The organism is Ensifer sp. EB106-05-01-XG146 (genome assembly GCF_058791875.1).
In genome coordinates, this window is the sequence record NZ_JBYTDX010000001.1 from 1,173,569 (window position 1) to 1,285,564 (window position 111,996).

At 62.1% G+C, this 111,996-nt stretch carries 111 protein-coding genes and 2 tRNA genes (1 of these 113 running past the window's edge); 74 read left to right on the forward strand and 39 right to left on the reverse strand.

Features of this window, described 5'->3' with window-relative positions; genetic code table 11:
• The first annotated feature begins 8 nt into the window (after nt 1-8).
• From AC3WVQ_RS05695 to acmB, 3 genes are all read left to right on the forward strand, one after another.
• Nucleotides 9-93: transfer RNA gene (locus AC3WVQ_RS05695), tRNA-Leu, on the forward strand.
• Between the two features lie 384 nt (nt 94-477).
• A tRNA-Leu gene (locus AC3WVQ_RS05700) sits at nt 478-562 on the forward strand.
• Between the two features lie 265 nt (nt 563-827).
• Nucleotides 828-2,012, forward strand: coding sequence for a methyl acetate hydrolase AcmB (gene acmB / locus AC3WVQ_RS05705; RefSeq protein WP_110818983.1), 1,185 nt, complete (start codon nt 828-830; stop codon nt 2,010-2,012).
• A 47-nt stretch (nt 2,013-2,059) separates the two neighbouring features.
• Here acmB and AC3WVQ_RS05710 read toward each other — a convergent pair whose 3' ends face one another.
• Nucleotides 2,060-2,329: a hypothetical protein gene (locus tag AC3WVQ_RS05710; protein ID WP_060607338.1), complete on the reverse strand. Its 270-nt coding sequence runs from the start codon at nt 2,327-2,329 to the stop codon at nt 2,060-2,062.
• A 52-nt stretch (nt 2,330-2,381) separates the two neighbouring features.
• Nucleotides 2,382-2,891, reverse strand: a complete 510-nt coding sequence (locus AC3WVQ_RS05715) for a peptide deformylase (protein ID WP_110818982.1) — start codon at nt 2,889-2,891, stop codon at nt 2,382-2,384.
• A gap of 322 nt (nt 2,892-3,213) precedes the next feature.
• Here AC3WVQ_RS05715 and mgtE point away from each other — a divergent pair, with 322 nt between their 5' ends.
• Both mgtE and AC3WVQ_RS05725 read left to right on the forward strand, forming a co-directional pair.
• Nucleotides 3,214-4,635 (forward strand): magnesium transporter, encoded by a 1,422-nt coding sequence (gene mgtE / locus AC3WVQ_RS05720; RefSeq protein WP_043624851.1) that lies wholly within the window; start codon nt 3,214-3,216, stop codon nt 4,633-4,635.
• 71 nt (nt 4,636-4,706) lie between these two features.
• Entirely contained in the window at nt 4,707-5,093 is a 387-nt protein-coding gene (locus AC3WVQ_RS05725; protein ID WP_089044566.1) for a MerR family transcriptional regulator, read from the forward strand.
• Nucleotides 5,094-5,173: 80 nt separating this feature from the next.
• Here the strand turns inward: AC3WVQ_RS05725 and AC3WVQ_RS05730 are convergent, their stop codons facing one another.
• The 3 genes from AC3WVQ_RS05730 to AC3WVQ_RS05740 form a co-directional block, all read right to left on the reverse strand.
• Nucleotides 5,174-5,647, reverse strand: coding sequence for a methyltransferase family protein (locus tag AC3WVQ_RS05730; RefSeq protein ID WP_034796004.1), 474 nt, complete (start codon nt 5,645-5,647; stop codon nt 5,174-5,176).
• 3 nt (nt 5,648-5,650) lie between these two features.
• Entirely contained in the window at nt 5,651-6,658 is a 1,008-nt protein-coding gene (locus AC3WVQ_RS05735; RefSeq protein WP_060517381.1) for a heparan-alpha-glucosaminide N-acetyltransferase, read from the reverse strand.
• A 130-nt stretch (nt 6,659-6,788) separates the two neighbouring features.
• On the reverse strand, nt 6,789-7,481 hold the full coding sequence (locus AC3WVQ_RS05740; RefSeq protein ID WP_034795992.1) for a DUF599 domain-containing protein: 693 nt from the start codon (nt 7,479-7,481) through the stop codon (nt 6,789-6,791).
• A 746-nt stretch (nt 7,482-8,227) separates the two neighbouring features.
• On the opposite strand from AC3WVQ_RS05740, the gene AC3WVQ_RS05745 reads away from it, so the two are divergent.
• A complete protein-coding gene (locus tag AC3WVQ_RS05745; protein ID WP_090295770.1) occupies nt 8,228-9,628 on the forward strand; it encodes an L-serine ammonia-lyase in 1,401 nt (466 codons plus the stop codon).
• Nucleotides 9,629-9,748: 120 nt separating this feature from the next.
• Nucleotides 9,749-10,186, forward strand: a complete 438-nt coding sequence (locus AC3WVQ_RS05750) for a DUF1489 family protein (RefSeq protein ID WP_034795986.1) — start codon at nt 9,749-9,751, stop codon at nt 10,184-10,186.
• Nucleotides 10,187-10,367: 181 nt separating this feature from the next.
• Here the strand turns inward: AC3WVQ_RS05750 and AC3WVQ_RS05755 are convergent, their stop codons facing one another.
• The 7 genes from AC3WVQ_RS05755 to AC3WVQ_RS05785 form a co-directional block, all read right to left on the reverse strand.
• A complete protein-coding gene (locus tag AC3WVQ_RS05755; RefSeq protein WP_034795983.1) occupies nt 10,368-10,637 on the reverse strand; it encodes a hypothetical protein in 270 nt (89 codons plus the stop codon).
• A gap of 76 nt (nt 10,638-10,713) precedes the next feature.
• Nucleotides 10,714-12,246 carry a serine hydrolase gene (locus AC3WVQ_RS05760; RefSeq protein WP_110818981.1) on the reverse strand — a complete coding sequence of 511 codons (1,533 nt, stop codon included), beginning with the start codon at nt 12,244-12,246 and terminating at the stop codon, nt 10,714-10,716.
• A 181-nt stretch (nt 12,247-12,427) separates the two neighbouring features.
• A complete protein-coding gene (locus tag AC3WVQ_RS05765; protein WP_089044569.1) occupies nt 12,428-13,162 on the reverse strand; it encodes a hypothetical protein in 735 nt (244 codons plus the stop codon).
• A gap of 287 nt (nt 13,163-13,449) precedes the next feature.
• Nucleotides 13,450-14,058 carry a transglutaminase-like cysteine peptidase gene (locus tag AC3WVQ_RS05770; protein WP_034795974.1) on the reverse strand — a complete coding sequence of 203 codons (609 nt, stop codon included), beginning with the start codon at nt 14,056-14,058 and terminating at the stop codon, nt 13,450-13,452.
• 219 nt (nt 14,059-14,277) lie between these two features.
• A complete protein-coding gene (locus AC3WVQ_RS05775; protein WP_192370796.1) occupies nt 14,278-14,535 on the reverse strand; it encodes a hypothetical protein in 258 nt (85 codons plus the stop codon).
• Nucleotides 14,536-14,754: 219 nt separating this feature from the next.
• Nucleotides 14,755-15,363, reverse strand: a complete 609-nt coding sequence (locus AC3WVQ_RS05780) for a PilZ domain-containing protein (protein WP_060607360.1) — start codon at nt 15,361-15,363, stop codon at nt 14,755-14,757.
• 109 nt (nt 15,364-15,472) lie between these two features.
• Nucleotides 15,473-16,114, reverse strand: coding sequence for a PAS domain-containing protein (locus AC3WVQ_RS05785; protein ID WP_244546740.1), 642 nt, complete (start codon nt 16,112-16,114; stop codon nt 15,473-15,475).
• Nucleotides 16,115-16,469: 355 nt separating this feature from the next.
• Here AC3WVQ_RS05785 and AC3WVQ_RS05790 point away from each other — a divergent pair, with 355 nt between their 5' ends.
• Entirely contained in the window at nt 16,470-17,201 is a 732-nt protein-coding gene (locus tag AC3WVQ_RS05790) for a rhomboid family intramembrane serine protease (protein WP_089044571.1), read from the forward strand.
• A gap of 261 nt (nt 17,202-17,462) precedes the next feature.
• On the forward strand, nt 17,463-17,891 hold the full coding sequence (locus AC3WVQ_RS05795; RefSeq protein WP_034795965.1) for a CBS domain-containing protein: 429 nt from the start codon (nt 17,463-17,465) through the stop codon (nt 17,889-17,891).
• A 134-nt stretch (nt 17,892-18,025) separates the two neighbouring features.
• On the opposite strand, the gene AC3WVQ_RS05800 is transcribed toward AC3WVQ_RS05795, so the two are convergent.
• The 3 genes from AC3WVQ_RS05800 to folE all read right to left on the reverse strand — a co-directional run bounded on the left by AC3WVQ_RS05800 (nt 18,026) and on the right by folE (nt 20,478).
• The gene (locus tag AC3WVQ_RS05800; protein WP_034795962.1) at nt 18,026-18,985 is read right to left on the reverse strand and encodes a patatin-like phospholipase family protein; all 960 of its coding nucleotides are present in this window, start codon (nt 18,983-18,985) and stop codon (nt 18,026-18,028) included.
• 398 nt (nt 18,986-19,383) lie between these two features.
• A complete protein-coding gene (hisI, locus tag AC3WVQ_RS05805; RefSeq protein WP_034795960.1) occupies nt 19,384-19,836 on the reverse strand; it encodes a phosphoribosyl-AMP cyclohydrolase in 453 nt (150 codons plus the stop codon).
• A 24-nt stretch (nt 19,837-19,860) separates the two neighbouring features.
• Complete coding sequence (gene folE / locus AC3WVQ_RS05810) at nt 19,861-20,478, reverse strand: GTP cyclohydrolase I FolE (RefSeq protein ID WP_034795957.1); 618 nt, start codon at nt 20,476-20,478, stop codon at nt 19,861-19,863.
• Between the two features lie 340 nt (nt 20,479-20,818).
• On the opposite strand from folE, the gene AC3WVQ_RS05815 reads away from it, so the two are divergent.
• The 6 genes from AC3WVQ_RS05815 (at nt 20,819) to AC3WVQ_RS05840 (ending at nt 25,743) form a co-directional block, all read left to right on the forward strand.
• The gene (locus tag AC3WVQ_RS05815; RefSeq protein WP_034795955.1) at nt 20,819-21,265 is read left to right on the forward strand and encodes an iron-sulfur cluster assembly scaffold protein; all 447 of its coding nucleotides are present in this window, start codon (nt 20,819-20,821) and stop codon (nt 21,263-21,265) included.
• A gap of 1 nt (nt 21,266) precedes the next feature.
• Nucleotides 21,267-21,641, forward strand: coding sequence for a membrane protein insertion efficiency factor YidD (yidD, locus tag AC3WVQ_RS05820; protein WP_089044573.1), 375 nt, complete (start codon nt 21,267-21,269; stop codon nt 21,639-21,641).
• On the forward strand, nt 21,638-22,066 hold the full coding sequence (locus tag AC3WVQ_RS05825) for a DUF2267 domain-containing protein (RefSeq protein WP_060516848.1): 429 nt from the start codon (nt 21,638-21,640) through the stop codon (nt 22,064-22,066). Before yidD ends, AC3WVQ_RS05825 begins: the two co-directional genes overlap by 4 nt.
• Nucleotides 22,067-22,077: 11 nt before the next feature.
• Nucleotides 22,078-22,617, forward strand: a complete 540-nt coding sequence (locus AC3WVQ_RS05830) for a DUF1697 domain-containing protein (protein WP_090295809.1) — start codon at nt 22,078-22,080, stop codon at nt 22,615-22,617.
• A 224-nt stretch (nt 22,618-22,841) separates the two neighbouring features.
• Nucleotides 22,842-24,824 (forward strand): threonine--tRNA ligase, encoded by a 1,983-nt coding sequence (thrS, locus tag AC3WVQ_RS05835; protein WP_060582497.1) that lies wholly within the window; start codon nt 22,842-22,844, stop codon nt 24,822-24,824.
• Between the two features lie 79 nt (nt 24,825-24,903).
• Nucleotides 24,904-25,743, forward strand: a complete 840-nt coding sequence (locus AC3WVQ_RS05840) for a lysophospholipid acyltransferase family protein (RefSeq protein ID WP_060516850.1) — start codon at nt 24,904-24,906, stop codon at nt 25,741-25,743.
• A 33-nt stretch (nt 25,744-25,776) separates the two neighbouring features.
• Here AC3WVQ_RS05840 and AC3WVQ_RS05845 read toward each other — a convergent pair whose 3' ends face one another.
• The gene (locus tag AC3WVQ_RS05845; RefSeq protein ID WP_060516851.1) at nt 25,777-26,790 is read right to left on the reverse strand and encodes an RgsD C-terminal domain-containing protein; all 1,014 of its coding nucleotides are present in this window, start codon (nt 26,788-26,790) and stop codon (nt 25,777-25,779) included.
• A 100-nt stretch (nt 26,791-26,890) separates the two neighbouring features.
• On the opposite strand from AC3WVQ_RS05845, the gene AC3WVQ_RS05850 reads away from it, so the two are divergent.
• The gene (locus AC3WVQ_RS05850; RefSeq protein WP_034795936.1) at nt 26,891-27,475 is read left to right on the forward strand and encodes a nitroreductase family protein; all 585 of its coding nucleotides are present in this window, start codon (nt 26,891-26,893) and stop codon (nt 27,473-27,475) included.
• The gene (locus AC3WVQ_RS05855; RefSeq protein WP_034795932.1) at nt 27,475-28,077 is read left to right on the forward strand and encodes a flavin reductase family protein; all 603 of its coding nucleotides are present in this window, start codon (nt 27,475-27,477) and stop codon (nt 28,075-28,077) included. Before AC3WVQ_RS05850 ends, AC3WVQ_RS05855 begins: the two co-directional genes overlap by 1 nt.
• Before the next feature lie 22 nt (nt 28,078-28,099).
• Here the strand turns inward: AC3WVQ_RS05855 and AC3WVQ_RS05860 are convergent, their stop codons facing one another.
• On the reverse strand, nt 28,100-28,798 hold the full coding sequence (locus AC3WVQ_RS05860; RefSeq protein ID WP_090295761.1) for a hypothetical protein: 699 nt from the start codon (nt 28,796-28,798) through the stop codon (nt 28,100-28,102).
• Between the two features lie 74 nt (nt 28,799-28,872).
• On the opposite strand from AC3WVQ_RS05860, the gene AC3WVQ_RS05865 reads away from it, so the two are divergent.
• Nucleotides 28,873-30,009, forward strand: coding sequence for a DUF2336 domain-containing protein (locus AC3WVQ_RS05865; RefSeq protein ID WP_090295758.1), 1,137 nt, complete (start codon nt 28,873-28,875; stop codon nt 30,007-30,009).
• A 30-nt stretch (nt 30,010-30,039) separates the two neighbouring features.
• Nucleotides 30,040-31,059 (forward strand): SDR family oxidoreductase, encoded by a 1,020-nt coding sequence (locus AC3WVQ_RS05870; RefSeq protein ID WP_492382613.1) that lies wholly within the window; start codon nt 30,040-30,042, stop codon nt 31,057-31,059.
• Between the two features lie 15 nt (nt 31,060-31,074).
• Here the strand turns inward: AC3WVQ_RS05870 and AC3WVQ_RS05875 are convergent, their stop codons facing one another.
• Nucleotides 31,075-31,488, reverse strand: coding sequence for a hypothetical protein (locus tag AC3WVQ_RS05875; RefSeq protein ID WP_034795922.1), 414 nt, complete (start codon nt 31,486-31,488; stop codon nt 31,075-31,077).
• Nucleotides 31,489-31,708: 220 nt separating this feature from the next.
• Between AC3WVQ_RS05875 and AC3WVQ_RS05880 the strand changes: the two genes are divergently transcribed.
• Nucleotides 31,709-32,176, forward strand: coding sequence for a GNAT family N-acetyltransferase (locus AC3WVQ_RS05880; RefSeq protein ID WP_090295753.1), 468 nt, complete (start codon nt 31,709-31,711; stop codon nt 32,174-32,176).
• A 99-nt stretch (nt 32,177-32,275) separates the two neighbouring features.
• On the opposite strand, the gene parE is transcribed toward AC3WVQ_RS05880, so the two are convergent.
• Nucleotides 32,276-34,336, reverse strand: a complete 2,061-nt coding sequence (parE, locus tag AC3WVQ_RS05885; RefSeq protein ID WP_034795915.1) for a DNA topoisomerase IV subunit B — start codon at nt 34,334-34,336, stop codon at nt 32,276-32,278.
• A gap of 212 nt (nt 34,337-34,548) precedes the next feature.
• Between parE and AC3WVQ_RS05890 the strand changes: the two genes are divergently transcribed.
• The 6 genes from AC3WVQ_RS05890 to AC3WVQ_RS05915 all read left to right on the forward strand — a co-directional run bounded on the left by AC3WVQ_RS05890 (nt 34,549) and on the right by AC3WVQ_RS05915 (nt 41,362).
• Complete coding sequence (locus AC3WVQ_RS05890; RefSeq protein ID WP_090295750.1) at nt 34,549-35,469, forward strand: alpha/beta hydrolase; 921 nt, start codon at nt 34,549-34,551, stop codon at nt 35,467-35,469.
• A 127-nt stretch (nt 35,470-35,596) separates the two neighbouring features.
• Nucleotides 35,597-37,039, forward strand: coding sequence for a UbiA family prenyltransferase (locus tag AC3WVQ_RS05895; RefSeq protein WP_090295807.1), 1,443 nt, complete (start codon nt 35,597-35,599; stop codon nt 37,037-37,039).
• A complete protein-coding gene (locus AC3WVQ_RS05900; protein ID WP_090295747.1) occupies nt 37,036-38,358 on the forward strand; it encodes an FAD-binding oxidoreductase in 1,323 nt (440 codons plus the stop codon). The genes AC3WVQ_RS05895 and AC3WVQ_RS05900 overlap by 4 nt, the downstream gene beginning before the upstream one ends.
• Before the next feature lie 93 nt (nt 38,359-38,451).
• Nucleotides 38,452-38,892, forward strand: a complete 441-nt coding sequence (locus AC3WVQ_RS05905) for an EamA family transporter (protein ID WP_090295744.1) — start codon at nt 38,452-38,454, stop codon at nt 38,890-38,892.
• Entirely contained in the window at nt 38,889-39,899 is a 1,011-nt protein-coding gene (locus AC3WVQ_RS05910) for an NAD-dependent epimerase/dehydratase family protein (protein WP_090295740.1), read from the forward strand. The genes AC3WVQ_RS05905 and AC3WVQ_RS05910 overlap by 4 nt, the downstream gene beginning before the upstream one ends.
• A gap of 11 nt (nt 39,900-39,910) precedes the next feature.
• Nucleotides 39,911-41,362, forward strand: coding sequence for an aspartate aminotransferase family protein (locus AC3WVQ_RS05915; RefSeq protein ID WP_176960285.1), 1,452 nt, complete (start codon nt 39,911-39,913; stop codon nt 41,360-41,362).
• A gap of 36 nt (nt 41,363-41,398) precedes the next feature.
• Here AC3WVQ_RS05915 and AC3WVQ_RS05920 read toward each other — a convergent pair whose 3' ends face one another.
• Nucleotides 41,399-41,998, reverse strand: a complete 600-nt coding sequence (locus AC3WVQ_RS05920; protein ID WP_060516885.1) for a YceI family protein — start codon at nt 41,996-41,998, stop codon at nt 41,399-41,401.
• Entirely contained in the window at nt 41,995-42,615 is a 621-nt protein-coding gene (locus AC3WVQ_RS05925) for a cytochrome b (protein WP_060517388.1), read from the reverse strand. The genes AC3WVQ_RS05920 and AC3WVQ_RS05925 overlap by 4 nt, the downstream gene beginning before the upstream one ends.
• Before the next feature lie 193 nt (nt 42,616-42,808).
• Here AC3WVQ_RS05925 and AC3WVQ_RS05930 point away from each other — a divergent pair, with 193 nt between their 5' ends.
• The 6 genes from AC3WVQ_RS05930 (at nt 42,809) to pyrG (ending at nt 48,218) form a co-directional block, all read left to right on the forward strand.
• Nucleotides 42,809-43,288 carry a hypothetical protein gene (locus tag AC3WVQ_RS05930; protein ID WP_060539243.1) on the forward strand — a complete coding sequence of 160 codons (480 nt, stop codon included), beginning with the start codon at nt 42,809-42,811 and terminating at the stop codon, nt 43,286-43,288.
• 183 nt (nt 43,289-43,471) lie between these two features.
• Nucleotides 43,472-43,957, forward strand: a complete 486-nt coding sequence (locus AC3WVQ_RS05935; protein ID WP_060582485.1) for a GNAT family N-acetyltransferase — start codon at nt 43,472-43,474, stop codon at nt 43,955-43,957.
• A gap of 61 nt (nt 43,958-44,018) precedes the next feature.
• Nucleotides 44,019-44,912 (forward strand): class I SAM-dependent methyltransferase, encoded by an 894-nt coding sequence (locus tag AC3WVQ_RS05940; RefSeq protein WP_090295804.1) that lies wholly within the window; start codon nt 44,019-44,021, stop codon nt 44,910-44,912.
• A 136-nt stretch (nt 44,913-45,048) separates the two neighbouring features.
• The gene (gene tpiA / locus AC3WVQ_RS05945; protein ID WP_043617974.1) at nt 45,049-45,819 is read left to right on the forward strand and encodes a triose-phosphate isomerase; all 771 of its coding nucleotides are present in this window, start codon (nt 45,049-45,051) and stop codon (nt 45,817-45,819) included.
• 131 nt (nt 45,820-45,950) lie between these two features.
• The gene (gene secG / locus AC3WVQ_RS05950; RefSeq protein ID WP_034795875.1) at nt 45,951-46,442 is read left to right on the forward strand and encodes a preprotein translocase subunit SecG; all 492 of its coding nucleotides are present in this window, start codon (nt 45,951-45,953) and stop codon (nt 46,440-46,442) included.
• A gap of 138 nt (nt 46,443-46,580) precedes the next feature.
• On the forward strand, nt 46,581-48,218 hold the full coding sequence (pyrG, locus tag AC3WVQ_RS05955; protein WP_082566349.1) for a CTP synthase: 1,638 nt from the start codon (nt 46,581-46,583) through the stop codon (nt 48,216-48,218).
• Nucleotides 48,219-48,312: 94 nt separating this feature from the next.
• Here pyrG and AC3WVQ_RS05960 read toward each other — a convergent pair whose 3' ends face one another.
• The 7 genes from AC3WVQ_RS05960 to AC3WVQ_RS05990 form a co-directional block, all read right to left on the reverse strand.
• Nucleotides 48,313-48,960: an SdpI family protein gene (locus AC3WVQ_RS05960; RefSeq protein WP_090295734.1), complete on the reverse strand. Its 648-nt coding sequence runs from the start codon at nt 48,958-48,960 to the stop codon at nt 48,313-48,315.
• A complete protein-coding gene (locus AC3WVQ_RS05965; protein ID WP_210187440.1) occupies nt 48,957-49,226 on the reverse strand; it encodes an autorepressor SdpR family transcription factor in 270 nt (89 codons plus the stop codon). Before AC3WVQ_RS05965 ends, AC3WVQ_RS05960 begins: the two co-directional genes overlap by 4 nt.
• Before the next feature lie 152 nt (nt 49,227-49,378).
• Nucleotides 49,379-50,566, reverse strand: coding sequence for a DUF418 domain-containing protein (locus AC3WVQ_RS05970; protein ID WP_110818978.1), 1,188 nt, complete (start codon nt 50,564-50,566; stop codon nt 49,379-49,381).
• Between the two features lie 243 nt (nt 50,567-50,809).
• Nucleotides 50,810-51,466, reverse strand: a complete 657-nt coding sequence (locus AC3WVQ_RS05975) for a CDP-alcohol phosphatidyltransferase family protein (RefSeq protein WP_090295728.1) — start codon at nt 51,464-51,466, stop codon at nt 50,810-50,812.
• Nucleotides 51,450-51,848, reverse strand: coding sequence for a hypothetical protein (locus tag AC3WVQ_RS05980; protein WP_090295726.1), 399 nt, complete (start codon nt 51,846-51,848; stop codon nt 51,450-51,452). The genes AC3WVQ_RS05975 and AC3WVQ_RS05980 overlap by 17 nt, the downstream gene beginning before the upstream one ends.
• Complete coding sequence (locus AC3WVQ_RS05985; protein WP_034795857.1) at nt 51,845-52,795, reverse strand: phosphatidate cytidylyltransferase; 951 nt, start codon at nt 52,793-52,795, stop codon at nt 51,845-51,847. Before AC3WVQ_RS05985 ends, AC3WVQ_RS05980 begins: the two co-directional genes overlap by 4 nt.
• Nucleotides 52,792-53,436: a lysophospholipid acyltransferase family protein gene (locus tag AC3WVQ_RS05990; protein ID WP_060582507.1), complete on the reverse strand. Its 645-nt coding sequence runs from the start codon at nt 53,434-53,436 to the stop codon at nt 52,792-52,794. Before AC3WVQ_RS05990 ends, AC3WVQ_RS05985 begins: the two co-directional genes overlap by 4 nt.
• Nucleotides 53,437-53,968: 532 nt before the next feature.
• Between AC3WVQ_RS05990 and AC3WVQ_RS05995 the strand changes: the two genes are divergently transcribed.
• The 15 genes from AC3WVQ_RS05995 (at nt 53,969) to AC3WVQ_RS06065 (ending at nt 68,189) form a co-directional block, all read left to right on the forward strand.
• Entirely contained in the window at nt 53,969-54,781 is an 813-nt protein-coding gene (locus AC3WVQ_RS05995) for a class I SAM-dependent methyltransferase (RefSeq protein WP_090295724.1), read from the forward strand.
• Between the two features lie 546 nt (nt 54,782-55,327).
• On the forward strand, nt 55,328-56,218 hold the full coding sequence (locus AC3WVQ_RS06000) for a VOC family protein (RefSeq protein WP_034795850.1): 891 nt from the start codon (nt 55,328-55,330) through the stop codon (nt 56,216-56,218).
• A complete protein-coding gene (kdsA, locus tag AC3WVQ_RS06005) occupies nt 56,218-57,060 on the forward strand; it encodes a 3-deoxy-8-phosphooctulonate synthase (protein ID WP_162731872.1) in 843 nt (280 codons plus the stop codon). The genes AC3WVQ_RS06000 and kdsA overlap by 1 nt, the downstream gene beginning before the upstream one ends.
• Nucleotides 57,061-57,197: 137 nt before the next feature.
• Nucleotides 57,198-58,472, forward strand: a complete 1,275-nt coding sequence (gene eno, locus AC3WVQ_RS06010; RefSeq protein WP_060516907.1) for a phosphopyruvate hydratase — start codon at nt 57,198-57,200, stop codon at nt 58,470-58,472.
• 146 nt (nt 58,473-58,618) lie between these two features.
• The gene (locus AC3WVQ_RS06015; RefSeq protein WP_034795840.1) at nt 58,619-58,939 is read left to right on the forward strand and encodes an FtsB family cell division protein; all 321 of its coding nucleotides are present in this window, start codon (nt 58,619-58,621) and stop codon (nt 58,937-58,939) included.
• 136 nt (nt 58,940-59,075) lie between these two features.
• Nucleotides 59,076-60,122 (forward strand): pyruvate dehydrogenase (acetyl-transferring) E1 component subunit alpha, encoded by a 1,047-nt coding sequence (pdhA, locus tag AC3WVQ_RS06020; protein ID WP_034795824.1) that lies wholly within the window; start codon nt 59,076-59,078, stop codon nt 60,120-60,122.
• A 17-nt stretch (nt 60,123-60,139) separates the two neighbouring features.
• Nucleotides 60,140-61,510, forward strand: a complete 1,371-nt coding sequence (locus tag AC3WVQ_RS06025; RefSeq protein ID WP_060516909.1) for a pyruvate dehydrogenase complex E1 component subunit beta — start codon at nt 60,140-60,142, stop codon at nt 61,508-61,510.
• Nucleotides 61,511-61,525: 15 nt separating this feature from the next.
• Nucleotides 61,526-62,863, forward strand: a complete 1,338-nt coding sequence (locus tag AC3WVQ_RS06030) for a pyruvate dehydrogenase complex dihydrolipoamide acetyltransferase (RefSeq protein WP_089044597.1) — start codon at nt 61,526-61,528, stop codon at nt 62,861-62,863.
• A 66-nt stretch (nt 62,864-62,929) separates the two neighbouring features.
• A complete protein-coding gene (locus AC3WVQ_RS06035; RefSeq protein WP_034795815.1) occupies nt 62,930-63,571 on the forward strand; it encodes an SGNH/GDSL hydrolase family protein in 642 nt (213 codons plus the stop codon).
• Nucleotides 63,572-63,573: 2 nt separating this feature from the next.
• Nucleotides 63,574-64,155, forward strand: coding sequence for a GNAT family N-acetyltransferase (locus tag AC3WVQ_RS06040; RefSeq protein ID WP_089044598.1), 582 nt, complete (start codon nt 63,574-63,576; stop codon nt 64,153-64,155).
• Between the two features lie 18 nt (nt 64,156-64,173).
• Nucleotides 64,174-65,619: a dihydrolipoyl dehydrogenase gene (gene lpdA / locus AC3WVQ_RS06045; protein WP_110818975.1), complete on the forward strand. Its 1,446-nt coding sequence runs from the start codon at nt 64,174-64,176 to the stop codon at nt 65,617-65,619.
• 74 nt (nt 65,620-65,693) lie between these two features.
• A complete protein-coding gene (locus AC3WVQ_RS06050) occupies nt 65,694-65,945 on the forward strand; it encodes a GlsB/YeaQ/YmgE family stress response membrane protein (RefSeq protein WP_090295713.1) in 252 nt (83 codons plus the stop codon).
• A 131-nt stretch (nt 65,946-66,076) separates the two neighbouring features.
• On the forward strand, nt 66,077-67,048 hold the full coding sequence (gene lipA, locus AC3WVQ_RS06055) for a lipoyl synthase (RefSeq protein WP_034795803.1): 972 nt from the start codon (nt 66,077-66,079) through the stop codon (nt 67,046-67,048).
• Between the two features lie 91 nt (nt 67,049-67,139).
• Nucleotides 67,140-67,730: a P-loop NTPase family protein gene (locus AC3WVQ_RS06060; RefSeq protein ID WP_089044599.1), complete on the forward strand. Its 591-nt coding sequence runs from the start codon at nt 67,140-67,142 to the stop codon at nt 67,728-67,730.
• A 9-nt stretch (nt 67,731-67,739) separates the two neighbouring features.
• Nucleotides 67,740-68,189 (forward strand): type II toxin-antitoxin system RatA family toxin, encoded by a 450-nt coding sequence (locus tag AC3WVQ_RS06065; RefSeq protein ID WP_060516918.1) that lies wholly within the window; start codon nt 67,740-67,742, stop codon nt 68,187-68,189.
• On the opposite strand, the gene AC3WVQ_RS06070 is transcribed toward AC3WVQ_RS06065, so the two are convergent.
• Together AC3WVQ_RS06070 and AC3WVQ_RS06075 are read right to left on the reverse strand one after the other, a co-directional pair.
• Nucleotides 68,177-68,674 (reverse strand): CinA family protein, encoded by a 498-nt coding sequence (locus AC3WVQ_RS06070; RefSeq protein WP_090295710.1) that lies wholly within the window; start codon nt 68,672-68,674, stop codon nt 68,177-68,179. The two genes, AC3WVQ_RS06065 and AC3WVQ_RS06070, sit on opposite strands and share 13 nt — an antisense overlap.
• The gene (locus AC3WVQ_RS06075) at nt 68,674-69,879 is read right to left on the reverse strand and encodes a bifunctional 2-C-methyl-D-erythritol 4-phosphate cytidylyltransferase/2-C-methyl-D-erythritol 2,4-cyclodiphosphate synthase (protein WP_492382919.1); all 1,206 of its coding nucleotides are present in this window, start codon (nt 69,877-69,879) and stop codon (nt 68,674-68,676) included. The genes AC3WVQ_RS06070 and AC3WVQ_RS06075 overlap by 1 nt, the downstream gene beginning before the upstream one ends.
• A 148-nt stretch (nt 69,880-70,027) precedes the next feature.
• Here AC3WVQ_RS06075 and dusB point away from each other — a divergent pair, with 148 nt between their 5' ends.
• The 9 genes from dusB (at nt 70,028) to hflX (ending at nt 81,571) form a co-directional block, all read left to right on the forward strand.
• The gene (dusB, locus tag AC3WVQ_RS06080; RefSeq protein ID WP_090295706.1) at nt 70,028-71,071 is read left to right on the forward strand and encodes a tRNA dihydrouridine synthase DusB; all 1,044 of its coding nucleotides are present in this window, start codon (nt 70,028-70,030) and stop codon (nt 71,069-71,071) included.
• Nucleotides 71,068-72,219 (forward strand): two-component system sensor histidine kinase NtrB, encoded by a 1,152-nt coding sequence (locus tag AC3WVQ_RS06085; RefSeq protein WP_034795779.1) that lies wholly within the window; start codon nt 71,068-71,070, stop codon nt 72,217-72,219. Before dusB ends, AC3WVQ_RS06085 begins: the two co-directional genes overlap by 4 nt.
• Complete coding sequence (ntrC, locus tag AC3WVQ_RS06090) at nt 72,216-73,670, forward strand: nitrogen regulation protein NR(I) (RefSeq protein ID WP_034795776.1); 1,455 nt, start codon at nt 72,216-72,218, stop codon at nt 73,668-73,670. The genes AC3WVQ_RS06085 and ntrC overlap by 4 nt, the downstream gene beginning before the upstream one ends.
• Before the next feature lie 221 nt (nt 73,671-73,891).
• The gene (locus tag AC3WVQ_RS06095) at nt 73,892-76,162 is read left to right on the forward strand and encodes a sensor histidine kinase NtrY-like (protein WP_090295703.1); all 2,271 of its coding nucleotides are present in this window, start codon (nt 73,892-73,894) and stop codon (nt 76,160-76,162) included.
• Nucleotides 76,152-77,516 (forward strand): two-component system response regulator NtrX, encoded by a 1,365-nt coding sequence (gene ntrX / locus AC3WVQ_RS06100; RefSeq protein WP_060582471.1) that lies wholly within the window; start codon nt 76,152-76,154, stop codon nt 77,514-77,516. Before AC3WVQ_RS06095 ends, ntrX begins: the two co-directional genes overlap by 11 nt.
• Before the next feature lie 48 nt (nt 77,517-77,564).
• Nucleotides 77,565-78,941: a Trk system potassium transporter TrkA gene (gene trkA / locus AC3WVQ_RS06105; RefSeq protein WP_034795767.1), complete on the forward strand. Its 1,377-nt coding sequence runs from the start codon at nt 77,565-77,567 to the stop codon at nt 78,939-78,941.
• A gap of 10 nt (nt 78,942-78,951) precedes the next feature.
• Nucleotides 78,952-79,815: a D-amino-acid transaminase gene (locus AC3WVQ_RS06110; RefSeq protein ID WP_090295701.1), complete on the forward strand. Its 864-nt coding sequence runs from the start codon at nt 78,952-78,954 to the stop codon at nt 79,813-79,815.
• Nucleotides 79,816-79,924: 109 nt separating this feature from the next.
• Entirely contained in the window at nt 79,925-80,167 is a 243-nt protein-coding gene (gene hfq, locus AC3WVQ_RS06115) for an RNA chaperone Hfq (RefSeq protein WP_003535434.1), read from the forward strand.
• A 78-nt stretch (nt 80,168-80,245) separates the two neighbouring features.
• The gene (hflX, locus tag AC3WVQ_RS06120; RefSeq protein ID WP_060517394.1) at nt 80,246-81,571 is read left to right on the forward strand and encodes a GTPase HflX; all 1,326 of its coding nucleotides are present in this window, start codon (nt 80,246-80,248) and stop codon (nt 81,569-81,571) included.
• Nucleotides 81,572-81,659: 88 nt separating this feature from the next.
• On the opposite strand, the gene mazG is transcribed toward hflX, so the two are convergent.
• Both mazG and AC3WVQ_RS06130 read right to left on the reverse strand, forming a co-directional pair.
• Nucleotides 81,660-82,493, reverse strand: coding sequence for a nucleoside triphosphate pyrophosphohydrolase (gene mazG, locus AC3WVQ_RS06125; RefSeq protein ID WP_090295698.1), 834 nt, complete (start codon nt 82,491-82,493; stop codon nt 81,660-81,662).
• Nucleotides 82,494-82,498: 5 nt separating this feature from the next.
• Nucleotides 82,499-83,086: a nucleoside deaminase gene (locus tag AC3WVQ_RS06130; RefSeq protein WP_090295696.1), complete on the reverse strand. Its 588-nt coding sequence runs from the start codon at nt 83,084-83,086 to the stop codon at nt 82,499-82,501.
• A 230-nt stretch (nt 83,087-83,316) separates the two neighbouring features.
• Between AC3WVQ_RS06130 and cysG the strand changes: the two genes are divergently transcribed.
• The 6 genes from cysG to scpC all read left to right on the forward strand — a co-directional run bounded on the left by cysG (nt 83,317) and on the right by scpC (nt 90,044).
• Nucleotides 83,317-84,777: a siroheme synthase CysG gene (gene cysG, locus AC3WVQ_RS06135; protein WP_090295693.1), complete on the forward strand. Its 1,461-nt coding sequence runs from the start codon at nt 83,317-83,319 to the stop codon at nt 84,775-84,777.
• Between the two features lie 10 nt (nt 84,778-84,787).
• Complete coding sequence (locus tag AC3WVQ_RS06140; RefSeq protein WP_034795732.1) at nt 84,788-85,102, forward strand: DUF2849 domain-containing protein; 315 nt, start codon at nt 84,788-84,790, stop codon at nt 85,100-85,102.
• 14 nt (nt 85,103-85,116) lie between these two features.
• Nucleotides 85,117-86,787, forward strand: a complete 1,671-nt coding sequence (locus AC3WVQ_RS06145) for a nitrite/sulfite reductase (protein ID WP_034795728.1) — start codon at nt 85,117-85,119, stop codon at nt 86,785-86,787.
• Between the two features lie 17 nt (nt 86,788-86,804).
• Nucleotides 86,805-87,305 (forward strand): DUF934 domain-containing protein, encoded by a 501-nt coding sequence (locus AC3WVQ_RS06150; protein WP_034795725.1) that lies wholly within the window; start codon nt 86,805-86,807, stop codon nt 87,303-87,305.
• Nucleotides 87,306-87,452: 147 nt separating this feature from the next.
• A complete protein-coding gene (locus AC3WVQ_RS06155; protein ID WP_034795721.1) occupies nt 87,453-88,265 on the forward strand; it encodes a ferredoxin--NADP reductase in 813 nt (270 codons plus the stop codon).
• A 258-nt stretch (nt 88,266-88,523) separates the two neighbouring features.
• On the forward strand, nt 88,524-90,044 hold the full coding sequence (gene scpC, locus AC3WVQ_RS06160) for a succinyl-CoA:acetate CoA-transferase ScpC (RefSeq protein ID WP_090295691.1): 1,521 nt from the start codon (nt 88,524-88,526) through the stop codon (nt 90,042-90,044).
• A gap of 69 nt (nt 90,045-90,113) precedes the next feature.
• Here scpC and AC3WVQ_RS06165 read toward each other — a convergent pair whose 3' ends face one another.
• Complete coding sequence (locus AC3WVQ_RS06165; RefSeq protein ID WP_090295688.1) at nt 90,114-90,731, reverse strand: GntR family transcriptional regulator; 618 nt, start codon at nt 90,729-90,731, stop codon at nt 90,114-90,116.
• A gap of 370 nt (nt 90,732-91,101) precedes the next feature.
• Between AC3WVQ_RS06165 and AC3WVQ_RS06170 the strand changes: the two genes are divergently transcribed.
• The 5 genes from AC3WVQ_RS06170 to AC3WVQ_RS06190 are packed head-to-tail and all read left to right on the forward strand — an operon-like array spanning nt 91,102 to nt 99,616.
• Nucleotides 91,102-92,361: a ferredoxin reductase family protein gene (locus tag AC3WVQ_RS06170; RefSeq protein WP_090295686.1), complete on the forward strand. Its 1,260-nt coding sequence runs from the start codon at nt 91,102-91,104 to the stop codon at nt 92,359-92,361.
• 47 nt (nt 92,362-92,408) lie between these two features.
• Nucleotides 92,409-95,636, forward strand: a complete 3,228-nt coding sequence (locus tag AC3WVQ_RS06175) for a c-type cytochrome (protein ID WP_110818973.1) — start codon at nt 92,409-92,411, stop codon at nt 95,634-95,636.
• Nucleotides 95,637-95,646: 10 nt separating this feature from the next.
• On the forward strand, nt 95,647-96,546 hold the full coding sequence (locus AC3WVQ_RS06180) for an OmpA family protein (RefSeq protein ID WP_110818972.1): 900 nt from the start codon (nt 95,647-95,649) through the stop codon (nt 96,544-96,546).
• 2 nt (nt 96,547-96,548) lie between these two features.
• Nucleotides 96,549-98,096 carry a caspase family protein gene (locus AC3WVQ_RS06185; RefSeq protein WP_181432595.1) on the forward strand — a complete coding sequence of 516 codons (1,548 nt, stop codon included), beginning with the start codon at nt 96,549-96,551 and terminating at the stop codon, nt 98,094-98,096.
• A gap of 2 nt (nt 98,097-98,098) precedes the next feature.
• Nucleotides 98,099-99,616 (forward strand): caspase family protein, encoded by a 1,518-nt coding sequence (locus AC3WVQ_RS06190; RefSeq protein ID WP_162731874.1) that lies wholly within the window; start codon nt 98,099-98,101, stop codon nt 99,614-99,616.
• 74 nt (nt 99,617-99,690) lie between these two features.
• Here the strand turns inward: AC3WVQ_RS06190 and AC3WVQ_RS06195 are convergent, their stop codons facing one another.
• The 4 genes from AC3WVQ_RS06195 to AC3WVQ_RS06210 form a co-directional block, all read right to left on the reverse strand.
• Entirely contained in the window at nt 99,691-100,467 is a 777-nt protein-coding gene (locus AC3WVQ_RS06195; protein WP_064816988.1) for an amino acid ABC transporter ATP-binding protein, read from the reverse strand.
• A gap of 17 nt (nt 100,468-100,484) precedes the next feature.
• Nucleotides 100,485-101,642: an amino acid ABC transporter permease gene (locus tag AC3WVQ_RS06200; protein ID WP_034796753.1), complete on the reverse strand. Its 1,158-nt coding sequence runs from the start codon at nt 101,640-101,642 to the stop codon at nt 100,485-100,487.
• 4 nt (nt 101,643-101,646) lie between these two features.
• Nucleotides 101,647-102,840, reverse strand: coding sequence for an amino acid ABC transporter permease (locus AC3WVQ_RS06205; RefSeq protein WP_060585310.1), 1,194 nt, complete (start codon nt 102,838-102,840; stop codon nt 101,647-101,649).
• A 92-nt stretch (nt 102,841-102,932) separates the two neighbouring features.
• On the reverse strand, nt 102,933-103,958 hold the full coding sequence (locus tag AC3WVQ_RS06210; RefSeq protein WP_034796750.1) for an amino acid ABC transporter substrate-binding protein: 1,026 nt from the start codon (nt 103,956-103,958) through the stop codon (nt 102,933-102,935).
• A gap of 340 nt (nt 103,959-104,298) precedes the next feature.
• On the opposite strand from AC3WVQ_RS06210, the gene AC3WVQ_RS06215 reads away from it, so the two are divergent.
• Nucleotides 104,299-105,489: a cystathionine beta-lyase gene (locus tag AC3WVQ_RS06215; RefSeq protein ID WP_060585308.1), complete on the forward strand. Its 1,191-nt coding sequence runs from the start codon at nt 104,299-104,301 to the stop codon at nt 105,487-105,489.
• Nucleotides 105,490-105,599: 110 nt separating this feature from the next.
• Here the strand turns inward: AC3WVQ_RS06215 and AC3WVQ_RS06220 are convergent, their stop codons facing one another.
• Both AC3WVQ_RS06220 and AC3WVQ_RS06225 read right to left on the reverse strand, forming a co-directional pair.
• Nucleotides 105,600-106,766, reverse strand: coding sequence for an FAD-dependent monooxygenase (locus AC3WVQ_RS06220; protein ID WP_090295674.1), 1,167 nt, complete (start codon nt 106,764-106,766; stop codon nt 105,600-105,602).
• 9 nt (nt 106,767-106,775) lie between these two features.
• Nucleotides 106,776-107,021, reverse strand: a complete 246-nt coding sequence (locus AC3WVQ_RS06225) for a zinc-finger domain-containing protein (protein WP_057255736.1) — start codon at nt 107,019-107,021, stop codon at nt 106,776-106,778.
• Nucleotides 107,022-107,195: 174 nt separating this feature from the next.
• Between AC3WVQ_RS06225 and AC3WVQ_RS06230 the strand changes: the two genes are divergently transcribed.
• The 6 genes from AC3WVQ_RS06230 to clpA all read left to right on the forward strand — a co-directional run.
• Nucleotides 107,196-107,981 (forward strand): alpha/beta fold hydrolase, encoded by a 786-nt coding sequence (locus AC3WVQ_RS06230; protein WP_034796743.1) that lies wholly within the window; start codon nt 107,196-107,198, stop codon nt 107,979-107,981.
• Nucleotides 107,982-108,069: 88 nt separating this feature from the next.
• Entirely contained in the window at nt 108,070-108,897 is an 828-nt protein-coding gene (gene cysE / locus AC3WVQ_RS06235) for a serine O-acetyltransferase (protein WP_034796741.1), read from the forward strand.
• Between the two features lie 99 nt (nt 108,898-108,996).
• Nucleotides 108,997-109,200, forward strand: a complete 204-nt coding sequence (locus tag AC3WVQ_RS06240) for a DUF3126 family protein (RefSeq protein ID WP_034796738.1) — start codon at nt 108,997-108,999, stop codon at nt 109,198-109,200.
• A 279-nt stretch (nt 109,201-109,479) separates the two neighbouring features.
• A complete protein-coding gene (locus AC3WVQ_RS06245) occupies nt 109,480-109,836 on the forward strand; it encodes a phasin family protein (RefSeq protein WP_034796735.1) in 357 nt (118 codons plus the stop codon).
• Between the two features lie 240 nt (nt 109,837-110,076).
• Nucleotides 110,077-110,430, forward strand: a complete 354-nt coding sequence (gene clpS / locus AC3WVQ_RS06250; RefSeq protein WP_043622145.1) for an ATP-dependent Clp protease adapter ClpS — start codon at nt 110,077-110,079, stop codon at nt 110,428-110,430.
• Nucleotides 110,431-110,439: 9 nt separating this feature from the next.
• A protein-coding gene (clpA, locus tag AC3WVQ_RS06255) for an ATP-dependent Clp protease ATP-binding subunit ClpA (RefSeq protein WP_034796722.1) crosses the window boundary here: on the forward strand, nt 110,440-111,996 show its 5' portion. Its footprint extends 960 nt past the window's final position; only the first 1,557 of its 2,517 coding nucleotides appear in the window; its start codon is at nt 110,440-110,442; its stop codon lies beyond the right edge, outside the window.

Sequence of the window (111,996 nt, forward strand, 5' to 3'; positions counted from 1 at the left end):
ACCACGATGCGGTCGTGGCGGAATTGGTAGACGCGCAGCGTTGAGGTCGCTGTGGGGCAACCCGTGGAAGTTCGAGTCTTCTCGACCGCACCAAAAAAACCCGGCTTCGGCCGGGTTTTTTGTTTTTAATCCTGGTGTTAGCCAATTAGGCCTTCTGCCCGGGCGCAACCGGCGCATCCCTTTGTCTTCCAGTCCATATCATGCGTTCGAATAGGGGTGGCGGCCGTCGCTGATCTTGCGCGCGAATGCCGAACGAATTGCCGACGATCCCGTCGTGGCGAGAGCGAGCCTCGAAAGGCGTCGGGGAGGTTCGTTCGCTGGTCTGAAATGCGCGCGCTGAACGCCGTCTTTTCGTGCCGCTCTGTGAATGCCCTCCCGTCCGTCGCCATCGTTTAATTTGTCCACAGCCATCCCTTGTGCACTCAAGGGGCTTTTGCTACATGCAGCCGCGCCGACGCAAGTCGGCCCTACCACGATGCGGTCGTGGCGGAATTGGTAGACGCGCAGCGTTGAGGTCGCTGTGGGGCAACCCGTGGAAGTTCGAGTCTTCTCGACCGCACCAAATACCCGGCTTCGGCCGGGTTTTTTGTTTCAAATCCATGTTTAGCTTCCCCGTTCTGGCGCACCCTGATCGGCGGCATCGTGATGCCTTCTGGCAATCCGAGTCTCGCTCGTTTCGCGCTGGGTTGGCCGACGGCACTCTTTTTCCACAGCCGTTAGAAAATGGCTTGGGCCGCCCTTTGATGTTAAGATTTGCGCGGCGGTTCAACGTGAAGGGTGGCACGACCGCCACGCGTGTCGAAGCCTTGGCTGTGCGGGAGGTTCCTTTGTCCGGCGATCTCAAGACTGCTGCCGATGCAATCCTCAATGCCGCGGTCGCTTCCGCCGATGGCGTGCCAGGCGTTGTCGCAATCGCCACGGATCGCCATGGCAATTTTTACGCGGGCGCCACCGGAAAGCGCTCTTTGGCTGGCGCGACGGATATGACCATCGACAGCGTCTTTGCGATCTTCTCGATGACGAAGGCGATCACGGCGACGGCCTGCCTGCAATTGGTCGAGGAGGGCAAGCTCGATCTCGACGCTCCCGCCAGGCAATACGCGCCCGAAATCGGCACGCTGCAGGTGATCGAGGGGTTTGACCTCGCGGGGAATCCGAAACTCCGCCCGCCCAAACGGGACATCACCACGCGCATGCTGCTCCTGCACACGGCCGGTTTTGGCTACGATTTTTTCAACGAGACCTATGCCCGGTTGGCGCGGCAACATGGACAGCCGAGCGTGATCACCGCGTCCCATGCATCCATCCGGACGCCTTTGCTCTTCGATCCCGGCGACGACTGGGAATATGGGAGCAGCCTGGACTGGGCCGGGCAGGTCGTGGAGGGCATCACCGGCAAGCGGCTTGGCGCTGTGATGGCGGAACGCATCCTCCAGCCGCTTGGCATGGAGGACACCGGTTTTGCAATGACCGCATCCATGACATCCCGCGTGGTTACCTTGCACCAAAGGGACGACGCCGGACGTTTGTCGCCGTTGCCTGATTTCAGGCTCCCGCAGGACCCGGAGGTCCAGATGGGCGGGCACGGTCTCTATTCGACGGCCGTCGACTACGCCAAATTTATCCGCATGTGGCTCAACGATGGGATGTCGCCCGGCGGTCGGGTGCTAAAGACGGAAACGGTCGAAATGGCGGCAAGGAACGGCCTCGGAGAAAGGAAGATCAAGAGGCTCCCGGGGGTAATAAGAAGCCTGTCGCACGACGCCGAATTTTTCCCCGGCATACCGAAGTCCTGGGGGATAAGCTTCATGATCAACGATGAAGCAGCACCGACGGGGCGGCCAGCCGGTGCGTTAGCCTGGGCGGGGCTTGCGAACCTCTACTACTGGATAGATCGCCAAAACGGTCTCGGTGGCCTGTGGGCGACACAGATACTGCCCTTTGCCGATCCCGTTTCGTTCGGGAGCTATCTCGATTTCGAAACGGCGGTGTACGCGGCTCGAAATACATAGCGGCGACGGGCGACAGAGGTCGCTGCGCCCGTACGCCCTGATCCGTGTCAGTTGTTGCCGGCAGGTCCGCTCTGGTCCATGCGGCGGCGGACGAGCTTGTAGGTGCGGTCGGGCTGAACTTCGTAGGTCTCGTAGACCATCTGGCCTTCATACATGAAGCGGTTCTGGATCATGGCGCCCGGTGCGGCCTGTGTCTTCCTGTTGGCCGCGTTCTCGCCATAGGTCAGGCTCTGGGGCAGGGGCTCGAGATCTTGCTGGGCGCTGTTGCAGCCGGCGAGCGCGAGGAGGCCGATGAGGGCGAGATAGGTCGGTTTCATGGTTCGGTCCTTGGTGACTATGACGTGATGTTGCGAGCAGGGAATCGGTGCGCTAGCCGCGCGCCTGCTCCCTGGTCAGCTTTTCGAACTTCTTGATGGCGCGGTCGCGCTTCAGGCGCGAGAGCCGTTGTGTCCAGAAGATGCCGTCGAGCTGGTCGATTTCGTGCTGCAGGCAGGTGGCCATGAAGCCGTCGGCTTCCTCGTCGATCGTCTCGCCGCCAAGCGTCTGGTAGCGGACGCGAACGGCGCGGGGGCGCTCGACCTCTTCAAGGATGCCCGGCATCGAGACGCTGCCTTCCGTATGGGTCGCCTTCTCGTCGCTACACCAGATGACCTCCGGATTGACGAAGGTCCTGGCGCCGCTTTCGCGATCGAGCTCGATCACCGTCAAGCGCTCCAGGATGCCGATATGCGGCGCGGTGATACCGACGCCGGGGGCGTCCCGCATCGTGTCGAGAAGGTCCGCGGCCAGCGCCTCTAATGCCGCGTCGAAGCGGGTGATCGTCTCCGCCTTCCGCGTCAGCAGCGGGTTGGGAAAGCGGACAATGGGGCGAATGGCCATCAGATCTTCCTTGGCGGCGCCAAATGGGTGTTGCGCCTCCGATATCTCGACTGAAGTGCTAGCCGATCGCGCAGTCGATGTCGACTGTGTCGAGAAGCAGCCGGTTTTTCATGTATTTGCAACAGCTTGAATAAATCTGTTGTTGCGGCGCGCCCGGTGGTATCTGTGCTGTGGACCTCGGCAGGGCTTTGCGCTAGCAGGCTGTAAGGCCAGAATTCCCGCCCATGGCGGCGGATGAGGGTGAGGCAAACGTCAGTGGACGCATTCTTTCCGGCTCGCGAGGCGGACGGCCGGGAAGCAGCAAATCGTTTCGAGGGCGCGCATGAGCAATACTGGCGACGAAGACCGCGGCTCAGAAGACGTCAAGGCCTTTGACGGCTCGGACATTTATGCCGACGACGGTTCTATCCGCTCTGATTTTCTCATGCATGTCGGCGCGGCAATCGCCGACCGCGATACGATCTATCTGCGCCAGCACGTTGCCGGCCTGCACTCGTCGGAAATGGGTGACCTGCTCGAGGCGATCCAGCCCGATCAGCGCCTGGCGCTGGTTTCGCTGCTCGGCAAGGAATTCGACCTTTCGGCACTGACGGAGGTCGACGAAGCGATCCGTCTCGATATCGTCGAGCACATGCCGAACGAACAGATCGCCGAGGCCATCGGCGAGATGGATTCGGACGATGCGGTCTACATTCTGGAAGACCTGGACCAGGAAGACCAGGACGAGATCCTGGCGAAGCTGCCGTTTACCGAACGGGTTCGCCTGCGCCGCTCGCTGGATTACCCCGAAAGCACGGCCGGCCGGCGCATGCAGACCGAGTTCGTGGCGGTGCCGCCATTCTGGACCGTCGGCCAGACGATCGACTATATGCGCGAAGACGAGGACCTGCCGGAGAGTTTCACGCAGATCTTCGTGATCGACCCGACCTTCAAGCTGCTCGGCGCCATGGACCTCGACCGCATCCTCCGAACCAAGCGTTCGGTCAAGGTCGATGCGATCATGCACGATACGAGCCATGCCATTCCGGCCGAGATGGACCAGGAAGAGGCGGCCCAGCTATTCGAGCAATACGACCTTCTTTCTGCGGCCGTCGTCGATGACAATGGCAGGCTTGTGGGCGTGCTCACCATCGATGACGTCGTCGACGTCATTCAGGAAGAAGCCGAGGAAGACTTGCTGCGCCTGAGCGGCGTCGGCGACGAAGAACTCTCGGACTCCGTCGGGGAGGCATCGCGCTCGCGCGTGCCCTGGCTGTTCATCAATTCGATGACCGCCTGCATCTCCGCTTCGGTCATCGGCCTCTTCGACGCGACGATCCAGCAGATCGTGGCTCTCGCCATCCTGATGCCGATCGTTGCGGGCATGGGCGGCAATGCCGGTTCGCAGACGATGACCGTTACCGTGCGCGCGCTCGCAACACGGGGTCTCGACATTCACAACGCGCCGCGCATCATCCGGCGTGAAGCCGGCGTTGGACTGCTCAACGGCATGATCTTCGGCACGCTGATCGGGCTTCTTGCCGGTCTCTGGTTTCAGGACCCGAACATCGGCGGCATCATCGCAACTGCGATGCTGATCAACATGATGGCTGCGGCCCTTGGCGGCATCCTCGTGCCGCTCTGCCTCGATCGCTTCGGCGCCGACCCGGCGGTCTCTTCCGCCGTCTTCGTGACGGCCATTACCGATATCACCGGCTTCTTCAGCTTTCTCGGCATCGCCACTTGGTGGTTCCATGTCACGTAACGTGGCGCGTTGTTTGACTTTTACGTCAAGGTCAACGATAGTGCATGCCCAGGAACACATGGAATGGCAGCGTGGATAAATACTATAGCATCACCGAATTGACGCGGGAATTCGGCATTTCCACGCGAACGCTGCGTTTCTATGAGGACGAGGGCCTCATCCATCCGGAGCGCCGTGGTCGCACGCGCCTGTTCCGGCCGGCCGACCGGCGGCTCATTCAGGAGATTCTGCGAGGGCGCCGCATCGGCTTCACCATCGCCGAGATCCGTGAAATCATTCAGGTCTACAAGGACCCTCCCGGCGAGCTCGGCCAGCTTCAGCTGCTGATGTCGCGCGTCGAGGAAAAGCGCGAAGAGCTGCGCCAGAAGCGCAAGGACATCGACGATACGCTGACGGAACTCGACAATGTCGAGGAAGCGTGCCTGACGCGTTTGGCCGAAATCGGCGTCGGCACCTGAAGGGTCGCTGGTTTATGTCTGGAATTTTCGAAGGGTAGCGTTCGCGCTGCCCTTTTTGCTGCGTGTATCCCTGCCGGCGCTCAGATCCAACGGCTGGTATGCCGGCAGTAGCGCTCGAATTCGAAACCGAAGCGCGACAGCAGGTGCCGCTCTTCATTGCGGATGGCAAAGAGTGTGGTCAGCATCACGGCTGCAATCGCCATGATGAAGAACCACGGATTGAGCGTCGCCAGCCCAAAGCCGATCATCATCAAGGTGTAGCCGAGATAGATCGGATTGCGCGTGAAGCGGAACGGACCGTAGGTGACCAGGCATGTGGCTGATCGGTAGGGCATGACCGCCGTATGCCGATCGAGCAGCGTTTTGACGGCCCAGAGGGCCAGCCAGATCGCAACGATAATCAGGGCGCCGCCGCTGATCCAGGGAAACCAGCCGTGGCCATGTGCCACCGGAATGGGAAAATGTCGCGCCAGTAGAAGCGCCGCAAGAGTGGCGACCCCGTAGAGAAGGGCCGGCCATGGGAAGTTCAGCGGCTTGGCACGATAGGCATTCATGTCCTAGTCCCCTGATTGCACGTTCATTGTGCATTGCTGCGCGATTCGCGCAATGCGTTCATCGCTGCTGACGTTGATCTCTCCCCTGTTCAGGCTGTCGAACAGGTTCTGTTCCACCAGACGGTCGAGGGTACAGCCGCAGAAGCTGTCGCACGGCACGGCAGGATTTCCCTGGTTGCAGGCCGCAACGCAATTGCTGCGGTAGGCTTCCTTGGGATCCGGCAGTGTCGGCGGAGAGATCAGCGAGAAGAGATAGACCAGTCCGATGAGCACGGGCTGGTGAATGAGGTATATGGCCAGACTGTGACGGCTGCCGAAGACGAGGGGCGTCATCCACAGCCGCCCCTTGCCATCTGTGGAGGGCCGGCTTGCAAGCGCGGATACCAGCCGCGCGTGGAAGAGCTTGGCGGCACCAAGGCCGAGCAGAAACGGCCCGAGCCACGGCAACAGCGGCACGTAGTCGTTGGACCGTGGCAGCGTCTCGGACAGACCGACCCACCAAAGCCAGGGCGCATCGAAGATCGGCGAGCGCAGATAGAAGGGTGCCGCGATGGCCGCGGCGGCTGCGGCGAAGGAAACGACGGCAGGAAGCCTGAGGAATATCAGGCCGATCAGGCTTGCCGCGGCGATCGCATGCAGGATGCCGAAGAAGATGAAGGTGTCCGGGAAGGCAAAATAGGTGGCAATCGTGATCAACGCTGCGGCGCCGGCGATCTTGGCGAAACGGCGCAGGAACGCGTTGATGCGGATCGTCGGCCATTGTCCGAGCACGAGGCTGTAGCCGGCAAGAAACAGGAAGCTGCTGGCAATCAGCCGCGCAAAAATCTTCCAGCCGCCGGTGCCGGCCGTGCCTGCTGCGACATAGCCGAAGAACTCGAGGTCCCAGACGAAGTGATAGGTCGCCATGGCAAGCAGCGCCACGCCGCGCGCGACATCGATGAAGGCGAGGCGCCTGCCTGTCGGTTTCGCTGGGGTCTCTGCTGCCGGTGCGGTCACATGGATATCGGACATGGGCATTCGCCATCCTGTTGGCGTGAAGAAGAGTGGCAGGCCTGGCTTGCGCCAGGCACGCGTCCTTGATTGCTGACGGAACGCCGCGGCTGCGATCCGCAGCCGTCCGGCGCGCCGGTTGCGCGGATTGTCAGGGTGTTGCGTCCTTGAGGAGCGCGGAACGCGCCTCCGAGAAGAACTGTCTGCGGGTCAAGACGAAGATGACGAAGACGGTGAGCGCCACGAACACATAGGGGCTGATGAACCAGCCGAGATAGCCGATCGAAAGAAAGATCGCCCGGAGACCGGCGTTGAAGTGCTTGGCGGCAAGCACGTTCATGCGGATCGCCCGTTCGGCCGCCTTCTCCGCCGCATGTCGATCCCGCTGCATGTCGGCGGTCATCGGGATGCCACCCATCAGGATCGAGCAATAGTTGAACAGCCGGTAGGACCAGCCGAACTTGAAGAAGGAGTAGCCGAAGAGGCAGGTGAGGCCGCCGACCTTCAGCTCGAACGCCGTGCGCCCGCCATGGAAGACATAGGGCATGTCGGCAAAGATCATCTGCGCCTGTTCGGTAGCGCCGAGCAGTGCGAAGCAGCCGCCGAGCGCGAAGATGGTCGTTGAAGCGAAGAAAGCGGTGCCGGCCTGGAGCCCCGCGATGATCTGCGTATCGATCATCTTCAGGTCGCGGTTGAGCGAATTGCGGATCCAGCGGCCGCGATGCTCGTTCATGAGGCGCGTAAGACTCACGCGTTTGAAGCCGCGCGTGCCATCGGTCGCCCAGCTGAAACCCGCCCAAAGCAGGATAAACACGACAAGCGCTATGTAATCTTCGAAGGTCATACACGTGTTTTTGGCATGGCTTTTGGAAATTGCAAGGTGGCCGGGGCGGTGTCGGAATCCGCGACGCGTCAACTACTGTGATGAAATTGCGGCGGAATTTCTTCCCGGCCGTACCGACCATTTGTGCGGTTTTCACCAGGATCCTGTGTTCGGTCGCACGGGCTTGACACCTTTCCGCCACATTCCCCCATTGCGCATTTACGCTTTCTTCAATATGCATGGCCCCAGACGCGGGCGCCCACTGTGCTGCCCGCGGCCGTTGAGAGTGTTTTCGGAGACATCATGGACAATACAATTCAGAAGTCTTGCTGGGGCGTAACTGCACGCGCCGTGGCTGGTTTCGCTGGCGTTCTTGTTCTTGCTTATCTTTTCGGCGGCCTTTGATATCTAGTATCTAGAAAAGTCCACTGATTGACGGCGCGGCTTCCCAAAAGCCGCGCCGTTTTTGATTCCAGGCAACCAGTGGCGCTACCCGGAGCCCTTGCGGGAGGTCAATGTCGCACGGACGGGATCGAATGTCGGTTGACCGCCTGACGGCCTGCTATGGGATCGCTTAGGCTTCGTTCCTATATCTGCTTGCGGATCTCCTTAAATCGGCACCGATCAAGGCGTAAAATCCACCAGCAAATAAGAGGGTATCACGCCGGTTCGCATAGACTTCGAAGCGTGGTATCGAGGCAATCGTGAATGCGGTGCCGGGCGATCATGCCCGTGCGTCGCGGGTCAGTCTCCGGGGCAGGCAGCTTATGTTTCTTTCCGTCTTCGACGTGTTCAAGATTGGTATCGGGCCTTCGAGCTCGCATACGATGGGGCCGATGTCGGCCGCCAATCGCTTTCTCGATCTCATCCTTTCCGACGACTGGCCACGTCCGTCCCATGCCTCCGTTGCGGCGATCAAGGTGAGCCTGCACGGTTCGCTCGCCCACACCGGCATCGGCCACGGAACGGGCAGGGCGGTGATCCTCGGACTCGTTGGCGAACGCCCGGATCTCGTCGATCCGGATCGCATGGATGCCCTCATCGATGAGGTCGAACGCACGGGCCGCATTACACCGCCGGGCCATCCGTCCTACGAATTCCAGCCGAAGACCGATCTGGTTTTCGACAAGAAGGTGCCGTTGCCCGGCCATGCCAACGGCATGTCGTTTTCTGCCTTCGACCGCGACGGCCGCCTGCTGTTGAAGCGGATCTACTATTCGATCGGCGGCGGCTTCGTCGTGACCGACACGGAACTTGAGGCCATGCGCGCCTCGAAGAACAAGGCGACGGGCGTCAAGGTGCCGTTCCCGTTCTCCTCGGCCCAGGAAATGCTGGACATGTCTGCGCGCTCAGGCTTGACGATTGCGCAGATGAAGCGGGCGAACGAAGAGGCGGCGATGTCGCCGGACGAGCTGAACGCCGGGCTCGACCGCATCTGGGGCGCCATGAGCAATTGCATCGACCGGGGCTTGAGCCAGGACGGCATCATGCCCGGCGGCTTGAAGGTTCGCCGCCGCGCCCGCTCGATCCACGACAAGCTGCAGGAGGAGTGGCGTTCCAACAAGGCCAATCCTCTGCTCGCCAACGATTGGCTGAGCGTCTACGCAATGGCGGTCAACGAGGAAAATGCCGCCGGCGGCCGCGTCGTCACTTCGCCCACCAACGGTGCCGCAGGCGTGGTGCCGGCGACGATCCGCTATTACATGCATTTCCATGACGACGCCGACCAGGAAGGCATTCGCGACTATCTGCTGACGGCTGCCGCGATCGGCGGCATCATCAAGCACAACGCCTCGATTTCCGGCGCTGAGGTCGGCTGTCAGGGCGAGGTCGGCTCGGCGTCCGCGATGGCGGCGGCGGGCCTTGCTGCCGTTATGGGCGGTACCCCCGAGCAGATCGAAAATGCGGCCGAGATTGCACTCGAACATCACCTCGGTATGACCTGCGATCCTGTGGCCGGCCTCGTGCAGGTGCCCTGCATCGAGCGCAATGCGCTTGGAGCGGTCAAGGCGGTGACGGCCGCTTCTCTGGCGCTCAAAGGTGACGGCAAGCATTTCGTGCCGCTCGACGCCTGCATCGAGACGATGCGGCAGACGGGCGTCGACATGAACGAGAAGTACAAGGAAACATCGACCGGCGGTCTTGCGGTCAACGTTGTCGAATGTTGAGGCTTGCAAGCCTCTCGAAGCCCAGACGCCGGTGTATCGACCGGACGTATTGCGGTGATTGTGGATGAACGACGTCTGGCCGCTTGACCGCAACGGCCGGACGGGTGTTCAAAAAAAGCCATGTCTCTACATCTCATAAAGCTCTGCGTCGGAGCGGAATCGATCGAGGACCTGCGCGAATGGGTTTCGCGCAAGGCGATGGCGGCCATGGCCGCCGGCCTCGAGCCGCACTCGTTCCACACGACGCGCATGGTGCCCAAGCGCGTGGAGGAACTGCTGGAAGGCGGCTCGCTCTACTGGGTGATCAAGGGCAGCGTGCAGGCGCGCCAGCCGCTCATCGGCATCGAGACCTTTACCGACGGCGAAGGTATCGGCCGTTGTAATCTGCTGCTGGGTCCGGAAGTGATCGAAACCGAACTGCAGCCGCGTCGCGCGTTTCAGGGATGGCGTTACCTGACCGACAAGGACGCCCCGCGCGACCTGGCGTCGCTATCGGGCGGCGGCTCCGAGATGCCGCTCGAACTGCGGCGCGAACTGGCCGAACTCGGGCTTCTCTAGAAGTCATATGCCGCGGGCATTTTGCTGAGCTCTTGGCAATCGAGCGGCAACCAACGCGTCCTTGAAGGTGTCGCCTGCTTTCGCACTCTTCTGCGCGCGCGAAACGGCCCTACCGAGGCCGCACCATCATCCAGCCAGAAAGCAAAAAGGCGGCCGTGGCCGCCTTTCGAACTGTGAATGTTCAGGTGATCCGCATCTTCAGCGGATGGCGCCGGTTTGGCGCCGTCACGTGAAGGTGGATGCCGGCGCGCGGCTGGGTCGAGCGCCAGGCTCGAGCTCCGTGCGTCAAAAGCATGCCGACGAGATCGCGTGTCTTGGCCTTCGATCGATTGAGGCCGAGATCGGCGATGCGCATGGCCGCCTCGTGCAGGGGGTGCAGATTGATGCGCGACGGTTTAGCCCGTCGCCCCGGCAGCGGGGTGACACCCGGAACGTTCTCGTTCATTGCCATGTTTAACCTCGTTACGCTGTACAAATCCGAGGAAGGCGGCCGGAAAACAAACACATCCGGCCGCCAAATTTCGTCGCTACTGCTGGCTGGCCCAGCAGGAGATGCCTTTCTTCTTCAAGGCCTTGCAGGCGTTGACTGCCGAATTCTGGTCATCGAAGCCGCCGAAGCGGGCGCGGTAGACCTGGCCGAAGGCGACGGTGAACGGCTGCGCGTTGCGCAGTGCCTTGCCACCCTTGTCCTTGGCGTTGCCGAGCAGCGTCATGGCCTGATCCTTGTCCGGAGTGGCACCGATCTGGATCACCCAGCCCTGCGGCTGCGCCGGCATCGGCTCGGCCTTTGCGACTTCAGCAGGCTCTGCCTTGGCAACAGGTTCTGCCTTCTTCGGCACGGAATTGGTGATCTGGGTGTCGACCATCGCTGCGGTCGCAGGCTGGCGAAGCTTCAGGCTCTGCGCGTCGAGCGTGTTAGGAACGATTTTCGGAGAAAGGACAGGGTTGTCCGATGCACGCTTGTTGCCGGCATAGGCCATCTGCACGCTGCTGGCGCTTTCGCCGTTGTAGCGGAAATCCGGAACGGGACCGGTGTTGGGCAAGTCATGGCCAGTGGCGACGGCTGCGACGACCGGCGTCTCGGCAACGGGCGCTGCGGCTGCAACCTGGGTCTCTTCGGCCGGAACGGGGGTCGGCTTCGTCTCGGCAATCAGGTTGCCGTTGCCGCGACGCGATGCGTCCGGCATGTACTTCGCAACCAGGCGGCGCATCTGTGCATCGCGGCTGGCGCCCGAGGTGCCGCCCATGACGACGGCGACGATGCTGCGGCCGTCGAGTTGGGCCGAGGTCACGAGGTTGAAGCCGGAAGCACGCGTGTAGCCGGTCTTGATGCCGTCGACGCCGCGCACATTGCCGAGTAGGCGGTTGTGGTTGCCGATGGTCTGCTTGCCGAAGCGGAAGCTGCGCGTGGAGAAGTAGTCGTAATATTGCGGGAAATGCTGACGAAGCGCGAGGCCGAGGCGGGCCTGGTCGCGTGCGGTCGTGCGCTGTTCCGGATTGGGCAGGCCGTTGGCGTTGCGGTACGTCGTGCGCGTCATGCCGAGCGCGCGCGCCTTGTTCGTCATCATGCGGGCGAAGCGTTGCTCGGAACCGCCGAGATACTCGCCAAGTGCCGTGGAGGCATCGTTGGCCGACCGTGTAACGAGCGAAAGGATCGCCTGTTCGACGGTGATCGACTGGCCGGCGCGCACGCCGAGCTTCGACGGAGGTTCCGCGGACGCATTTTTCGAGAAGGGAATCTGCGTGGACTTGCTGATCCGACCGGCTTCGAGCGCCTCGAAGGTGAGGTAGAGCGTCATCATCTTGGTGAGAGACGCCGGATAGCGCAGTTCGTCGGCATCCTCGCCATAGAGGATCTTGCCGGTCTTGGCATCGACGACGATGCCCGAATATTTGGGATTGGCGTAGGTCGACGCCGCAAAGCCGGGCAACACAAAGGCGACCGAGGCAATGGTGCCTGCCAGGACGACCCGCTTTACCATCTTTGAAAGAGCGCCGAACGGGCGCTTCGCGAGATCAAAAAAACCGGTTTGGGACACTACGCTGCTCTTTATTCTCATGTCATGGGGTTGTCCGGACGCCGCCTCCGGGAACGACCGTTCTCGAGACAGTATCGGCATAGCGTTACCAATCGGTTTATGATGAATGATTGGTTTCCGGAATCGGACGCATTCGTACAAAGACAATTCCGGTGTAGCGCAATGATGCGGTGCCTGCCTGCACCACATCAGTTGGACGAAATCAGGGCACGATTCGGCTTTTGATGAAAGCTGTAATCGCGTTGTCGATTTCCTTCCATTGCGGCAACAGTTTATTGGCGAAGCGGTAGAGCACGACGAGGTCCTTGCCGGCATGAATGTCGCGCTGGCAGTCGGCGCTGGTCGATATGGTTTGCGCATCGGATTTCAGACAGCGCACCACGTAGGGCGCCTGGCCTGTCCGCTCCGCAGTATAAAAGACTTCGCCTGCGTAGCTGGAGGCAGCTTTGGTCGCATGTAAAAGCAGTCCGTTCGGCCCGGGGGATGGAGTGCCGTCGAAGACCTGCTTGTAGATCGGCTCCACCCGACCCGACATGTCGCGGGACATCGTGCTTTGCGAAATCTGCAGGAAGATCAGATTTTCAGGCGCGTCGACGTCGTTGAAGAGGTCGCGATTTTCGTCGCTGTAACCTTCAAGGCCGGGCCATGTCAGGTAGACATCGACACGCCCGACGATCGAGGTGGCACGTTGGGCCTCGAAGCGGATCATGTTCGCCGGCAGCCGCAGATGATCCTGTCCGATGAAGATATCGTAGGGCTCCCTGCTGGCGGTGTGACCGGCCAGCGCCAGGTTTTCGCCGAACCATCTTCCCGCGAACGCGATTGCCGCCGTCAGGGCTGCGAGCACAACAACGACCGCCGTCACCCGGTAGATGAAGCGGGCCGACAGCAGCGGCCGGAGTTCCGGTTCGTCTATCCCGTTTGGAGCGTTGCTCATGGTGGCCGTCCCGTCGCGTTGGCCGCGCCCAAGTCGAGTGTCGAGCCCTTGGTTGGCGGCGGACCGAAGTGTGGCGGACGCCGCTTGCCCGACGCTGGTCGAAGACGGTTAACTTTCGATGAATGCCCTATGCCTGCGTGCGTCCGGGGAGACAAGGCCGCATAAAAAACGGCCGGTTCCGAGGGACACGGAACCGGCCGAGGCTCGGTCTGGACGGGGAAAATGGACTGACCGAGGCCCGTTGGGAGAGACGTCCGCCGGGTGGCGGCTCGCCTGTGTTTCAGATCTTACTGTGTGCGAACGCTACCGACGGCAACGGTGCGGCCGTCCTGAAGCTTGACCCAGCGGCCGGAATGCTCGGTCGATTGGCGCTTGAGGTAGGTGTATTCGGTATCCGACCACAGCAGCACCTTGTTGCGCATGTTGTCGAGGATGAAGTCGCCGCGGTCGGTGCGAACGGTGAGGACGGCATGGCCGTCGCCATTCGGCTGCAGCACGACGGTGATCAGCAGGTCGGATGCGGAGAAGCCGTTTTCGATCAGCTTGCGGCGCTTCAGGAGGACGTAGTCTTCACAATCGCCGACGGTTTCCGGATAGGACCACTTCTCTTCGACGCCATGGATTTCCATGTCGGTCATCGGAGTGATCGCCTGGTTGACGTCGTAGTTGATCTCGAGAATTTTCTGCCAGCCTTCGCGGGTCAGCACCATCGGGCCGCCATCCTTGCCGTTGGAGGTGCACTCCGACGCATAGATCTTGCAGAACTCGTAGTGGCCGATCGGCGGGTTGGTGGAGCCGGTCACGACCATGTTGGCCGGAAGCGCCTGAGCCGTGCCGAAAAGGCCGCCGGTGAAAAGGACCGCAACCGCGATCAGCTTGGTGATTGTCTTGAGCATGATTGTCTCCCCGTTATGGTTCGACAATGGCACAGACGTTTTTATCGCTCGCGAACTTGCGAGCTAAAAACAAGTACAAATGAAAGTCGTATAAGAATAAAACAAGAATAGAATTTTATTTGTATTTGAATCGAATTTGAATCAAATTTTATCGATTTTAGCTCCGCCCGCTGGTGGAGACGTAATTTGTTAAGCATTTAACCCGCTGTATTTGCTTGGTTATGCGGGAAACGAGCGACTGGGCGGTGCAAAAACTGCGGCGCGGCCACGGCAGGAGATGCGTCTTTGCAGCGTCTCTACTTGACACTTCAGGAGAGTTTTGACTTGAAATATGCGTTTTCGCTTGAATTCCACCGGAAAAATATTTGCGGACGACGAGAGCATTTTGATCGCGGCGCCGGACTTGTCTCGAAATGATCCAGGCGCGGATGCGGCGCGCTTCTGCTCGCGAAAACCGCTCCGGTTGCCACCGATCATCGTGTGTCTTCGGGCTCGGGGACGTAGGGCCTAAGCGAGCACGCCTTTAGCGCGTTCTCTCGGGCGTAGCCGAGCGGAGCGATGTGGGAGCGGGGGTTCTTTGCCGCACAAAAGAAGCACGAAGACGGTTTTATGTCTGAAGGACAGTTCGGGAGATGGTCGGGCTAGGAGCGTTGCTCAATGCAAGGCGGGTAGCCGAAGGACGGCGCAGGCGCGCCGTTAGAGGAATTCGGTCAGTGCCTCACGGGACTGGATGCCCAAGAACTCGATGGCGCAGCCTTCCTGGAAGTGACGGACGATCCGGCCCTTCATATTTCCCAGGAGGATGGCGGTTCCGATCGGTGGGCGGTTCTCGATGTCGACGGCAGCACCGGACAGCGAAAGGTCGATGATGCGGCACGGGAACTTCTCGCCCGTGTCGAGCGTCAATTCGGTTACCGTTTTGCGCGGCGCAAGGCGATCGTGGCGGCGGTCTTCGGGCAGGCCGAGCTCATGCTTGTTGGCGATCCAGGTGAGTTGGGCCGCGAGCTTCTCGCGCTTGCGCTCGGTCGCGTTGAGCTGGATGACGAAAGCGCCATCGGCGATGCGAGACACCGTGCCTTCGAGGCGACCGACGTGATCGACATAGGCGATGATGCGTTCGCCCGCGCGCGGCTGGGCCGGCGAGGAAAGCAGGACGTCGCCGGGCGACATGTCGATGGCGGTGCACTCGAACTCGTCATGATTGGCAAGCATCAGCCGCCCCGCCAGATTCACGGAAACGCGCTGGAACGCACCTTCGTGGTGCGGTTTCGGAGCGGTATTCTGTGCGTGCTGAAACGAGAACATGATGACTCTGTGGCGACATAGCTTGGCTGGCGGAGCTTAGCCTTTTCAAGTTAATAGAAGGTTCGTCCTCCGGTTGGTCCCTGACATCATCTCGGGACAGTCGGCGCGATCAATCGCGGCGCCCGCCCTCGAGGATGCGGAGATGCCCGAACTGGCGGAATTCGCGCGAAAATGCGCCGGCGGCAGGCGATTTCGCAAAGGCATCGCTCTGTCGCTCGGTTTCCTCGTCGCGAAACACAGCAGTCCGATCAGGGTCGAGAACCTTCATGCCCGTCGCATCGAGACATTCGATTGAGGTTGCATGCAACCAATACGGGCGGGAAAGAGGTGAGAGGGCGCCAAGGACCCGGTCACTTTCTCCTTTGCTGGAGGCAAGCGGCAAAAGCAGGGTTTCGATATCGACTTCCCGCGCGTCGGCGGTACGGCCCTTGGCCGAAAGCACGAGCGGCACACGGTGCGTCATGACCTGGCCGGTGATGCGCTGCGTTTTCGCCGCCTGGCTGCCGAGCCAGAGCATGCCGAATTGCCGCCCGCGCAGCTCCTGCCCAAAGAGGGCGCACACCTGGGTTCCCGCCAGGCGAAACGAGATGCCGGCATTGCGGTCGCGCTCGAGAATGAACAGGTTCGGCAGCAGCGTTTTGATGTCGGAAGGTTCAAGCTCGTCGCGGCGCGGAAGCTCGCGTTTCCCGCGAATGGTGTTCCAGTATCGGAAAAGCTCCGTCGTCGTATTGCTGCGCATCGCTTCTTTCATTCCATTCCTGCGGCCCGTTGTGTCCCGGTTCGAGACATCTTCGGCCATGCATTTCGGTTCTGAGGATTAAGGAGCGAAAATCGTGCCAGCCGGAAATTAAGGTTAACAAACGGTTTCCGTTGCAGTGCGCCGCCGCAACTGGCAGGGGAGGACATCACTTTACGAAGCGTTGTCTTCGGCACTTGAACTGGAGCTCGGATCTGAGCTTGGCGACCGTTCAGTTTTTGCTGGACGGTCTTTTTTTGTTTGCTTATGGCTGGTCGCCCCAACTCCAGTCCTAATTCCGGTGATGCCATGCCATCGCCGCGATCGCACAGGAATGTGTGGGCCGCATTGAGAGGAGAACACAGCAACCATGGAACGAGATCAGACGGCGACGCCACCGGAAGCAGAGCGCGACAGCGCCGCGAGCCCGGCGCGCGAGCCGGCCTTCAATCTGCCGGCGGGGCTGACCATCATCCTGCTGTTTCTGATCGCAATCCATGTTCTGCGAACCTACGTGCTGCCGCCGGCGATCGATCAGGAGATCATCTTCAACTTCGCCTTTCTCCCGGCCCGCTACGATCACCCATTGGCCGAGCAGGGGCTTGCCTGGCTGTGGAGCCCCGTCACCTATTCCTTCCTGCATGGAAGCTGGGAGCATCTGATCTTCAACATCTTCTGGATGGTGGCCTTCGGTGCGCCGGTCGTGCGACGGATCGGCATGGGGCGTCTCGCCGTGTTCTGGTGCCTGTCGGCGGCGGCCGCAGTCGCGCTGCATACGGCGTTTCACTGGGGGGAAATGATCGTCGTCGTCGGCGCTTCCGGCGTGGTGTCCGGATTCATGGGGGCTGCCGCGCGCTTCGTCTTCTCGCCGAGCGGGCGCATCAGCCGGCAGTTTGCCCATCTCAATCGTCGGCTCGACGTCGGTGAGGCTCTGGCCAACCGCTCGGTCGTGGTCTTTGCCGGTATCTGGTTCCTGACCAATTTCCTGATCGGCCTTGGCATGTTTACCCCCGGCGGAGCGGGCAGCGTCGCCTGGGAAGCGCATATCGGCGGCTTCCTCTTCGGCTTTCTGCTCTTCAGCCTTTTCGATCCGCGTGACTGACGGAGCGAAAGATCGGCGGACGGCGCTTGTGAGCGCTTGATTTCCCCAGGGCGCTGGCGCACCATTTGTTACGGTCGCCCGTGATCGAAAGACTGGGCGACCCGTGTAGGCCGGGTATCGAATGCCATCCGCGTCTGAGGAGCACGCGAGACGGCTTTCGCAAGCGGCCAGGGTACAGGTTCCATCGCCCGACCGTACCGCACGTGAGATGGCTGGACCTATCCCTGCCGACCCGGTGTTGTCGCAACGGGAGATGTGCGCATGTCAGTAAAAGCCATACTCGATGAAAAGGGCCGGAATGTCGTAACGGTCGGCCCTCAAATGACAGTCCAACAGGCTGCCATCCTCTTGCGTGACAATCATATCGGTGCGGTCGTCATCCTCGACGCGGACGATCAGATCGCAGGCATCCTCACTGAGCGCGACATCGTCGCAGCGATTGCCAAGCAGGGTTCGACCTGTCTCGAAAGGCCGGTGGCAGCGGTCATGTGGCAGAATGTCTATTGCTGCACCGAGGACATGTCGGTTCAGACCCTGATGGAAATGATGAGCAAGCTCCGGGCCCGTCACCTGCCGGTCGAAAGGAACGGCCAGCTTGCCGGCATCGTCTCGATCGGTGACGTGATCAAGCATCACATCCGCGCCATCGAGCACGAGACCGAACAGATCAAGGCCTATATCGCCGGCTGAGAGAAAAGGGCGGCATTGCGCCGCCCTCTTAATCCCCCTGGGAGCCGCGAAGCACCCGTGTGTTCAGGGTACACCTTGGGCGACCGGTAACGTGCGCCGCTGCGTATCGCGGCTTTCATGCCGCGCACGCTCCGTCAGCGAACGAGCACTTCCTGCATGCGGCGAATTTCAACCAGCCTCGCCTTTGCCTCGTGGTAGCCGCGATCGATGGCCTCGCCCGCGCGGTGGAATTCCGAAAGACCTATGTCGTTGAGTTTCGGGTGCAGCGCCAGGTCCGGCGGGTCGCCGGCAAGCCGGGCGCGGGAAATCCGGTCCTGGATGATGTTGAAAGCCTGGACCATGACGCTGGTCATGCCGAGGCGCGACTGGTGCGGCGCTTCCTTGGCGGGCGCATCCAAGGATTCAGCACCGGCGCTGTGTTTGACGACGGCCGAGCGGCCATAGAGATCGTAGTTGAGGTTCACCGCGACGACGAGTTGCTGCTCATGGGCGCGACACACCGAAACCGGAACCGGATTGACGAGCGCGCCATCGATCAGCAAGCGTCCATTCGCCTTGATCGGCTCGAAGATGCCGGGCAGGGCGTAGGAAGCCCGGATCGCGGTGATCAGCGATCCCTTTTCAAGCCACACCTCGTGGCCGCTGTGAACTTCCGTTGCAACGGCAATGAACGGCCTGTCGAGGCCTTCGATGCTGAGGCCTTCCAGATGCTCCTGCATGCGCTTGGTGAGCCGCAGGCCGCCGAAAAGGCCGCCGCCGCCGATGGCGAAATCGAGCAGGCCGGCGATCCGGCGTACGGTGAGGGAGCGGGCGAAGGCTTCGAGTTCGTCGAGCTTGCCGGCAAGATAGCAGCCACCGACGAGCGCGCCGATCGAGGTGCCGGCGATCATGCCGACTTCGATGCCTTCTTCGTCGAGCGCGCGCAGCACGCCGATATGGGCCCAGCCGCGCGCGGCACCGCCGCCAAGCGCGATTGCGATCTTCGGTTTTTGCGGAGGTGGCGCCGGTTCAGGTGGCGTTGTCGAAATCGATGTTCCGTCCGGTCCGGACAGATCCGTAATCTGATTGTTACGCGTAAACGTCCAATTCAACATCCGGCACCTCCAACACCGCCGAATACTCCGCAGCGCGACACGTCGATGAGAATGCGCGAAGGTCGCTGTGGCAATTCATCGCTGACTAAACTTCCAGGGGTCGGGATTGATCCTGGAGAGAGGCAATTTCATGCGCGCGTCCTGGGGAGGCTCCGCCAAGCCGGCGCCGGTGCTGGCCTTGTCCGCTTCATTGCTGAAAGACTGGCACCTTTGTCTAAGGTATATCACCGATCCCACCGACGATTGCGGCACGACCGATAAACATTGGATACAGTTTGCAATACAGTTTGGAACGAGATCGTTCCGATTGCGCCGCATCCCTGCTTAAGGATTAGGCGCCCGGTTGGTTTCCAAAATATAAATATAGCATGCACCCGCGCCAAAAAGATGCGCGATGCTTAATTTTTATCATAGATCTCGGCGGGGTCGAAATGCCTGTGGTCGTCGGTGATTTTGACCGAGGCCTTGCCGTCTTCGGTGCCGACGGTGCGGTAGAAACAGGAGCGGCGGCCGGTATGGCAGGTCGCGTCGTGGCCGGCGACGGAAACCTTCAGCCAGATCGCATCCTGGTCGCAATCGGTGCGGATTTCCTTGACCGCCTGCAGGTTCCCGGAGCTTTCGCCCTTCTTCCAGAGGCTCTTGCGCGAGCGGCTGTAGTAGTGGGCCACGCCGGTCTCGATCGTCAGGGCCAGGGCCTCCGCGTTCATGTGGGCGACCATCAGCAACTCGCCGTCCCTGACGTCGGTGACGACGGCGGTGATCAGCCCCTTTTCATCAAAACGGGGAGTGAAGGCCGGACCGGTTTCCAGTTCGGCCTTGTCTGAGGAGGGAGCGTCGAAGGTGAGCGTCATGGAAAGGCTCCGTCTGTCGGAGCCTTACTTGAAGCCCCTGATCATCGTCATGAACCGCGCCTGCTCGGCCGGTTCCGTCTGGAAGGTACCCGTAAATGTGGTCGTCAGCGTTGTCGAGCCTTGCTTCTGCACGCCGCGCATCGCCATGCACATATGCTCGGCTTCGATCATCACGGCAACGCCGCGCGGGGCGAGCGATTCGTCGATCGCCCTGGCGATCTGCGCCGTCATCGATTCCTGCGTCTGCAGGCGGCGGCCGTAAATATCGACCACGCGGGCGATCTTCGACAGGCCGAGCACGCGCCCGTTCGGCAGGTAGGCGACATGCGCCTTGCCGATGATAGGCACCATGTGGTGCTCGCAATGCGAATAGAACGGGATGTCCTTGACGAGCACCATATCGTCGTAGCCGGCAACCTCCTCGAAGGTGCGGCCAAGCACGTCTTCGGCAGCCAGATCATAACCGCTGAAAAGCTCGCGGTAGGACTTGGCCACGCGCGCGGGCGTATCCAAAAGTCCCTCGCGCTGCGGGTCTTCGCCAGCCCAGCGCAAAAGAACGCGCACCGCTTCCTCGGCCTCCTTCTGGGTGGGGCGGCCGCTCGCATCGTCGAGCACAGGAAAATTCTTCACTATGGCATCCATAATGGCCTCTTTTAGCAATACGGGATTGCTTGACGTTTTATCTTTCGGACAACTCGCCACTGGCCATTCGCCTAACCCTGCAGGCTTGGGTTCCGTTGGCGGGCTCCGGGGCTTTCCGGTCCTGGCTTAGCAGTGCACTGGACCTTCCGGCACGGTTTCCCAAACAACAGGCGACATTGTTCCTCTTGCGGAACTGTCGCCCCAACACGACATAGCATATAGTATGGTGCCACAGAGATGAAAGAGGCGGAGCGTGTCGCGTCGTGCTTTTTTCCCGTCTACCGGAGAAAATCATGCGTCGATCACTCAAAACCGCGAAAAATCAGTCGGATCGCGTCAAATGATGGATGACATCTACAACAGCCGAATTCTCGAATTCGCCGGCAACATTCCCCGTATCGGGACGCTCGGCGATGCCGATGCGGACGCGACGGCGCATTCCAAGCTGTGCGGCTCCAAGGTGCATATCTGGTTGAAGATGGATGGCGACGTCGTCACCGATTTTGCCCATGACGTCAAAGCCTGCGCGCTCGGCCAGGCGTCGTCCTCGATCATGGCGCGCCATGTCGTCGGCGCCGGGGCTGAGGAGATCCGCCAGGCGCGCGAAGACATGCTGGCTATGTTGAAGGCGGACGGTGAGGGGCCTTCGGGCCGTTTCGAGGACATGCGCTTCCTGCGTCCGGTGAAGGACTACAAGGCGCGCCACGCATCGACCATGCTAACCTTCGATGCGGTCGTCGATGCCATCGAGCAGATCGAGGCCAGGCGACTGCTCGCGGCCGTCTGAGATGTGCGGCGAACCGAATTGCCGGCACGCTGCACATGAAAAGGCAGCGCCAGCGGTCCGTGGCCGAAACTGGTCGGGCCCCTTTCGCAAGACCCCCGGGCGGCTCTTAGGCATGGCGCTGATCCGCGCCTATCAGCTCACGCTTTCGAGCTTTATCGGCAATTCGTGCCGACACCTGCCGACCTGTTCGGAATATGGCTACGAGGCGATTGCCCGCCATGGCTTCTGGGCCGGAGGCTGGATGACGCTGTTTCGCGTGGCGCGCTGCGGGCCGGGCGGAACGCATGGTTTCGATCCTGTGCCGGAGCGGCTTGAACCGCGCCTCGTATGGTACGCGCCGTGGCGCTTTTGGCGGCCGCGGCCGAAGATTGGATGACCGCCATGCCCATGCCGATGGAGTATCGTCAGGCTTCCTTAGACTTCGAGCGCTTCCTTCTCGATGCCCGCGACTTGGCCGGGCTGCAGACGACGAACCAGGCCTATACGATGGTCCAGGCGGTACTGCAGACGTTTCGGCGCCGGCTCGATATCGAGGATGCCATTCTGTTTGCCGACATCCTGCCGCCTGTCATCCGGGCGATCTTCGTTGCCGAGTGGGACCTTGAAGAGCCGCGGCTCCCGTTTTCGGGTCGCATCGCCATGACCCGCGAGGTACAGGCGCTGCGCCCGGATCACAATATTTCCCCGGACAGCGCCATTGCAGACGTCGCTGGCGCCTTGCGTCGCAACATCGACGAGGCGAAACTCGACCGGGTGCTCGCCCGGCTGCCGGCGGGCGCTGCGGATTTCTGGCGCGCCTGACAAGGGGAATGATGAACAGCTACGTCGCCTTGCTTTACAGCATCGTTCTCGGGCCCGGCCGCCGGGTCGTCATGGCTGACCTCAAGAAGATGGCCGAAGGGCTCGGCTATCAAGCGCCGCGGACGTTGGTCGCAACGGGCAATCTGGTGTTTCAGACCGGACAAACGTCCACTCGGGACCTCGAAATGCCGCTTGAGAAGGCCTTTGCCGAGACGTTTGGCCGGCACGTCGACATTCTTGTCCGGTCGGGCGCCGATTGGCAGACGCTTGCCGCAGCCAATCCCTTCCATGAGGAGGGCGAGGCGGACGCGGCGCAGGTTCATGTCCGGGTGATGCGCGAACCTTTGACGGAAGCGGCGCTCGAAGGGCTTCGGCGCTACTGCACCGCCGGCGAGCGACTGGCGATCGTCGATGGCGATCTCTGGGTGCATTTCCCGGGCAAGGCGAGCGAATCGAAGCTGCTCGGCGCCATGACCACCAAGCGGCTGGGCATCGGGACGTTCCGCAACTGGAACACCGTGAAGGGGCTTTGCGAGATGCTGCGCAGCTAGCCTCCGCCGCAGCCTTTGCCTTTACTCACTTTCGAAAACCCTTTATCAGGCTACGGCGTGTTTCCGCGGGTCGTCCTCCGGCTCGGGGAAAAACACGCAGCAATCCAAAGCACTACAGCGATCTCTGCGCGTCTGACGGATGCGACGCTGTATTGTCAATTCACCGGCCCTGCCGGTCAACCATACCACCCGCATTCGTTGGCGGGACTGGATAGGAGATCAATATGTCGAATCCTGTTTCCCTTACATTTCCTGATGGCTCGGTGCGCGAATATCCCTTCGGCACGACCGGCCGCGACGTGGCAGAATCGATTTCGAAGTCGCTCGCCAAGAAGGCGGTTGCGATCGCGCTCGACGACGAGCTGCGCGATCTGTCCGATCCGGTGACCAATGGTCGCCTCGAAATCGTCGTTCGTGACGACAAGCGCTCGCTCGAACTGATCCGCCACGATGCCGCGCACGTGATGGCGGAGGCCGTTCAGGAACTGTGGCCGGGAACGCAGGTGACCATCGGCCCGGTCATCGACAACGGCTTCTATTACGACTTTGCCCGCAACGAGCCCTTCACGCCCGACGACCTGCCGCTCATTGAAAAGCGGATGAAGGAGATCATCGCCCGCAACAAGCCTTTCACCAAGGAAGTCTGGTCGCGCGATAAGGCCCGCCAGGTTTTTGCCGACAAGGGCGAGGCCTACAAGGTCGAACTCGTCGACGCGATCCCCGAAGGGCAGGATCTCAAGATCTACTATCAGGGCGACTGGTTCGATCTTTGCCGCGGCCCGCACATGGCCTCGACCGGCCAGATCGGCACCGCCTTCAAGCTGATGAAGGTGGCCGGCGCCTATTGGCGCGGCGACAGCAACAACGCGATGCTGACCCGCATTTACGGCACCGCCTGGCACACCCAGGAAGAGCTCGACCAGTACCTGCACGTGCTCGCTGAAGCCGAAAAGCGCGACCACCGTCGCCTCGGCCGCGAAATGGACCTGTTCCATTTCCAGGAAGAAGGCCCGGGCGTCGTCTTCTGGCATGGCAAGGGCTGGCGCATGTTCCAGACGCTGGTTGCCTATATGCGTCGCCGGCTCGCCAACACCTATCAGGAAGTCAACGCGCCGCAGGTGCTCGACAAGTCGCTCTGGGAAACCTCGGGTCACTGGGGCTGGTACCGGGACAACATGTTCAAGGTGACCGTTGCCGGTGACGAGACCGACGACGAGCGCATCTTTGCGCTGAAGCCGATGAACTGCCCGGGCCATATCCAGATCTTTAAGCATGGCCTGAAGTCCTATCGCGAACTGCCGGTGCGCCTCGCCGAGTTCGGCAACGTTCATCGCTACGAGCCGTCGGGCGCCCTGCACGGGCTGATGCGCGTGCGCGGCTTCACCCAGGACGACGCGCATGTCTTCTGCACTGACGAGCAGATGGCGGAAGAATGCCTGCGCATCAACGACCTCATCCTCTCGGTCTACGAGGACTTCGGCTTCAAGGAAGTCGTGGTCAAGCTCTCCACCCGTCCGGACAAGCGCGTCGGTTCCGACGAGCTCTGGGATCGCGCCGAAAGCGTGATGACGGACGTCTTGAAGACGATCGAGGCGCAGTCGGAAGGCCGAATCAAGACCGGCATTCTGCCGGGCGAGGGCGCCTTCTACGGTCCGAAGTTCGAGTACACCCTGAAGGACGCGATCGGTCGCGAATGGCAGTGCGGCACGACCCAGGTCGACTTCAACCTGCCGGAGCGTTTCGGTGCCTTCTACATCGACAAGGAATCCGAAAAGCGCCAGCCGGTGATGATCCACCGCGCGATCTGCGGCTCGATGGAACGCTTCCTCGGCATCCTGATCGAGAACTTCGCCGGCCACATGCCGCTCTGGGTTTCGCCGCTGCAGGTCGTCGTCGCGACGATCACTTCGGAAGCCGACGACTACGGTCGCGAGGTTGCCGAACTCCTGCGTGATGCAGGGCTGACTGTAGAGACCGACTTCCGCAACGAGAAGATCAACTACAAGGTCCGCGAACATTCGGTCACGAAGGTTCCGGTCATAGTGGTCTGCGGCAAGCGCGAAGCCGAAGAGCGCTCGGTCAACATCCGCCGTCTGGGCTCGCAGGCCCAGACCGCCATGTCGCTCGACGAGGCGATTGCATCGCTTGCGCTCGAAGCCATGGCGCCGGATCTCAAGCGCAAGGCAGAAAAGAAAGCTCGGGGTTGAGACCCCGAGCACTTGCTTTGTCAGCAAACTGTCATATTAGCGGAATATCCGGATAAGATCGTATCCATCGGAGATTTCCGTGCAGTTCAAAGAGCTGTCCTACGCCAATGAGAACGACCGGCGCCTGAAGCGCTGGTTCATTCGCTCCATGGAAGGCCTGTCGGGCCGCAACCGCTATGCCAAGCTTTATACGCGCTGGCGGTCCGACATCGTCGGAAAGAGCGAGCGCGTCTTCGGGGAGATGTTGCAGCTCATCGATGTGACGCTGCAGACAAAAGGCGAGTGGCCGCCGCGGAACCTGCCCGATACGCCGATCGTCATCATCGCCAATCATCCTTTCGGCATCGGCGACGGCATCGCCGTGCTGGCGCTTGCCGAACAGCTCGGCCGTCCCTTCCGCGTCCTCATCAACAACGAACTGCTGAAGGTGCCGGAAATGGCGCCTTACTCGCTGCCGGTATCGTTCGAAGAGACGAAGGAGGCGCTAGCGGTCAACATGGCGACGCGCCATGAGGCGCTGCGACTGCTCAAGGAAGGCGTGACCATCGTCATCTTCCCGGCCGGCGGCGTGGCGACCGCGCCGAAGGGTTTCGGCCGGGCCGAGGACCTGCCGTGGAAGATCTTTCCGGCAAAGCTCATTCAGGCGGCGCGGGCGAGCGTGATCCCGATCTACTTCGAAGGACAGAACGGGCCGTTCTTCCATCTGGCGAGCAAGATTTCACTGACGCTGAGACTGTCGCTCTTGATCCGCGAATTCCGGCGTCTGTCGGGAACGACGATCGCGGCGCGCATCGGCGGCGTTCTCACGCCCGAGGATCTCGGTGCCTGTGGTGATCGCAAGGACCTTTTGGCGCGCATCTATGAAGCGGTCTTTTCCATGGCGCCGCCGCGTCGGCGGTTCATGCGACGGGCAGGCTGACGTCAGGTCAACTGCGTTCCGTCACGTCGAAGCTCAGTCCTGTGCTTCCGACACGACGCTCGCATTGGTGTTCGCATTGTTGCCGCCGCTGCTGAGCAGTACTTCCACGTCCATGTTGACGCCGGCCTTCACGGTGAAGTCGCGCTCGTAGATCTTGTCCTTGTAGCGCGCCACGGCGGAATAGCTGCCTTCGAGCAGAACCTGCGTCGGGAAGGCGCCGTTGGCTTCGCTCACCGTATCGCCGGCGGAGGTGAGGATCGTCCAGGCGGTGTTGGCGATCGCTTCGCCGCCCGGTTCCGAAACCAGCTTGAGCGTGAGCTTGGCGGCGCGGTGCTGCATGGTTGCTTCGGTCAGCTTGCCGGCTTCGACCTGGATGTCTGCCGCGGTCGAGGCGTTGGTCGTGCCGCCATAGCTGGAGGTCACGTGATAGGTCCCGGCGCCCAGCCGGACCACCGTGTTCGGCTTGACGTCCTCGACGATGAGCGCCCGTTCGCCGTCGCTCTTGGTGTCGGCGGAATAGACGTCGAAGCTGAGTTCGGCCGGTGGGATGCGCACGTCGCTGCCGGAGACGGCATTGAGCTTCATGCCGCCGGCATCGAGCACCAGCACCTGCTTGTCGAGCGCGCCTTGCTCCGGCACGCGGACCTTGCGCGTGGCCGAGGCGCGTCCAAAGGAGACATTGACGAAATACTCGCCCGGTACCAGATTGAACGCTGTCGAGCCGCCTTCCGACGTTGCGAGAAGCGGCAGCTTGCCGTCGCTTCCGGGGATCGGGCTGAACACACGCCAAGTGAGCCCGGCCTCGACCGGTCCGCCTTTTTCGGTCAGCAGCGCCTCGAGCTTGATATCCTTCAGGGTGCCGTCCGCCAGCGGATCCGATGTCATCGGGCTGAAGCCCGTCAGCTTCGGCATCTTGCGCGGGCCGGCGATCGAGGGGAAACTTTCAAACGCCTGGGTCGCATCCTCTGCGAACACATTTCCCGTAGCGGTGCCGGCGACAAGGATCGCAAGACCGGTCTGAAGGAAAATACGAGAGAGTGCACGCATGAGAACAGTTGACTTCCTGACTGAGTGACTCCACTTGGGACGCCGGTATGGCATTTTCGTGGCTGCCTGTGGGGCGGCAAATTAGTGGAATTCATCTGACATGAAAACCGAAATTAAGCTCGTCGACTACCTGACGTCCCGTCGCTCCATCCCCGCTTTCCAGATGGGAGGTCCCGGTCCCGGCAAGGCCGAGGTCGAGGAAATGCTGAAGCTTGCTTCGCGCGTGCCGGACCACGGCAAACTCGCGCCCTGGCGCTTCATCGTCTATCGCGGCGAGGAGAGGGTTCGCATCAGCGCCAAGCTGAAGGCAATGGCGCTTGAGCTGAAGCCGGATCTGTCGGAAGAGATGATCAAGGTGGAGGAAACCCGCCTGTCGCGTGCGCCTGTGGTCGTCGCCGTCGTCAGCACCGCCGCGCCGCATTTCAAGATCCCGGAATGGGAACAGGTCATGTCCGCTGGTGCCGTCTGCCTCAACCTGCTGATGGCCGCCAACGCCCTCGGTTACGCATCCAACTGGCTGACTGAGTGGTATGCTTTCGACGAGCGCGCCTATCCGCTGCTGGGCGTGAAGCCGGGCGAGAAAATTGCCGGCTTCATCCATATCGGTACCGCCATGGTGCCACCGACGGAGCGGCCGCGGCCGGAGCTGGCCGAGATCGTCACCTGGGTTGGCGAGGAAGCCTGATGTTTTACGATACGACCTCGAACAGTCACGGCCTGCCGCATGATCCTTTCAAGGCGATTGTTTCGCCGCGGCCGATCGGTTGGATTGGCACGCGGTCGGCCGAGGGCGCGCTGAACCTCGCGCCCTATTCCTTCTTCAATGCCATCAGCGACCGGCCGAAGCTCGTGATGTTCTCATCGAGCGGCTATAAGGATTCGGTTCGCAACATCGAGGCAACCGGCGAGTTCACGGCGAGCTTCGCCAGCCGTGACCTGGCGGCCGCCATCAACAAGACGTCGATCCCGGCGCCGCATGGCGAGAGCGAATTCGAGATCGCCGGATTGACGCCGGTCGACGGCGCGCTGGTTGGGGCGCCGTTCGTCGGTGAAGCCTATGCCGCGCTCGAATGCCGGATGACCGAGATGTTCCAGCCCAAGGATCTGGATGGTGCATTGTCCGACAACTACGTCGTCATCGGCCAGGTCGTCGGCATCCACATTCGCGAAGACGCGATCCGCGATGGCCGTTTCGACATGGCGACGGTCAAGCCGCTCGCCCGCCTCGGCTACATGGACTATTGCGACGGCGGCGACGTCTTCCAGATGACCCGCCCGACGCGCTGACGGTTACCGCGCCGGCTCGGCGTCATAGGCTGCCGGCGATGACTGCTTGCTCGGGCGAGCGGCAGACGACCGAAGCGAATCCGTCGTTCCTGCTTTGTGAAAGCGCCCAGCGTGTGGCTGCCGCATCGGCGGTGGGCGGCAGCACCTCATAGGCGCGGATGCCGGCCTCATGGGCCCTTAGCACCACATTGGCGCGACCCGCGAGCACGGGCGCGGCCACGCCCTGATGCGCGGCACTCGCCGGCTCCTTGCAGCCGACTGCCTTTGCCAGCGCCGAGCCGTTGAAGATCAATCCTTCTAGTCGCTGCGAGCACCCCGCCAGTGTGTGTGGCGACAGCAGGCCTTCGGGTGCTGCGCCGTATTCGGCGTAAATCCGGGTGCGATTGGCTGGAAGGCCAATCCTTGCTTCGGCAACCCGCAGCATCACGTCGAGCTTCTGTATGTCCGCGCGGCCGCGGCATCCGGTAAGCACGACGCCATCGATGCCGCTATCAAGCAGCCAGTGTACGTCGTCTTCATGGAGCAGCCCGACCGGTTCCACACAGGCGAGCAGCGCGAGATCGCGTCCTTCCATCCGGGCGAGGCCAAGACGCGTTTCGTGGCCGAGGCCGGCAGTCAGGATCAGCCCAGCCAATGTGTTGAGAACGCTCACGTCCAGGCTAAGCGCGTCGTCGTCCGCAAACAGCAGCGGCCTTATGGTTTGGAGGCGGTTAACAGACATGGTGAACCAATCTTAAACCTTTGCTCGCTAGGCTTAGAACATCGGTGGCATTGGCGTGGTCTAGTGGGGCGTAGGTGATCATACAAGCATTTCTTCGCTGGGTGGAAACGGCGAGAACAGGCGAACGCATTCGCGCCGCCAGCGCGCTCGGCCGCGCCTATGTCGAGGCGCAACTGAATGGCCTCGATCGTCGCGCCGCCGAGATGGCGATGACCTTCCTGCTGGACGATCCGTCGCCCAAAGTTCGCCTTGCCTTGGCCGAAGTCCTTTGCGGTTGCTCTTCCGTGCCGCGCGCCATCATTCTTGGTCTTGCCGGGGACCAGCCTGAAATTGCCTATCTCGTCGTTTCGCATTCTCCCGTCCTGACCGACGACGACCTGGTCGACCTCGCGGCTCGGGGAACGCTGGAGACCCGCGCGCTGATCGCGGCGCGCAGTTTCGTTTCGCGCGGGGTCGCCGCTGCGATCGCCGAAATCGGCGACGAAGACGAAATGCTGATCCTGCTCGAAAACCCCGGCGCTCGTCTGTCGCGCCGTTCGCTGAAGCGCATTGCCGAGCGTCTTGGCCATTCGGCTTCGGTTCGTGACCTGCTTCTTGCGCGCAACGACCTGCCGAGTGCCGCCCGCCACGCGCTTGTCGAAGAAGTCGGTGCAGCACTTGCCGCCTTCGGCCTCGTACAGGTGACGATTGGAGAAGGTCGCGTGCAGCGGGTCACCCGCGAAGCCTGCGATATCGCCGCCGTCGGCATGGTTGGAACGACGGCCGTCGAGGAGCTGCCGGACCTCGTCACGCATCTGCGCGAGACCGGCCGCCTGACGCCCGCCTTCCTGCTGCATGCGCTCGTGACCGGCCGTGCAGAGTTTTTCTCGGCCGCAATCGTCGACCTCTCCGGCGTCAGCGAAAAACGCGTGCGTTCCATCCTGTCCGGTGGGCGCGTCCACTCGATCCGTGCCCTGTTCGAAAGCGCCGGGCTCGGCCGCGACGTCAGCGAGACGTTTGCGACAGCGGTCCTCCTGTGGCGTCAGGACGGGCCGGGTTCAATCGGCGGCCACGCGACGGTCTCGGCAGAACTGCTCGTGCGCCTGCGACGTGGACGGGCAACATCGCCGACCGACGCAGCGATGATCGATCTGCTCGAGCGCCTGGCATTCGCCGAGGAACGCCAGTCGGCCCGTGACTACGCGGAACTTGCCGCACGCCAGGCCGCCTGATCGCGACCCGCTTTAGCGAGGAATGGACCCATGAACGCGAGGACCGCGACCGTTGCCGTGACCGGAATCGGCGGTTTTGTCGGACGGCACGTCGCGCTCGCCTTGCTGCGCGAAGGTTATCCTGTGCACGGCACGGTTCGCGCGCTCGGGCGCGCCGAGGAGATCGAGCGATCCATTCGCGCGGCCGGTGGTACGGATGCCGCGCGCCTGACGTTTGGAGAGGCGGATCTCCTGAAGGAGCGGGGCTGGGCTGAGGCCTTTGCCGAGGTTTCCTACGTCGTCCACACCGCCTCGCCATTTCCGGCTCGCTTGCCTGCCAATGAAGATGACCTGATCGGGCCGGCCCGTGACGGCACGCTGCGTGTGCTCAGGGCAGCCCATCCGGCCGGTGCCAAACGCGTCGTGCTCACGTCGTCGGTCGCCGCGGTCATCTACGGGGCAGGGCGCGCGCCGTTTACGGAGGACGATTGGACCGATCCGCAGTCATCGCTTGCGACACCCTACTACCGCTCCAAGACCTTCGCCGAACGCGCGGCCTGGGACTATGCGGCTGACAGCGGCCTGGAGCTTGTGGTCATCAATCCCGGAATGGTCCTCGGGCCGGTTCTTGGCCATGAGATCGGCACATCCGTCGCCGTGGTGCGCAGCCTGCTCAAGGGGAACTATCCCGCCTTGCCGAAGTTCGCCGTGCCGGTTGTCGACGTCCGCGACGTGGCGGATGCGCATGTGCAGGCCTTAAGCGTCGCCGCAGCGGCAGGCGAGCGTTTCCTGATTGCGGGAGAGGCGCTTTCCCTTGCGGATATCACGGCCATCCTCCGGCGCAGGTTCCCTGAACATGCGGGCAGGCTTCCGAGGTTCGTGCTGCCCAATTGGCTGGCAGGGCTTGCCGCCCCCTTCGATGCGGGCCTGCGCCTCATCGTGCGCGAACTCGGGCATGACCCCCGCATTTCCAACGAAAAGGCGCGCCGTGTTCTCGGGTGGCAGCCGCGCTCTGCCGAAGAGGCCGTCGTGGCCTCGGCGAACAGCCTGATTTCGGCCGGCCTCGTCTGAGGCGTGCTTGGCGCGTCAGTCGGTAAAGCGGCGCGCGACCCAGGAATAGCCATCTTCGACATAGCGCACCGGCTTCGTGACGATGGTCTTCAGCTTCTCCCGATCGGGGATGGCGCCCGACAGGAAAGCCAGCGTGCGTTTCGGCAATCCTTGCTCGGGTTCCGGCTCCGCTGCCGGAACGGGCAGCGCCTGGTTCTGCTGGGCGCCCGGTGGCGGCGCGGGGATTTCGGCGACGCTGGGCGCCGAGCTCTCGCATACCGCAACGACGACCGGATAGTTCGCATTGGAAAACTTCGGCAGTTGCGCGTTCGAAGCCGTGTCGCACTGCGCGATCGATGGCCAACTGCCGTTGACCGTCGAGATGTACTGGCATTGGCTGACGTCGTGGTCGCAGCCGAGAATGGTCATGACTATCAGCGCCGCTTGCATCGCATTCCCATCGTCTTTGCAGGTTGTGGTGGATCAACCTATGCCTGCATGATTCTCCTCGAAATAGGGCGATGCTGCCGGCAGCGCGGAACAAATTGTTTCAGCCTGTTAGGCGGATTGATGGGGAGGCATACGAGCCTGCGCCATTTGACGTATTGGTCCGGGCGTAGGCCGGCGGTAGTTTGGCGCAAAACCATGCCTGAATGAAAAGGACGACCGATTGCCTGCCGTAATCATAGCCCAGGAGACGCCGCGCCAAGCTGAAGTTCTGCGTCTCCTGGAACTCTCTGACGCCTACGCCGCCTCGCTCTACCCCGCCGAGAGCAATCACATGGTCGATCTGTCGAACCTGGAAAAGCCGGAGGTATCGTTCTTCGTCGCACGGCGTGGCGGCGATACCATCGGCTGCTGCGCCCTGGTTGATGCCGGTGACGGGACTGCGGAAATCAAGCGCATGTTCGTCGATCCCGAGGCGAGGGGGCTGAGGGTCGGTAAGTTGTTGCTGCAGGCGCTGGAGGTGCGCGCGGCGCAACTCGGACTGGTGGCAATCCGCCTCGAAACAGGCATCTATCAGCCCGAAGCGATAGGCCTTTACAAGGCGGCCGGCTACGTCGAGCGCCCGCCGTTCGGGGGGTATCAGCCGGATCCGCTGAGCCTCTTCATGGAGAAGCCCGTTCACGTTGCGTAAGCTCGAGCGGCCTTCAAACCCTGAATACAGAAACGGCGGCCTGTGAGCCGCCGTTTCTGTATGGATTATTGTGATCCTGCTTGCCGGCAGAAAGCCGGCTCAGATGTCCAGGTTGTCCGCAAAGACAGCGCGCTCCTGGATGAAGCGGAAGCGGGCATCCGCCTTCGTGCCCATCAGGTTGTCGACCGCTTCGCGCGTGCCCTCGAAATCGACATCGTCGATCTCGACCTTGAGCAGCGTGCGGAACTTCGGATCCATTGTCGTTTCCTTGAGCTGCGCCGGCAGCATCTCACCGAGACCTTTGAAGCGGCCGATCTCGACCTTGCCGCGACCGGCAAACTCGGTGCGCATCAGCTCCTCGCGGTGCGCGTCGTCGCGGGCATAGAGCGTCCTTGCGCCCTGGCTGATGCGATAGAGCGGCGGCACGGCGAGATAGAGGTGACCGCCGCGGATCAGTTCGGGCATCTCCTGGTAGAAGAAGGTGATCAGCAGCGAGGCGATATGCGCGCCGTCGACGTCGGCGTCGGTCATGACGACGATGCGCTCGTAGCGCAGATCCTCTTCCCGGTACTTGCTGCGGGTGCCGCAGCCAAGCGCCTGGATGAGGTCGGCAATCTGCTGGTTGGCGCCGAGCTTTTCTCGACCAGCGCTCGCCACGTTGAGGATCTTGCCGCGCAAGGGCAGGATCGCCTGGTTGGCGCGGTTGCGCGCCTGCTTCGCCGAGCCGCCCGCCGAGTCCCCTTCGACGATGAAGAGTTCGGCGCCTTCAGCGGTGTTCTGCGAGCAGTCGGCAAGCTTGCCGGGCAGGCGCAGCTTGCGCACGGCCGTCTTGCGGTTGACTTCCTTTTCCTTGCGCCGGCGCACGCGCTCCTCGGCGCGCTCGACCACCCAGTCGAGCAGCTTGTCGGCCTCGGCCGGATTGTCGGTAAGGTAGTGGTCGAAGGGGTCACGCAGCGCATTTTCGACGATGCGTTGTGCTTCGACTGTCGCTAGCTTGTCCTTGGTCTGGCCGACGAATTCCGGTTCGCGGATGAACACGGACAGCATGCCGGCGGCCGAGATCATCACGTCATCCGTGGTGATGAGCGCTGCACGCTTGTTCTGCTTCAGCTCGGCATAGTTCTTCAGTCCCTTGGTCAGCGCGATGCGGAAGCCCGCCTCGTGCGTACCGCCCTCAGGCGTCGGAATGGTGTTGCAGTAGGAATGAACCTGCTGGTCGCCGCCATACCAGGTGACCGCCCATTCGAGCGAACCGTGACCGTTGGCCTTCTCCGATTTGCCGGCAAAGATCTCGCGGGTAACGGTGAATTCCTTGCCGAGCGTCGCCGCCAGATAGTCCTTCAGGCCGCCAGGGAAGTGAAAGACGGCCTTGTCCGGGATCTCCGAACCTTCCTGCAGCAATGACGGATCGCAGGACCAGCGGATCTCGACGCCACCGAAGAGATAGGCTTTCGAGCGCGCCATGCGGAAAAGCCGGCCGGGCTCGAAATGCGCGTGCGGTCCGAAAATATCCGGGTCCGGATGGAAGCGGACGCGCGTGCCGCGGCGATTGTGCACGTCGCCGAGTTCCTCGAGCCCGCCCTGCGGAATGCCTCGGGAGAAGCGCTGGCGATAGAGCTTGCGATTGCGGGCGACCTCGACTTCGAGCGCGTCGGAGAGTGCGTTGACGACGGAAACGCCGACGCCGTGCAAACCGCCCGAGGTCTCGTAGGCCTTGCCATCGAACTTGCCGCCGGCATGGAGCACCGTCATGACGACTTCGAGCGTCGACTTGCCGGGGAATTTCGGATGGTTTTCGACCGGGATGCCGCGGCCGTTGTCGGTGACTGTCAGGAACCCGTCCGCGTCGAGATGGACCTCGATGAAGTTCGCATGGCCGGCGACCGCTTCGTCCATCGAGTTGTCGATGACTTCGGCAAAGAGATGGTGCAGCGCCTTCTCGTCGGTGCCGCCGATATACATGCCCGGACGACGACGGACCGGCTCAAGGCCCTCGAGCACCTCGATCGCCGACGCATCGTAATCGCTGCCATCGCTGCCTTTCGGGGCAGGGCGCGGCTCTTCGCGCGCGATGGGGGCTGCAGCCACGGCCGGCTTGGCGCTCGGCTGTACGGCCTTCGGTTGCTCGGGCATTGAGAAGAGGTCGCTGTTGTCGTCCATGGGGCCGTTCGGATCGTTCCTGTCGTTCGGGAATGCCAGAGGCCATAGCAAGCCCCAGGCTCTGCCGCCATCCCCCGGCGGTCGAATCACCTGAATTCTGCCAGACTCTCACAGGATACGCGAACAAAAGGAGAATTTCTGGCGCCGGCCGCCGATGATTTTTCGCACGAACGGCCGTGTTTCGGGCCAAGTGTTGCTTTGCGGTGCGGCCAATGGCAAGGCTTGCGGCGAAAGAGGGAGCCCGTCATTTGGCCGTGTCCACAGTTGTTTTTCCGTTTCGTGCCTGCCTGTTCGCCCTAGCCTTGGCAATTGCCGCCTCGCCGGCAGAGGCGCAGACGCTCAAGCCCTACAAGGACGATCTGTTCTCCTATGCCAAGGTGCTCGACCAGGAGGATGGTGGTGACGACCTGACGGTCGACTACCAGGAACTGCGGGATATCAACGAACGCGACGAAATCCCGGAACGCCGGGTGAAGCGCGCCTATGTGTCGCTTGGCGTGAAGAACGAGCAGGTCAATGAAACGCTCGATATCGGTGGCCGCGCGCTCGACGTGACCCGTGTCGGCCCCGATCGCGGCGCCAGCTTCTCGGTCATCTTCATCCATGGCCGCGGCGGCGACCGTCGGCTCGGTGCCAACGACTTTTCCTTCGGTGGAAACTTCAACCGGCTGAAGAACCTCGCCGTCGCCAATGGCGGCGTCTATTACGCCCCGAGCGTCCGCTCCTTCGATACGGCAGGTGCCGCCGATATCGCCGGCCTGGTTCGATACGCGTCCGAACGTTCCGGAGGCCGTCCGGTCGTGCTCGCCTGCGCCTCGATGGGAAGCTTCATCTGCTGGGGTGTCTCGCGCGACGCCTCCGCCGTCGCAGCACTCTCCGGCATGATGGTCATGGGCGGCGTCAGTGATCCCGATTTTTCGAAGAGCGCTGCCTTCAAAGCGAAACTGCCGATCTTTTTCAGCCATGGCAGCCGCGACAGCGTTTACCCGGCCGAAAGCCAGAAGGCGCTTTACACCGCGCTCAAGTCGAAAGGCTATCCGACGCGCTTCGTGCTGTTTGAGACCGGATCGCATGGAACGCCTGTTCGCATGACCGATTGGAGCGATGCCCTGAACTGGATCGGCAGCCGCTAAGGCCACTCCTTCCTACTCGGCATTTGTTAACCAGCACGGCAATTTCCAGGCAGCGCTTCTTCCCGCGTTTCCACTCTGGAAAGTTGAAGGCGCCATGATGCCGGCAACTATGGCTGGGATGGACTTCATGGACGCGCGCACCGAGACACGGCACATACCGCTGTGTGTGGATCTGGACGGCACTTTGCTGGCCGCCGACACGCTGTGGGAAGGTGCTGCGATCATTCTGTTGCGCAATCCGCTCATGCTGTTTCCGATGCTGGTCTGGCTGGCAAAAGGTAAGGCACGGCTGAAGCACGAAGTGGCCCTTAGATCCGGCCGCCGTGCGGAAGACTGGCCTTATCGGCAGGCCGTCATCGACCGGCTCATGGAGGAAAAGAAGAGCGGGCGCGAACTCGTGCTCGTGACCGGCGCAGCACCGTCCGTTGCAAACGACATTGCCGCCCATGTCGGCATGTTCTCCTCGGTCATGCATTCGACCGACGCGCTCAACCTGACGAGCAGCAACAAGCGCCGGGCGCTGGTAGAGCGGTACGGCGACGGCGCCTTCGACTACATGGGCAACAGCCGTGACGATATCGCCGTCTTTGAGGTGGCACGCCGCGCGATCGTGGTCTCGCCCGATGCGGCCGCGGAAAAATGGCGTCGCAACCATGATGCCGAACGGCTCGATACCGGCAAGGTCAGCGCGCTTGCGCCGCTGAAGTCGATCCGCGTGCATCAATGGGCGAAAAACGTGCTCATCGGCGTGCCGATGATCCTCAACCACGAGGTGCTGCATTTCGATGCGATCGTCAGCGTCATCATCGCCTTCTTTGCCTTCAGCTTCCTCGCATCCGCCGTCTACGTCATCAACGATCTCTCGGACCTTGCCAACGATCGCCGCCATGCGAAGAAACGTTACCGGCCGCTCGCGAGCGGCCAGATGTCCGTGCCGACAGCGCTGGTGCTTGCAGGCTGCCTCATCATCGCGTCCGTGGCGCTGACCCTTCTGTTGCCCTGGAAGTTTGCCGGGGTGCTCGCCTTCTACGCCTGCGCGACGACGGCCTATACCTTCGTGCTGAAGCGCAAGCTGCTCGTCGACGTGTTCACGCTCGCCGGCCTCTACACCACACGCATCGTCGCTGGTGCGGCCGCGACCGGCACGGAACTGTCCTTCTGGCTGGTGTCCTTTGCGATCTTCTTCTTCCTGAGCCTCGCGCTGGTGAAGCGTTACGTCGAGCTGCACGAATTCGAGGACAAGGACGGTGGCAACGTGCCGGGGCGTGGCTATCTCGCTGTCGACTTCGAGATGGTCGGCCAGGCCGGCGTTGCCTCCGCCTTCACCTCGGCCCTGGTTCTGGCGCTCTACGTGCACAGCAAGGAACTGCAGGAGATGTACACCACGCCCTGGGCGTTGTGGCCACTCTGCCCGCTGGTGCTCTATATGTTGCTGCGCATCTGGATGCTTGCACGCCGCGGCATGCTGCATGAGGATCCGGTCGTCTTCATCATGCGCGACTGGCGCAGCCAACTGACCATGCTGATCGGCGCGCTGCTGATCCTATTTGGAGCCATCGGGCCGCAATGACCCTGCAAGACCATGAAAGCTGGGGCCGCATCGACAATCGCGTGCGGCCTGGAATTTCGCCTGACGACTATGAAGACCGGCTCGGCAGCCTTGAGTCCGAAGGCTATCTGCCTTTCGGCAACGGACGCAGCTACGGCGACAGCTGCCACAACGATCGCGGTATGCTGATCGAAAGCAACCTTCACGGCCGGATACTCGCCTTCGATCCCGGCACCGGGATGATGACCTGCGAAGCGGGGGTGACGCTGCGCCAGGTGCTGGAACGGGCGATCGAGCATCGCTTCTTCCTGCCGGTGACGCCTGGCACGGCCTTTGTCACCGTCGGCGGCGCGGTCGCCAACGACGTGCACGGCAAGAACCATCACGCGCGCGGCACCTTCGGCAATCACGTGACGCGTTTCACGCTGCTGCGCTCGACCGGCGAACGGCTGACCTGCTCGCCGGTCGAAAACCCGGAACTCTACGCCGCGACCATCGGCGGCATGGGGCTGACCGGACTGATCCTCACCGTCGATATCCAGTTGATGAAGGTGCCGTCGCCGCATGTGCAGCAGCACTCGATCCGTTTCGAGAACTTGGACCAATACTTTGCCCTCGTCGACGGCGTCGATGCCGAGCATGAATACTCCGTCGCCTGGATCGACCAGCTCGCAAAGGGATCTCGAATGGGCAGGGGGGTGCTGCTCGCCGGTGATCATGCCGATGGTTCCTGCGAACTGCCCGACATCCCCAAGGGATTGAAGCTGTCCGTGCCGTTTTCGCCGCCGTTCAACCTGCTCAACCGGGCAACGCTCAAAGGCTTCAACGAGTATTACTTCCGCAAGGTGAAGCCGGGCGAGACGGTGACGACCGTTCCCTGGACGTCTTATTTCTATCCGCTGGATGCGATCGGCGCCTGGAACCGGCTCTATGGCCCGCGCGGGCTCTACCAGCATCAGAGCGTCTATCCCGCTGAAAACGCACCGGAGATCACGGCCAAGCTCATGGAAACCGCCCGCCAGGCCGGCCATGCGTCGTTTCTGACGATCCTGAAGCGTTTCGCCGACATCGGCTCCCGGGGCATCCTGTCCTTCCCGCGTCCCGGTTTTACTTTGACGCTGGACTTCGCCAATCAAGGTGAACGGACAGTAAAGCTGCTCGATGCGCTCGATCGCATCGTAATCGAGGCCGGCGGTGCGATCAATCCGTACAAGGATGCCCGCATGAGCCCACAAGTCTTTGAAAAATCTTTTCCTTTCTGGAGAAAGATCGAAACGTTGCGCGACCCTGCGATGGTTTCGAACTTCTGGAAACGCACGGCTCTGGCTTTGCCAGAATGAGAATGCAGACAATTTTATTCAATTAAATGCGCAAACTTCACGGAATATCCGTCTCTTGCCCGTAAGTAGATTTTCGGGACTGGGAGTAAAACTATGAAATATATTCCATTCATTCTCTTTACCGTGCTCACCAACGCCGCCGCTCAGCTGATGCTGAAGCAGGGCATGATGACGCTTGGACCGATTTCGATGACTGCCGAAACCGCGATCGTCCGGCTGTTTCAGATCGTCTTCAACCCATGGGTCTTTGCCGGTCTTGCGACCTTCGTCATCTCGATGGCGTCGCATCTTTATGTGCTGTCGAAGGTCGAGCTTTCCTTTGCCTATCCGTTCCTGAGCCTCGCTTACGTTCTCGTTGCGGTCTTCGCCTATTTCGTCTTTCGCGAAGACCTCAATGCCTGGCGTATCGCCGGCATCGCGCTGATCTGCGCCGGAACCATTCTTATCGCCCAGTCGGGCATCTCATACAGCGCCGACGAGAAATCGGCTGATGCCGCCGGGGTGAGCACCGCAGAATTCGGGAGCAAGTCATGAAACACATCATCTTTGGTGGCGACGGCTTCGTTGGCCGTCATTTGGCGGAACGCCTCGTCAAGGAAGGCGAGGACGTCGTTGTCGCCGATATCGTCAAGTCCGACCTGCCGCACTACGGCCGCGTCCGCTTCGTCCATTGCGACGTCACCGATCTGGAAGCCGTCCAAAAGGTCGGCATCGGCGCCGACGACATGATCTACAACATGGCGGCGAAGATGCTGTCACCGTTGCAGGTCCGCGCCAAGCGCTGGGAGTTCTTCTGGCCCGTCAATTATTACGGTGCCGAAAACATCATGAAGGCGATGGATGCCGCTGGCGCATCACGCCTGGTGCAGTTCACCACCGACATGATCTATGGCCACACCGTCCAGTCGCCGCAAACCGAGACCCATCCAGCAAAGCCGCTCGGCGAATATGGCAAGTCGAAATGGGCAACCGAGCAGCTGGCCATGCAGTGGCGCAAGCAGGGCATGAACATTTCGATCTTCCGCCCGCGCCTGATCATCGGTCCCGGCCGTCTCGGCATCCTCGAGAAATTGTTCAAGCTGATCGACCTGAACCTGCCGGTGCCGATGATCGGCTCGGGCAAGGTGCCCTACCAGTTCATCTCGGTCTTCGATTGCGCCGAAGCTGCGCGCCTTGCCTGGAAGGGCGGCGTGCCGAACGAAGCCTACAACCTCGGCTCCGACAATCCGCCGTCCGTGCGCGACCTGCTCGGCAACCTGATCAAGCATGCCGGCTCGAAGTCGTTCCTGCTGCCGACGCCGGCCTTTGCGGTCAAGCAGACGCTGGCTTTCTTCGACCTGATCAACAAGCCGATCATGGACCCGGAACAGTACCTGATCGCCGACGAAATGTGCGTGCGCGAAACCGGCAAGCTGAAGCGCGAGCTCGGCTGGCGCGCGGAGTTCAACGATGGCGACATGTTGATCGCCGCCTATGACGAATATCGGGCCAAGAAGATGGGCGCCGCAGTTCCTGCAGCTGTCGCCGTGCCGGCCGAATGAGGGGAAAGATCATGCTGGACAGACCGAATCGTATCGCCGTTGCCGCGCCGTCGCTCGACGGCGGCGTTGCCAGGCCCGATCTCATCACCGTCGAACAGGCCAAGGCCATGTCGATCGGCGACATCACCTCCGCGTTCAAGGAACACCTGAACCCGGGCCAGCTCCACTTCATGAAGCTGCTCGGCTTCCACAAGGTGAAGATCGAGAGCGCCGAGGGCATGTTCTACACCGACCAGAACGGCCGCCAGATCCTCGATTTCTTCGGCGGATTCGGCTCGCTCGCCTTCGGCCACAACCATCCGCGCATTCTGGAAGCCCGACAGAAATTCCAGGACGAAAAGCGCCACGAGATCGCGATCGCCTTCATGTCGCAATATGCAGCGGCGCTGGCGAAGAACATCGTGGCCTGCTCGCCGGGTGATCTCGACATGGTGTTCCTCGGCTCTTCCGGTTCGGAGGCCATGGAGGCTGCCGTCAAGCTTGCCGAACGTGCCGCCGGCCCGAAGCGGCCGAAGGTCGTCTATGCGGAGAATTCCTTCCACGGCAAGACCAAGGGCGTGCTCGCCATCACCGATGGCCAGCTTTACCGCGCCGACTTCAAGATCACGGACAACACAGTGCGCGTGCCCTTTGCCGATATCGACGCGGTGGAGAATGCCTTCAAGTCCGACCCGGAAATCGGCGTCATCGTGCTCGAAACCATCCAGGGCGGCGGCGGCATCATCCAGGCACCGGCGGAGTACTGGCAGAAGCTGCGTGCGCTCTGCGACAAATACGGCGTGCTCTGGGTCGCCGACGAAGTGCAGTGCGGCTATGGCCGCTCCGGCCGCTTCTATGCCTTCGAGAATTACGGCGTCGTGCCTGACGTGACGGCGCTCGCCAAGTCGCTGGGCGCCGGCAAGGCCGCCGTCGGCGCGATGATTGCCCGCCGTGAGGTCTACATGAAGGCTTACGGCACGCCGAAGACCGCCATGATCCATGCGATGGCCACGTTCGGCGGCATGGGCGAGGCCTGCGTCACGGCGATTGAAGGCATCAATGTGCTTTACGACGAGCACCTGATCGACCGCGCCGCCGACAGCGGCGACTATCTGCTCGAGCGTCTGCAGGCGCTGAAAGAGAAGTATCCGAAGATCATCAAGGACGTCCGCGGCAAGGGCTTGATGGTCGGCCTGGAATTCCAGGACTTCAGCCAGACGCTGCCGATGGTGATGCGTCCTGTTGTCTCGATGCTCGACGACAAGCTCAAAGGCTCGCTCTCCGGCTTCATCGGCGCGCTGCTCTTGCGTGACTACGACGTGCTGGTGGCCTTCACCGAATACAATCGCAACGTCATCCGGCTCGAACCGCCGCTGATCTGCGAGCGCGCCCATGTCGACCAGTTCATCGCCGCCCTCGACGACCTGCTCGGCCGCGGCATCGTGCGGATCGTCAAGGATTTCGTCGGCAGCCAGATCGGTTGATCGAGAAGCCTATCGACTTGCAAAGGGCAGGGGCGTTCAGCGCCTCTGCCCTTTGATGTTCATGTCGAACTCGACGACGTTGGAATAGATCGGCGTGCCGACATCCATGCCGTAGGGTGATCGGTGGATATTGCCGCGGATGTTGAAGGCGATCGAGCCGCGGTTCCAGTCAAGCAGCGTTACCGAGAAGCGCTCCTTTCGCGACGTGCCGCGCGCCGTCAGCGTTCCCTCGACCGCGGCCGTGTCCGGTCCGGTCTGTTTCACGGTCGTCGAATGGAATGTGACGGTGCTGAAGTTTGCGGTATCGAAGACGGCGCTCGACTTCAGGAAGTCCTCGATCCGCTTTTCGCCGGTTTTCACGCTCTCCGGGTAAAGCGTGAATTCGACCGTCGAATGGCCGACATCATTTCGGTCGATGCGGAAGTTGCCGGAAAACTTGGCGAAATCGCCGACAATTCCGCCGCCGCCCGCTTGCGCAACGGTGAAATGGATACGTGAAGCCGGCGTGATCCCGTAGTTGCCGGCAGCATCGGCAAGGTCCGGCGCGGCTGCCGTGGCGGGCGACGGGATGCTCCCGAGCGCCAGCAGCAACGTGAAGGCAATGGCCTTTGTTGGTGATTGCGAGTGCAGTGTCATGGTTTCTTCCTTCCGGCGATAACCGGATCCGAACCAGCCGCTTGGGAGGAAGCGCGTTGGCGTGATCCGGTCTGAAGCATGCGGACGAGGACGTCGTCGCGGCGTGCGAAGTGATGGTAGAGGGCGGCCAGGACGTGAAGCGCGACGAAGCAGAGCAGGAGGTAGGCGAGCGTCATATGGACGAGCGTCCAGAGGTCTTCGGCCGCTTCCGATTTCGCCATCGGCAGGTGGGGGATGACGATCCAGTTGAAATAGAAGCTCGGTATGTTCAGCGTCGATGTCGAGGCCACCGCCCAGCCGGCAAGCGGAACGGCGAGCGCGAGGAGGATGAGCACCACATGGGTGGCGCTGGCTGCACGGCGCTCAAGCGCGTTGAGGCCGGCGGGCGGACGCGGACGAACCTCGACCAGGTGCCAGAGCGCGCGGATTGTCGCCAGACCGAGTGCGGTGAAACCGAGCGACTTGTGCCATTGGTAAAGCGAAAACTGCAGCGCCGGATCGACGGGCGTTCGCCGCATGATGAAGCCGAGGCCGAGTAGGGTGAGGATCAATGCCGCAATCGCCCAGTGAAGGACGATGGTGATCCACCCAAAACCGGCTTTGTCGTTGCGCAGCATGTTCGACCCCATGGTCGCTCGCCCGGCCGCTATTGGCTCGGCGACTGCGGTAAGACTCATGAGTTCGTGCTTTTATTCGCCTAGAATACCATAAAATTGCACTGAGATCTTGTTGATCTCGACAAGCTATGGTCCATTTGCTGGTGGAGGGGACACGGAGGGGTTGTTCCTGGGAGCATGTGGACTGGCGTACATGACAAAGAAGAAAACGACACCAATGAACCCGCACGAGCGGGAAGCCTACGAACACGGCCGCGCGGGCATCCGGCTTGGAACCGAAGGCAACTATGGCGAAGCGGTCGACGCCTGGCGTCTGGCATCCAACATAGCCGATGTCCACCTCGCTTTCACGGACATGTACTATTGGGTCAAGAGCGGCTACGGCGCCGCCCTTTGCGATGCCGGGCACCATCGGGAGAGCATTGCCGTCTCCCTGCTTGCCCGTGAGTGGACGCTCGCGCGGCGCCAGCCACTCTCGTCGCTTTCGATCGCGCGCGCTTATCTGGCGCTCGGCGAAGGCGAGGCGGCAGCACCCTATCTCCGCGAGGTTCACGCCCTGATCGGCGACGCGATCTTCGAGCAGTTCGACGAGGATGCCGAAGCCGACGTTCACGCGGCGATCGCCGGCTTGGAGAACGGGGGCAATCAACCGACGGCCGGCCGCCCGAAGTGAAGGCAGGCGTATAGCCTAGTAACAGCGGTGCCGGAATCTGGCGAGATACCGGCAGTTCTGACTTTGGCGTTTTCTCGCCATGATTTCATTTTATCGCCGATTGCCCCTTTAACGGGTGATTCGAGGTCCGCCGTTCTGGTTCGGGCCCTTTTTTAACATTTTGATTTTTCTAAGGAGTTTCCCATGAGTGAAACCGTATTGCCGTCCGATGCCGAAATCACCCTTCGGCGCATATCAGCCTTGACCGTCTGCGACGTCTGCGAACTCAGCGAGACGCTGAGCGACGAACAGCGCAACATGGTGGCGGACAACGGCACCTCGATCGCCGAGGCGCATTTTTCCGAGAATGCCTGGTTCCGTGCAGTCTACGCCGATGAGACGCTCATTGGCTTCATCATGTTACACGAAGGATCCGACTGGGATGACGGCATCGATTGCCCGGGTGTCTATCTCTGGCGCTTCATGATCGCCCGGCCTTTCCAGGGCAAAGGGTATGGCAAGCAGGCGATTGCCCTTGTCGTGCGCGATCTGAAGGCGCGGGGCCTGCATGAGCTCTACACGAGTTACGGGCAGGGCCCTGGCAGCCCTGAGGGCTTTTACCAAGGCCTCGGCTTCAAGCCGACGGGCGAGTACTATGATGACGAGCTTGAGGCTGTGCTGAAATTCTAAGGGCGCCGGGATACGGGGAAAAAACCTCCCGTGTCTCTCCCAGATGTTCAAGAGTTGGAACATGAGTATTGATCTTCACGAGGCCAATCGCCTCTCGTGGAATGCCGCGACCGTCGCGCACAACAGTCACAAGGGCGACCAGGCCGCTTTCTTCCGCGCCGGCGGCTCCACGCTCTATCCGGAAGAGATCGAGTTGCTGGGCGATATCGCTGGTCTCGACGTCCTCCATCTGCAATGCAATTCCGGCCAGGATAGCCTGAGCCTGGCGCGGCGCGGCGCGAACGTGACCGGCGTCGATATCTCGGACGAGGCGATCGCCTTTGCCACAGGGCTTTCGGCGGAAAGCGGCATCGCAGCCGCCTTCGAGCGGTCCGACCTGTTCGGCTGGTTCGACGACGCCCGCAAGGCCGGCCGCCGGTTCGATCGCGTCTTTGCTTCCTATGGTACCATTTGCTGGCTATCGGACCTCGGTGTCTGGGCGCGTGGCATTGCCGATGTGCTGAAGCCCGGCGGGCGTTTCGCCTTCGTTGAATTCCATCCCTTTGCGATGGTTTTCGATCAGGGCTGGAAGCCACACTACGACTACGCGCCCAAAGACCCGGTCGCGGAAGCGGGCGTCGGTGACTATGTCGCCGACTCGGGCGCAGGCCTTGCCCATGGAGGCTATCAGGAGGGCGTGGTGGGATTCACCAATCCGCACCCGTCCTTCGAGTTCAACTGGGGTATCGCCGATGTTGTGCAGGCACTGATCGACGCCGGGCTCCGGATGGAAGTCCTGAAGGAATACCCCTATGCCAACGGCTGGGTGGCGTTTGAAGGCATGCGCGACCTTGGCGGCGGGCGCATGGCGCCGCCGGCGGCCATGCCGAGCCTGCCGCTGATGTATGCGATTGTGGCCGCCAAGGTCGGGTCGGCGGCGGAAGATCGCGAGAAGGCAGGGCGTCCTTCGTCATGATGCTGGCGACGCGCAACGCCTGACGGCGGGGCAGGGCAACCGGCCCCGCGGCCCATGAATAATCGCCGGCGGTGCTTTTATTTGCCGGCTGCATTTGCTAGGCCGCTTCCGGAGAAAAGTACCCGGAGGAAATAGCATGACGCCCGATATCCGCCCGCTCGTCGCCGGCAACTGGAAGATGAACGGAACCCGCGCTTCGCTCGATCAGATCAAGGCGATGGCCGAAGGGGTCAAGGGCGAACTTTCCGCCAAGGTCGAAACGTTGATCTGCCCGCCGGCGACGTTGCTCTACGTGGCGACGGCGCTTTGCGACGACAGCCCGCTGCTGATCGGCGCGCAGGACTGCCACCAGAAGCAGTCGGGCGCCCACACCGGCGACCTTTCCGCCGAGATGATCGCCGATTGCTTCGGCACCCACGTCATTGTCGGCCATTCCGAGCGCCGCACCGATCATGCCGAAAGCGATGCGCTGGTACGCGCAAAGACGGAAGCGGCCCATTCGGCCGAACTCGTCGCGATCGTCTGCATCGGCGAGACCGGTGATGAGCGCAAGGCCGGCAAGACGCTCGATGTTTTGAAGCGTCAGCTGGCCGAAAGCCTGCCGGATGCAGCAACCGCGGAAAACACCGTGATTGCCTATGAGCCCGTCTGGGCGATTGGCACCGGCCTGACGCCGACGGCTACGGACGTCGAGGAAGCCCACGCCTTCATGCGCAAGGAGCTGGTCGCACGCTTTGCCGACGCCGGCGCCAAGATGCGCATCCTCTATGGCGGCTCGGTCAAGCCGTCCAATGCGAAGGAATTGATGGGCGTTGCCAATGTCGACGGCGCACTGATCGGTGGTGCAAGCTTGAAAGCCGAAGACTTCCTCGCCATCTACCGGGCTTATGAAGAATTGACGGCCTGATCGCCCGGGTTACCGGGCAGGGGCTTTTAATGGCGCACGGCATGGTATAAAGAGGCGCGAAAATTGCGCCCGGCCATGCCGAGTTTGCGCAGGGTTTGATTCGTGTGCCCCAAGGGCAGGACTGGAAGCTGATGCAGACCGTACTACTCGTCATCTATCTCATGGTCGTCGTCGCCCTGATCGGCGTCGTACTCATTCAGCGTTCCGAAGGCGGTGGCCTGGGCATCGGCGGCGGCTCGGGCTTCATGTCCGCGCGCGGCACGGCCAATGCGCTGACCCGCACGACGGCGATCCTTGCCGCGCTCTTCTTCGTCCTGGCGCTCGGCATGGGCATTCTCGCGCGTTACCAGCCGCAGGCGACCGACATCCTCGACCGTATCCCGGGCACCAGCTCGAACGGCGGTGGCGTTCTCAATTCGCTCGGTGGCGGCGCCCCGGCTCCGGCTGGCGGTGCGACTGGACAGCAGCCGGCCACCGGCAACGCCGCTCCGGCCGACAATGGCGTTCCCTCGACGACCGCACCGGCAACGACGGGCGAAGCCCCGGCCGGCGGCGCAACGACCCCGGCGCCCGCCGCTGGCGCCAACAGCAATACGGGATCGCAAGTTCCCAGCGGCCAATAAGGTCGCAATTCTGAAGAACCCGCCGGCGGATGTTTCATCCGCCGGTTTTGTTTTGTGTGAAATCTGCCTCCATCCCAAGACGAAAAGTTCTGGAACATGAATTTTTCGGTGGCGGAATCATTTGTTAAAAGGTATCCGGTGACTCCCATGGCGCGATATGTATTCATCACAGGCGGCGTGGTTTCCTCCCTCGGAAAAGGCATCGCTGCAGCGGCTCTCGGAGCACTGCTGCAGGCGCGTGGCTACCGGGTGAGACTGCGCAAGCTCGACCCCTATCTCAACGTTGACCCGGGCACCATGAGCCCGACCCAGCACGGTGAGGTTTTCGTAACCGACGATGGCGCGGAGACCGATCTCGATCTCGGCCACTATGAACGCTTCACAGGGCGTTCGGCGACGAAGACCGACAACATCACCACGGGCCGAATCTATAAGAACATCATCGACAAGGAACGTCGCGGTGACTATCTCGGCGCAACCGTTCAGGTGATCCCGCACGTTACCAACGAAATCAAGAACTTCGTTACCGAAGGCAACGACGACTACGACTTCGTGCTGTGCGAAATCGGCGGCACCGTCGGCGACATCGAAGCGATGCCGTTCATGGAGGCGATCCGCCAGCTCGGCAACGACCTGCCGCGTGGCACCGCCGTCTACGTCCATCTCACTCTGATGCCCTATATCCCGGCTGCCGGCGAACTGAAGACCAAGCCGACGCAGCATTCCGTCAAGGAACTGCAGGCCCTCGGCATCCACCCTGATATCCTGCTCGTTCGTGCGGACCGCGAAATCCCGGAGGCCGAGCGTCGCAAGCTCTCGCTCTTCTGTAACGTCCGCCAGTCGGCAGTCATCCAGGCGCTCGACGTTGCCTCGATCTACGACGTTCCGATCGCCTACCACAAGGAAGGCCTCGACAACGAAGTGCTGGCAGCCTTCGGCATCGAACCGGCGCCGAAGCCGCGCATGGACGCCTGGGAACGGGTTGCCGATCGCATCCGCACGCCGGAAGGCGAAGTCACGATCGCGATCGTCGGCAAGTACACCGGCCTCAAGGATGCCTACAAGTCGCTGATCGAAGCGCTTTACCATGGTGGCATCGCCAACCGGGTGAAGGTCAAGCTCGAGTGGATCGAATCGGAAGTCTTCGAGAAGGAAGACGCAGCGCCCTACCTTGAAAAGGTACACGGCATCCTCGTTCCCGGCGGTTTCGGCGAACGCGGTTCGGAGGGCAAGATCAACGCGGCGCGCTTTGCCCGCGAGCGCAAGGTGCCGTATTTTGGCATCTGCTTCGGCATGCAGATGGCTGTCGTTGAAGCTGCCCGCAACCTCGCCGGCATCGAGAAGGCGTCCTCCACCGAGTTCGGTCCGACCAAGGAACCGGTCGTTGGTCTGATGACCGAGTGGGTGAAGGGCAACGAACTCGAGAAGCGTTCCGCATCGGGTGATCTCGGTGGCACGATGCGGCTTGGCGCCTATCGCGCATCGTTGAAGGCCGACACCAAGATTGCCGAGATCTACGGTTCGACCGAGATCTTTGAGCGTCACCGCCACCGCTACGAAGTCAACGTTGACTACAAGGATCGGCTTGAGTCCTGCGGTCTGGTGTTTTCGGGCATGTCGCCGGACGGCATCCTGCCGGAGACGGTCGAGTATCCGGATCATCCGTGGTTCATCGGCGTTCAGTACCACCCGGAACTGAAGTCGCGTCCGCTCGATCCGCATCCGCTGTTTGCAAGCTTCATCGAAGCTGCACTGGAACAGTCGCGTCTCGTTTGAGGCGCACAGGAAAGACAAGCAAAAGGCCGGTCGCAAGACCGGCCTTTTTCATTTCTGCCGTTGCGCTGCGGCCGAGCTGCGACGCCCGGAGCCTCTAACTGCGACGGGCGATGTGGTAGCTATAGAGCGTTGCAATTGCGACCGGCAGCAGCAGCGCGGCGATCGTCGCTGCGGCAAGCGTTGGACCGGTGCTCATGACGACGGCCAGCAGTGCCAGGGTGATACCGGCGCAGACCATCAGCAGGCCCGCAAGCCGGTGCGTTGCCCGCCAGTTGGCGTTATCGGCGAGCGTCCACGGCAGCCGAATGCCGGCAAGGCCGTTCGGCTGCGATTTCGGCAGGACGTTGCCGACGACGATCGACAGAAGTCCGAGGCCGAAGGCGATCACGCGCGTCATCGAGAGGTCGACGCCAAGCCCGATCAGCACGATCACAGTTTGAATGGCGGCAAAGAGCGCGAGGATCGCGGGGAGGGTGACTTCGGCGATATGCCGGCCCGCCTGAAGCTCGGCCTGTGGTGCGAACCGACCGACGGCGAACGAGAATGCGGCAAGCACGGCGACCGCCACAGGCGCCAGCGCCAGCGCCCGGTCGCGCGGCCAGAAGGCATCGGCCGTGCCGTCAACACCCCAATGGATGGGAAGCAGCGCCTCGGCGGGGATTGCGAGATAGCCGACGAGCGTCGCGGAAAAAAGTATGCCGCCAGCGACCAGCGCGATCGGGGAACGCAAAAGCAAGGTCATGGTGCTTGATCCCTTGTGCTGAGGAGATCGCCGAGCGCCTCTTCGAGAATGGACATGTTGAGGTGGTAGATGAGGCTCGTGCCGCGCCGCTCGACCGCGACGAGTTCTGCCTCGCGCAGCTTGTTGAAATGCGCGGAAAGCGTCGGCTTGGTCAGGTCGAAATGCTCGGCGAGTTCGCCGGCGCTCATCGGCCCGGCCTTCAACAGTGCCAGGATCTGCCGCCGCACGGGATGAGAAAGCGCTTCGAAAACCCTGTTGATCCGCATCGTCTCCGCTCGCTTGTTGTCTCTATATTTAGACGAATATCTAATTAGAGTCAAAGCGAAATAGTGCCGAACTGCGTCTCAAGCCAGGAAGCGAAAATGCCCAGCGCCGAAGGCGCCGGGCAGCATTGGTTGCGGGAATTGGCTGGTGTCCGTCAGCGCGCCTCCGCCGGGCGGCGCCACTGCGGCACGCGGCCGATGGTGATGAAGCGCAGGATCCATTCGAGCGGGCCATAGGCGAAACGGGCCATCCACCAGTGGCTGACGAAGAGCTGGGCGGCAAAGATCGCAAGCGCGATCAGCACGCTTGCCAAAGGCGCGACCTGGCCGATGAGACCAAGGCCGTAACCATGGAAGATCAGGGCCGCGATCAGCGACTGCAGCAGATAGTTGGACAACGCCATGCGGCCGGCAGGCGCCAGCAGGTTGCGCAGGCTGTGGCCGGTTTCGGATCCGAAGAGCAGCATCATGGCGCCGACATAGGCGCCGGTGAGAAGCGGGCCGGTGGCGAGCCCGATCGAAAGCGCGATGACCGCGATTGGCGATTCGGGCATCTCGACGCTGACATAGGCATAGATGACGGCGCCAGGCAGGCCGATCCAGAGACCGGTACGAACGAGGCGCTGGAACAACGCCGTGTTCTCCTCCGGCCGCGCCAAGGTCTTGCGACGCCCGGCGATCAGGCCGAGCAGGAACATCGCCAGCGCGCACGGCGCTTGCAGCAGGACGAGGATGATCCAGACCGAGTTGAGCTCCGTAAGGTGCTGACCGATGACGGCTTGCCAGTCGCCTTGGAAGGCAAGCTCGGCCGCCTCCGCGGCGGAAAGAATGGCAGACCGATCGAGCGGTACCGGATCCAGCGTGATGAGGATGCCGAGTGTGCCCCAGACCACTGCAAGGATAAGGACCAGCCATTTCGCCAGGCGGAAGAGGGCCCCATCGCTGCGGTTTCTGAGCATCAGGAGGACGATGCCAAGCACCGCGTAGGTGGTGAGAATATCGCCATGGAAAAGCAGGACCGCATGGGCAAGCCCGATCAGCCAGAGGCCCATCTGTCGGCGCAGGAGCCTGGGAACGAAGGCCTCGCCGGATTTTTCCGCCGAACGCATCTGCAGGGTGAAGCTGTAGCCGAACAGGAACGAGAAGAGCAGGTAGAATTTCATTTCGAAGAACAGGGCGATCACGAAATGCACGCTGCGATCGAGGATGCCGCCGAAGGCGGGGTCGGAAATTTCCAGCCCGTAGAAGGCGGAGGCGAAGGCCATGATGTTGACAAGGAGGATGCCGAGCAACGCAAAGCCACGCAATGCATCGACGTCGTCGATGCGGTCTGGGGTACTCATTCGTGTTCTCCGTTACGGGAGGCGCTATAAATTTGCGCCGTAACCGATTGAAAAAGTTTGCTTTCATGAGGCAGCGACCATGACCTGATCGCCGCCGATCTTGGTGCGCGCGAGCATTCGTTCATCGTCGACACGCGTGGCATTTAATAAATAGACTAATCAATCTAATAATTGGCATGGACATACGTCAAGAGGGCCGCGCGATGTTGCGGCGGCCTCGTTCATGGTGCGTGAAGCGGGTGTTTAGCCTTTGTAGGGAGCGTTTTGCCGAAGCCAGGCAATCTGGCGACGGGCGCGCAGAAGGGCCGTAAGCACAGCCCCAGTCGAGATCGCAAGGAGCGCGATCCACAGCAGTTCGCCATCGCCGAGCCAGAGGCCTTCGAAGGCGGACACCACGGCGGCCAGCGTCATCGTCGCCATGCGGTGTTGTTTGGCCATCGGGCCGGAGAAGTCGCCCGGCGCGCCATTGGCACGGCCGAGCTCGCGCACGTAGGCGGTCAGCACGCCGAAGGTGGCCGCGGCAAAACCGAGAGCCGGCACGCCGATGGCAAATCCGGCGCCGACGAAGATGAAGATGTCGGCGATGCGATCGGGAAACTCGTTCCAGAAGGGACCATCGGCCTCGCCCTTGCCACCCTCGACGGCGACCATGCCATCGAAAAGGTTGCAGAGCAGGCGCAACTGGCAGAAGAGCGCGGCGGCGATGAACAGGCTCGCCCTTACGCCGTCCTCGCTTTCGCCCGTGAGCCAGAAGGAAAGGCCGGCAAGGGCGGCCGCCAGCATGCTTGCCTGCGAGATCCGGTTTGGCGTGAGGTTCATCGATGCCAGGCGGCGCGCGGTGGCCTGCGCCCAGCGGGTGTTGCGGCTTGCGAGCGGCCTGCGGTCACCGGTCTCGGTCATGTTCGCCTCGGCTGATGGAATAGTTGTAGATGGCGGCGTAGGTGGTCGAAACCGTGAGCGGCAGCGCAATCGTTTTCAGGATCTCGGGCGTGCCGCTGGCGGCATGGATCGCGACCAGAATTGCAGATGAGCCAAGGCACGCGAAGAGCGGTGGCAGAACCAGGCGCCTTGCGCCGCGGAACCGCCTGGAAAGCGCATCGATCGCCGTTTTGAGGTAGAGGGTAAGCAGCGCCGAAAGCGTTCCCTGGACGAGGCCGGCAACAAGCGGCTTGGGCATGGGGTGATGGCCGTTGGCGAAAAGCGCCCAGCCGCCCATGGCGAAAAAGGCGAAGGCCACATGTACGAAGCCGCTTGATGCCAGCCCCTTCAGTTTCGCGCTCATGTCAGCGACCACCAGTAGCGCGTCAGGTGGAAGAAGATCGGCGCGGAGAAGACAACGGAATCGAGCCGGTCGATCAGCCCGCCATGGCCTTCGATCAGATGGCCCCAGTCCTTGACGCCGCGGTCCCGCTTGATCGCCGACATGACGAGCCCGCCGAAGAATCCCATCAGGGTTATGATGAGCGACATCAACGCGGCTTGTGCCGGGGTGAACGGGGTAATCCACCAGAGCGAGGCGCCGATCAGCGTTGCGCTCGCAACGCCGCCGACGAAACCCTCGACCGTTTTCGACGGCGAAAGGGTTGGCGCGATCTTGGTTTTGCCGAAGAGCTTGCCCCAGACATATTGCAGCACGTCGCTCGACTGAACGACGATGACGAGGAAGGCGATGAGAAGCACGTTGCGTCCCTCATAGCCCGGGATCTGCAGCGTTAGCAGCGCCGGCACATGCGAGGCGCAGAAGACGCAGATCATCAGCGCCCATTGCACCTCGGAGATCCGGACCAGGAAGTCGCGCGTGTCGCCGCGAAGAACCGCGACGATCGGCATCAGCAAGAAGGCGTAGACCGGCACGAAGATCGAATAGATGCCGTATTGCTCGGCCCACAGCAGGAAGTAGTTGATCGGCAGGACGACGAAGAAGGCGCCCGCGATCGCCCAGTGGTCGCCGCGCCGCGTGTTGATGAGCGTGATGAACTCGCGCAGCGCCGCAAACGAGCAGAAGGCAAAGAGCAGGAGCACGCCGACCCGTCCGGCAACGAAGGCGATGGCGATCAGCACTACCATTGCCCACCACGCCTTGATGCGGGCGTTGAGGTTCTCGATCGAGCCGTTCGACCCGTCAGGCGACAGCTTCTGCTTGAGCATGTAGCCGACGCTTGACGCCAGCACGAGAACGCCGCCGACGCCGAAGAGCAGCTTGAGCATGTCCAGGCTGGCCGCGCTCATGCGCCGTCATCCGTCGATGAAGGCGCGAGCGAAAGCAGGGCGGTCTCGGCGCGAGCGATGAACTCTTCCTTCGTCTCCTGCGCCTTGAGGCGCATCGGTTCGCCGAAATTGACGGTGCAGATGAGCGGGATCGGCACGAACTCCCCCTTGGGCATGACGCGGTTGAGATTGTTGATCCAGACGGGAACCAGCGCCACGTCCGGGCGCTTGCAGGCGAGGTGATAGAGCCCGCTCTTGAACGGCAGCAGTCGCGCTTCGGTCTGGTTGCGCGTTCCCTCGGGAAAGAGAATGAGCGACGATCCGTCGTTGAGCACGGCCGTCATCTGCTCGACCGGGTCCTGCGTGCGCGCATCCGGGTCGCGCTCGATCAGCACCGCGTCGAAGACGTCGCGGCCGATGAAGGTCGAAAGCTTCGATTTCAGCCAGTATTCGGCACCTGCGACCGGCCGCGCGCGTTCCCTGAGCCAGGGCGGCAAGACCGCCCAGATCAGCACGAAATCGCCGTGGCTGGAGTGGTTGGCGAAATAGATGCTCTGCTTCGGCGGCAGGCCGGTCTCATGCCAGATGGCGCGCGCCGCCGTCAGCGCCCGCGCAAACATCATGATGGCGATGGAAGCCAGCTTGGCCATCATCTCGCGCATCATGTGGTTTTGTGCCCGGTTGGGAGCCGAGTCAGTGTGCCGAAGCGCCCCTTGGCGTGACTCGGCCGTGCCCGGATGCGTTTCTTGTCTTGCGACTCAATAATCAAATGCTGCCCCTCAGCCTGCTGCCCGGCATAACTCCAGGCTGCAATGACGAATTTTACGCAATTGTGACGGCTTCTCAAGCGGTTGAAATCATGCGCAACATGATAACGCGCAGACCATGCCGGATATTCGTTCGCCGACACCATGACGGAGAAACCATTGCGGCGGCACGTCGCAGCCGTTGGCCTCCGTTCGCGTTGACCATCCGCAACTTAGCCGCTAGCTTGCGGCTTCCAGTAAGGGGAGCGTCGTCCAATGCGCCAGTAATGCCCGGTGAAAACCGAATCGCCTCAACTTCGCTTGCGAAGAAGATGGACGATGGCATTGCTGCGATCCGCATCGACGGACGAACGCTAGGGCATTTCTGCCTGCGATCTCCATTCGCCTTCGTGAGCGGTCACATCAGGACAAGTTCCAGGGACCGAACATGCAAGACATTTCCTCCTCCAATCTCGATATCATCGATCACAATCGCCAGGCGTGGGACAGGCAGGCAAGCCAGGACTGCGAATGGTCCCGCCCGGTCACACGCGAGATGATCGCCGACGCCCGCAAAGGGCAGTGGCAGGCGCGGCTGACGCCCGGCGATCTGCCTGAGGGCTGGTTGCCCGACGTCAAGGGCAAGAAGATCCTCTGCCTGGCGTCCGCCGGCGGGCAGCAGGCGCCGACCCTGGCCGCCGCCGGTGCGGACGTTACGGTCTTCGACCTCTCCGAGGGACAGCTCGAACAGGATCGGCGCGTCGCCGAACGCGAAGGGCTGTCGCTTTTGACCGTGCAGGGCGACATGCGGGACCTCGCGACCTTTGCGGACGAAACCTTCGACATCGTCTTTCATCCGATCTCGAACCTCTATGTTCCCGACCTCCAGCCGGTCTGGCGGGAGTGCCACCGGGTGCTGAAGACCGGCGGTCGGCTGCTTTCGAGCTTCTACAATCCGATCGTTTTCGTCGGCGACCGCGATCCGGCCCATGCGGAAAAGGGCCTTATCCGCCCGGCTTACCGGCTCCCCTTTGCCGAGGTGGAGCATCTCGCGCCCGATGTCGTGCAGGCTAAGGTCGATCGGGGCGAGGCCCTGGTCTTCGGACACAGCCTTTCTGCGCAGATCGAGGGGCAGCTGAAGGTCGGTTTCCTGTTGGCCGGCTTTCACGAGGATTGGCAGCCGTCGGCTCGTTTCCTGATCGACAGGTTCGTGCCGACCTTCATCGCCACCTTTGCCATCAAGAGCGATCTTCATCCCTGATGCGGCAGGCCCGGCGCTCTGTTCGGGCCCGCAAGCTCGCACGCAACGAGGGCAGTCGCAGCGGCCGGAAGGCGCTGCGGTTGCCGATCCCGGCTTCCGCACCGCCTTTTTACCTCGCGTTACTGTTACGTACTCGCCAACGCATCGGTTTCGTACTTTCCTGTCGTCAGCGAAACTGGAAAGGGGTCAATCCATATGCGCTTCATCGCTTTGTTATTCGTGCCTTTGGCGGTTGCCGTGCTGGGGCTTTCGGGTTGTGCCTCGACGTCCTCGACCAATACATCCTACACGCAGCCCCAGACGTTCGCCCCCGGTCTCGGTGCGGGGAACACGGCGAACGCCACGACGGCGCCGGGCTACTACTGACCTTCCGGCGGTTCGTCTCCCGCTGACAGGCATAATCCGCGGCGGGCGCAGCCGGCCGCGGACGGCTCACTTTGCGGCAACGGCCCGAACCCGGATGGCCGATCCGGCCCCTGGCGGTGACCCGGCTTGCATTCGCCGGCCAAAAGTTGCAAACAGCGGCGAACCATCAGGGAACACGCCATGAGCCTCTCCAAGCGCACCACCCGCCCGCTCGATCACCTCGTGCTGCCGGTGGATACGCTTACCCAGGCGCGGCGTCGGCTTTCCAATCTCGGCTTCACCGTCGCCGACGATGCCCGCCATCCCTTCGGCACCGAAAATGCCTGCGTCTTCTTTGCCGACGGCACCTATCTCGAACCGCTAGCCATAGCGTCCCGCGAGGAGTGCGAAGCGGCGGCACTCGACGGCAACGCCTTTGTGGCGCGTGATCAGGCGTTTCGTTTCCGCCAGGGACCGGAAGGCCTCTCGGCGCTGGTCTTCGGCACCGAGGATGCGGCGAGCGACCATATCCGCTTTCGGGCGCGGGGCATCTCCGGCGGTGACATGCTGGAGTTTTCCCGGCCGATGAAGCTGCCCGATGGCCGCGAAGGACTGGGCTCGTTCCGTCTTGCCTTTGCGGCCGACCTGCGCGCGCCGGATCTCTTTCTTTTCAGCTGTCAGCGCGTTCGCGCACTCCCCACCGATCGGGCGGCGCTGGAGCGACACGACAACGGCGTGATCGGCATAAGCGAAGTGGTGCTGTCGGAAGCCAATCCGACTGATTTCCAGTATCTGCTGCAGGAAGCGGTCGATGAGCGCGAGGTTTCGGCGCATTCCTTCGGCATGGATGTCGCGACCACCAACGCCAAGATCTCGGTGCTGAACGCCGCCGGCATGGAAGCCTTCTTCGGTCGCTCGGTGCGCGGTGCCGAACGGGGCCTTCGCGGGCGGGCGGTCGTCTTCCGTGTTGCCGATCTCGAGGCAACGCGGGCGCTCTTTGCCGAGAACGATATCGAATTTGCAGAAATGGGCGGGCGCCTCATTGTCCCCGAAATGCCGGGGCAAGGGGTGATCTTCGCGTTTGGAGCTTGATGATGAAAACCAATGCCAGAGTCGTTGTCGGTGAGGGCGCCCGTCAGGTCGCCTTCGCACAGACCGAGAAGTTGTCGCTGATCGCAGGCCCCTGCCAGATGGAGAGCCGTGAACACGCCTTCATGATGGCGGGTGCGCTCTCCGAACTCTGCAACAAGCTCGGCCTCGGCCTCGTCTACAAGTCCTCCTTCGACAAGGCCAACCGCACCTCGCTTTCGGGCAAGCGTGGCATCGGTCTCGACAAGGCGATGGAAATCTTCGCCGACCTGAAAAAGGAATTCGGCTTTCCGGTTCTGACCGACGTGCACACCGAAGAGCAGTGCGCGCTTGTCGCCCCGACGGTCGATATCCTGCAGATCCCGGCCTTCCTGTCGCGCCAGACCGATCTTCTGGTCGCCGCCGCCAAGACCGGGCGGGCGATCAACGTCAAGAAGGGCCAGTTCCTGGCGCCCTGGGACATGAAGAACGTGTTGGCGAAGTTCACCGAAAGCGGCAACCCCAATGTCATGCTCTGCGAGCGTGGCGCTTCCTTCGGCTACAACACGCTGGTCTCCGACATGCGCTCGCTGCCGATCATGGCTTCGCTCGGCGCGCCGGTCGTCTTTGATGCGACCCATTCGGTTCAGCAGCCGGGCGGGCAGGGCGGCTCTTCGGGCGGTCAACGAGAATTCGTCGAGACCCTGGCGCGCGCTGCCGTTGCCGTCGGTGTTGCCGGTGTCTTTGTTGAAACCCATGAAGACCCGGACAATGCGCCCTCCGATGGCCCGAACATGGTGCATCTGAAGGACATGCCGAGGCTGCTCGAAAAGCTGCTGGCTTTCGACGCGATCGCCAAGGGCTGAGACCCGCGCGACGCTTCGTGAAATTTTCATGAACCGCAATGGCGCGGTTGTTTTTGCATATTGCGCGCCATTGTAATTTCGAGGCCTTGGCGTATGACAGGCCCCGACCACCCACCGTCCTCAACAGGGAAGAGATCATGACTGCAATCATCGACATCATCGGCCGAGAAATTCTGGACAGCCGCGGCAACCCGACCGTCGAGGTCGACGTGTACCTGGAAGACGGAAGCTTCGGCCGCGCGGCAGTCCCGTCGGGCGCCTCGACCGGTGCCCATGAGGCTGTTGAGCTGCGCGATGGTGGTACGCGTTACCTCGGCAAGGGCGTTGAACGTGCCGTCGAAGCCGTCAACGGCGAGATCTTCGAAGCGATCGGCGGTCTCGATGCCGAGAACCAGATCCAGATCGACAAGACCATGATCGAGCTCGACGGCACGGCGAACAAGTCGCGCCTCGGCGCCAACGCCATTCTCGGCGTTTCGCTTGCCGTTTCCAAGGCTGCCGCCGAAGCTGCCGGCCTGCCGCTCTACCGTTACGTCGGTGGTCCGAACGCCCACGTGCTCCCGGTTCCGATGATGAACATCATCAACGGTGGCGCGCACGCCGACAACCCGATCGACTTCCAGGAGTTCATGATCGTTCCGGTTGGCGCCGACACGATGCGTGATGCGGTTCGCATGGGCTCGGAAGTGTTCCACACGCTGAAGAAGCAGCTTGCAGCCGACGGCCACAACACCAATGTCGGCGACGAAGGCGGCTTCGCGCCGGGTCTCGCCTCTGCTCCGGCAGCGCTCGACTTCATCATGAAGTCGATCGAGAAGGCTGGCTACAAGCCGGGCGAAGACATGTTCATCGCGCTCGATTGCGCCGCAACCGAATTCTTCAAGGACGGCAAGTACGTGCTCGAAGGCGAAGGCCGCACGCTGGAGCCGGGTGCCATGGCTGAATACCTGGCGGAACTCGCCGCCAAGTACCCGATCTTCTCGATCGAAGACGGCATGGCCGAAGACGACTGGGACGGCTGGAAGGCTGTGACCGACCTCATCGGCAACAAGTGCCAGCTCGTCGGCGACGACCTGTTCGTCACCAACTCGGCCCGCCTGCGGGACGGCATCAAGATGGGCGTTGCCAACTCGATCCTCGTCAAGGTCAACCAGATCGGCTCGCTGTCGGAAACGCTCGACGCCGTCGAGACCGCCCACAAGGCGCGCTACACCGCCGTCATGTCGCACCGCTCGGGCGAAACCGAGGACGCGACGATCGCCGATCTCGCGGTTGCCACCAACTGCGGCCAGATCAAGACCGGCTCGCTTGCCCGTTCGGACCGGCTCGCCAAGTACAATCAGCTGATCCGCATCGAAGAGCAGCTCGGCGTGCAGGCCAAGTACGCCGGCCGCTCGATCCTGCGTGGCTGATCGCCGCCTGATTTTTGTCTGAAAACTGAGCCCGCCCACACGGCCCCGTGTGGGCGGGTTTCTATTTTCCTGCCGTTCATGGTCAACGGTCGGTTAATCAATCGACGCTAATCTGATTGCCGTACTGCGTATCAGGGCGGGAATGCATGTGGACACGGCATCATAAGAAACGGAAACTGGGTCGGCTGGTGATGCCGCTGATCGCGGTCGCCTTTCTCTCCTACTTCGGCTATCATTCCATTCACGGCGGCTATGGCCTGAAGGCGACCGAGCAATTCGATCGTCAGATCGTCGAGCGGCAGGCGCGGCTGGATAAGCTCACGAAGCAGCGAATGATCCTCGAAAAGGAGGTTCAGCTGATGAGTGATGGGTCGCTGGAACGGGACATGCTGGATGAAAAGGCTCGCCTCGCGCTGAACATGTCGCGAAGTGACGAGATCGTTATTTTCCACCGTGCCGCAAATTAACCTGAATTCAGTTAATTGGAATTTGTGAAGTAAAATCAATTATTTGTGCGGAATGCGAGCCATGCAAATATGGCATTGCTGTGTCTGCTTTCTTTCCCTATGGTAACCGCAAAAGGCTAACCATTGGGAGGAACGAATGGCTCCGCGAAAATCCGCGTCCGTTTCCAGCCGCAAGAGTGCCGCAAAGCCGGCGAAGAAAGACTTCAACGGCGGCACGTTCGCCGACTTCTCCAAACAGGAAGATCTGAGTGCCTACCGCGAGATGCTGCTGATCCGGCGTTTCGAGGAAAAGGCCGGCCAGCTCTATGGCATGGGCTTCATCGGCGGCTTCTGTCACCTCTACATCGGCCAGGAAGCCGTTGTCGTCGGCATGCAGATGGCGCTGAAGGAAGGCGACCAGGTCATCACCGCCTACCGTGATCATGGCCACATGCTGGCCTGCGGCATGAGCGCCCGCGGCGTCATGGCCGAACTCACCGGTCGTCGCAGCGGCCTTTCCAAGGGGAAGGGCGGCTCGATGCACATGTTCTCCAAGGAAAAGCACTTCTATGGCGGCCACGGCATCGTCGGCGCCCAGGTGTCGCTCGGCACCGGTCTTGCCTTTGCCAACCGCTATCGCGGAAACGACAATGTGTCCGTTGCCTATTTCGGTGACGGCGCTGCCAACCAGGGCCAGGTCTACGAAAGCTTCAACATGGCGCAGCTCTGGAAGCTGCCGGTGATCTACGTGATCGAGAACAACCGCTACGCCATGGGGACTTCCGTTTCGCGGGCTTCGGCACAGACCGACTTCTCGCAGCGCGGCGTCTCCTTCAACATTCCGGGCTTCCAGGTCGACGGCATGGACGTGCGCGCGGTCAAGGCCGCCGGCGACGAGGCTGTTGAGCATTGCCGCTCGGGCAAGGGTCCGATCATCCTTGAGATGCAGACCTATCGCTACCGCGGTCACTCGATGTCCGACCCGGCGAAGTACCGCTCGAAGGACGAAGTGCAGAAGATGCGCTCGGAGCATGACCCGATCGAGCAGGTGAAGGCGCGTCTGACCGAAAAGGGTTGGGCGAACGAGGATGAGCTGAAGCAGATCGACAAGGAAGTCCGTGACATCGTTGCTGACAGCGCCGATTTTGCCCAGGCCGATCCGGAGCCGGATGCATCCGAGCTCTACACCGACATCCTGCTTTGATCCGGGGAGGGACAAACATGCCAGTAGAAATTCTTATGCCCGCCCTTTCCCCGACCATGGAGGAAGGCACGCTCTCGAAATGGCTGAAGAACGAGGGGGACAAGGTGTCCTCCGGCGACGTCATTGCTGAAATCGAGACCGATAAGGCAACGATGGAAGTCGAAGCCGTCGATGAAGGCACGATCGGCAAGCTCTTGATTGCCGCCGGCACCGAAGGCGTCAAGGTCAACACCCCGATCGCCGTGCTGCTGCAAGACGGCGAAGGCGCTGGCGACATCGCCGCTCCGAAGGCCGAAGCGCCGAAGGCAGCCGCTGCCGAAGCGCCGGCCGCTTCCGCGCCGGCTCCGGTTGCAGCCCAGCCGAAGGTCGAAGTCGCTGCTGATCCGGCGATCCCTGCCGGCACCGAAATGGTGACGATGACCGTTCGCGAAGCACTTCGCGACGCCATGGCCGAAGAAATGCGCGCAAGCGACGACGTCTTCGTCATGGGTGAAGAAGTCGCCGAATATCAGGGCGCCTACAAGATTACCCAGGGCCTGCTGCAGGAATTCGGCGCCCGCCGTGTCATCGATACCCCGATCACTGAGCACGGCTTTGCCGGCGTCGGCGTCGGCGCTGCCATGACCGGCCTTCGTCCGATCGTCGAGTTCATGACCTTCAACTTCGCCATGCAGGCGATCGACCAGATCATCAACTCCGCTGCCAAGACACTCTATATGTCCGGCGGCCAGATGGGCGCGCCGATCGTCTTCCGTGGCCCGAGCGGTGCGGCTGCCCGCGTGGCCGCGCAGCACTCGCAGTGCTACGCCGCCTGGTACAGCCATATCCCGGGCCTCAAGGTCGTCATGCCCTACACGGCTGCCGACGCCAAGGGCCTGCTCAAGGCTGCGATCCGCGACCCGAACCCGGTCATCTTCCTCGAAAACGAAATCCTTTACGGTCACTCCTTCGAAGTGCCGAAGCTTGACGATTTCGTGCTGCCGATCGGCAAGGCCCGTATCCACAAGGTCGGCAAGGACGCAACGATCGTTTCCTTCGGTATCGGCATGACCTACGCCGTCAAGGCGGTTGCCGAACTCGAAGCCCAGGGCATCGATGTCGAACTGATCGACCTGCGCACCATCCGTCCGATGGACCTGCCGACGGTCATCGAATCCGTCAAGAAGACCGGCCGCCTCGTCACCGTCGAAGAAGGTTACCCGCAGTCTTCCGTCGGCACCGAGATCGCAACCCGCGTCATGCAGCAGGCCTTCGACTACCTTGACGCCCCGATCCTGACGATCGCCGGCAAGGATGTGCCGATGCCTTACGCCGCGAACCTCGAGAAGCTCGCGCTTCCGAACGTCGCAGAGGTTGTCGATGCGGTGAAAGCCGTTTGCTACAAATAAGGGGAGGGCCCTTCGATGCCTATCAACATCACAATGCCTGCCCTCTCCCCGACGATGGAAGAAGGCAATCTGGCCAAGTGGCTCGTCAAGGAAGGCGACAAGGTCAAGTCCGGTGACGTGATTGCCGAGATCGAGACCGACAAGGCGACGATGGAAGTCGAAGCCGTCGACGAAGGCACCGTTGCCAAGATCGTCGTTCCCGCCGGCACCGATGGCGTCAAGGTCAATGCGCTGATCGCCGTTCTCGCCGCCGATGGCGAGGATGTCGCCGCCGCCGCCAAGGGCGGCAACGGCGCGGCAGCACCGGCACCCGCCGCCAAGGCCGAAGCGCCTGCACCGGCAGCGCCGAGCGCTCCGGCTGCGGCTCCTGCCGCTGCACCGGCTGCAGCCCAGCCGGCCAAGGCCGAGGGCGGCGCACGCGTCTTCTCCTCGCCGCTCGCACGCCGTCTGGCAAAGGACGCGGGCATTGACCTGTCGGCAGTTGCCGGCACCGGTCCTCATGGCCGCGTCGTCAAGAAGGACGTCGAAGCCGCCGTCTCCGGTGGTGCTGCCAAGCCCGCCGCCGCACCGGCCGCCGGTGCTGCTGCTCCTGCAGCCGCACCGCTTGCCAAGGGCATGTCGGAAGACGCCGTTCTCAAGCTGTTCGAGCCGGGCTCCTACGAACTCGTGCCGCATGACGGCATGCGCAAGACGATCGCCAAGCGTCTCGTCGAATCCAAGCAGACGATCCCGCACTTCTACGTGTCGGTGGACTGCGAACTCGACGCGCTGCTGGCACTGCGTGCGCAGCTCAACGCAGCGGCTCCCGAGCAGGGTGGCAAGCCGGTCTACAAGCTCTCCGTCAACGACATGGTCATCAAGGCCCTGGCGCTGGCACTGCGCGATGTTCCGAACGCGAACGTCTCGTGGACCGAGAGTAATATGGTCAAGCACAAGCACGCCGATGTCGGCGTTGCCGTGTCGATCCCGGGCGGCCTGATCACCCCGATCATCCGCCAGGCGGAACTGAAGAGCCTGTCGGCCATCTCCAACGAGATGAAGGACCTCGGCCAGCGTGCCAAGGACCGCAAGCTGAAGCCCGAAGAATACCAGGGCGGCACGACTGCCGTCTCCAACATGGGCATGATGGGCGTCAAGAACTTCGCCGCCGTCGTCAACCCGCCGCATGCCACGATCCTCGCGGTCGGTGCCGGCGAGGAGCGCGTCGTCGTCAAGAACAAGCAGATGGTCATCGCCAACGTCATGACCGTCACGCTTTCGACCGACCATCGCTGCGTCGATGGCGCGCTCGGTGCCGAACTGCTCGGTGCCTTCAAGCGCTACATCGAAAACCCGATGGGCATGCTGGTCTGAGTTGGATGGGGACCGGCCTTCGGGCCGGTCCGTTCCTTTTCGCGCAGTCGAAGGCGGGCCCGGACGATGAAAACAGTTCTCTGCTATGGCGACAGTCTGACCTGGGGCTACGATGCCACCGATGGCGGTCGACATGCGCTTGCCGATCGCTGGCCGAGTGTCTTGCAGAAGGCGCTGGGGCCGGACGTCCAGGTCATCGCCGAGGGGCTGAACGGCCGCACGACCGCCTACGACGATCACCTCGCCGATTGCGACCGCAATGGTGCGAAGGTGCTGCCGACGCTGCTGCACAGCCACGCGCCGCTCGATCTCATCATTCTTCTTCTCGGCGCAAATGACATGAAGCCGGTGATCCACGGAACCGCCTTCGGCGCCGTGAAGGGCGTCGAACGGCTGGTCAATCTGGTGCGCCGTCACGATTGGCCGGTTGAGAGTGAGGACGGCCCGGAGATCCTGATCGTGTCGCCGCCGGTGCTTTGCGAAACGGCCGACGCCGGCTTTGCCGCAATGTTCGCAGGCGGCATCGAGCAGTCTTCGATGCTGGCGCCCCTTTATCGCGATCTCGCCGACGAACTCGATTGCGGCTTCTTCGATGCCGGATCAGTGGCGGTGACGACGCCGCTCGATGGCGTGCATCTCGATGCGGAAAACACGCGTGCGATTGGCCGGGGTCTGGAACCGGTCGTGCGGATGATGCTCGGGGTCTGAGAATGGTCGGGGGCGTCACCATACGTCCGGCCGAAAGACGTGAGGCGGCGGAACTCGCCATCCTCGTCGATATCGCCGCGCATGGCTTTGCCTCCTGGCTCTGGTACGGCGCCGTCCAGCATGGGGTGACGGATACGGCTTTTGAGCGCGGGCGCAACAAGCTGCGCGAGGAGCCGGGTCCGGGGAACTGGCGTGATGCGCTGGTTGCCGAGGTCGATGACGAGGTTGCCGGAGTGTCGCTCGGCTACGGGGTCGGGCCGGAAGCGGCTGAGATTGTTGCCGGGCACCCGGTTCTCGAGCCCCTGCTGGCGCTGCAGCGGCAGATCGTCGGCCACTGGTTCATAGAGAGCCTGGGCGTCTATCGCCATCAGCGCGGCCGGGGGATCGGCAAGGCGCTTCTGGCCAAGGAATTCGAACGCGCCGGATCGGCGCCGGTGAGCCTGATCACCGAGAGCCACAACGGCAGGGCTCAGGCACTATACAGGGCAAACGGTTTCGGCGAGGCAGCGCGCGCCGAGGCGGTTCCGCTCTTTGAGGAAAGCAAGAAACACGACTGGGTGCTCTTCACCCGCAAGGTCGCTTGAGACAAAGGCAGGAAACACATGGCTGAGAATTACGACGTCATCGTCATCGGTTCGGGTCCGGGGGGCTATATCGCCGCCATTCGTGCGGCACAGTTGGGTCTCAAGACCGCGGTCGTCGAGCGCGAGCACCTGGCCGGCATCTGCTCCAACTGGGGCTGCATCCCGACCAAGGCGCTGCTGCGCTCCGCCGAAGTTCTGCACTACGCCCAGCACCCGGCCAGCTATGGCATCAAGATCGAAGGCACCGTGACGCCGGACCTGAAGGCGATCGTTGCACGCTCGCGCGGCATTGCCGAGCGCATGAATGGCGGCGTCGGCTTCCTGATGAAGAAGAACAAGGTCGATGTGATCTGGGGTGAAGCCAAGCTCACGAAGCCCGGCGAGATCGTCGTCGGCAAGTCGACGAAGCCGGTTGTCCAGCCGCAGGCGCCGCTGCCGAAGAACACTAAGGGCGAGGGCACCTACACCGCCAAGCATATCATCATCGCGACCGGCGCCCGCCCACGCGCGCTGCCGGGCATCGAGCCCGATGGCAAGCTGATCTGGACCTACTTCGAGGCGATGAAGCCTGAGGAAATGCCGAAGTCGCTGCTGGTCATGGGCTCGGGCGCGATCGGCATCGAATTCGCCTCCTTCTACCGCACCATGGGTGTGGACGTGACGGTCGTCGAAGTGATGCCGAACGTGATGCCGGTCGAAGATGCCGAGATTTCGAACATCGCCAAGAAGCAGTTCGAAAAGCAAGGCATGAAGATCCATCTCCAGGCCAAGGTGACGAAGGTCGAGAAGGCTGCCAACTCGATCACCGCCCATGTCGAGATGAAGGACGGCAAGGTCGAGAAGATCACCGCTGACCGCATGATCTCGGCCGTCGGCGTTCAGGGCAACATCGAGAACCTCGGCCTCGAAACGCTCGGGGTCAAAACCGACCGCGGCTGCATCGTCATCGACGGCTACGGCAAGACCAACGTTCCCGGCGTCTACGCGATCGGCGACGTCGCCGGACCGCCGATGCTCGCCCACAAGGCCGAGCATGAGGCCGTCATCTGCGTCGAAAAGATCGCTGGCCTGCCGAACGTTCATCCGATGGACAAGCTGAAGATCCCGGGCTGCACCTATTGCCACCCGCAGGTCGCCTCCGTCGGCCTTACGGAAGCCAAGGCCAAGGAACTCGGACGCGACATCCGCGTCGGCCGTTTCCCCTTCGTTGCCAACGGCAAGGCGATTGCGCTGGGCGAAGACCAGGGTCTGGTCAAGACGATCTTCGACAAGAAGACCGGCGAACTCTTGGGCGCCCACATGGTCGGTGCGGAAGTCACCGAACTGATCCAGGGCTTCGTCGTCGCGATGAACCTCGAGACGACCGAAGAAGATCTGATGCACACGATCTTCCCGCATCCGACGATCTCCGAGACGATGAAGGAAAGCGTGCTCGACGCCTACGGCCGCGCGCTCAACGCCTGATGGTTTCGGCGCCGGCGTTTTTGGTGTAGCTTTGGCATTGATAATGGGCGCATTTTCAATGCACGGAGACCAAAATGAGCGTGAACGGCGTCGGTATTTTGGCTGCGATCATCGTTGGCGGTTTGGCTGGGTGGCTCGCGGAGAAGTTCATGGGCAGCAGCATGGGGCTGATCATGAACATAGTGCTCGGCATCATCGGCGCGGTGGTGCTGAATTTCATCCTGGCGGCATTCAACATGGCGTATGCCGGATGGGTCGCTTACCTGATCATCGGCTTCATCGGCGCATGCCTGTTGATCGCCGCTGGTCGGGTCGTGAAACGATAGTCTGCCGGGCCTTCTGTGCTTCCGTCGGGCTTCGAAAATAGACGGCCTGACATTCCCGGTCGGGCCGTCTATATAGAGCGAAAATGGGTCATCCGGCCTGATGCCGGACCCGCCGCGACGAGGAAGACAGTATGGTAACGGTGTTCGATGCCGTCTCTGACCGGGCGCAACGCGTCCGCCACCCGGAAAAGGCCCACAAGCCCGACACGGAAGTGATGCGCAAGCCGGAGTGGATCCGCGTCAAGGCGCCGATGTCCAAGGGCTACCAGGAGACGCGCGAGTTGGTGCGTTCGCACAAGCTCGTGACCGTGTGCGAGGAAGCCGGTTGCCCGAACATCGGCGAATGCTGGGACAAGAAGCACGCCACCTTCATGATCATGGGCGAGATCTGTACCCGCGCCTGCGCCTTCTGCAATGTCGCGACCGGGAAGCCGAATGCGCTCGACATGGAAGAGCCGGCCAACATCGCCAAGGCCGTCAAGCAGATGGGCCTCAGCCACGTCGTCATCACTTCGGTCGACCGTGACGATCTGGAAGATGGCGGCGCCGAACATTTCGAGAAGGTCATCTGGGCGATCCGCGAGGCCTCGCCGACGACCACGATCGAAATCCTGACGCCGGACTTCCTGAAGAAGCCGGGTGCGCTGGAACGCGTCGTTGCCGCCAAGCCTGACGTCTTCAACCACAATATGGAAACGGTTCCCGGCAACTATCTGACGGTCCGCCCGGGTGCGCGCTACTTCCACTCGGTCCGCCTGCTGCAGCGCGTGAAGGAACTGGACCCGACCATGTTCACCAAGTCCGGCATCATGGTCGGCCTCGGCGAAGAGCGCAACGAAGTGCTGCAGTTGATGGACGACCTGAGGACCGCCGATGTCGACTTCCTGACGATCGGCCAATACCTGCAGCCGACGCGCAAGCACCACAAGGTCGAAGCGTTCGTCACGCCCGAGGAGTTCAAGTCCTACGAGACTGTCGCCTACACCAAGGGCTTCCTGATGGTGTCGTCGAGCCCGCTGACGCGCTCGTCGCACCACGCCGGCGACGACTTTGCGCGGCTGCGTGCAGCCCGCGAAAAGAAGCTGGCGGCCGTGGCAGGCTGACGGCTCGGCCGCTCAAAAAATACCGAAACTCCGGCCCCGCGCCGGAGTTTCGCATTGGGTTTCCTTGTTCCCGAGTTCCGCGGGAGTTTCCATGGACCTGCCGTCAAAACCGGCAATCGTCAGCTATGTCGACGATGCCGTTGCCGCCGACCATATTCGCAGTGCCAGGCGTATCCTCGTTGTCGGGTGCTCCGGCGGCGGCAAGTCGACGCTTTCGCAGAAGCTCGCCCGTCAGTTCCAGTTGACCTACATCTCGATCGATCGCGATATCCGGTGGTTGCCGGGTTGGGCAGAGCGTGACCGGGCGGAGCAGCGCCAGCGCATTGTCGAGAGGATCGCCGCCGATCGCTGGGTCATGGATGGCACCGGTCCGTCCACATTCGATATCCGGGTGCCGAGAAGCGACATCGTGATCTGGGTGCGCATGCCGCGGCTTGTCTGCATATGGGGCGTCGTCACCCGCTGGCTGAAACATTTCGGCCGCACCCGCCCGGAGATGGCGCCGGGCTGCATCGAAAAGGTCGATTGGGATTTCCTTCAGTTCATCTGGACGTTTGAGCAGAAGTTTACGCCGCACATCGTCGCAGGTCTGGCGAAGCACGGCCCTGACGTGCCAGTTCTGCAGTTGAAATCGCGGCGCCAGATGCGCAGGCTCCTTGATCTTCTCGGTTCTCCCGCTTAACTCCCCTTTATGCCGCATTTCGAAACCAACCACGTCGTCAAGCACACCGCAGACCAGATGTTCGACCTCGTTGCCGACGTCGAACAGTATCCGCAGTTCCTGCCGCTCTGTGAGGCACTGACGGTACGCTCGCGCAAGGAGCGCGATGGAAAAGTGCTTCTGCTTGCCGATATGACCGTCGGTTACAAGGCGATCCGCGAGACCTTCACGACGCAGGTGCTGCTGAACAAGGCAGAGCGGACGATCGACGTCAAATACATCGACGGGCCGTTCAAATATCTCGACAACCGCTGGCGCTTCGAGCCTTCGGGCGAGGGGCAGTCGATCGTGCACTTCGACATCGACTACGAGTTCAAGAGCCGCATCCTCGGGGCCTTGATGGGCTCGATGTTCGACCGTGCCTTCCGCATGTTCTCCGACGCCTTCGAAAAGCGCGCCGACAGCATCTATTCGGCCTGAGCGATCTGCGTGAGCAGATCGAGTGCGGTGCGGATGGTCGCAAGCCTTATGTTGCTGCGGCCGATATCGCCGTAGCGCATCTCGCGATGCAGCAGCGCGCCGTTTCGCCCTGCCGCAGCGAGATGCACAAGGCCGACAGGCTTTTCAGCCGAACCACCGCTCGGCCCAGCAATGCCGGTGACGGCAACGGCGAAGTCAGCCGCCGAATGCGCGATTGCGCCCTGTGCCATCTCGATCGCCGTCTGCCGCGAGACGGCACCATGGGCGACGAGCGTCGCCGTCTCGACGCCGAGCATTGCGACCTTTGCCTCATTGGAATAGGTGACGAAGCCGCGGTCGAGGACTGCGGACGAGCCGGAGATCTCGGTCAGCGCCCCGGAGATCAGGCCACCAGTGCAGGATTCGGCGGTTGCCACCTTGAGGCCATGTGCCGTGAACTGCGCGATGATCTCACTGGCTTTGACTTCGATGTCGGCGGACCACATCACGAAAGGTTCCCATAGACGACCGTCGCCGTGGCGATCGCGGCGATGCCTTCGTCGCGGCCGACGAAACCAAGGCGTTCGTTGGTCGTTGCCTTGACCGAGCACCGGTCGAGTGAAATCCCCAGCATGTCCGAGAGATTTTCGCGCATCGTCAGGCGGTGCGGCCCGACCTTCGGCGCTTCGGCGATCAGCGAAACGTCTGCATTGGTGATGATGCCGCCGCGCTCGCGCACGATTTTGGCCGCGTGCTCCAGGAAGATGCGCGACGGCGCGCCCTTCCATTGCGGGTCGGACGGCGGGAAATGGTCGCCGATGTCACCGGCGCCGCAGGTGGCAAGCAATGCGTCGGTCAGCGCATGCAGCGCTACGTCGGCATCGGAATGGCCGGAAAGTTTCTTGGTGTGCGCAATGAAGACGCCACAGAGCGTGACGCCGTCGCCCTCGACGAGCTGGTGCACGTCGTAGCCGTTGCCAGTGCGCACATCGGGCAGGGGGGGGCGCTTGAGTTTTTCGTCGGCCATGGCGATATCCCTTTTCAGCGTAAGCTTGACGTTGTCGACGGCGCCTTCGACGAGCACGACCTTGAGGCCGGCCCATTCGGCGATCGACGCGTCGTCGGTAAAATCCGTGCGGCCGCTTCTCGCCGCCTCCCGGTGAGCGGCAAGAATTGCCTGGAGATCGAATGTCTGAGGCGTCTGCGCGCCGTAGAGGCCGTCGCGCGGCACGGTTTCCGTGACCGTGCCATCTTTGCCGGCACGCTTCAGCGTGTCTGCGACGGCGACCGCCGGCAGTACGGCCCTGACGTCCTCACTCAATGCCGCAACGCACCGCGACAGCAGCGCGTGATCGGCAAAGGGGCGCACCGCATCGTGGATCATCACGCGGCGCGCGCCGATGTCGGCCAGGGCTTCGAGGCCGGCGAGCACCGATATCTGCCGGGTCGCGCCGCCGTGGACGATGATCACATCCTCGGCCACCGAGCGTTTGCGTGCGGCGTTAAACAGCGCCTCGTCGTCCGGATGGATGACGACGACGATCGGACCGGCGCCCGGCCATGTCGCGAAAGTGTCAAGCGTATGGGCGATAACGGGGCGGTCGCCGATGGTTCGGTACTGCTTCGGGCCCTCGGCGGATTGCCCGGCGCGTTCGCCGCGTCCTGCCGCAACGATAACCACGCCGCACTTGAACTGTTCTTGAGGCTGCATTTTCTGTATGAGGTCCCGCATTCGCCGATCTTCGCCGTGATGTACCGCGAAGGGTCGTGCTTTGCCAGCTGAGCTTAGAATTTTGCGCGCCGCGCCGAAATCGCTTGGCAAGTCCGAGAACAATGTCTAAAAATAGTGCAGGAACAACATGTGCCTGAAAGATATGCATTTGCCAATTCCGGCTCTTTCGTCTCCGCTTCGCATCGGATCCATCGAAATCCGCAACCGAGTTGCGCTCGCGCCGATGTCCGGCGTCACCGATCTCCCATTCCGGCGGCTTGCCTGGCGCTTCGGTGCGGGTTTCGTCGTGACTGAAATGGTGGCGAGCCGTGAACTGGTCGGCAATGCCCAGGAATCCTGGGCGCGGCTGAAGAACTCCGGGATCGAGCCGCACATCGTCCAGCTTGCGGGCCGTGAGGCCCATTGGATGGCGGAGGCCGCGAAGATCGCTGCCGACAATGGCGCCGACATCATCGACATCAATATGGGCTGCCCGGCAAAGAAGGTGACGGGCGGTTACTCCGGTTCGGCCCTGATGCGCGACCCCGATCACGCTTTGTCGCTGGTTGAGGCGACCGTCAACGCCGTCGATGTGCCCGTGACGCTGAAGATGCGGCTCGGCTGGGATGAAAACTCGATCAATGCGCCGCTGATTGCCAAGCGCGCCGAAGAGGCGGGCGTGAAGGCAATTACCGTGCACGGCCGCACGCGCATGCAGTTCTACAACGGCAAGGCGGATTGGGATGCGATCCGATTGGTCCGCGACGTCGTTACCGTGCCGCTGGTCGCCAATGGTGACGTGGAGACGGTCGCCGATGCGGAAAAGATTCTCCGCCGATCGGGCGCGGACGCCGTCATGGCCGGCCGGTCCTCGCAGGGGCGCCCGTGGCACGTCGGGCTTCTCGCCGGGGCGGTCACGCATCCGTCAGCGGCGGAGGTCGCCGATATCTTTGCGGAGCACTACGAGATGATGCTCGAATTCTATGGCGTTGAGGTCGGCCTCCGGCATGCCCGCAAGCATGTCGCCTGGTATCTCGATCGCGCCGCCCCTGACCTTGCGGGTCCGGAAAAGGCCGCAATCCTGACATCGACCGATGCCCGTTTCGTCCGCGACAGAGCCCGTGCGGCGATGCTCGACGCCGCCTCGAGTAAGCCGGAAGGCGAGGCGGTCGCAGAAGGAATTGCCGCATGACCGAGAAACCGAGCATGCCGGATGCCGTCGCCAACGGTCTGTCGATGGCGGTTCTGAACGCCATCCAGAACCCGGTGATCATGGTGGACGCCAAGGGTCTCGTCGCCTTTGCCAACTGGGAGGCCGAATCGTTTTTCGGCGCCAGCGCCAACCACCTGGCGCGCCATGACATCAGCGCCTTCATTCCCTTTGGTAGTCCGCTGCTGACGCTGATCGAGCAGGTGCGCGAGCGCAAGGCGCCGGTCAACGAGTATCGCGTCGACCTGAGTTCGCCGCGCCTTGGGGCCGACAAGCTCGTCGATCTCTATGTCGCCCCTGTACTGTCCGAGCCGGGTGCGGTCGTCGTGGTCTTCCAGGAGCGTTCGATGGCCGACAAGATCGACCGGCAGCTGACGCATCGCGGCGCTGCCCGTTCGGTGACCGGTCTCGCCTCGATGCTGGCGCATGAAATCAAGAACCCACTCTCAGGCATCCGCGGTGCTGCGCAACTGCTGGAGACCTCCGCCAACGACGAGGACCGCGCGCTGACGCGGCTGATCTGCGACGAGACCGACCGCATCGTTTCGCTGGTCGATCGCATGGAGGTGTTTTCCGACGAGCGCCCCGTCGATCGCGTGCCGCTGAACATCCATTCGGTGCTCGACCACGTGAAGGCGATCGCCAAGGCCGGCTTCGCCCGCCACATCAAGTTCGCGGAGCACTACGATCCGTCGCTGCCGCCCGTCTATGCCAACCGCGATCAGCTGGTTCAGGTGTTCCTGAACCTGATCAAGAATGCGGCCGAAGCGATCGGCGAACGCCACGACGGCGAAATCCTGCTGACGACCGCCTACCGGCCGGGCATTCGCCTGTCGGTTGCCGGGACGCGCGAGAAGATCTCGCTGCCGCTGGAATTCTGCGTGCACGACAATGGCCCAGGCGTCCCTCAGGACCTGCTGCCGCTCTTGTTTGACCCCTTCATCACCACCAAGACCAATGGTTCAGGCCTGGGTCTCGCTCTGGTTGCCAAGATCATCGGCGGCCATGGCGGGATCGTCGAATGCGACAGCCAGCAGAACCGCACCACCTTCCGCGTGCTGATGCCTGCCTCCAAGGGCCAGGCCGCGGATGACGACGACATGCCGATGACAAAAGGAAACCTTGCATGACCGGTGCCACGATCCTCGTCGCGGATGACGATGCCGCCATTCGCACCGTGCTGAACCAGGCGCTCAGCCGCGCCGGCTACGATGTCCGCATCACCTCCAACGCGGCGACGCTGTGGCGCTGGATTGCGGCGGGCGATGGCGATCTGGTCGTGACCGACGTGGTGATGCCGGACGAAAACGCCTTCGATCTTCTCCCGCGCATCAAGAAGGCGCGCCCCGACCTGCCAGTGCTGGTCATGAGCGCCCAGAACACATTCATGACGGCGATCAAGGCCTCGGAGAAGGGCGCCTACGACTATCTGCCGAAGCCTTTCGACCTGACCGAGTTGATCGGCATCATCGGCCGGGCGCTGTCGGAGCCGAAGCGCCGGCCGGCAAAGCTCGACGACGACACCCAGGACGGCATGCCGCTGGTCGGCCGCTCGGCTGCGATGCAGGAAATCTACCGGGTGCTGGCGCGCCTGATGCAGACCGACCTGACCCTGATGATTACCGGAGAGTCCGGCACCGGCAAGGAGCTTGTTGCACGCGCGCTGCACGACTATGGCAAGCGCCGCAACGGCCCTTTCGTGGCGATCAACATGGCGGCGATCCCGCGCGACCTGATCGAATCGGAACTGTTCGGCCACGAGAAGGGCGCCTTTACCGGTGCGCAGATGCGCTCGACCGGGCGTTTCGAGCAGGCCGAAGGCGGAACGCTCTTCCTCGACGAAATCGGCGACATGCCGATGGACGCGCAGACGCGTCTTCTACGGGTCTTGCAGCAGGGGGAATATACGACCGTCGGCGGCCGCACGCCGATCCGCTCCGACGTGCGTATTGTCGCGGCAACCAACAAGGACCTGAAGCAGTCGATCAATCAGGGCCTGTTCCGCGAAGACCTCTACTATCGTCTGAACGTCGTGCCGCTGCGGTTGCCGCCGCTGCGCGACCGTGCCGAGGACATTCCGGACCTCGTGCGCCACTTCGTCCAGCAAGCGGAAAAGGAAGGCTTGGACGTCAAGCGCTTCGACCATGAGGCGCTGGAGCTGATGAAGGCGCACCCCTGGCCGGGCAACGTTCGCGAGCTGGAGAACCTGGTGCGGCGCCTGACGGCACTTTATCCACAGGATGTCATCAGCCGCGAGATCATCGAAAACGAGCTTCGCTCCGAGATCCCGGATAGCCCGATCGAGAAGGCGGCGGCGCGTCCGGGCTCGCTGACGATTTCGCAGGCGGTCGAAGAAAATATGCGCCAGTATTTCGCAAGCTTTGGCGAGGCCTTGCCTCCGGCCGGCCTTTACGACCGGGTACTTGCGGAAATGGAGTATCCGCTGATCCTCGCAGCGCTCACCGCCACCCGCGGCAACCAGATCAAGGCGGCCGATCTGCTCGGCCTCAACCGCAACACGCTGCGCAAGAAGATCCGCGAGCTCGGTGTTTCGGTCTATCGCAGCTCACGCAGCGCTTGACTTGGTCGCACCCACCGTTGCATTTTCGCCACAATGCGTTGCTTGAACGGATAACGGCCGCCGAATCGCGCGTCGTTGCCGTCCTGTTCAATCGATTTGACCCAATCGATTGACGGGGGTGCAGCGCGGCAGCCCATCTGGGTGGTGAGGTCAACCTTTGACCCGAGAATGCAAGCAAGAGATGCCGTCGCCGGCCGGCGACGGTTGGGGGAACGCTTTTCATGGTGGACGCAATGGCCTTGCCGCTGGGCACAGATGAGGGACTGGCGGCGCAGGATCGCCGTGGCTCCTTTGCCCTGCCGGGCCTGATGTTGGCAACCGGCGCGCTGATCTGTGCGACCGTTTCCCTGCTCGTGCTTCTCGGCCTGACGCCAATCAAGCTCGAACGAAATATCGTCATCGCCTGTGCGGCGATCAACAGCCTCTTCGTCGTCGGCCTCATCTATCTGATCGCCCGTGAAATCCTGCGTCTCCTGCGCGCCCGCCACAAAGGCCGTGCCGCAGCGCGACTGCACGTGCGCATCGTCGCGCTGTTTTCAATCGTGGCGATCACGCCGGCGGTTCTCGTCGCGATCTTTGCCAGCATCACGCTCGATGTCGGCCTTGACCGCTGGTTTTCGCTCCGAACCCAGGCGATCGTCCGCTCCTCGATCAACGTGGCGCAGGCCTATGTGCTCGAGAATGCCAGCTATCTCCAGGGCCAGACCGTGTCGATGGCGAACGACCTCGAGCGCAACCGTCAGCTCTACAGCCTCGACCGCACGGGCTTTGCCGAGCTGATGACCCGCCAGGCGCGCGGACGCGGTATGCTGGGCGCCTTTCTTGTGCGTGCCGACGGCAGCCCCATCGTGCAGGCCAACATCTCGACCGATCGGCCGCTGCCGGCGATCCCGCCGGATGCGTTGAAGAGTTCCGTCTCTGGCCAGCCGACTCTGATCCCGCCGGGGATTACCAACCTTGTCGGCGCGGTCATCCCGCTCGACGACATCCCGGGCACCTTCCTCTACACGGTTCGAAACGTCGATCCGGAGGTGATGCGCTCGCTCCGGCTGATGGAGGAGAACACCGCCGAGTACAAGATGCTCGAGGCCGGGCGAACCTTCACCCAGATCGCCTTCGGCGTCCTCTATCTCGGCTTTGCCCTCATCGTACTGCTTGCCGCGATCTGGACCGCGATCGCAGTCGCTGACCGGATTGTCCGGCCCATCCGCCAGCTGATCGGTGCCGCCGACAGCGTCGCTTCCGGCAATCTCGATGTCGTCGTGCCGGTGCGCGCCGTCGATGGCGACGTCGGTAATCTGTCACGAACCTTCAACAAGATGGTTTCTGAGATCCGCAGCCAGCAGGAGCAGATCCTGGAGGCCAAGGACGAAGTAGACCACCGCCGCCGCTTCATCGAGGCGGTTCTGTCGGGCGTGACCGCGGCTGTCATCGGTGTCGGTCGTGACCGCCAGATCACCATTGCCAATCCGTCGTCCGAAGATTTCCTGAAGAAGGCCGCGCCGGATCTTCTCGGTGCCGATCTCAGGCAGATCGCGCCCGAGATCGAGGAGGTCCTGGTCGAGGCCGAAGGGCGCCATCGCAACGATTACCGCAAGCAGATCAACGTCATGCGCGGCGGAACCGAGCGCACGCTGAACGTTCAGGTGACGCGCGAAGAGGGCGGCGAGGCGAACGAATCCTACGTCATCACCATCGACGACATCACCGATCTCGTCATCGCCCAGCGCTCGACCGCCTGGGCGGACGTGGCGCGCCGCATCGCCCACGAGATCAAGAACCCGCTGACGCCGATCCAGCTTTCCGCCGAGCGCCTGAAGCGGCGCTACGGCAAACAGATCAATCAGGACGACAAAGCCGTTTTCGACCAGTGCACGGACACCATCGTGCGCCAGGTGGAAGACATCGGACGCATGGTGGACGAGTTCTCGGCCTTCGCGCGCATGCCGAAGCCGACAAAGGAACGGGCGGATCTTCGCGCGATCCTGAAGGATGCAGTGTTCCTGCGCGAAATGGGCAACAACCACATCAACTTCGTGCGCGACTTCGGCGAGGAGCCGCTTGAGGGCTTGTTCGACGGGCGCATGCTTGGCCAGGCCTTCGGCAACATCGTCAAGAATGCCGTGGAATCGATCGAGGCGGTGCCGGCGGATGCGGTCCGCGGCCAGCCTGTCGTCGTGGCGCGTGCGCGAACCGATGCGGCGACCGGCCAGTTCGTCGTCGACATCATCGACAACGGCAAGGGTCTGCCCACGGAAAATCGGCACCGTATTCTGGAGCCATACATGACGATGCGCGAGAAGGGCACGGGCCTGGGTCTCGCCATCGTCAAGAAGATCATTGAGGACCATGGCGGACAATTGGAATTGCACGACGCGCCTGCCGAATACGACGGTGGTGTCGGGGCGATGATCCGCGTGATCCTGCCGCCTGCCGGAGAAACCGGGGGCGAAGAGAGTTTGAAGGATAAGGGTGCGAGCGATGGCCGCTGATATTCTGGTTGTGGACGATGAGGAAGATATCCGCGAGATCGTGTCGGGTATCCTGTCCGACGAGGGGCACGAAACGCGCACCGCCTTCGACAGCGACAGCGCGCTGGCGGCGATCAGCGATCGCGTGCCGCGGCTGGTCTTCCTCGACATCTGGATGCAGGGAAGCCGCCTCGACGGCCTGGCGCTGCTCGACGAGATCAAGGGGCGGCACCCGGATCTTCCGGTTGTCATGATTTCCGGTCACGGCAACATCGAGACCGCGGTCAACGCCATCAAGCGCGGCGCCTATGATTTCATCGAGAAGCCCTTCAAGGCCGACCGTCTGATCCTGATCGCCGAACGGGCGCTGGAAAATTCCAAGCTCAAGCGCGAAGTCTCGGAGCTGAAGAAGAAGTCCGGCGATCCGGTCGAGCTGATCGGCACGTCCGTTGCCGTCTCGCAGCTTCGCCAGACGGTCGAAAAGGTCGCGCCGACCAACAGCCGCATCATGATCCAGGGGCCCTCGGGTTCCGGTAAGGAACTGGTCGCGCGCATGATCCACCGCAAGTCGACGCGATCGACGGGCCCCTTCGTGGCGCTGAACGCAGCGGCGATCACGCCGGACCGAATGGAAATCGCCCTCTTCGGGACCGAGGGCACGCCGGGCCAGCCGCGCCGCACGGGCGCGCTCGAGGAAGCCCATGGCGGCATCCTTTATCTCGACGAGATCGGCGAAATGCCGCGCGAGACGCAGAACAAGATCCTGCGCGTGCTCGTCGACCAGCAGTTCGAGCGTGTCGGCGGCACCAAACGCGTGAAGGTCGACGTCCGGATCATCTCGTCGACGGCCTACAATCTCGAAAACATGATCTCCGAGGGCCTGTTCCGCGAAGACCTGTTCCACCGGCTGGCGGTCATTCCGGTTCGTGTTCCGGCACTCGCCGAGCGGCGCGAAGACATTCCGTTCCTCGTCGACATGTTCATGCGCCAGGTCAGCGAGCAGGCGGGCATCCGTCCGCGCAAGATCGGCGACGACGCGCTGGCGGTGCTGCAGGCGCATGACTGGCCGGGCAACATCCGCCAGCTTCGCAACAACATCGAGCGGCTGATGATCCTTGCCCGCAGCGACGGTCCGGATACGCCGATCTCGGCCGACATGCTGCCGACCGAAGTGGGTGACACCCTGCCGAAGATTTCGGCCCAGGGCGACCAGCACATCATGACCTTGCCGTTGCGCGAGGCTCGCGAAATGTTCGAACGTGATTATCTGATCGCGCAGATCAACCGATTCGGCGGCAATATTTCGCGCACGGCGGAGTTTGTCGGTATGGAGCGGTCGGCGCTGCATCGGAAGCTGAAGTCGCTGGGCGTCTGAACCGGAATTTCCGGCCAACCCGCCCGCGCTCGCATGTGAAAGAACGACATGAAGGTAGTCATTTGTGGCGCGGGGCAGGTCGGTTACGGCATTGCCGAGCGACTGGCGCAGGAAGACAACGACGTTTCGGTGATCGATACGTCGGCGGCGCTGATCGCCAACATCACCGAGAGCCTCGACGTGCGCGGTTACGTCGGCCATGGCGCGCATCCGGATGTGCTCGCCAAGGCGGGTGCTGACCAGGCCGACATGCTGATTGCGGTCACGCTGTCCGACGAAGTCAACATCGTCGCCTGTGAAGTGGCGCACGCGATCTTCAACGTGCCGACGAAGGTTGCGCGCATTCGGGCGCAGAGCTATCTCGCGCCTGAGTATGCGAACCTGTTTTCGCGCGAGAACGTGCCGATCGACGTCACCATCTCGCCCGAAGTTGAGGTCGGGCGGCTCGTGCTGCGGCGCATTTCCTTTCCCGGCGCGATCGACGTTGTGCGTTTCGCCGATGACCGCATCGCCATGGTCGCCTTCGAGTGCCTGGAAGACTGTCCCGTCGTCGGCACGCCGCTGCAACAGTTGAGCGAACTGTTTCCTGACCTGCTTGCGACCGTCACCGGCATTTTCCGCAACGGCAAGGTGATCGTGCCCCATTCCGACGACCAGTTGCAGGCGGGCGATATCGCCTATGTCGTTTGCGATCGGGATCATGCGCGGCGCACGCTTACGCTCTTCGGCCACGAAGAGCAGGAGGCGCGGCGCATCATCATTTTCGGCGGCGGCAATGTCGGCTATTTCGTCGCCAAGACGATCGAGGAACACCAGCCGCGCACGCGGGTGAAGCTGATCGAGAGCGATCGCGACCGCGCGGTGATGATGGCCGACAAGTTGAGCAGCACGGTCGTCCTCAACGGGTCGGCCATGGACCAGCGGATCCTCGCGCAGGCCGATGTCCAGGACGCCGATCTCGTCGTGGCGCTCACGAACAACGACCAGATCAACATCCTCGGCAGTATGATGGCGAAACACCTGGGTGCAAAGTCCACACTCGTCCTCATCAACGAACCGTCCTACCAGGATTTTGCCGCGACTGCCGGCGTCGACGCCTATGTGAACCCGCGCGCGGTGACCATTTCGCGCGTGCTGCAGCATGTCCGCAAGGGCCGCATCCGCTCGGTCTATGCGGTGCAGAAGGGCATGGCCGAGGTGATCGAGGCCGAGGCTCTGGAAACGTCGCCGCTCGTCGGCAAGGCCCTGCGCGACCTCGAACTTCCCGACGGAATCCGCATCGGCGCGCTCTATCGCGACAAGACGTTCATCCGCCCTGATGGCGCCACCCGGATCAAGGCGAAGGACCGCGTCGTGCTCTTTGCCACGGCCGATGCGGTGCGCCATGTCGAGCAATTGTTCCGCGTCAGCATCCAGTATTTCTAAGGTCGAGACGATGTCCCGAATTGCCTATGTCAACGGCGCCTACGTGCCGCACGCGGACGCCGGCGTCCATATCGAGGACCGCGGCTATCAGTTTGCGGACGGCGTCTATGAGGTCTGCGAGGTGCGTCACGGCTATATCGTCGATCTCACCCGTCATCTCGATCGCCTCGGCCGCTCGCTCAGCGAACTGCGCATCGACTGGCCGATGACAAGGGCCGCGCTCGTCCACGTGATCCGCGAAGTTATCCGGCGCAACCGGGTGAGAAACGGCCTGTTCTACATGCAGGTCACGCGCGGCGTGGCGCGCCGCGATCACGTCTTTCCCGTAGCGGAAACACGCCCGTCGATCGTGGTGACGGCGAAGCGCACCGACGCTGCAGCCATTGCCAGGAAGGCGACCCATGGCATTGCGGCGATCACGGTGCCGGAAAACCGTTGGGATCGTGTCGACATCAAGTCGGTCGGGCTTCTGCCCAACGTGCTGGCGCGCCAGAAGGCCAAGGAGGAAGGCGCACAGGAGGCGATCTTCGTCGATGCCGACGGCACGGTGAAGGAAGGCGCAGCGACCAATGTCTGGATTGTCGATCGCGACGGAAACCTGCGCACACGACCGGCAGAACACGGCATCCTCAAGGGAATCACCCGCACCACCTTGATGGATGTAGCGGTGCCGCTTGGGCTTAAAATCGAGGAGAGGGCGTTCTCGGGCGATGAGATGCTCGCGGCGCGCGAAGTGTTTATTACGGCCGCCACCAGCATCTGTTTTCCGGTCGTTTCGATCGACGGCAAGCCGATCGGCAACGGCCATCCAGGAAGCATAGCACAGAATATTCGCGAAGCCTTTTTCGGCGTTGCGGAAAAGACATTGATTTGATACCAACTCTGAAGAGGTGTCGGGGAAGGTACTTGTGGCGCCTCTGATTGCTGAATTTGACAAAAATGCACCGGCGCAAAACGCCGGCAAATAAGAAAGAAGCGGCGCGATGGCGGAACGTTCTCAAAACTTGCAGGATCTCTTTCTCAATACGGTCCGCAAGCAAAAGATTTCCTTGACAATTTTTCTCATCAACGGCGTCAAGCTTACCGGCGTTGTAACCTCGTTCGACAACTTCTGCGTCCTGCTGCGTCGCGACGGCCACTCGCAACTGGTCTACAAGCACGCGATCTCGACCATCATGCCCGGCCAGCCGCTGCAGATGTTCGAGAACGAAGAAGCCGCATCCTGACGGGACGTTAGGCACATTACCAAACGTGATTCAAAATTGTCGTCGATCATTCCGGAGCTCGAGAAGCTCCGCGACGACATGCGCGCGGTCGTCATCGTTCCAGTCTTGAAAAAGACCGGACGGCAGTCCGCAGATATGCTCTCGACCACCACGACGCGCTCGGACGAAAGTCGCCTCGAAGAGGCGACCGGTCTCGCCATGGCGATCGATCTTGAGGTCGTGCATGGCGCCATCGTTCCGGTGGCGCAGCCGAAGCCGGGCACCTTGCTTGGTACCGGCAAGATCGAAGAGATTGGCCACATCCTCGTCGAGCTCGATGCCGGTCTTGTCATCGTCGACCATCCGCTGACGCCGGTGCAACAGCGCAATCTCGAGAAGGAATGGAACGCCAAGGTCATCGACCGTACGGGCCTCATTCTCGAAATCTTCGGCCGCCGCGCCTCCACCAAGGAAGGCACGCTGCAGGTCGATCTCGCGCATCTCAACTATCAGAAGGGCCGCCTGGTCCGAAGCTGGACCCACCTTGAGCGCCAGCGCGGCGGTGGCGGCTTCATGGGCGGTCCGGGTGAAACCCAGATCGAAGCGGACCGGCGCTTGCTGCAGGATCGCATCGTCAAGCTCGAGCGCGAGTTGGAGCAGGTGCGCCGCACGCGGCAGTTGCATCGCTCTAAGCGCAAGAAGGTACCGCACCCGATCGTCGCCCTCGTCGGCTACACCAATGCCGGCAAGTCGACGCTGTTCAACCGCATGACCGGGGCAGGCGTTCTGGCCGAGGATATGCTGTTTGCGACGCTCGACCCGACGCTTCGGCGGCTGAAGCTGCCGCATGGCCGGATGGTCATCCTCTCCGACACTGTCGGCTTCATTTCCGACCTGCCGACCCATCTGGTCGCCGCGTTTCGCGCGACGCTGGAAGAGGTGCTGGAGGCGGATCTGATCCTGCATGTCCGCGACCTCTCGGACCCGGACAACCAGGCACAAGCAAGCGACGTTCTCAGAATCCTGTCCGATCTCGGCATCGACGAGAAGGAGGCCTCCGAGCGCCTGATCGAGGTCTGGAACAAGATCGACCGGTTGGATGACGAATCACGCGAGGCATTGCGCGGCAAAGCGGCGACGTCCAACAACACGGTTGCCGTTTCCGCGATCACCGGTGACGGCGTCGACGAACTGCTCGCCGAAATCGGCCGTCGTCTTTCCGGCGTCCTGACGGAATGCACTGTCGTTCTCGGCATCGATCAGCTGCAGCTTCTGCCCTGGGTCTACCAGCACGCGATCGTCGACGGTCGCGAGGACCTGGAAGATGGGCGGGTGAGCCTTGATCTCAGGTTGACCGAGAACGAGGCCTCCGAGCTGGAGCGTCGCCTCGGAAACGGGCCGAAGCCCGTCGAGGAAGACTGGTAAGCTGTAGCTTTCCCGGGGTTGGCGGCTAGCCGCTGTCGGCCTCAGCTTTGGGAAAGGGGACGCATGGCGGGCACGCGGCCCGCTCGTTCTAGCCCAGCTGTCGCTCGATCGCCTTGGCTGCCTGCCAGAGCTCTTCCATCCGCTCCAGCGTTGCCTCATCCAGCGTCTCGCCGGCCGCGCCGAGTTCCCGCTCGATATGGGCGAAGCGGCGGCGGAATTTGGTGTTGGTGCCGCGAAGCGCCATCTCCGGATCGGTGCCGACATGGCGCCCGATGTTCACCACGGCAAAGATCAGGTCGCCCAGTTCGTCGCTGACTTTGGCGCGGTCCTTTTCTCGCAGAGCCTGGCGCAACTCGCCGATTTCCTCCTCGATCTTGTCGAGGATCGGTTCCGGCTCCGACCAGTCGAAGCCGACTTTTGCGGCGCGCTCCTGCAGCTTCAGGGCTTCTACGAGCGCCGGAAATGAGCGCTGCACCGAGCCCAAATGGTTTGCGGCTGCATCAGGCGCGAGGCCGCGCTTGGCGCGCTTTTCTTGCCGCTCGGCCTTTTCGGCCTGCTTGATCTCATCCCATTGCAGCTTCACCGCCTCGGGCGTATCGGCGTCGGATCGGGCAAAGACATGCGGGTGCCGGCGGATCATCTTGCGGGTCACCGCCTCAACGACGTCGCCGAAAGCAAAGTCGCCGGCCTCTTCGGCCATACGGGCGTGGAAGACCACCTGCAGCAGCAGGTCGCCGAGCTCGTCGCAGAGGTCGTGCATGTCGCCGCGCTCAATGGCGTCGGCAACCTCATAGGCCTCTTCGATCGTATAGGGCTTGATGGTCTCGAAGGTCTGGACGATGTCCCAGGGGCAGCCGGTCTCGGGCTGGCGGAGCGCCGCCATGATGTCGAGCAGGCGCGTTACGTCGCGTGAAGGTTCCATGGATCTCAGTTCAGCGGAATGGCGTTGTCGTCCTTGCCCGACTGGTAGCTGTCGGAAAGGCTCTGGTAGCGGGCGCGGATGCGGGCATCCTGGGCGGAAAGCCGATCGCGGGTTTCGGCATCGGCGTCTTTCGAGAGTGCAGCAATCGAGGCCGAGTGCCAGAAGGCGTTGTCTTGCGCGTAGCCACCCGGTTCCAGCCGGAAGACCTCTTTCAGGATCTTCAGGTCGTGCGGGATCGCAAAGGCGTCGCGCGAATCCTCGTGGCTGAAGAAGTAATAGAAATTGTCGAAGCCGGCCCAGGTGATGGCCGAAAGGCACATGGAGCAGGGCTCGTGCGTCGAGAGAAAGATGAGGTCGCGGGTATCAGGCTTGTCCACCATCTCGTAGAAACGCTTCAGCGTGTGCACTTCGCCGTGCCAGAGCGGATTTTCCGTCTCGTTGTTGGTTTCGGCAAGCACCAGCGACAGATCGGACTTGCGCAGGATCGCGGCGCCGAAGACCTTGTTGCCGGCGGCAACACCCTTTTCGGTAAGCGGCAGGATATTCTGCTCGATGACGGTCAAAAGCCGTTCGGCGAGTTCGGGTTTTGTCATGTCTTGGGCCTCCGGCAGGTCGTTGACGGCATTTAACGGAGGTTACCCATGCGGCGCAATGGCCGCGCCAAGGTCGGCGATTGAACAGGCTCGGAGATATTTGCTCAAAATGGTGCACCGCCGAGCAAAACAATACGTGCCTGGAAAGGCATTGAAATTTCTGTTCCTTCAATTGTCGTGCGCCATAAGGGATATTCGCCGCAGCCTGTAGAAGGAATGACCGCAAGACCATGTCGCAGCAGCTCGCCGTTTTCCCCGCATTCTTTCGCGTCGCGCAAAAGCGCGTGGCGGTTTTCGGCAATGGCGACGAAGCCTTTGCCAAGGTGCGGCTGCTGCTGAACACCGAAGCGTCGATCGTCGTCTTCGCCGACGCGCCGGAAGCGGAGTTCGCACAATACCTTCGTGACCGTGGGATCGAACATGTCGCGGCCGCCTTCGCACCCGAGCAGCTCGACGGCGCTATTCTCGTTTTTGCCGCCACCGGCAATGCCGTCGAGGATCAGCGCATCGTCCGTGCAGCGCGTGAACGCAAGATCCCGGCAAATGCCGTCGACCAGCCCGACTTCTGCGACTTCTTCACGCCGGCGCTCGTGAACCGTGCCCCCGTTGCAGTCGCCATCGGGACCGAAGGGGCAGGACCCGTTCTGGCGCAGATGATCCGTGCGCAGATAGATCAGCTGCTGTCCCCCTCGCTCGGCGTCGTTGCTTCGCTTGCCGCGAGCTATCGCGAGGCCGTCGATCGCCTGGTGCCGCGCGGCGTTGCCCGCCGCATGTTCTGGCGCCGGTTTTTCCAGGGGCCGGTGGCAGACAAGGTCGCCGGCGGCGATCTGGCTGCTGCCCGCCGTGAGGCTTCGCGTCTGCTCGATGCGCCCGAGAAGGCGAGGGGCCATGTCTGGCTCGTCGGTGCCGGTCCAGGCGCTGAAGACCTGCTGACGCTCCGCGCCCAGCGCGTGATGATGGAAGCCGATGCGATCGTTTATGATGCGCTGGTGCCGCAGACGATCGTTGATATGGGTCGTCGTGACGCCGAGCGCCTGTCGGTCGGCAAGCGCAAGGGCTGCCACACCAAGTCCCAAGACGAGATCAACCAGCTGCTGGTGACGCTGGCTGCCGAAGGCAAGCGCGTCGTCCGTCTGAAGTCCGGAGATCCTTTGGTTTATGGCCGCGCCGGCGAAGAGATGGCGGCGATGCGCGAAGCCGGTATCAGCTACGAGATCGTCCCGGGTATCACTTCGGCCTTCGCCGCGGCGGCCGATTTTGAACTGCCGCTGACGCTTCGCGGTGTTGCCTCCTCGCTGGTCTTTACGACCGGCCACGATCTGACCGGCGAAGTCCTGCCCGATTGGGCGCGGCTTGCCGTCTCGGGTGCAACGATCGCCGTCTACATGGGGCGGACAGTTGCGGCGTCGGTCGCCGGTCGTCTGATGCAGGCAGGCTTTCCGCCGGAAACGACGGTTGCCGTCATCGAGAATGCCAGCCGCGCCGATCGTCGTCTGCTGCACGGCACGCTGAAGGACCTTCCGGATCTTGAAAACCGCAGCGAGCTTGCAGGTCCGGTGATGGTCATCATCGGCGAAGCCGTCGCCGGCGCCAATTTCGAGCGGTCCGAACCGCTCGTCGCAGGCAAGGCGCGTGGCGAGAAGAAAAACATTGAAGCCGCTTTCGGGCGCGACGAACAGATTTTGAACTGAGGAAGAGGTCATGGTGAGTAAGGTTTTGACGGCAAATCGACTTTCGGACGGCATTTCCGTCTGGCTGGATGCCGCGGGCAACTGGGTCGAGCAGCTTCAGGATGCCTTCATCGCTCGCCATGCCGAGGCCGTGACGGCGCTCGAAGCCACCGGTAAGCAGGCGTTCGATGACAACAAGGTCGTCGATGCCAACGTCGTCGACGTCGAAGAGATCAACGGCACACTTCGCCCGCTGCGCATGCGCGAGCGCATCCGCGCTGAAGGCCCCTCGATCCCCTACGCTGCCGGCTACAATGGCCTTTCCGGCCCGAAACACGCTGCCTGAGGAACCGATACCCGATGTACCGTTACGATGAATTCGACCACGCCTTCGTTTCCTCCCGCGTCGAACAGTTCCGCGATCAGGTCGAGCGGCGACTGAGTGGCGAGCTTGCCGAAGACGCCTTCAAGCCGCTGCGCCTGATGAACGGCGTCTACCTGCAGCTTCACGCCTATATGCTGCGCGTCGCCATTCCCTATGGCACGCTGTCGAGCCGCCAGATGCGCATGCTCGCCCATATCGCGCGCAAATATGACCGCGGCTACGGCCACTTCACCACGCGCCAGAACATCCAGTACAACTGGCCGCGTCTGTCCGACACGCCGGATATCTTGCAAGAGCTCGCAAGCGTCGAGATGCATGCGCTCCAGACCTCGGGCAACTGCATTCGCAATGTGACCGCCGATCACTTTGCCGGCGCGGCCGCCGATGAGGTCGCAGACCCAAGGCCTTACGCCGAGATCTTGAGACAGTGGTCGAGCGTACATCCGGAATTCTCGTTCCTGCCGCGCAAGTTCAAGATCGCCGTCACTGGCGCTGAGCGCGACCGCGCCGCAATCCAGGTCCATGATATCGGTCTGCACCTGAAGAAGGACGAAAACGGCCGCATCGGCTTTGCAGTCTATGTCGGCGGTGGTCAGGGCCGCACGCCGATGATCGCCAAGAAGATCCGCGACTTCCTGCCGGAGGAGGACCTGCTGTCCTACACGACGGCGATCATGCGCGTGTACAACCTGCACGGCCGCCGCGACAACAAGTACAAGGCCCGCATCAAGATCCTCGTACACGAGACCGGCGCCGAAGAATTGTCGCGTCAGGTCGAAGTCGAGTTCGCGGCCCTCAAGGACACCGAGCTGAAGCTGCCGGAGACCGACATCCAGGCGATCTCCACCTATTTTGCGCCACCGGCCCTCGAAAACCGTGCTGAAGGCTGGGAGAGCCTCGCGCGCTGGAAGAAGACCGATCCCGAGTTTGCCCGTTGGGTGCAGCAGAATGTGCAGCCGCACAAGCACCCGGACTACGGCATGGTGACGATCTCGCTGAAGCCGATCGGCGGCATTCCGGGCGACGCCAGCGACGCGCAGATGGATGCCGTTGCCGATATTGCCGAGGAATACGCCTTCGACGAAATCCGAGTCAGCCACGAACAGAACCTGATCCTGCCGCATGTGGCGCTGGCCGATCTCGAGCCGGTCTACCGCGCGCTGGTCGCCTCAGGTCTTGCCACTGCCAATGCCGGCCTGATCACGGATATCATCGCCTGTCCTGGGCTGGACTACTGCGCACTTGCCAATGCGCGCTCCATCCCCGTGGCGCAGGAAATTTCGACCCGCTTCGGTTCGCCCGAGCGTCAGGCCGAGATCGGTGAGTTGAAGATCAAGATCTCCGGCTGCATCAATGCCTGCGGTCATCACCATGTCGGCCATATCGGGCTGCTTGGCGTTGAAAAGAAGGGTGCGGAACTCTATCAGATTACGCTTGGTGGCTCCGGCGACGAGAACACCTCGATCGGCGAGATCATCGGCCGCGGCTTCGAACCCGAGAAGGTGACCGACGCCGTCGAGACCATCGTCGACACCTACTTGGGACTGCGCCGCGACGGTCAAGAGACCTTCCTCGAGGCCTATCGCCGCGTCGGCCCCCAACCCTTCAAGGATGCGCTCTACGGCAGCGCGCAGGAAGCTGCCTGAGGCGCTGAGGAACGGAAATGACGAAAATCTGGAAGGAAACCGGTTTCGTGGGCGATGATCCCTGGGTCATCGAGACGGAGGAAACCAAGGCAGGCTCGAACGAGAAGGCGATCGTCGGTCTCGACGCGTTCCTGGCCAAGGTTGCAGACAGCGACGAAACCGGTCTTGGCGTGGTCATCGCGCCGGCAGACGACGTGACGAAGCTCGCACCACACCTTGATCGCCTTGCGCTGGTAGCCGTCGCGTTCCCGGCGTTCAATGACGGCCGCGCCTTCAGCCATGCGTCGCTGCTGCGCGCGCGGCTTGGTTTTACCGGCGAGGTGAGGGCGGTCGGCGACGTGCTGATCGACCAGATCCCGCTGATGCTGCGCTGTGGCGTCGAAAGCTTCGCTGTCAGCAATGCGACAGCGCTGAAGCGTTTGTCCGAAGGACGCCTGCCGGGCATTGCTGTGCACTACCAGCCGACCGCCAAGCCCTCGACCGATGCTAAATCCTATAGCTGGCGCCGGGTGTCATAGGGTAGGGTTGGCCGCGACAGTGTGAAGCACGCCGAAATCCCCAAAAGCGACTATATTTGGAAGAGATTTCCTTTCAACAAGGCGCAGCTTGGAATATCGGCTTATTGTTGATAGACAGGGTCATCATTTACAGGACTTGTAGCTAAGATGAATGCTCCGGCAAAAACGGAAGATTTCGCGATCCAGGCACCGGCAGGCGTCTACGTCGAGACGGTGACCAGCGTTGAACACTATACGGATCGGCTCTTCCGCTTCCGCATGACCCGCCCTGCCGAATTCCGCTTCCGCTCGGGCGAATTCGCGATGATCGGCCTGATGGTCGGCGACAAGCCGGTCTATCGCGCCTATTCGATCGCTAGCCCCGCCTGGGACGAAGAACTCGAGTTCTTCTCGATTAAGGTGCCGGATGGCCCGCTGACCTCGCACCTGCAGGGGATCAAGCCGGGCGACAAGGTGCTGATGCGCAAGAAGCCGACCGGTACGCTGGTGCTCGACGCGCTCGTTCCCGGGCGCCGTCTCTACATGTTCTCGACCGGCACCGGCATTGCGCCCTTCGCAAGCCTGATCCGCGATCCCGAGACCTATGAAAAGTTCGAGGAAGTGATCCTCACCCATACCTGCCGCGATGTTGCCGAACTGAAATACGGCTTCGATCTGGTCGAGGAAATCCGGAACCATGAGTTCCTGAACGAGATTGTCGGCGACAAGCTGCGCCACTACGCGACGGTGACCCGCGAAGACTTCCCGTTCAAGGGCCGCATTACCGACCTGATGGTAAACGGCAAGTTCTTCTCCGATCTCGGCCTGCCGCCGCTCGATCCAGCTGTCGATCGCGGCATGATCTGCGGCTCGACCGCGATGCTGAAGGACACCAAGGAAATCCTCGAGGCCGCTGGTCTCACCGAAGGTGCGAACAACAAGCCGGCCGAATTCGTGATCGAACGCGCCTTCGTCGGCTGACCCATTTTTGTGCAGTTTATCGTTAGAGGGGCGCGCCAAGGGTGCGCCCCTCGTCGTTTAAGGCGAAATGCCATCGAGCTATGCGTCGGCGGTAGTTCCGCCCTGCCCATTCTGCGTACCGCCCTGCGGTCCGAGCGGCTATCGTGCTCCTGCAAATCTTCATAGCGTGCGCACGCAGACATGCGAAAATAAGCGCACGACGAACCAAGCCCGCGCCGTCCTGTTATGAGCCTCGTGGGCCATTTCTGGGAGTGCCCGATGAGTCATGTTCCGCCAACCGACCTGGAAGCCAGGATCCGCTGCAAATCGCTCCGTGATCGCATCGCTACGCCGGAAGAGGCGGCCGCGCTGATCAAGGACGGCATGACCATTGGCATGAGCGGCTTCACCAAGGCCGGTGACGCGAAGGCCGTGCCGCTTGCCATGGCCGAACGGGCCGCACGGGAGAAGTTTCGCATCACGCTGATGACGGGCGCCTCGCTCGGTCATGACATCGACAAGACGCTGACAGAGGCGGGTGTTCTTGCCCGGCGCCTGCCGTTCCAGTCGGACCCGGTTCTGCGAGCGGCGATCAACCGCGGCGAGGTGATGTTCATCGATCAGCATCTCTCGGAAACCGTCGAGCAGTTGCGGTCCGGCCAGATCAGCCCCATCGACTATGCGGTGGTCGAGGCGGTGGCGATCACCGAAGACGGCGGCATCGTTCCGTCGACATCGGTCGGCAATTCGGCAAGCTTCGCGATCCTGGCGAAGAAGGTGATCGTCGAGCTCAATCTCAGCCACAGTCCCGAACTCGAAGGCCTGCACGATATCTTCATTCCGGCGAAGCGACCGAGCCGCACGCCGATCCCGGTCGTTGCTTGCGATAGCCGTGCGGGCTCGCCCTACATTCCTGTCGATCCGGAAAAGATCGTCGCAATCGTCGTCACCGAGAAAGAGGACAGCGCCGCACGGATCTCTCCGCCGGATGCGGAGACGACGGCGATCGCCGGCCATCTGATCGCCTTCTTGCAGGAGGAGGTGCGCAAGGGCCGCCTCGACATGACGCTCAACCCGCTGCAGGCGGGCATCGGCGTCATCGCCAATTCGGTGCTGGGCGGCCTGGTCGACAGTCCGTTCCATGATCTGCGTATGTATAGCGAGGTGCTGCAAGACAGCACGTTCGAGCTTTTCGAGGCCGGCAAGCTGAGCTTCGCCTCGGCCTCGTCGATGACGCTTTCCAGCGCCTGGGCTGATCGCGTGTTCCGCAACATCCGCGCCTACAAGGACAAGCTGGTGCTGCGGCCGCAGGAGGTGAGCAATCATCCGGAGATCATTCGGCGCCTCGGTGTCATCGGCATCAACACGGCGCTCGAATTCGATATCTACGGCAACGTCAACTCGACCCATGTTGGCGGTACCGACATGATGAACGGTATCGGCGGCTCCGGCGATTTCGCCCGCAACGCCTTCCTGTCGATCTTCGTCGCCAAGTCGGTTGCCAAGGGCGGGGCGATATCGTCTGTCGTGCCGATGGTGTCCCATGTCGACCACACGGAGCACGACGTCGATATTCTGGTGACCGAGCATGGTCTTGCAGATCTGCGCGGCCTGGCGCCGCGGGAGCGCGCACCCGTCATCATCGAAAACTGCTGCCACCCGGCCTATCGGGAGCTTTTGTCGGATTACTTCAATCGTGCGGTCGCCACCCGTGGCGGACAGACCCCGCATATTCTGGAAGAGGCTTTCGACTGGCATGTGCGCCGGCTGAAGACCGGCAGCATGATGCCGACGGCCTGAAGTGTGTTGAAGAAACAACCGTGAAAGCAATCGCTTGCCGTTGTTTCTTCTCGTGCAGGCAAGGTTTCTTCAGGCGTCTGATAGATAGCTCATCAGGTCCGCCATCGCGGCCGACGCGCCTTCAGCGTCAGCCCGCTCGATCGCATCGATCACCGTTACATGGCGGCGGACCGATCCGGCCATCTTTTCATGCGAGGACGAAGCAAACCAGATGCGGCGCGCATGTGTCTGCAGCGGGGCAAGTGCTGCGGTCAGGAACCGGTTGGGGCAGGCTTCTTCCATCAGTTCGTCGAACATCTTGTCGGCGACGAGAAAGCCCTCCATTTCGCCCGCATCAAGACAGGTGGCCATCTCCGCACCGCAAGCTTTCATCGCGCTTCGCTCCTCGGCGCTTGCGTGCGTTGCGACGAGGGCGGCGGCAAGCGGCTCCAGTTTCTGGCGCGTCTGCATGACATGCACCTGGTCGTCCGGCCGGATCGTGGTGATTTGCAAGCCGACACGGGGACGGATATCCATGAGACCCTGCCAGGCCAGCTTCTGGATCGCCTCGCGAACCGGTGTTCGCCCAAGCCCGGCAAGTTCGATCAACTGCCTCTCGGTGACCAGGGCGCCGGGCTCGAGCTTCAATGTGACGATCAGGCGTTCGAGCGCGAGATAGGCGAGGTGAGCCTGGGATTGCGGTGACATGCCGTTCCTTTGGTTCTGATATATCAGTAGCTTGCACGATTTCCTGCAACCAGGCAAGCGCGCCGGTTGCCTGGATTTGTGCAGGTCAAAGGGGGTGGTTTGCCTATGTGGTCAATAAAATAAGCGAATGCTTAAAAAATACGAATTTCAAAGGCATGAATAAACCAACCTCATAGGACGTTTCCAATAGGAATCGTGTTGACGAACCGGGAGGTGCTTGCCACTCTCCCAATAAAGGCCCCGCGTGAAAGAGGCGCGTGGGCCGTTGCGGCAAGAACCTGGTTGCATGTTTCCTTGGTCGCTAGGGGGCGAAGGCAACAGGCACAAGGCAAGGCAACAACCGTCAGCCATCGGCGTTGAGGGGCGCAAGATGCAAGTGGGCGCGTTTCTGGTCTGGTCCTTGATGGCATTTGCGGCGCTGCTGGCCGTAGCCGCAGTCAGTCACACCAATGCATTGACGACATTTTCGCTGATGGCGTCGTCGGCGGCCTTTGTCGGCATGGCGGTCGCACAGTTCATGGCCGCGCGCCCGCCGTTCGTCGAGGCTCTCTTCGGGGGGCTCGACCGTGTCTATCATTTTCATCGCAGGATAGGCATCTCGGTGCTGTGCCTCATCCTCGTGCACTATTTCCTGAAACCAGACTTCAAGGGCCTGGCGCTGACGAGCGGTCTGAACCAGCTTGCTGCTTCCGCCGGCAAATATGCCTTCTACGGTTTCGTCGTGCTGCTCGTTCTCAGTATCGTCAAGATCATACCGCGGACGAAGATCGAGATCCCCTACCATCTGTGGCGCTACACGCACCGCTTCATCGGCCTGCTGTTCGTGATGGTCGCCTTCCACCAGATGTTCATCAAGCGCCCCTATGACGGTACCGCGCTTCTGGCGGTCTACCTCAACGCCTTCGCAGCACTTGGCATCCTGAGCTACGCCTATACCCAGCTGCTGCCCTGGGTCAGAACCCGCGGCTACGAAGTCTTCGATGTCGCCCGGGAGGACGGGGCGACGGTGATTGCGGCGCGGCCGCTGCGCCGTGCCTTGCGCGCCAAGCCCGGGCAATTCGGTTTTCTGCGGGTGCTGAAGCCTGGGCTGCGCGAGCCGCATCCGTTTACGATCGCTGGTATCGAGCCCGACGGGGTCGTGCGCTTCGCGATCAAGCCGCTTGGCGACTACACCCAGGCCCTGCGCGACGGAATCGCTGTCGGCGACCGGTTGAAGCTCGAGGGTGGCTATGGCCGCTTCAACCACCGCCGTGGCGGCAAGAAGCAGATCTGGCTCGCCGGCGGCATCGGCGTTACACCGTTCCTGGCGATGGCGCGGCATCTCAATGGCGACGAGGGGCAGGACATCCACATGGTCTATTGCGTGCGCGACCGGCGCGAGGCGATCGGGCTGGAGACCTTCGAGGGGCAGGCCGGAAAGCTCGGCAACTTCACTTTTGTCCTGCACGATTCCTCCGTGGACGGGCGCCTGGATGCGGCCAAACTCGCGAACGGCAGCGCGATCGATCCGGCGGAAGCCGATCTCTGGTTTTGCGGCCCGCCACCTCTCAGGGAGGCGATCGTCAAGGGCCTGAAAGATCTCGGCAAGCGGCCGAAGCGGGTTGAATTCGAGCGATTTCAGTTTCGATAGTGCAGCGGATTTCAGTAGCGATTCTATTGTTTTAGGGAGTGGGTTTCATGCGCGGTCTGCAGAGAAAGCGAGAAGGCGCCTCGTCATTGTCCAGTCTTGGCCACGGATATTGGGCCGTTTCATTTGCGGCGCTGGTCGCAGTCTCGCTCTGTCCCGCTGGTGCCTCGGCGCGCGATGCCTTCTCTGAGGATGCCTTCTCCACCTACAAGGCCAATGTCGACAACGGCAAATACATGTTCTACGCCGCAGGCTGCGGCGCCTGCCACGGCTCCGGCGACAACACCGAACTGCTCTCCGGCGGCATGGAGATGAAGACGGCGATCGGCACCTTCTATGCGCCGAACATTTCGCCGCACGCCAATGGCATCGGCGGCTGGACCAATGCGCAGTTTCTGAATGCGGTTCTGGTCGGTCTCGATCGCGAGGGCAACAACCTCTATCCGGTTATGCCCTACACCTCCTATGGCGGCATGAAGCCGGAGGATGCGCTCGACATCAAAGCCTATATCGAGACGTTACCCCAGGCGGATGCGGTGTCGAAAGAGGATGAGATTGCTTTTCCGTTCAGTCGCCAGACGACGATCACGCTCTGGAAGCGCAGCCACTTCACGGTGCCGGCCTATCAGCCGCGCGAGGAGACGCAAGCCGAGCGCGGCCGCTATCTGGTCGAGAATGTCGGCGGCTGTGGCGATTGCCACACACCGCGCACCACGACCTATGGGCTCGACCTGGAGCGCGCCTATGAGGGCGAAAAGGATTTGAGCGGCGCGGTCGCGCCCGACATCAGCAAGACGAAGATGGCCGGTCTTGCCTCGCCCGACGTTTTCACCAGGGGCCTGATTGAGGAAGGCAAGAAGCTCTCGGGCGCGCCGATCAGCGATCCGGTGATGCGGCGTATAGCCAAGGGACTGAGCGTTCTTTCTGACGACGATCGCCGCGCGATCTATGCCTTCCTTGCCGATCGTGAAGTGAAGGCCCCCGCGCCGGTGGCGCAGTCGGTCACGGCCGTCTGCAAGGAGAATACGGCGACTGAAGCGCTGGGCGGCGGCAATGCGGCGCTGGCGCAGCAGGCAGATGCCTTCATCGGCAGATACTGCCGCAACTGTCACGGGCCGGGCGAGAGTTCGCAGGGGAGCTACCCGGCGGGCGAACTCGCCTCGATTGCCGCCGACGCAAACTTCGTGACCCCCGGAGATGCCTCGAAGTCACGGCTCTACGCGACTGTCGTCAGCGGCCGCATGCCGCTTGGCAAGCGCCCCTCTGCCGAAGAGATCAAGGTGCTGGAGGACTGGATCAACGCACTGAACGAAAAGAGCCTGCCGCAGACGGTGGCCGCAAAACCGGCGCGCGCCCGCCCGATGTTGGGTTATGGCCAGTTCGTCGATGCGGCGCTGAAGGACATCGAGACGGTCAGTGCCCTCGACCGCCCCTACATGCGCTACTTTTCCTATCGCGACCAGTACAACGGCATGATGGGCTGCGAGGACGACCAGACCTTCATGAAGCGCATGGACCTGCTTGCCGGCGGCTTCAAGAAGCTGCTGAATTCGCTGTCCTACGGGCCAAAGCTGGTACTTCCGACAGAGGTCGACGGCACCAATGGCTTGCTGGTGCGCGTCGATCTGCGCGAACTGCAATGGGACGCGGCGGACTATGACTTCCTGATCAAGCGCTATTTCTATGGGATTGATCCCGAGAGCGACGCGTCGCTTTCGGCCCTTTCGAATGAAACGGCGACGCAACTGCCGATCATGCGGGTCGACTGGTTCATGAGCAACGGCGCGCGGCCGGAGATCTACAACCGGCTGATGAAGTTGCCGACCGAGATCGCCGAACTCGAAAAGCGCTTCAAGATCGACGTGGCCGGCAACATTCGCAGGCGCGATGTGTTGCGGGCCGGATTCGCCGACGGCTCGTCCGGGGTTTCCGACCACAACCGCATGCTCGAACGGCACGATATGCCGTTCGGCGGCTACTACTGGAAGTCCTATGATTTCGGCGGCGACGTCGGCAAGCAGGTGCTGAAGCGCTTCCCGCACGGGCCTCGGGAATTGGCACCGCTCGACGCGGGCCTCGTGCCCTTCGAGCACGACGGCGGCGAAATGATCTTCTCGTTGCCGAACGGGCTGCAGGGCTACTACCTCTCGACGTCAGCAGGAAAGCAGCTTGATGTCGGGCCGACCACCATCGTGTCCTTCCGCAAGCGCCCGATCGGCAAGGGCGTCGAGATCATCAACGCGCGATCCTGTGTCGATTGCCACGCCGATGGCATCCTTTCGAAACGCGATCAGCTGCGCGAGCAGATCGAGACGTCGACGCTGTTCAGCAAGGACCAACAGGACGTGCTGCTTGCCATGTATGTGAAGCAGGAGGAACTGGACGAAACCTATCGCAAGGACCGCGAGCGCTTCGTCAACGCGTTGAAGGTGCTCGGCATCACCGAGCCGACGCCTGATGGGGGCCTCCAGAGCAAGCATGCGCCGGGCGAGGCGGAGCTCATCACCTACTTTGCCGACAAGTACGAAGACGAGCTCGACTTCGATGCCCTGGCGGCCGAGTTTGACATGACGCCCAAGCAATTCTCAGAAGCGATCAAGCGGGTGACGAACACCGATGTCCTGCGCCTCGGGCTCGACTGGGTGACGACGCTGGAAGCGGGCGGAACCATTCCGCGCAACGAGGTCGAGCAGCAATATGCATTGCTGATGGCGCCGCTAACCCAGCGCCGTCCGCTCGACACGACGGCGATCGTCATTGCCGGTTCCGAGCCGATGGTGGACGACAGGCCGCAGTCGATCGCAGCCGCCGTGCCGGACTATCGCAAGGAGGATGCGGGGACTGGCCACAAGCTCGAGCTGGCCCTAAACGTGAAGTCGACGACGGCGAAGGTTGGCGACGAACTTTCCTTCGAACTCAGCGCCAACCAGGCCTGCGAGCTGCAAATCCTCTATGTCGAGGAGAACGGCAACGTCGAGGTCATCCCGGACGTGATGATCGGCGACACCACGCTTAAGCCGGGCGAGCGGCGCCTGATCCCGCAGCCGGGCACGGGCACGCTCACCTTCGACACACCTGCGCCCGCCGAAACGATGCTGGCCTTCTGCCGTGCCGGCGGGCTCGGTGACCAGAAGCTGACGGTGGAGAAGGCACGCCAATATGTCGCGACGTCGCGGTTGCCGCCGACACGGGGACTCGCGATCAACCTGGCCAAGCGGGCGCAGGGTGACGCGGGTGCCAGCAGTGTTCAGATGGTGACGTTCGAGATCAAGGATTGATGGTCGAGTCATGGTTCAGCTACGAGCATTTCTCCTCGCTTCGGCGGTTCTGGCGGTCTTCACCGCGCCGGTCATGGCCTGCGACGGTCTTCGCCTGGCCTCCGAGGCGCTGAACCGCGCCGACGAGGCCGGCACTAAGGTGGCGGCCGATCCCGTAAACATGAAGGGTTGCTCGGCGACCGAGATCGCGCTCACCCGGCGCATCGCGGCGCTCGCAACCTTCAACCGGGTTGCAGCGGCAGTGGGGCAAGGCGCGAAGCTTGAAACCTTCGAAGCGGAACTGACGGCCGCAAGCCGCGACGCCGGCGGCCCCTGGCAGATCCTCGATGCGCTCGGCGACATCAAGCGCGAGCGCAAGGATTACGACGCCGCGGCGACCTCCTATCAGCAAGCGCTGGAAGATGCGGCAAACGAGGAACTGACGCCCGATTGGATGGCGCCGGACAAGGCCTATATCGAACGGCTGGACCGCCTGGCTTCGGAAATGCGGCTCGCTGCAACCAAGCCGGTCAAGCTCGCTGCGCGCGGCGCCTGCAAGTTCTCCTATCGTGGTGTCTCGATCCGGAAGAAGGCGACGCCGGTGCGCTACGTCTTCGGAACGGCCGAGTTTACGCCCGAAGGTCTCGAGTCGGCCAGGGATCTGTTCGAGTGCCTGAAGTCCGCAAAGCCGGCCGCGATTACGCTGATCGGTCACACCGATCCGGTCGGTACGCCCGAGGCGAACAAGGCATTGTCGATCGCTCGCGCCGAGGCACTGGCGCATTACCTCGTCGATGCCGGCTATCCCGGCATGTGGACCGTGATCGGCAAGGGCGAGGAGGAGCCGTTCAAGCCGGATGATCCGACCGCTTATAGCGAGGAGATGTTGCACCAGCTCGACCGGCGCGTGGATGTGGATGTGGGGAAATGACAGTGCTGTGCAGAACCCTGCTTGCGATGAGCTTGCTCGCATTGCCGGCGGCCCCGGCGATGGCCTCGACCTCGGCGCTGGTCGTCGGGGTGGACAAGTATCCGCACGAAGTAAGCCTCGATGGTGCCGTCCGCGATGCGCAAGACGTCACGCAGGCGCTGAAGGCGGCGGATGTCGCCCCGATCCGCCAACTCATCAACGAACAGGCGACCAAGGATGCAATCCGTGCGGCCTGGGGCGAGCTTGTGGCGGCCGCTGAGCGCGGCGATACGATCGTCTTCACCTATGCCGGGCACGGTGCGCAGATGCCGGAGCTGGTCGCCGGCAGTGAGGAGGACGGGCTCGACGAATTCCTGGAGTTGCCGGGCTTCGACCGGGCGCGTGCTGAGAAGACGGCGAGCGAAATCATCGTCGACAACGAGCTCAGCGCCTGGTTCGCGGAGGCGGAAGCCAAGGGCATTCATGTCCTGTTCGTCTCCGACAGCTGTTATTCAGGCGGCATGAACCGCTCGATCTCCGGCAAGACGCGGCTGGCGCCGATGGTGCGCGCCAAGCTGCCGCCGCCATCCAAGGAGGCGCTGTCCGGCGCCAAGGTGAGGGACGTGGAGCTGTCGCAGGTGACGATCCTCGCCGCATCGCTCGAAAGCCAGCCGACGCCGGAAGTCGTGATCGGCGGCGAGCCCCGCGGCGCCCTGAGCTGGAGTTTTGCCCGTGCATTGGAAGGCGCCGCCGATCGCGATGGCGACGGGCGGATTTCGCGGGTCGAACTCGAAGACTACGTGTTTTCCAACGTCAAGCTGCAGTCGGAAGCCCTGCAGGTGCCGAACTTCACGCCGCAACTGGCGCGCTCCGACAAGGAAATCGTGCTGTCCCTGCCGCGCAGCGCCAAGGTCGGCGTGGCGCCAACAGTGAGCGGCACGAAGCATGCACTGAAGTCGCCGCGCGAAACCGGATGGACGGGCAAGTTGCCATTGAGCGTCGTCGGTGACATGCCTGATCTTGCCAATATCGGTGGCGATGGCGTGCCCTACCGGTGGGAGGCGGCATCCGGTGTCTTCTATACGCCGAACGGGGACGTCGCCGCGGAACATGTCGCGCCCGAAAGGCTCCAGGGCGCGGTCGACAAATTCATCCTGGTGGATTTTCTGAAAGCGCTTGCGGCGCAGAGCCCGGGAGCCGTTTCGCTGAAGCCCGTCAAGGACATTTATTTTGCCGGCGACCGCCTGAACGTCGAGGCGCCGCAGGGCGGCTATGCCAACATGCTGGTCTTTAACCTCGCCAATACCGGCGAAGCGCAACTGCTCGACGTGCAGATTGCCGGCAGCGAAAGCCATGCCTTCAAGCTGCGTGACCTGGAGGTGGTCAAGCCCTTCGGTGCGGACCATCTGGTCGTCATCGCGACCAATGCGCCTGTCGACGCGATCGCGGCCGCCTTTGCCAATTCGAACCTCGACGCGGCGGCCCTGCTACGCTTGCTCGAAACGCGCCTGGAGGGGAGTGAGAGTACGATCGCAGTTCAACCGCTTTACACGAGAGGCCAGGGCCAATGAGCATGGGCGCCAGATCGGGGCTGTCGTTCCTTCACGCCCTTGCGTGTTTCATGCTGCTGGCTGCGCCTGCGGTCGCCGGAGATCGGGCTTTGCTGATCGGGGTCGGCAACTATCAGAACCTGCCGACGGAGTTTTCCCTGCCCGGACCGGCGAACGATCTGGTGGCGATGCAAAGGCTCCTCACGGAACGGCTCGGCTTCGACAGTGCCTCGATCCGCGTGCTGAAGGACGGGCAGGCGACCAGAGCTGAAATCCTGTCATCCATGAACGGCTGGCTTGTCGATGCGACGAAGCCCGGCGATCGCGTCTATCTCTATTTTTCAGGCCACGGCCTGCAGGTGAAGGATGCGGATGGCGACGAAGCGGATGGGCTGGATGAAGCGATTGCGCCTGCCGACATTGCCGCCGGTGAAACGGACTGGCAAGGCGCTGTCCTCGACGACGAGATCGATGCGGTGCTGGAGCGCCTGAAGGGGCGCGCTGTGACGGTCGTGATCGACGCCTGTCACTCCGGCACGATCTCCCGATCGCTGTCCGAGGACATCACAAAGCCTATCGACGGCGCCCGCTTTCTCCCGCGTCCCGATGCCAAGCCGGTCGAGCAAGCGCTGACCCGCGGCCTTAGGATCGATCTTGCCCTCGTCGACAAGCCGAAGCTCGTGGATGCCGGGGTGACCGCCTGGAGTGCGGCGGCGCCCTATCAGGTCGCCTGGGACGATGTCCGGCTACCGACAGCGGATCGGCACGGAGTTTTCACCGCAGCCTTCGTCGCCGGCCAGACCGGCGACGCTGCCGATGGCAATGGCAACGGATTGACGAGCAACGCCGAGCTTCTTGGATATGTAAAGGCGCAATCTGCCTCCTACTGCGCCTTGCAGGAGCAATGCGGCAATCTCGACCCGCAATTGGAAGGCAAACCCGAGGCGCTCGGCGACAGCGCGATGGTGCCGGAAAAGCGCGATGCGGATGGCAGCGGGCAGGGTGCTTATACCATTACTCCGAACGTAGCGGTGCCGAGCTATCAGGCGGTCAACCACATCGATGCCGTCGGTGATATCATCGGCAAGAGCGAAGCCGGCGATGTCATGCTCTCTATCGACAAGCCGACCACCATGAAGGCCGGCGAAGTCTTCAAACTGACGGTCAACAGCCACACGGCCGGCAATCTCTTGCTTTTCGACGTCAACAGCCAGGGCAAGGCAACACAGATTTTCCCGAACGAGTTCGCGCAAAAGATCACGACATTGGCGCCGGACGTGCCGCTGACCTTGCCGGATGAATATTACGGCTTCGATTTCGAGGCATCGGGCGAGGGCGACGGCATTTTCGTGGCGCTTGTCGTCAGCGATGCTGTCGACTTGAGCGATCTTGCGCCGATATCGCGGGGCCTCAAGGTGGAGGTCGATGCGCGCGAGACCTTGAGCGAGATCATCGCGCGGCTGCAGAAGAACTGGACCGAAGATCTCGACACGCGCGGAATCCATTGGTCAGTCGGCACCCTGCGCTATCGCGTCGAGTAGGATCGATAACGGACAGAACGAAAAAAAACCCGCCTCGATGAGGCGGGCTTCTTTTTGTGTCGTCTCGTCCGGTCCTAGTGCAGGATCTGGCTGAGGAAGAGCTTGGTGCGTTCGTGCTGCGGATTGTCGAAGAACTCGGCCGGCGAGTTCTGCTCGACGATCTGGCCCTGGTCCATGAAGATCACGCGGTTGGCGACCTGTCGGGCGAAGCCCATTTCGTGGGTCACGCACAGCATGGTCATGCCTTCTTCGGCGAGCGACACCATGGTGTCGAGCACTTCCTTGACCATTTCCGGGTCGAGCGCCGAGGTCGGCTCATCGAACAGCAGGATCTTCGGCTTCATGCACAGCGAGCGGGCGATCGCTACGCGCTGCTGCTGACCGCCCGAAAGCTGGCCCGGATACTTGTTCGCCTGCTCGGGGATCTTGACGCGCTTCAGGAAGTGCATGGCGATTTCTTCTGCCTGCTTCTTCGGCATCTTGCGCACCCAGATCGGTGCAAGCGTGCAGTTTTCGAGGATCGTCAGGTGCGGGAAGAGGTTGAAGTGCTGAAACACCATGCCGACTTCGCGGCGCACTTCGTCGATCTTCTTCAGATCGTTGGTGAGCTCGATGCCGTCGACGACGATCTTGCCCTTCTGGTGCTCTTCGAGGCGATTGATGCAGCGGATCATCGTCGACTTGCCGGAGCCCGACGGGCCGGCAATGACGATGCGCTCGCCCTTCATAACCTTCAGGTTGATGTCACGAAGGACGTGGAAGTCCCCGTACCACTTGTTCATTCCAGTGATTTCGACTGCGACATCCGTTGCGGATACGGTCATTTTGGAAGCAGTGGCTGCGTTTGCCATGCGATCCTCCCCTCATTTTATCGTTTATGGGCCGTGTCGAGCACGCGTTCCATGAAACCTGAATAGCGCGACATACCAAAGCAGAAAAGCCAGAATATGAAGCCAGCGAAAATTAGCCCTGAGATCGGCGTTACCGAAGAGGCCCAGTTGGCGTCGGTAAAGTTGAAGCGGACGATGCCGAGCAGATCGAACATGCCGATGATCGACACCAGTGACGTGTCCTTGAAGAGGCCGATGAAGGTGTTGACGATGCCCGGAATCACGAGCTTCAGCGCCTGTGGCAGCACGATGAGGTTCATCTTCTGCCAGAAGCTGAGGCCGAGGGAATCCGCGCCCTCATACTGCCCCTTCGGGATAGCCTGGAGGCCGCCGCGCACCACTTCGGCCATGTAGGCCGAGGCAAAGAACGACACGCCGATCAGTGCACGCAGGAACTTGTCGAAGGTGACGCCCTGCGGCAGGAACAGTGGCAGCATGACGCTCGCCATGAAGAGCACGGTAATCAGAGGGATGCCGCGCACCAGTTCGATGAAGGCGGTGCAGAGCATCTTGATCACAGGCATATGCGATCGCCGCCCCAGTGCCAGAAGAATGCCGAGTGGCAACGACACGGCAATGCCGACGAACGAAAGGATGAGCGTCACCATCAGACCGCCCCAGAGCGGCGTCTCGACGTAGGTCAGTCCGAACCAGCCGCCGGGAAGTAGGATCAAGGAAATGATCGGCAGCACGGCGAAGAGCAGGATGGCGTTGATGCCCTTGAAGGGAGCCTTCGGGATCAACATCGGAATGAGGAAAAGCACGAAGAGGATGCCGACCAGCGTCGGTCTCCAACGCTCATCGAGCGGGTAGCGGCCGTAGGCGAATTGGTCGAGTTTTGCGTTGACGAAGGCCCAGCACGCACCGCTCCAGCCATCCGGCTGCGAGCCTCCTTGAGCAACCGTGGCGCAAACGCCACGGCCGCCACCGGTCCAGGCGGCGTCGATGAAGAGCCACTGGATGGCCGGAGGCACGAGCCACGCAAGCGCAAGCAGGCTGACGATGGTGAGCACCGCATCCTTTGGCGTCGCGAACAGGTTTTCGCGCAGCCAATGGACGATGCCACCTTCGGCGACCGGCGGGGCGGACCCTTCGATCATTGAGGTACGGACAAAAGTTGCCTGGTGTGTGTTCATGATCTTATCTCTCCACCAGGGCCATGCGGGCATTGAACCAGTTCATGAACAGCGACGTCGCAAGGCTCAGCGACAGGTAGACGACGATCCAGATCGTGACGATCTCGATCGATTGTCCTGTCTGGTTGAGGATGGTGCCACCCACTGCGACAAGATCCGCGTAACCGATCGCAACGGCGAGCGACGAGTTCTTGGTAAGGTTCAAATACTGGCTGGTGAGCGGCGGAATGATGATCCGGAGCGCTTGCGGAACCACCACCAGTCGTGTCGTCAGGCCGGGGCGTACGCCGAGCGCGTGCGCGGCTTCCGTCTGCCCCTTGGATACGCCGCGGATGCCGGCACGCACGATCTCGGCTATGAAGGCGGCCGTGTAGAACGAGAGCGCCAGGAACAGCGACAGGAATTCTGGTCCGATGACCGAGCCGCCGGTGAGGTTGAATTTGCCGGCGACGGGGACGTCGAAGGTGATCGGCGATCCCGTGGCAAGGAAGACCAACAACGGCAGACCGATGATCAGGCCGAGAGACGCCCAAAGAACCGGGAAACGCTGTCCGGTGGCCTCCTGCTTCTTGCGCGCATAGCGTGCCAGGAGGAAGCTGGCGACGATCGCGAGGACAAAGGCTAGAACCGTGTACAGCGAGCCGTCGCCAAAGATCGGCTTGGGAAAGGCAAGGCCGCGGTTGTTGAGGAACATGTTGAGCGGCAGTGCTGCCGATTCACGCGGCTGCGGCAGGATCGCCAGGACGCCGCTGTACCAGAAGAAGATGACCAGCAGCGGCGGGATGTTGCGGAAGATCTCGACATAGGCGAGCGACAGCTTGGCGATCAGCCAGTTGTGCGACAGGCGGCCGATCCCGACTGCAAAGCCGATGATGGTGGCGGTGAAAATACCGCAGACGGCGACCAGCAATGTGTTGAGCAGGCCGACGACAAGTGCGCGCTGATAGGTGGAATCGCTGGTATAGGCGATCAGCGACTGCCCGACGTCAAAACCGGCGCGTCCATTGAGGAAGCCGTAACCGGAAGCGATGTTCGCCCGTTTGAGATTCTCGATCGTGTTGTCGGCCACCCAATAGACGAAGGCCCCGAGTAGGACGACGGTAATAACCTGATAAAAGATGCCGCGGACCTGCGGGTCGTTGATGATCGACCCCGACGGTTTCGATTTCTCAGGCGTAGTTGTGACGCCAATCGCCATGCAATGCCTCTTTCCCCTTTTCACCCTTTTGGGTGTTTTTATCGTTGGGACGGGGAAGCGGTTGTCCGCTTCCCCGGTATTTTCGGTTCGCTTTAGCGGACCGGCGGAGCGTACTGGATGCCGCCCTTGTTCCACAGCGCGTTGAGGCCGCGCTCGATCTTGAGCGGGCTGCCGGCGCCGATGTTGCGGTCGAAGACTTCGCCGTAGTTTCCGACGGCCTTGATCACGTTCACGGCCCATTCGTTGGTGAGGCCGAGGTCGGTGCCGATCTTCGAGTCAGCTTCGACGCCGAGGAAGCGCTGAACGTCAGGGTTGGTGGACTTCTTCATTTCTTCGACGTTGGCCTGGGTGACGCCGAACTCTTCAGCCTGGATCAGCGCGTAGTGAACCCAGCTGACGATATCGAACCACTGGTCGTCACCCTGGCGCACGGCCGGGCCGAGCGGCTCCTTCGAGATGATTTCCGGCAGGATCATGTGATCGTCTGGCTTCGACAGCGTCAGACGCAGCGAATAAAGGCCGGACTGGTCGGTCGTGTAGACGTCGCAACGGCCGGCGTCATAGGCGGCGTTGACTTCTTCAAGCTTTTCGAAAACGACCGGATTGTACTGCAGGTTGTTCGACTTGAAGTAGTCGGCGAGGTTGAGCTCGGTGGTGGTGCCCGTCTGCACGCAGACAGCGGCGCCCGAAAGCTCCAACGCAGATTTGACGTTCAGGCCCTTGCGAACCATGAAGCCTTGGCCGTCATAGTAGTTGACCGGGCGGAAGTTGAAGCCGAGCGCGGTGTCGCGGTTGATCGTCCAGGTGGTGTTACGCGCAAGCACGTCGACTTCGCCCGACTGCAGCGCCGGGAAGCGTTCCTTGGCGGAAGTCGGGGTGTACTTCACCTTGCTGCCATCCGCGAAGATCGCGGCGGCGATTGCCTTGCAGTAGTCTACGTCGAATCCGCTCCAGTTGCCCGAAGCATCCGGCGCAGCGAAGCCGGCGAGACCGGTGTTCACGCCGCACTGGACAAAGCCCTTGGCCTTGACGTCATCAAGAGTAGCGCCCGAAGCCGCCTGTGTGCCAATCCCCATGACAGCAGCGCCAACGAGAGCTGTCAGAATTCTTTTTGCCATTTTTAGAACCTTTTTCTGTTGTCGTTAGTTCCAGTCTGCACCGTCGCGTCTCCTAGCGCGGTGAGCCTCCGCCACCCTCCTGGCGCGAGTGTCGGCTATCTCATGCTCAATTTCCATGAGGGTCAAGAGAGGCCGCCGATTTTCTGGTTTTGCATGTGAAAAACTCGAAACAAGCCAGAAAGTTAGGCAGATCTTGGGGGTGTGAAGCACGCTCTGGCGGAAAATTCGCCAGAAGTGGCCTCGCGACGGTCAAAACGACGCTTCATGATTTTTGCCACTTGACCGCGATTGTGGCTCGTTCGAAGAGTTTTGCATTCGAAATCTAGAAGCGGAATGAGCAATGGCAGACAGTGGCAATGTGAACGGCAAGGCAGGCATCAACACGCGTCTCGCCCATAGCGGCAACAACCCCTCCGATTACTTCGGCTTCGTCAATCCGCCGGTCGTGCACGCCTCCACGGTGCTGTTCCCGAACGCCAAGACCATGGAGACGCGGGCGCAGAAGTACACCTACGGCACGCGCGGAACGCCGACCACGGACGCGCTCTGCGACGCGATCAACGAACTCGAAGGGTCCGCCGGAACGATCCTCGTGCCGTCGGGGCTGGCGGCGGTCACGGTGCCGTTCCTCGCCTATCTCTCGGCCGGCGACCACGCCTTGATCGTCGATTCGGTCTACTTCCCGACGCGCCATTTCTGCGACACGATGCTGAAGCGACTTGGCGTCACGGTCGAATACTACGATCCGATGATCGGCGCTGCGATCGAGAGCCTGATCCGCCCGAACACGCGCCTGGTACACACCGAAGCACCGGGATCGAACACCTTCGAAATGCAGGACATCCGCGCGATTGCCGATGCCGCCCATCGCCATGGCTGCATCGTCACCATGGACAATACCTGGGCGACGCCCGTCTACTTCAAGCCGCTCGACCATGGCGTCGATGTGTCGATCCATGCGGCCACCAAGTATCCGTCCGGCCATTCGGACGTGCTCTTCGGTACCGTTTCGGCCAATGCCGAGCACTGGCCGGCCCTGACAGAGGCCATGGTGACGCTCGGCGTCTGCGTTTCGCCCGATGACAGCTACCAGATCCTGCGTGGCCTTCGCACCATGGGCATCCGCCTCGAACGGCACCAGGAGAGCGCACTGACACTGGCGAAGTGGCTGGAAACACGCGACGAAGTGGCCCGCGTGCTGCATCCGGCGCTGCCGAGCTTCCCCGGCCACGAGCTCTGGAAGCGCGATTTCACCGGCGCGAGCGGCATCTTCTCCTTCGTGCTGAAGGCGGAGAGCCCTGACCGCTTCAAGGCCAAGGCGCACGCCTTCCTCGATGCGCTGAGATTGTTCGGGCTCGGCTATTCCTGGGGCGGTTTCGAAAGCCTCGCGCTCCATGTCGGTCTCGGAGATCGCAAGGTGGCGCTGGCGCCGACCGAAGGTCCGGTTCTGCGCCTGCAGATCGGCCTTGAGGACGTGCCGGATATCCGGCGCGACATCGAAGCGGGCCTGGCTGCGGCAAACGCCGTTTGACGAAGGCAATGACGGACGCCGCGGTCATCCGCGGCGTTCTGCTTTTCTGGACTAGATCTTTCGCGCGCCGGCAGTTTATCGAACGGATCGCGGTGAATGGCCGTCGCTTCTCAGTGCTCCGGCGCGCCGTAGCCGTAGAGCCAGTCGAGGTCGGCTGCAAGCGCGTCGGGCCCCTTGAGCTTCAATACCATGTCGCGGCCGATACGCACCGGGCCGCGGGCGTGATAGGCGAAATGGTTGAAGGCCGCACGGCGGCGGACGCGCGCGATGCGTGGCCTGCGAAGCGCCTCGAATTTCCGCAAGGAATTCGCGACGCTGAGGTTTTCAGACAGGCAAGCCGCAAGCGCGGATGCGTCCTCGACGGCCATGGCCGCACCTTGCGCCGCAAAGGGCGTCATCGCATGGGCCGCGTCGCCGATCAGCACTGTATTTTGACCATCATGCCAGGCGCCGTCGTCGACGGTGCAGAGCGGCCAGTAGGTGGGCGCCACGGCCTTATCGAGAAGCGAGCGGATGCCTGGGCTCCAATCGGAAAAGGCGTTGAGGCAATCCTGGCGCCGCGCGTCCGAATCCTTGCCGACCCAGATCGCGTCGGTCTCCTTGCCCTCGATGATGGCGACGAGATTGAAACCGCCGACCTCCCGCAGAGGATAGGCAACGAGGTGGGCGCGCGGGCCGAGGAAGGCGGTGACCTCACCGCGGTTGAGCACGCCCGCGGCAACGTCGCCTGCAAGCGTCATGCGCCAGGCGATATTGCCCGAGAACCGGACACGGCCGGCGGCGGGCACAGTCTCGCGCAGCCGCGACCAGATGCCGTCGGCGCCGATGACGACGTCCGGCATGCGCCCTGTCACTGCCGCGATCGCCTGGTCCCCGGGCTTGTCGATCTGGCATCCGAGGTGGAGACGGCAGCGCGGTTCGGATTGAACAGCCTGAAACAGGATTCTCTGAAGGCTGGCGCGGTGGAGAACGGCATAGGGCGCATGCCAGCGGCGGCGCGCGAAGGTCCCGGCCGGTACGCTGGCAAGCGCGCGCAGAGAGCGGCCGTCAACGAGCCCGATGCGCTCGGGCTCCGTCCATACGCTCTCAAGCTGCGTCAGTAGGCCGAGCTCGATGAGGATGCGGGAGGCGTTCGGTGAGAGCTGCAGGCCGGCTCCGACCTCGGTCAGTGCCGTCGCCCGCTCGATGATATCGACGTCGAAGCCGCGCCGGGCAAGGCATAGGGCAGCCGTGAGGCCGCCGATGCCGGCGCCGATGATCGCGACGGGGCGCGACATCGTCGCTTATCAGGCGGCTTTATGGGCGAAGAGGCAGCCGGGGGGATTGGTTTCGGTCGCCTTCAGCTTCGGATTGTAGCGATAGAGCGTAGAGCAGTAGGAGCAGACCTTCTCGTTGTCGTCACCCATGTCGATGAAGATGTGCGGGTGATCGTAGGGAATGGATGCGCCGGTGCACATGAATTCCTTGACGCCGATTTCGATTGCCTGATGTCCGCCGTCGTTCTGGAAATGCGGGATGCTGTGGCCGGCCATGTCATGCTCCGATGAATGCAAGTCTGAAGGTCAAATTTGGCGGCACCATAGTCAGCTTTGCCGGAAATGTGTAGCGGCAAAGCTGCCGCAGTTGTGGTTTTTGCCGGTGCGGGGTTTCGCCCGCCAAGGCGACGAACTAGGTTGCGCGGGATCGATATGCCCAAGGATGAATAGATGGATCTCACCCCGCCGCCGTTTTCCCGTTTCAATCATGACGGTCTGGAGATCGCCTTCTTCGACGAGGGCGACCCGTCCGGCGCGCCCGTTCTGCTCATTCACGGCTTTGCCTCCAGCGCCAACGTCAACTGGGTTTTCCCGGGCTGGCTGAAGACGCTGGGTGACGCCGGCTACCGCGTCATCGCGCTCGACAATCGCGGCCATGGCAAGAGCAGCAAGCCCTACGACCCGGAACTCTACCACCCTCAGCAGATGGCGGGTGACGCCGCCGCATTGCTTGGGCATCTCGGGATCGCCGAGGCCCATGTCATGGGCTATTCGATGGGCGCTCGCATCTCGGCCTTCCTGGCGCTCGCGCATCCCGACCGCGTGCGCTCGCTGGTCTTCGGCGGCCTCGGCATCGGCATGGTGTCGGGGGTAGGAGATTGGGATCCGATTGCCGACGCTCTGGTGGCGCCGTCGCTTGACGACGTGACCCATGCGCGCGGGCGCATGTTCCGCGCCTTTGCCGACCAGACCAAGAGCGACCGGCAGGCGCTTGCCGCCTGTATCTCGACCTCGCGGGATCTGCTGACGGCACAGGATATGGCGCGCATCGAGCAGCCGACGCTGATTGGCGTCGGGACGACCGATGACATCGCCGGGTCGGCGCAGGAACTGGCAGCGCTGATGCCGCGTGCGCGTGCGCTCGACATTCCGGGCCGCGACCATATGCTCGCCGTCGGCGACCGGGTTTTCAAGAAAGCGGTGCTCGAATTTCTGGCAGAGATCGATCGCATCTAGCGTATCGTCATTGCCGCCAGTCGCCATTTAAGTCACGCCTGATTTCCCCTATAGTGGTGGCAGGCACGGACAAGGAAGGAGAGCGACGATGGTCGCCAAGACCGAACTTCGCCAGGCAGAAGCGCTGCAAGTGATGGACCCGATCTGGAATAGCCTGCGCGAAGAAGCCCGGATTGCCGCCGAGCAAGACCCAATGCTCGCGGCCTTCCTCTATTCCACCGTGGTCAATCAGCACTCTCTCGAAGAAAGCGTGATCTACCGCATCTGCGAAAGGCTGGATCACCCGGATCTGCAGGCGAACCTTTTGCGCCAGACCTTCTCGGAGATGCTGGAGGACTGGCCGGAATGGGGCACCATTCTGCGTGTCGACATCCAGGCCGTCTACGACCGCGACCCCGCCTGCACCCGCTTCATCGAGCCGGTGCTCTATTTCAAGGGCTTCCATGCGATCCAGACGCATCGCCTGGCGCATTGGCTATTGAAGCGCGGCCGCAAGGATTTCGCCTTCTACCTGCAGAGCCGGGCGTCGAGCGTCTTCCAGACGGACATCAACCCCGCCGCCCGCATCGGCCGCGGCATTTTCCTTGATCATGCCACCGGCCTTGTCGTCGGCGAGACCGCGGTCATTGGTGACAACGTCTCGATCCTGCACGGCGTGACGCTCGGCGGCACGGGCAAGGAAGGCAGCGATCGCCACCCGAAGATCGCCGACGGTGTGCTGATTGGCGCCGGCGCCAAGATCCTCGGCAATATCCATATCGGACACTGCTCGCGCGTCGCTGCGGGTTCGGTCGTGCTGAAACCGGTGCCGCCGAAGTCGACGGTCGCCGGCGTACCGGCAAAGGTCGTGGGCGAGGCCGGCTGTTCCGAGCCGTCGCGCCAGATGGACCAGATCCTTGCCAGCTTCGATATCTGACATGCGGGAACCGGTGTGTAGCCTCTTTCGAGGGGTTTACACCCGCCGATGCAGCGTGCGAGAAGCGCCGCACAGTTTAAACGGCTACGGAGACGTGTTTTGAAGCCCGAAGAAATCCGCAAGCTTGAAGCCTACTTCAAGCGCACCTTCAATCAGCAGATGGTCGTCAAGGCTCGCCCGAAGAAGGACGAGTCCGCTGAAGTCTATCTCGGTGACGAGTTCCTCGGTGTGGTCTTCCGCGATGAGGAAGACGGCGAGCTTTCCTACAACTTCTCCATGGCGATCCTCGACATCGACCTCTAAGTCGCGACGCCGGACGCTTTCAGTATAAACCCCGAAAATCCATGGGATTTTCGGGGTTTATTGTTTTGTGCGGGATGTTGATGTCTTGCTGGGCAATTGCTCGCTAGTGCTTATCTTGCGGCTGTAGCGAGCGCGGCAAGAAATTTCATGCCGGACCGCGATATTTCATCAAGTTGTTGCATCTGTTGTATTTTATTGCATCGCACACTCGTCTTGACTTTTTGTGCAGTGCACATAAACTGAAGCCTCCAGATCAGGCCGTCACCAAGGAGACACCGGATGTTCAACTTCGACGATGCAAACAAGAAGAGCAAGGAAGCCATTGATGTGGCTGTGAAGAGCTATTCCGCTTGGACCAAGGGTCTCCAGGCTATCGCGACCGAAGCTGCCGACTTTTCGAAGAAGTCCTTCGAGGACAGCGTCGCGCATGTCGAAAAGCTGACCAGCGTCAAGAGCGTCGAGGCTGCTTTCGAACTGCAGACCAACTTCGTGAAGTCGAGCTACGAAGGCTTTGTCGCCGAAGCAACGAAGATCGGCGAAATGTATGCCGACCTCGCCAAGGACGCCTACAAGCCCTACGAAGCGCCAGTTGCCAAGGCAACGGCAGCAGTTAAGGCCGCCGCTGCAGCAGCCTGATCACCGGCTAAAACAATTTCTCAACAAAAAGGCCGGTCGCAGCGCTTGCGACCGGCCTTTTTGTTTTTCGCATAAGCTGTGCGCAGCCCAAAGAAAGTTGATCAATCTTGCCGGTCAACGTGCGATTATGATTGCAGTGTGTTGGTTCGGTCTTAAAATCTGAAAACGAACCATTAGATAAAGGGCAAGCAGGCTGCGGCCGAGTTCGATGGGTCGCTACTGTACAAGGAACTGACAAGAATGATCGCCATGCCGGTCCGGATGCAGCAAGGTAGCGATGATGAGGGGAACGGCAACAACCGCAGCACGTCCGTCATCACGCGTACCAAGCCGAAGACCAAGAAGCCAAGTTTGTATCGTGTTCTGCTTTTGAATGACGATTACACGCCGATGGAATTCGTCATCCATATTCTGGAGCGCTTCTTTCAAAAGAACCCGGAAGAGGCGACCCGCATCATGCTCCACGTCCACAATCACGGTGTGGGAGAGTGCGGCGTCTTCACCTATGAGGTCGCCGAAACCAAGGTGACGCAGGTGATGGACTTCGCCCGGCAGCATCAGCATCCGTTGCAATGCGTCATGGAAAAGAAATGAGGAACTAACGTGCCAACATTTTCGCCCAGCCTCGAAAAGGCGCTGCACCAGGCACTGACTTTTGCCAACGAGCGCCACCACGAATACGCTACGCTCGAGCATCTGCTTCTGGCATTGATCGACGATGCCGACGCGGCGGCCGTGATGGGCGCCTGCAACGTCAATCTTGAGACGCTGCGCAAGACCGTAACCGATTACGTCGACAACGAACTGTCGAACCTCGTGACCGGCTACGACGAAGATTCCAAGCCGACGGCCGGGTTCCAGCGCGTGATCCAGCGGGCGGTGATCCACGTGCAATCGTCCGGCCGCGAGGAAGTGACCGGCGCCAACGTGCTGGTCGCGATCTTCGCCGAGCGCGAAAGTCACGCAGCCTATTTCCTGCAGGAGCAGGAGATGACCCGCTACGACGCGGTCAACTTCATTTCGCACGGCATCGGCAAGCGGCCCGGCAGCTCTGAGTCCCGTCCTGTGCGTGGCTCTGACGATCATGAGAGCGAGCAGAAGCCCGCGCGCGACAACGAAGAGGCCAGCGCCAAGAAGCAGCAGGACGCGCTGACCGCCTATTGCGTCAACCTCAATGAGAAGGCGAAATCCGGCAAGATCGACCCGCTGATCGGCCGTCACGCCGAGGTGAACCGCACCATCCAGGTGCTGTGCCGCCGCTCGAAGAACAATCCGCTCTATGTCGGGGACCCCGGCGTCGGCAAGACGGCGATCGCCGAAGGCCTTGCCAAGCGCATCATCGAAAAGAAGGTGCCGGAAGCGTTGCAGGATGCGACGATCTTCTCGCTCGACATGGGCACGCTTCTTGCCGGCACGCGCTACCGTGGCGATTTCGAAGAACGGTTGAAGCAGGTCGTCAAGGAGCTCGAGGACTATCCGGGCGCCGTGCTCTTCATCGACGAGATCCATACGGTCATCGGCGCCGGAGCTACGTCCGGCGGCGCGATGGATGCATCCAACCTTTTGAAGCCGGCGCTTTCCTCCGGCGCGATCCGCTGCATCGGTTCGACCACCTACAAGGAATACCGCCAGTTCTTCGAGAAGGATCGGGCGCTGGTCCGCCGTTTCCAGAAGATCGACGTGAACGAGCCGACGATTGCCGACGCGATCGAGATCATGAAGGGGCTGAAGCCTTATTACGAGGAATATCATCACCTGAAATACTCGAACGAGGCGATCAAGGCCGCGGTCGAGCTTTCGGCCCGCTACATCAACGACCGCAAGCTGCCGGACAAGGCGATCGACGTGATCGATGAATCCGGTGCCGCACAGATGCTTCTGCCCGCCAGCAAGCGCCGCAAGCTGATCACCGAGAAGGAGATCGAGGCGACGATCGCGACGATGGCGCGCATCCCGCCGAAGACCGTCTCCAAGGACGACGAGGCCGTGCTTGCCAATCTCGAGCGAGAGCTGCGCTCGGTCGTCTACGGCCAGGACCTGGCGATCGAGGCGCTCGCTTCGTCGATCAAGCTGGCGCGTGCCGGCCTGCGCGAACCGAACAAGCCGATCGGCTGCTACGTCTTCTCCGGCCCGACCGGCGTCGGCAAGACGGAAGTCGCC

Coding starts and splice junctions, on each gene's coding strand:
- AC3WVQ_RS05710 (WP_060607338.1), bottom strand. CDS start 2,329: ATGAAACCGACCTATCTCGCCCTCATCGGCCTCCTCGCGCTCGCCGGC.
- AC3WVQ_RS05715 (WP_110818982.1), bottom strand. CDS start 2,891: ATGGCCATTCGCCCCATTGTCCGCTTTCCCAACCCGCTGCTGACGCGG.
- mgtE (WP_043624851.1), top strand. CDS start 3,214: ATGAGCAATACTGGCGACGAAGACCGCGGCTCAGAAGACGTCAAGGCC.
- AC3WVQ_RS05730 (WP_034796004.1), bottom strand. CDS start 5,647: ATGAATGCCTATCGTGCCAAGCCGCTGAACTTCCCATGGCCGGCCCTT.
- AC3WVQ_RS05735 (WP_060517381.1), bottom strand. CDS start 6,658: ATGTCCGATATCCATGTGACCGCACCGGCAGCAGAGACCCCAGCGAAA.
- AC3WVQ_RS05740 (WP_034795992.1), bottom strand. CDS start 7,481: ATGACCTTCGAAGATTACATAGCGCTTGTCGTGTTTATCCTGCTTTGG.
- AC3WVQ_RS05745 (WP_090295770.1), top strand. CDS start 8,228: ATGTTTCTTTCCGTCTTCGACGTGTTCAAGATTGGTATCGGGCCTTCG.
- AC3WVQ_RS05750 (WP_034795986.1), top strand. CDS start 9,749: ATGTCTCTACATCTCATAAAGCTCTGCGTCGGAGCGGAATCGATCGAG.
- AC3WVQ_RS05755 (WP_034795983.1), bottom strand. CDS start 10,637: ATGGCAATGAACGAGAACGTTCCGGGTGTCACCCCGCTGCCGGGGCGA.
- AC3WVQ_RS05760 (WP_110818981.1), bottom strand. CDS start 12,246: ATGAGAATAAAGAGCAGCGTAGTGTCCCAAACCGGTTTTTTTGATCTC.
- AC3WVQ_RS05765 (WP_089044569.1), bottom strand. CDS start 13,162: ATGAGCAACGCTCCAAACGGGATAGACGAACCGGAACTCCGGCCGCTG.
- AC3WVQ_RS05770 (WP_034795974.1), bottom strand. CDS start 14,058: ATGCTCAAGACAATCACCAAGCTGATCGCGGTTGCGGTCCTTTTCACC.
- AC3WVQ_RS05775 (WP_192370796.1), bottom strand. CDS start 14,535: ATGATCGGTGGCAACCGGAGCGGTTTTCGCGAGCAGAAGCGCGCCGCA.
- AC3WVQ_RS05780 (WP_060607360.1), bottom strand. CDS start 15,363: ATGTTCTCGTTTCAGCACGCACAGAATACCGCTCCGAAACCGCACCAC.
- AC3WVQ_RS05785 (WP_244546740.1), bottom strand. CDS start 16,114: ATGAAAGAAGCGATGCGCAGCAATACGACGACGGAGCTTTTCCGATAC.
- AC3WVQ_RS05790 (WP_089044571.1), top strand. CDS start 16,470: ATGGAACGAGATCAGACGGCGACGCCACCGGAAGCAGAGCGCGACAGC.
- AC3WVQ_RS05795 (WP_034795965.1), top strand. CDS start 17,463: ATGTCAGTAAAAGCCATACTCGATGAAAAGGGCCGGAATGTCGTAACG.
- AC3WVQ_RS05800 (WP_034795962.1), bottom strand. CDS start 18,985: ATGTTGAATTGGACGTTTACGCGTAACAATCAGATTACGGATCTGTCC.
- hisI (WP_034795960.1), bottom strand. CDS start 19,836: ATGACGCTCACCTTCGACGCTCCCTCCTCAGACAAGGCCGAACTGGAA.
- folE (WP_034795957.1), bottom strand. CDS start 20,478: ATGGATGCCATAGTGAAGAATTTTCCTGTGCTCGACGATGCGAGCGGC.
- AC3WVQ_RS05815 (WP_034795955.1), top strand. CDS start 20,819: ATGATGGATGACATCTACAACAGCCGAATTCTCGAATTCGCCGGCAAC.
- yidD (WP_089044573.1), top strand. CDS start 21,267: ATGTGCGGCGAACCGAATTGCCGGCACGCTGCACATGAAAAGGCAGCG.
- AC3WVQ_RS05825 (WP_060516848.1), top strand. CDS start 21,638: ATGACCGCCATGCCCATGCCGATGGAGTATCGTCAGGCTTCCTTAGAC.
- AC3WVQ_RS05830 (WP_090295809.1), top strand. CDS start 22,078: ATGAACAGCTACGTCGCCTTGCTTTACAGCATCGTTCTCGGGCCCGGC.
- thrS (WP_060582497.1), top strand. CDS start 22,842: ATGTCGAATCCTGTTTCCCTTACATTTCCTGATGGCTCGGTGCGCGAA.
- AC3WVQ_RS05845 (WP_060516851.1), bottom strand. CDS start 26,790: ATGCGTGCACTCTCTCGTATTTTCCTTCAGACCGGTCTTGCGATCCTT.
- AC3WVQ_RS05850 (WP_034795936.1), top strand. CDS start 26,891: ATGAAAACCGAAATTAAGCTCGTCGACTACCTGACGTCCCGTCGCTCC.
- AC3WVQ_RS05855 (WP_034795932.1), top strand. CDS start 27,475: ATGTTTTACGATACGACCTCGAACAGTCACGGCCTGCCGCATGATCCT.
- AC3WVQ_RS05860 (WP_090295761.1), bottom strand. CDS start 28,798: ATGTCTGTTAACCGCCTCCAAACCATAAGGCCGCTGCTGTTTGCGGAC.
- AC3WVQ_RS05870 (WP_492382613.1), top strand. CDS start 30,040: ATGAACGCGAGGACCGCGACCGTTGCCGTGACCGGAATCGGCGGTTTT.
- AC3WVQ_RS05875 (WP_034795922.1), bottom strand. CDS start 31,488: ATGCAAGCGGCGCTGATAGTCATGACCATTCTCGGCTGCGACCACGAC.
- parE (WP_034795915.1), bottom strand. CDS start 34,336: ATGGACGACAACAGCGACCTCTTCTCAATGCCCGAGCAACCGAAGGCC.
- AC3WVQ_RS05890 (WP_090295750.1), top strand. CDS start 34,549: ATGGCAAGGCTTGCGGCGAAAGAGGGAGCCCGTCATTTGGCCGTGTCC.
- AC3WVQ_RS05895 (WP_090295807.1), top strand. CDS start 35,597: ATGGACGCGCGCACCGAGACACGGCACATACCGCTGTGTGTGGATCTG.
- AC3WVQ_RS05900 (WP_090295747.1), top strand. CDS start 37,036: ATGACCCTGCAAGACCATGAAAGCTGGGGCCGCATCGACAATCGCGTG.
- AC3WVQ_RS05905 (WP_090295744.1), top strand. CDS start 38,452: ATGAAATATATTCCATTCATTCTCTTTACCGTGCTCACCAACGCCGCC.
- AC3WVQ_RS05910 (WP_090295740.1), top strand. CDS start 38,889: ATGAAACACATCATCTTTGGTGGCGACGGCTTCGTTGGCCGTCATTTG.
- AC3WVQ_RS05915 (WP_176960285.1), top strand. CDS start 39,911: ATGCTGGACAGACCGAATCGTATCGCCGTTGCCGCGCCGTCGCTCGAC.
- AC3WVQ_RS05920 (WP_060516885.1), bottom strand. CDS start 41,998: ATGACACTGCACTCGCAATCACCAACAAAGGCCATTGCCTTCACGTTG.
- AC3WVQ_RS05925 (WP_060517388.1), bottom strand. CDS start 42,615: ATGCTGCGCAACGACAAAGCCGGTTTTGGGTGGATCACCATCGTCCTT.
- AC3WVQ_RS05930 (WP_060539243.1), top strand. CDS start 42,809: ATGACAAAGAAGAAAACGACACCAATGAACCCGCACGAGCGGGAAGCC.
- AC3WVQ_RS05935 (WP_060582485.1), top strand. CDS start 43,472: ATGAGTGAAACCGTATTGCCGTCCGATGCCGAAATCACCCTTCGGCGC.
- AC3WVQ_RS05940 (WP_090295804.1), top strand. CDS start 44,019: ATGAGTATTGATCTTCACGAGGCCAATCGCCTCTCGTGGAATGCCGCG.
- tpiA (WP_043617974.1), top strand. CDS start 45,049: ATGACGCCCGATATCCGCCCGCTCGTCGCCGGCAACTGGAAGATGAAC.
- secG (WP_034795875.1), top strand. CDS start 45,951: ATGCAGACCGTACTACTCGTCATCTATCTCATGGTCGTCGTCGCCCTG.
- AC3WVQ_RS05960 (WP_090295734.1), bottom strand. CDS start 48,960: ATGACCTTGCTTTTGCGTTCCCCGATCGCGCTGGTCGCTGGCGGCATA.
- AC3WVQ_RS05965 (WP_210187440.1), bottom strand. CDS start 49,226: ATGCGGATCAACAGGGTTTTCGAAGCGCTTTCTCATCCCGTGCGGCGG.
- AC3WVQ_RS05970 (WP_110818978.1), bottom strand. CDS start 50,566: ATGAGTACCCCAGACCGCATCGACGACGTCGATGCATTGCGTGGCTTT.
- AC3WVQ_RS05975 (WP_090295728.1), bottom strand. CDS start 51,466: ATGACCGAGACCGGTGACCGCAGGCCGCTCGCAAGCCGCAACACCCGC.
- AC3WVQ_RS05980 (WP_090295726.1), bottom strand. CDS start 51,848: ATGAGCGCGAAACTGAAGGGGCTGGCATCAAGCGGCTTCGTACATGTG.
- AC3WVQ_RS05985 (WP_034795857.1), bottom strand. CDS start 52,795: ATGAGCGCGGCCAGCCTGGACATGCTCAAGCTGCTCTTCGGCGTCGGC.
- AC3WVQ_RS05990 (WP_060582507.1), bottom strand. CDS start 53,436: ATGCGCGAGATGATGGCCAAGCTGGCTTCCATCGCCATCATGATGTTT.
- AC3WVQ_RS05995 (WP_090295724.1), top strand. CDS start 53,969: ATGCAAGACATTTCCTCCTCCAATCTCGATATCATCGATCACAATCGC.
- AC3WVQ_RS06000 (WP_034795850.1), top strand. CDS start 55,328: ATGAGCCTCTCCAAGCGCACCACCCGCCCGCTCGATCACCTCGTGCTG.
- kdsA (WP_162731872.1), top strand. CDS start 56,218: ATGATGAAAACCAATGCCAGAGTCGTTGTCGGTGAGGGCGCCCGTCAG.
- eno (WP_060516907.1), top strand. CDS start 57,198: ATGACTGCAATCATCGACATCATCGGCCGAGAAATTCTGGACAGCCGC.
- AC3WVQ_RS06015 (WP_034795840.1), top strand. CDS start 58,619: ATGTGGACACGGCATCATAAGAAACGGAAACTGGGTCGGCTGGTGATG.
- pdhA (WP_034795824.1), top strand. CDS start 59,076: ATGGCTCCGCGAAAATCCGCGTCCGTTTCCAGCCGCAAGAGTGCCGCA.
- AC3WVQ_RS06025 (WP_060516909.1), top strand. CDS start 60,140: ATGCCAGTAGAAATTCTTATGCCCGCCCTTTCCCCGACCATGGAGGAA.
- AC3WVQ_RS06030 (WP_089044597.1), top strand. CDS start 61,526: ATGCCTATCAACATCACAATGCCTGCCCTCTCCCCGACGATGGAAGAA.
- AC3WVQ_RS06035 (WP_034795815.1), top strand. CDS start 62,930: ATGAAAACAGTTCTCTGCTATGGCGACAGTCTGACCTGGGGCTACGAT.
- AC3WVQ_RS06040 (WP_089044598.1), top strand. CDS start 63,574: ATGGTCGGGGGCGTCACCATACGTCCGGCCGAAAGACGTGAGGCGGCG.
- lpdA (WP_110818975.1), top strand. CDS start 64,174: ATGGCTGAGAATTACGACGTCATCGTCATCGGTTCGGGTCCGGGGGGC.
- AC3WVQ_RS06050 (WP_090295713.1), top strand. CDS start 65,694: ATGAGCGTGAACGGCGTCGGTATTTTGGCTGCGATCATCGTTGGCGGT.
- lipA (WP_034795803.1), top strand. CDS start 66,077: ATGGTAACGGTGTTCGATGCCGTCTCTGACCGGGCGCAACGCGTCCGC.
- AC3WVQ_RS06060 (WP_089044599.1), top strand. CDS start 67,140: ATGGACCTGCCGTCAAAACCGGCAATCGTCAGCTATGTCGACGATGCC.
- AC3WVQ_RS06065 (WP_060516918.1), top strand. CDS start 67,740: ATGCCGCATTTCGAAACCAACCACGTCGTCAAGCACACCGCAGACCAG.
- AC3WVQ_RS06070 (WP_090295710.1), bottom strand. CDS start 68,674: ATGTGGTCCGCCGACATCGAAGTCAAAGCCAGTGAGATCATCGCGCAG.
- AC3WVQ_RS06075 (WP_492382919.1), bottom strand. CDS start 69,879: ATGCAGCCTCAAGAACAGTTCAAGTGCGGCGTGGTTATCGTTGCGGCA.
- dusB (WP_090295706.1), top strand. CDS start 70,028: ATGTGCCTGAAAGATATGCATTTGCCAATTCCGGCTCTTTCGTCTCCG.
- AC3WVQ_RS06085 (WP_034795779.1), top strand. CDS start 71,068: ATGACCGAGAAACCGAGCATGCCGGATGCCGTCGCCAACGGTCTGTCG.
- ntrC (WP_034795776.1), top strand. CDS start 72,216: ATGACCGGTGCCACGATCCTCGTCGCGGATGACGATGCCGCCATTCGC.
- AC3WVQ_RS06095 (WP_090295703.1), top strand. CDS start 73,892: ATGGTGGACGCAATGGCCTTGCCGCTGGGCACAGATGAGGGACTGGCG.
- ntrX (WP_060582471.1), top strand. CDS start 76,152: ATGGCCGCTGATATTCTGGTTGTGGACGATGAGGAAGATATCCGCGAG.
- trkA (WP_034795767.1), top strand. CDS start 77,565: ATGAAGGTAGTCATTTGTGGCGCGGGGCAGGTCGGTTACGGCATTGCC.
- AC3WVQ_RS06110 (WP_090295701.1), top strand. CDS start 78,952: ATGTCCCGAATTGCCTATGTCAACGGCGCCTACGTGCCGCACGCGGAC.
- hfq (WP_003535434.1), top strand. CDS start 79,925: ATGGCGGAACGTTCTCAAAACTTGCAGGATCTCTTTCTCAATACGGTC.
- hflX (WP_060517394.1), top strand. CDS start 80,246: ATGCGCGCGGTCGTCATCGTTCCAGTCTTGAAAAAGACCGGACGGCAG.
- mazG (WP_090295698.1), bottom strand. CDS start 82,493: ATGGAACCTTCACGCGACGTAACGCGCCTGCTCGACATCATGGCGGCG.
- AC3WVQ_RS06130 (WP_090295696.1), bottom strand. CDS start 83,086: ATGACAAAACCCGAACTCGCCGAACGGCTTTTGACCGTCATCGAGCAG.
- cysG (WP_090295693.1), top strand. CDS start 83,317: ATGTCGCAGCAGCTCGCCGTTTTCCCCGCATTCTTTCGCGTCGCGCAA.
- AC3WVQ_RS06140 (WP_034795732.1), top strand. CDS start 84,788: ATGGTGAGTAAGGTTTTGACGGCAAATCGACTTTCGGACGGCATTTCC.
- AC3WVQ_RS06145 (WP_034795728.1), top strand. CDS start 85,117: ATGTACCGTTACGATGAATTCGACCACGCCTTCGTTTCCTCCCGCGTC.
- AC3WVQ_RS06150 (WP_034795725.1), top strand. CDS start 86,805: ATGACGAAAATCTGGAAGGAAACCGGTTTCGTGGGCGATGATCCCTGG.
- AC3WVQ_RS06155 (WP_034795721.1), top strand. CDS start 87,453: ATGAATGCTCCGGCAAAAACGGAAGATTTCGCGATCCAGGCACCGGCA.
- scpC (WP_090295691.1), top strand. CDS start 88,524: ATGAGTCATGTTCCGCCAACCGACCTGGAAGCCAGGATCCGCTGCAAA.
- AC3WVQ_RS06165 (WP_090295688.1), bottom strand. CDS start 90,731: ATGTCACCGCAATCCCAGGCTCACCTCGCCTATCTCGCGCTCGAACGC.
- AC3WVQ_RS06170 (WP_090295686.1), top strand. CDS start 91,102: ATGCAAGTGGGCGCGTTTCTGGTCTGGTCCTTGATGGCATTTGCGGCG.
- AC3WVQ_RS06175 (WP_110818973.1), top strand. CDS start 92,409: ATGCGCGGTCTGCAGAGAAAGCGAGAAGGCGCCTCGTCATTGTCCAGT.
- AC3WVQ_RS06180 (WP_110818972.1), top strand. CDS start 95,647: ATGGTTCAGCTACGAGCATTTCTCCTCGCTTCGGCGGTTCTGGCGGTC.
- AC3WVQ_RS06190 (WP_162731874.1), top strand. CDS start 98,099: ATGGGCGCCAGATCGGGGCTGTCGTTCCTTCACGCCCTTGCGTGTTTC.
- AC3WVQ_RS06195 (WP_064816988.1), bottom strand. CDS start 100,467: ATGGCAAACGCAGCCACTGCTTCCAAAATGACCGTATCCGCAACGGAT.
- AC3WVQ_RS06200 (WP_034796753.1), bottom strand. CDS start 101,642: ATGAACACACACCAGGCAACTTTTGTCCGTACCTCAATGATCGAAGGG.
- AC3WVQ_RS06205 (WP_060585310.1), bottom strand. CDS start 102,840: ATGGCGATTGGCGTCACAACTACGCCTGAGAAATCGAAACCGTCGGGG.
- AC3WVQ_RS06210 (WP_034796750.1), bottom strand. CDS start 103,958: ATGGCAAAAAGAATTCTGACAGCTCTCGTTGGCGCTGCTGTCATGGGG.
- AC3WVQ_RS06215 (WP_060585308.1), top strand. CDS start 104,299: ATGGCAGACAGTGGCAATGTGAACGGCAAGGCAGGCATCAACACGCGT.
- AC3WVQ_RS06220 (WP_090295674.1), bottom strand. CDS start 106,766: ATGTCGCGCCCCGTCGCGATCATCGGCGCCGGCATCGGCGGCCTCACG.
- AC3WVQ_RS06225 (WP_057255736.1), bottom strand. CDS start 107,021: ATGGCCGGCCACAGCATCCCGCATTTCCAGAACGACGGCGGACATCAG.
- AC3WVQ_RS06230 (WP_034796743.1), top strand. CDS start 107,196: ATGGATCTCACCCCGCCGCCGTTTTCCCGTTTCAATCATGACGGTCTG.
- cysE (WP_034796741.1), top strand. CDS start 108,070: ATGGTCGCCAAGACCGAACTTCGCCAGGCAGAAGCGCTGCAAGTGATG.
- AC3WVQ_RS06245 (WP_034796735.1), top strand. CDS start 109,480: ATGTTCAACTTCGACGATGCAAACAAGAAGAGCAAGGAAGCCATTGAT.
- clpS (WP_043622145.1), top strand. CDS start 110,077: ATGATCGCCATGCCGGTCCGGATGCAGCAAGGTAGCGATGATGAGGGG.